This window comes from Marinobacter sp. bablab_jr003 (assembly GCF_016464245.1).
GTDB classification, from domain to species: Bacteria; Pseudomonadota; Gammaproteobacteria; order Pseudomonadales; family Oleiphilaceae; genus Marinobacter; species Marinobacter vinifirmus.
In genome coordinates, this window is the sequence record NZ_JADARC010000134.1 from 1 (window position 1) to 112,604 (window position 112,604).

Sequence of the window (112,604 nt, forward strand, 5' to 3'; positions counted from 1 at the left end):
AACGCTGGAAGCGAATCAAGGGGTTTGACCAACTGAAGCTGGTCGTGGACAACGTGCAGTTTCAGGATGGAATACAGGTGGAAGATCAATCTGGCAGGAACGCTGCCTGATGGTCATACACCAGATTTGACAATAACTCTCACTTGAGTCCCCGCATGCTTGCCTGAACGAACCCGCTTCTGGACCATAGGAGCATAGCAACGAGGACAAAAATTCTCCGGCGCCTCACCGGTACGAGACGCACTACTAGGCTCTCCAGCTGGCTGACCGCTCCCTTCAGCTCCAGCGGCTAATTCACTAATGGCTTCACTCGCCTGACCTAAACCCAGTGCTCGTAGAATGTCCGAGGTGGTGTAGCTCCGTTTGGCTTTAAACCTCACCAAAGGTAGCCCTGCGGCATCAAAGGCACTATCTAGAAAAGAGTCCCGCTCCCTTCTCTTGGTCGATTCATGCGATTTATCGTCCAGCTCGATAGCCCAAACCGGCTTGAAGGTTTTGCGTTCGACTACAACGATATCTATGTGGCGACTTTTTATTCTATTACGGAAAGACTGACGGGTTTGACGCTCAAGCCCAGCCTTCACCGAGATGAGATCTTCTACACGAACCTTACCGAATAGCCTGTATTGATCGCGGGGTAATGCGAGCTCAAGAACCTGATAAAAAGATCCCTCAGCCTCTGTCATTAGCCTGTCTCGACGCTGATAAGGGAGCTCGAATACCACACTTTTAGCAAAAGGCGAATTGGGAGAAACGAATAAATAGAATAAGACTGCGAACCCCGCTAACAGGATCGGAAACAACAATCCATCGAACACAAGAACACCTTTGCCTTTTCGGTTCCTTATGAGGTTATAAATAGTAGCCTATATTTCTTATCCATTACCAATTGACTTTAACAGGCGCCAACCATTTGACAGCAATATCCAAACTCAATACAGATCACGGCCTGCTTGTCGCATGGCACAAGTTCAAACAGAACGCGGGCAGAACTACGGAAAATGGATGAGAGGAGTAATATGCACGAATTGCATATTGCTACATTAAACACATCCGGCATTTCCGGAACGTTCGATAAAGGATCAGGCGCATGCATTCACAACTGGCAACGACCGAGCCTTTCTCGGTAGTTGCTTAACATGCAGCTTGTGGAATTTCGGTCTCTGGTGTTCCGCCGGGTTAGCCGCCAAACACATGTGTTCCATTCTGGAACCTATGATTAAAGAAAATCCGCAAATTCCCGAAGCTTTGAAACTGTTTGGGGTAACTGCTGCTTTTGCAGCGTTGCCAAAAAAGTATCGACACTAAGTGACGGATTCTTCAGCGCTGACCGCTGCGCCTGAAAAGCACGACAACATAGCGTCGGTGCCATGTCGATCTGATAGAGAATAAAATCGTCCGGGTGAATTACTTCGATATCGTACTGGCGAAGCGATGCATCAGGAAAATCTTTGAGGTTGAAAGTAACGATGGCGTTGGCGTTACAACGTATGGCGGCGGCCAGCACATGGCGATCATCCGGATCCGGGAGGTCCAGCCCCTCAATAAGCGGTTCGTAACCGTAAACTTTTGCATCTCGCACGTGCCGATCCATCAGCTCCTTCACCCGTAACAAACTTTCCGACGACTGTTTTTTCGCCCTCAATAGCGCGTTGATCCACTCGTCGTGGATGCGATCTGTCCAGTGCGCCTTGAACAGGTCCGTCAATGCCAGCCGCATTAGCGCATCTCTTAAGGGGGCGGGATACAGCACGCAGGCATCGTAGACGACGGTGAATTTGCTCATTGCCTGTCAGTACCCCAACCCCTCGCGCTGTGACAGCTCGGCCAATTCATCCAGTGTGGCCTGCCGTTGACGATCTATCTGTTCCTTATAGCTCAACACATCCTGCAGCTTGACCCGCCGGTGAGCGCCAACCTTACGGAATGGTATATCACCCGCCTCCAACAGCCGCACGAGGAACGGGCGGCTGACGTTCAGGAGGTTGGCCGCATCCTGTGTGCTGATCTCCTGATGATAAGGGATCAGGCTGATGGCATTGCCCTGAGACACCTCCGCCAGTACGTCCAACAAAATCTGCAATACATGCCCAGGCAGTACCAACTCATCAGCTTCGCCATTGCTGCCGCGCAACGAAAGCTGCACACGATCCACATCAGCGTATTTAGACAGCGTACGACTGGAGAGCTTGGCCTGTTCCACCTCTGCCGCCGTCGGCAAATGCACAATTTTCTGAGCAGACATCGTATCCCCCCCTGATATGAAAACGACAAATATCTATCGATGCATTATGCCCGCCAAACGAAATAAACAAAACACTCGAAATAGACGATTCACCAATAAGCCAACGTAGCTTGGGGCGGTTATCTGAACGTCTCGATATTATGGCAATCAACAAACGGGCTTTTGCCGTTTCAGCCCCACCAAAACAATCTGTTCAACATTTGCCTAATCCCCAACCCTGTGCTTTTATGAAACTGACAGGTCATTTGTTTGTTTTGATCTTTCATCCCGCCCTCGCCCGCCCAGCCTACGGCGCAACGGGCACAGAACCATTGCGAAACGGAGTTGCTTTGTTATGGCTTACGAAACGATAGACGGACAAAAATACGAAAAAGAACTGCTCGATCTGGCCCGCAAGCACACGACGGGGCGAGGAGAAGGCAAGTTGTCAAAAGATGAAGTGGCCGATTTGTTCAAATCTGCCCATGACGGCCCCGGCGTAACCGATACCGAAAAGGCCACCTTGGCCTACATTCGCAAGAACTTTGAATTTACCGATGCCGCCGCAAAGGATTTTGATGCTGCCTTTGCCAAACTCTAACCATTTTCCACAAAGGTTCCCGGTGCCGGGAGCCTTACCCTGCCCTGACCAAACTGGCTTCCGCCAGCCGGCGATCGCAACGACACATCGCTAAAGCTGCCGGGTCAGTTCCGCCAGTTCCTCGTCAAAAACCCGACGGTTCTCACTGTAATCCACGGGCACATCCACCAGATGCACGCCACCGGCGGCGAGAGCGTGCTCCAGGGTATGGCGCAGGTCTTCGGTGCGGGCAACCCGGTGACCGGTGGCGCCATAAGATTCGGCGTATTTCACGAAGTCCGGATTACGGTAATCCAGCCCGAAATCCGCCAGCCCTTCCTGGGCCTGCTTCCACTTGATCATGCCGTAGGCGCTGTCGTTGATGATCAGCACCACCAGGTTGAGGTCCAGCCGGACCGCCGTCTCCAGCTCCTGGCTGTTCATCATGAAGCCGCCATCGCCGCAGATGGCCATCACCTTCAGGTCCGGGTACAGCATGGACGCCATCATGGCACTGGGTAGCCCGGCGCCCATGGAAGCCAGTGCGTTGTCCAGCAGCACGGTGTTGTTGTCGTAGGCCGGATAGTTACGGGCAAACCAGAGCTTGTACATGCCATTATCCAGGGCAATGATGCCATCCTCAGGCATCACCGCCCGGACGTCGTGGACAATGCGCTGGGGAATCACCGGGAAGCGATCATCCTCGGCCTTGTCCCGGAGGTGCCGGTCGACGGCGGCCTTCACTTCCATGAACCGGGTAAAGTCGTGGTTGTGGCAGATACCACAGTTCTCCGCCATGTACTCGACACTGTTGGCGATGTCCCCGACCACCTCATGCTGGGGGAAGTACACCGGGTCCACATCGGCCCCGGAGAAGTTCACATGGATGACCTTCTTGCCTCCCGGCTGCATGAAGAACGGCGGTTTCTCCACCACATCATGACCAACATTGATCACCAGGTCGGCATGGTCGAGGGCCCGGTGTACAAAGTCTCCGGCCGAGAGGGCGGCATTGCCCAGGTAACGGGGATGGCGCTCGTCAACCACGCCCTTGCCCATCTGGGTGGTAAAGAACGGGATGTTGGTGGTGTTCACCAGGTGGATCAGTGCCTGGGAGACCCGCTTCCGGTTGGCACCGGCCCCGATCATGATCAGCGGGTGCCTTGCCTCACGAAGCATGTCGCAGGCAATCTCCAGGCTCTTCTGGCTGGCCGAGGGGCGCCGGGCATCGCTGGGCGCGAAGATGTGGGTGTCCGGTGCCGGCACTTCGGCGGCGATATCCTCCGGCAGTTCCAGGTGCACGGCGCCGGGGCGCTCCTCCGAGGCCAGTCGGAATGCTTCCCGAACCTTGGCGGGAATGGTATTGGCGTTGGAAATCTGGCGGGTGTACTTGGTGAGCGGCCGCATCAGGTCCACCACGTCGAGGATCTGGAACAGCCCCTGTTTGGAGGATTTGATCGGCTTCTGCCCGGAAATCATCATCATGGGCATGCCACCGAGCTGGGCGTAGGCAGCCGCCGTGACCAGGTTGGTGGCGCCCGGCCCCAGGGTGGACAGGCAGACCCCGACCCGGCCGGTCAGACGACCAAAGGTGGCGGCCATGAAACCTGCCGCCTGCTCATGCCGGTTGAGGATCAGCTGGATATCGCTCTCCCGGAGTGCCTCGAGCAGGTCGAGGTTCTCCTCGCCCGGTACTGCGAAGATGTACTTTACGCCCTCGTTCTCGAGGGCCCGGACGAACAGTTCTGCGCCATTACGCGGCGTGGCTTGCGCGTTGGTCATACTCTGCTTCCCCGTCAGGCCAATTTGCCTCCGAGCATAGCATTCTTTCCAACGCTGTCGGCAATCAGTCAGTACCGGGAGACTCAGCTTGAAGGCGGACAGCGGGTTATCCCCACTGTCCTCTGCACTTTCGGCGCTGCCGATACTGATTGGTTATATCAAGCGAGATTCAGGGTTGAAAGCGTACGCTCCCGCACCTTGTTCAGCAGCTGCTCGTCTTCCACCAGGGTCTGGCCGTATGACGGCACCAGCTCTTTCATGCGCTCCTGCCACTCGGCAGACTGCATCTTCTCGGGGAAGCAGCGCTCCAAGACATTCAGCATGGCATTGGCTGCGGTAGACGCACCCGGGGAAGCACCCAGCAGCGCCGCCAGCGAACCGTCTTTGGCTGCCACAATCTCGGTACCGAATTCCAGCTTGCCACCGCCTTCGACGGTCTGCTTGATGATCTGCACGCGCTGGCCAGCCATCTGCAGGGCCCAGTCGTCTTCCTGGGCATCCGGGAAGAAGTTGCGCAGGGATTCCACACGGTCAGTGTGGGACTGGAACACTTCGCCAATCAGGTACCGGGTCAGGTCCATGTTGCTCTTGCTCACCGACAGCATTGGCCGCAGGTTGGTGGCCCGCACCGAACCGAACAGGTCAAACACCGAGCCCTGCTTCAGGAAACGGGTGGTGAAACCGGCAAACGGCCCGAACAGCAGCGCCGGCTCACCGTTGATGATCCGGGTGTCCAGGTGCGGAACCGACATTGGCGGCGCGCCGATGGGCGCCTTGCCGTACACCTTGGAGTGATGTTCTTTCACGATTTCCGGCTTTTGACACACCAGCCACTGACCACTCACCGGGAAACCACCGTAACCGCGAGCTTCGTCAATGCCGGATTTCTGCAGCAGCGGCAACGCACCACCACCGGCACCCAGGAATACAAAGCCGGCTTCGAGCTTGGTCAGCTCACCGGTTTTCTGGTTCTTCACCCGGACTTTCCAGCGGCCGTTGTCACGCTGGTCGATGTAGTGCACCGGGCAGCTGAGCATCAGTTCGAAATTGGGCTGGGTTTCCAGCCACTTCACCATGCTGCGGGTCAGGGAGCCGAAATCCACATCGGAACCGTGCTTGATGCGGGTAGCGGCAACTTTCTGCATCGGGTTCCGATTGCTGACAACCAGTGGCATCCACTCAGCCAGGTCTTCCGGGTTTTCGGTGTATTCCATTTCCCGGAACAGGTGGTGGGCTTTCAGCTTCTGGAAGCGGCGCTTGAGGAAGGCAACGTCTTTCTCACCCCAGACAAAACTCTGGTGCGGCGTGCGGTTAATAAAGGTGGACGGCTCGGGCAGAATGCCCTGCTCTACCAGGTAAGACCAGAACTGCAGTGAAACCTCGAACTGTGCGTTGATCTGCAAAGCCCGGGCAATTTCAACATCACCGTTTTCGGTTTCGGGGGTGTAGTTCAGTTCGCAGTAGCCGGCGTGGCCGGTGCCTGCATTATTCCATCCATCGGTGCTTTCATGGGCAACGTGGTCAAGACGCTCCACCATGACGATGTCCAGAGACGGATCCAGCTGCCTGAGCATCATGCCGAGAGTAGCGCTCATGACGCCCCCTCCGACCAGCACTACGTCTGCCTGTCTTACGGCCATTGGTTTTCACCCTAGCTTAGTGTTGAAGCCTGATGCCACTCCACGATCAGCAAAGCGGCCTGTCGGAAGCCGGTCGGGCGCGAGGTAGACGGCGCTGCCGTATGCTTCCGGTATGAGATTGAGCGCGATTATCCCGATTTTTAACGGAATAATAAATTGCGATTGTCAATCGACGTGTGTCGGGCAAACTATGTTGTTTGCGACCATTCTCGCCTGTTTTGTTAACAATATCAGCGCCACTTTAGTCTGATACCGGCCAGGGGCCTATGCGGATCACCCCGTATAGCGGTATTTCCGATAGCCCGGGGGCTGACCTGAAACGCCCACTTACTGTATCTTTGTGCGCCAACTGTGACCTCGCCTGCGTAACCTGCGGCGACAACCTGAACCTAACGAGGTCTTCCTATGTTAATGGCTATAGGTGCCATTATTGCCGGGCTGGTACTGCTGGTCTGGAGTGCAGACAAATTTGTGGAGGGTGCGGCCGCCACGGCCAAGCACCTGGGCATGCCTACCTTGCTGATTGGCATGGTGATTATCGGCTTCGGCACCTCCGCACCGGAACTGGCGGTCTCTGCCATGGCGGCTTCAGATGGTAACCCCGGGCTCGCCCTGGGTAACGGCTACGGTTCGAACATTACCAACATTGCCCTGATTGTCGGCCTGACCGCCATCATCGCGCCCATTGCCGTGCATTCCCAGGTTATCCGCAAGGAACTGCCGCTGCTGCTGGTGCTGACCCTGATTGCCGGTGCACAGCTGCTGGACGGCGAACTGTCACGGCTTGATGGTTGGGTGCTGCTGGCTGTTTTTGCGGCCGTTATGGGCTGGTCTATCTACCAGGGTTATCAGGGCAAGGAAGATCCGCTGGCCGGGGACACCGAAACCGAGATGATCGCTCACCCCATGCCCCTGAAAAGCGCCATCATCTGGCTGGTGGTCGGGCTGGTTCTGTTGATTGCCAGCTCCCGGATTCTGGTCTGGGGCGCGGTAACCATCGCCCAGAGCCTGGGCATCAGCGACCTGATTATCGGGTTGACCATCGTCGCGATCGGTACCTCCTTGCCGGAACTGGCATCGGCACTGGCCGCAGTAAAGAAGAACGAGCACGACCTGATCCTTGGCAACATTCTGGGTTCCGGGATTTTCAACACCCTGGCCGTGGTGGGCCTTGCCGCGGTTATTGAGCCGCTGTCGGTCGCCCCGGAAGTACTCTACCGCGACTGGACCCTGATGTTCGGGCTGACACTGGCCTTGCTGGTGATGGGCTTCGGCCTGACCGGCTGGCGCAAGCTGATATCAAGGGTAGATGGTGCCCTGTTGCTGCTGGTGTACGTTGGTTACACCGGTTATTTGTTCTCCACCATGGCAGCAAGCTGAACCACTTGCCGTCCGCGAGGCTGGCGCATCAGCCAGCCTCGCCATCCCCCAGTAACTCTTCCAGCCGCTGGCGCACTTCTTCCATGACCCCGGCCAGGTCTTCCTTGGACTTTCCTGCCGTATCGATGGGCGTTCCTACCCGAACATCGACTGGCTGCCCGAGGTTAATCTGCATGCTCCGGGCGGGCAGCACCCGGTGAATACCCCGGATGGCCACCGGAACAATCACCGCTTCGGTATCCAGAGCCAGGTGGAAACACCCCTTCTTGAAGGGCAGCAAGTTACCATCCGGTGACCGGGTACCTTCAGGCGCCGCCCACAGCACTATCCCGCTCTCCATCATCGCCCGCGCCCGGTCCAGGTCACGCACGGCATTTTGCCGGTTGGAACGGTCTATGGACGGAAACTCGGCGGCCGCCATGGCCTGGCCTAACAAAGGGATCTTGAACAGCTCTTTCTTGGCGAGCATACGAATGGAGCCGGGCAGCGAAACAAAGCTGACCGGAATATCGTAGTGACTGGCATGGGTGCTCATGATGATATACCGCCGGCCGTCGTTGAAGTCCGGAACCTCCCCGCGAACGGTCAGGCTGGTTCGTACCAGTTTCAGCAACGCGGTAGACCACTCCCGGCAGTACTTGTCGACAATCCGACGGTCCAGTTTGCCGAACAACGCCCGTAACAACACCAGTAACGAATAAAGCGCCGTCAGCCCCACAGACCCCAGCACCACAGCCGCGCGCCGCAGCAGGGTTGCCGATTCAGTTAACGGGCTCAAGTTCAGTCGTTTCATGCTGAATGCTCTGTCTCCCGGAACACCAGAGACACCGAATTCAGGCAATACCGCTGACCGGTGGGTGGCGGACCATCGGGGAACACATGGCCCTGGTGGCTGTCGCAGCGGGCACAGCGGATCTCCGTCCGCACCATGCCAAAGCTGGTGTCCTCAATGTAGCGGATATGTTCCGGGTCAAACGGCTGGAAGAAGCTCGGCCAGCCTGTGCCAGAATCAAACTTGGCATCGGAGCTGAACAACGGCAGGTCACACAGCCGGCAGTGGTATACCCCGGTCTTCTTGTTGTCCAGCAGGGTACCGCAGAACGGGTGCTCGGTGCCGTGGTCCAGCAACACCCGTCGCTCTTCCGCGCTCAGTGCGCTGGCCTTGTCTTCAATGTCCGCTTCGCTCAGCGGGGTCAGGTCATAGCCTGATGCCGATACACTCATTGCATTCTCCTCAGGCCAGGTCCTGGTCGTCCTGGCTGAATTCGGGTTTCAGTCGGTCCGGCCATGCGCTGGCCAGCTTTTCCATCTTCGGGGCGGCTACGGCCATGATATAAGGCTGGTACGGATTACGGGCCGCAAAGTTCTGGTGGTGCGCCTCGGCCGGGTAAAACGCCGTCAGCGGCTCCAGGGTGGTAACCACCGGTGCCGGGTAAACGCCGGACTCATCCAGTTGCCGGATGTAGGCCTGCACCAGCTGCTTCTGGGCATCGGTTTCATAGAATACGGCAGACCGATACTGGCTGCCGATGTCGTTGCCCTGCCGGTTCAGCTGGGTCGGGTCGTGGGCCACCGAGAAAAACACCCGCAGCAGTTCGCCGAAACCGACCTTTTCCGGGTTGTAGTGCACATCTACCACTTCAGCATGGCCGGTGCTGCCGGAACAGACCGCCTCATAATTCGCTGTGTCAGCCGAACCACCGGCATAGCCGGATTCAACCCGGGTAACTCCGTCGATAGCCAGGAACACCGCTTCCACGCACCAGAAGCAACCACCGGCCAGCACCACATGGGCTTCGCTGCCGGCTTCAGGCAGTTCCTGTTCCGGGGTCGGGAACCGGCTGCGCGGCACATTCAGGCCCGGAATATTGCAGCTTTCGGTCATAGTTTGTCTCCAGTCTCTGGTTGCACAGGTTATACCCGTGTATACGACCACCGATAATAAACAGACACAACCGCAACATGAAATTATGTCAGGACGGTTGCACATGCCCTGTCAGCCACCATAATGAAAACAGGGGCCAGCGATAAGACCCCGCTCGGCATCAGGGAAACAGCATGACAGCAAAAGTCCGCGAACCGGAAGATCAGGACGAGCTTCTCCATTACCGCCTAAGCCTTCGGCTGGGGCCGGTACACGCCCGCCAGCGCCTGGGCATCGAGCAGGAATCCGAAGCCCTGGTTCTGGGCCGCGACAAGCGATCATTTCACCTGGAAAACCTCGCCAATGCGCCGGGTTTCATCCGTTTTTGCCTGCAGTCGGTCGGTCTGTTTAACCGGGCCCAGAGCAACAGCCGCAAACTGCGAACCGCCCACAACAGCTTCGTGCTGCCAGACCTGCCCGAGGCCTTTGAAGGTTTCAGGATACTGCACCTGACCGACCTGCACGTGGATATGGACGAGCAGAACCTGCAAGCCGTCATCCGCCAGATTGAACCACTGGACTACGATCTGTGCGTACTGACCGGCGATTATCGCCAGCGCACCTGGGGCCCGGTAGATGCCGCCCTGGCGGGCATGGAAAAGCTCCGAGAGGCGATCCGGGGAGACACCTACGCGGTGCTGGGCAACCACGACAGCGTGCGCATGGTTCCGGCACTGGAAGACATGGGCTACCGGTTGCTGATGAATGAAATGGTGCCACTGGAACGGGAACAGGCCAGGATTTACCTGGCCGGAGTAGACGACGCCCACTATTACAAAGTGCACAACCTGCACCGGGCCGGCGATGACATTCCCGCAGGCGGTATCAGCCTGCTGCTCAGTCACACACCTGAAATCTGGCGCGAAGCGGCCCACGCGGGCTATGACATGTTTTTATGCGGCCACACCCACGGGGGGCAGATCTGCCTGCCCGGCGGCATTCCGGTCACCCTCGACTCCGACTGCCCCCGCAGGCTCGGCAAGGGCTCTTGGCAGGTGAACGGTATGCAGGGGTATACCTCGCCGGGGGCGGGAACCTCGGTGCTGAATGTGCGGCTGAACTGCCCGCCGGAAGTGACACTGCATACCCTCACCCGGGGCCCGGCCTGAGGCCCTCAGTGAGGCTGCTTGCGGATACCCAGCCGGAACAGCAGCGGCGACACCACTACGTTGGCAATGGCAAACAGCACAGCCACCGAAACCGCCTGCCATAACGCCAGCGGCAACCAGTACCAGGCCATCAGCATGGGCAACAGGGCTTCCGGCAGCTGATCCAGCCACAGGGCGCGGGAACTGGACACCAGCCCTGCGCGGCGCTTGATGAAACTGCTGAGCAAATCCCCCAGCAACGCCAGCAAGCCGAACAGCGCCCCGAAAATCCAGCCCAGCCCCAGCCAGGCCGCGAATAACAGACAGGACAGCACACCGGAAGCCAGCCCGCGCCAGGTTTTGCTGTGACCAAACACCGGCCGGCCGTCACGCCATAGCCGGTCACCATCTACCGGCCAGTCCCAGCGATTGTGCAACAGCCGGGCCACCACCACCGGAGACCCGTTGGCCAGAACCAGCATGACAAACAACTCCAGCGACAACAGCACGGGCTACCTCCGGCGGGACTGGCTCAGGCGAGCCCTCCACGGGTCAGCTTGAGCGGATCCATCAGTTCTTCCAAACGCTGACGGCTCAGGCCACTGCGTTCTTCCGCCACATCAATCACCGGCCGGCCGGTGCGATAGGCTTCCTTTGCAATGTCCGCCGCCAGGGCATAGCCGATCTCCGGGTTCAGGGCCGTCACCAGCACCGGGTTGCGCCCCACACCGGCATTCAGGTTATCGGCATTGACCGTAAAGCCCTGAATGGCCTTGTCGGCCAGCATGGTTGTGGCATTGGCCAGCAGGCCGGTCATATCCAGCAGGTTGGCGCCCACCAGCGGCAGCATCACGTTCAGCTGGAAATTGCCGGACTGGCCGGCCATGGCCACGGCGTTATCCAGCCCCATCACCTGGGCTCCGACCATGGCCACCGATTCCGGAATGACCGGGTTCACCTTGCCGGGCATGATACTGCTGCCCGGCTGCAGCGCCGGCAAGCTGATCTCTGATAAGCCATGAATGGGGCCGCTGTTCATCCAGCGCAGATCGTTGGCGATCTTGGTCAGTACCACCGCAAGCCCCCTGAGCTGGGCCGACAGCGCCACCGGCGCGTCCACCGCACTCTGGGCTACGAACTTGTGGTTGAGGGATCGAAAACTGTAGCCACTGTTTATCTTCAGGAACTTGATGAACTGCCCGGCAAACTCGGAAGCGGCATTTACCCCGGTGCCTACCGCCGTTCCACCCTGGGGCAGGTCTGCCAGCTCGTCCATCGCCGCTTCAAGCCGCTTTTCAACTGCTGCCAGCTGCTCCCGCCAGGTTTTCAGTTCCTGGCCGAGGGTAACGGGCATGGCATCCATCAGGTGGGTTCTGCCGGTTTTCACCTGCCCTGCCAGCTCACCCTCGCGCTGGTAAATCACCCCGCGAAGGTGCGAGATGGCTGGCAACAACTTGTTCTTTACCGCCAGCACCGAGCTGATGTGAATGGCGGTGGGGATCACATCGTTCGAGCTCTGGCTCATGTTCACGTGATCGTTCGGGTTTACATCCACCCCCTGTTGCCGGGCGATAGCGGCCACCACCTCGTTCACGTTCATATTGGTACTGGTGCCGGACCCGGTCTGGTAGCGGTCAACCGGAAACTGGTCGGCAAACTCGCCCATGCTCAGCCGACCGCAGGCCTGCACAATGGCATCCCGACAGGGCGCACCCAGCAAGCCCAGGGAAGCATTAGCCTGGGCGGCAGACCATTTCACCAGTACCACCGCCTTGATGAAATCGGCCGGCATGGGCTGGCCGCTGACCGGAAAGTTGTCGATGGCCCTTTGGGTCTGGGCGCCCCAGAGGGCCTCTGCGGGTACTGCCACTTCGCCCAGACTGTCCTGTTCGGTTCTGTAGTCGGTCACTTGATCTCCCTGCTCCGTTGCACTTGCGTCCGACCAGTATAAAGCTAACCGGCCACCGGAATCACAATGCGACCTCGAATCTTGCCATCCATCAGCCGGCCAGCGGCGTCGATGGCATCATCAAAGGCCACTTCGGTGATCATGCTGTCCAGCAGTTCCGGAGACAGATCCTCGGCCAGGCGCTTCCAGGCATACACCCGGTCCGCTTTCGGGGCCATCACACTGTCGATGCCACACAGGGTCACGCCACGCAGGATGAACGGAGCCACGGTTGCCGGAAGATCCATGCCGGCTGCCAGGCCACACGCGGCCACTACCCCGTGATACTTCATGCCCGCACAAACATTGGCCAGTACCTGGCCGCCGGCCACATCCACAGCACCTGCCCAGGTTTCCCGGGCCAGCGGTTTGCCCGGCTCACTCAATTCGGCCCGGTCCAGAATCTGTTTGGCGCCCAGGGATTTCAGGTAAGCTTCCTCTTCCGGCCTGCCCGTTACCGCAGTCACCGAGTAGCCCAGCTTGGCCAGAATGGCCACCGCCACGCTGCCAACACCACCTGTAGCACCGGTTACCAGGATGTCGCCGGATTCTGGCTTAACGCCGTGTTTCTCCAGAGCGATGACACACAGCATGGCGGTGTAACCCGCGGTGCCGATGGCCATGGCCTGGCGGGCCGTGAACGGCGCCTGCAGCGGGATCAGCCAGTCACCCGAAAGCCGGGCTTTCTGGGCCAGGCCGCCCCAGTGTTTCTCACCCACTCCCCAGCCATTGAGCACCACTTCGTCTCCGGCCTTGAAGTCGGGGTTGGACGATTCAGTCACCACACCAGCCAGGTCGATGCCCGGAACCATCGGATAGGTTTTCGCGATGGGAGCGCGACCGGTAATGGCCAGGGCATCCTTGTAGTTCAGGGTGCTATAGGCGACATCAATGGTCACATCGCCTTCGGGTAGCTGAGCCTCGTCTACGGACTTCAGCGATACCTGTTGGTCGCCACGGCTGCCTTCAATCAGGATTGCTTTGAACATGTTGCCTCCAGGGATTCTGGTAACGTGAATTGAACTTCGTGAATCAGCAACTGCGAACCAGCGCCATAAAACCCTCGGCAAACTGATCCAGCGGTTGCGGGGATTGCTCAAGCTTGGCGCGCAAAACCGCGCCTTCCCAGCCAATCCAGAAAAACTTTGCCATCTGCTCCGGCTCAATATGTCCTGGTATTTCGCCAGCCTGCCGGGCTTCTTCGAGAACCCGGGCGACCCGGGCTTCCCAGTCTTGAAATACCTCTCGCAACAAGCTTCGAAAACTTTCCGGCAGTGCGGCCATTTCCTGGCCCAGGTTGCCGATCAGGCACCCCCGCCGGTAACCGAACCTGTGCATACCGGCTCTGGCGTCGTCTACGAATGCCTGGATGCGTGCCAGGGGGCTGAGATTGCTGTCGGATAAAGAACGCTCCAGCTTGTTGGCGAAAAAACGCCCGTAGGCTTCAATCAGAGCCGCGCCAAAAGCTTCCTTGTTGTCAAAGTAATGGTAGAAGGAGCCCTTGGGCACTCCCGCCTGGCGCAGAATTTCATCAAGGCCGGTGTAGGAGTAGCCCTTTTCAGTCAAGGCCGCCAGCCCTACTCCGATCAGAGCCTGGCGGGTGTCCTGGTAACCGGCATTCCGGCTTTTCGGAGGGCGCCCCCGTTTACGTTTGACTGCTGCAGATTCCAAAGGCTCCCCCTTTTTAGACCGGTCGTCTATTTAACTTCACAAGAATACGATCGATCGTCTATTAAAATCAAATAAAAAGACCCCCGGGAGGGGGCCTTAGTACTGCTTGCAGATCAGAAGAACCCGAGAGGGTTGGTGTCGTAGCTGGTCAACATACACTTGGTCTGCTGATAGTGTTCCAGCGCCATCTTGTGGGTCTCGCGGCCAACACCGGACTTCTTGTAACCACCGAAGGCCGCGTGGGCAGGGTATGCGTGGTAGCAGTTCATCCAGACCCGACCGGCCTGGATATTGCGGCCCAAGCGGTACGCAAGATTGGTGTCGCGGGTCCACACGCCGGCACCCAGACCAAACTCGGTGTCGTTGGCAATGGCCAGGGCTTCTTCCTCGGTCTTGAAGGTGGTGACACCCACCACCGGGCCAAAGATTTCTTCCTGGAACACCCGCATCTTGTTGTCGCCCTTGAACAGGGTCGGCTGGATGTAGAAACCGTTGTTGAACTCGCCTTCCAGGTGCTCGCGGTCACCACCGGTCAGCACAACCGCGCCTTCCTGACGACCAATTTCCATGTACGACATGATTTTGTCGAACTGTTCCTTGGACGCCTGAGCACCAACCTGAACGTCGGTATCCAACGGGTTGCCACGCTTGATGGCCTTGGTGCGCTCAACCACTTTCTGCATGAACTCTTCGAACATATCTTCCTGAACCAGCGCCCGTGACGGGCAGGTGCAGACTTCGCCCTGGTTAAAGAACGCCAGCACCAGGCCTTCCACGCACTTGTCGACAAATTCCGGCTCAGCCTTCATCACATCGGAGAAGTAGATATTCGGGGACTTGCCACCCAGCTCAACCGTCGACGGGATGATGTTTTCAGCCGCGCACTTGAGGATGTGCGAGCCCACCGGGGTGGAGCCGGTGAAGGCAATCTTGGCAATACGCTTGCTGGTAGCCAGGGCCTGGCCGGCTTCCGGACCATAGCCATTGACGATATTGAGCACGCCCGGCGGCAGCAGGTCGCCGATGATTTCCATCAGCACCAGGATGCTGGCCGGAGTCTGCTCGGCGGGTTTCAGCACGGTGCAGTTACCGGCAGCCAGGCACGGGCCCAGCTTCCAGGCCGCCATCAGCAGCGGGAAGTTCCAGGGAATAATCTGCCCCACTACACCCAGCGGCTCGTGGAAATGGTACGCCACGGTGTTGTGGTCGATCTCGCCCATATGGCCTTCCTGGGCCCGGATACAACCGGCGAAGTAACGGAAATGGTCGGCGGCCAGTGGAATGTCGGCGTTCAATGTTTCACGAACCGCTTTGCCGTTGTCCCAGGTCTCCGCCACCGCCAGCTTTTCGAGATTGGCCTCGATGCGATCCGCAATTTTCAGCAGGATGTTGGAACGTTCTGTAGGGGATGTCTTGCCCCAGGCCGGTGCCGCCTTGTGGGCGGCGTCCAGTGCCAGGTCAATATCCTCGGCAGTCGAACGGGGTACTTCACAGAACACGGCGCCGGTGACCGGGGTGATGTTGTCGAAGTACTGGCCTTTTACAGGCGCCACCCACTCGCCGCCAATGTAGTTTTCGTAGCGGGATTTGAAGGAAACAACGGAGCCTTCTTGTCCGGGTTGTGCATAGATCATGACTTCTGCCTCTTTGTTGTGATTGTCGCAGGGCAACGCAGCCTTTTGCGTTAACACAACAAAGGTAGACCCAATCCGGAAGGTTTGCAGGCAGACGCAGCAAGAATCGGCTAAGCCAATGGTCGTATGGTCAGTCCAGCTGATCCAGTTCCGCCAGGCAATCCTCCAGAAACGCCGCAGGATCCGCCATCACGGCCTCATCCGCCACAACGCCAAACTGCACCTGCCCGGCATAGCTGACAATGCTCACACCCAGGCCGATATTCCCGGCCTGGGGCACCCAGAACATCTGCTCGGTAATCGGGCAACCGGCCAGGTAACGGGTTTCCGGGGTGCCCGGCACGTTGGAAACCACGGCCGAGGCCTTGCGAAAGAACAGGTCGGCCAGGGGTTTGCGGCCGATGTCTGGCAACAGGGAGGCGCAGGCAGTCAGGCCCCAGGCCAGGCCCGGTTGCCAGCTCTTCTTGAGTTTGCGGGTTTCGTGTTTGATACGGAACAACCGCTCCAGGGCGCTTTCGCCATCTACCGGCAGTGGCACAAACACGGTACCGAAGCAGTTGCCGGGCTCGCCGGCTTCGGGCTTGATGCCTTCGGGCAAGCGGGTGCGGATGTCTACCGGCACGGCGGCGTGCATCACCGCATCGTCCAGCTGTTCCGGTGTCATGCCCAGCCGCGGGCGTACCGCTGCAGCCACGCAGGCCAGCAGCACATCGTTGATGGTGGTGCGGGTTTGGTGGGCAATGGCGCGAAAGCGCTCCAGCGGCACCGGAGCCGACCACCGGCAATTGCGCTGGCCGGCCAGCGGCCGCTTGAGATCAGACGGGGAATCTTCTTCCTCGGCCAGGAATTCGCTCAGCTCATGCACCAGTCGCGCCCCGTTCTGTACGGTGCGGGCCGCAAGGGTTTGCTCCAGGCCGGTCTCCGGCTTTTCTGAATCAGTCTGTGTGGTGGCGCCGCAGCGGGCAAGCTGTGAGCCCAGCCATTGCTGGGCGGTTTCCAGCCAGCGCCCTACCCGGGGCTGCTCCGGGGCGCCGTATACCGCCGGGTATTGCCGGGGCGACGCCGGGCACAACTGGTCGAAAATACTCAACAGCGACAAACCATCGGCATAGCAATGGTGCAATCGCAGCAGCAGGGCTGCGCCGCCTTCGGCGTTAGGGGCCAGCCAGAATTTCCAGGCCGGGCGATAAAGCGGCAGGGGGTCGTTCAACCGGGCAGACACCCAGTCCTGCAGCTGGTGCTGGTCAAACCGGTCCAGCGCCACATCCAGGTGGTGCGCCACATTAAAGGTAGCGTCTGGCTGCCAGTACCAGGCCGGGGCTTTCCACACCGGGCGGCAACCAAAGCGTTCCCAGGCCGACCAGTAAACCTCAAGAAACTCCCGGAAACGGCCGGCGGTCAGCCCGTCCACCCGGAGCATGATGGTGATGGTCATGGGGTTGTCCGGCCGTTCCAAAGCCAGCCAGGCCGAATCCGAAGGCAGCATGAGATGCGAGTGCTCTTGGTTCAAACCTGAAGGTCCCCGGTCAGTAAACTGGTGAAAAGCCAATCCGGCATTGTGCCAGAGTCGTTCATCCGGCTCCATCGTGTGGATACCTCGCACAGGCTTACAAAAAGTTACACGCGATTAACTGTTCGCTTCTATACTCGCTATATGGCTTGATGCAATGGTTATAAACTGAACGACGCAAAGCCTGATTGGCCCCGAATCACCAAAAATCCGGGCACTGGTGCCACTACACCCGCACGCCGATCGGGGTACAAAAGCTAAACCGGCTATCCAATTCCAAAAAAAGCCTGAAGCTGTGCCGGGGGGAGATGAACAATGAAAGCCAGTCATGTTCGCAAGCTGATCAAACCCATCGAAAACGCCTATTCGGAAATGTTTTCCGGCCGGGTATTCCGGGTTGGCAAGGGCGCTGTGTCTGTGCGGAACCACAGCGGCGCGGCAGAACAGACCGTGATCGGCGTACACGGCTTTCTGGAAAACCACTGCTACTTCACCCAGGCCTACGACGCCCCCACAACCGAACTGATCCTGCTCACTTGCAGCAACTACCACATACCGGTGAATGGCGTAACGCCTGAAACTCCGGACTGGGAAGTACCCATCAAACACCTTGAAGGCACCATCGAATACGATGCCTGCATCCTGAACCAGGCCTTGCAGAACCTGCCCACCACCCGCAACATCCGGGTGCACGGCCATTCCCGGGGTGGCGCGGTTATTCTGGAAGCCATCCGCCAGTGGCCGGAACTCTATGAAGACGCGGAAGTCGTGCTGGAAGCCCCGGTACTGCCCCAGGGCAAACTGCACGCCCTGGTAACCACGCTTCTGGAACCGGTCAGCCACGGTATGTGGCCCTGGCTGATCCGCCTGATCAACAGTGCCCCGCAGTCAGCCTATGGCCAGACCTTCTTCGGCAAGATGAACCCGCGCAAGCGCCAGTTGCTGGGCAAACTGTTCTACGCCACCAAGGATCACCTCACCATTGTTCGCAACATCGAGAACATCATGGAGTGGATGGCCCGCACAGACAGTTCCGTGTACCAGCATGTGCGCCATGGCACCTTCCTGATCCCCGGCACCGACCGCATTCTGGACCGCACCGCCATGCTGGCCAGCGCCCGCACCAGCCCCACCACCATGCGGATTGTTGAAACCGGGGCACCCAGCCACTTCATCACCCTGGACAGCAAGGAATGGGTACCGGGCTTTGAAACCCTGCCTGCCGCCGCACAAGGCTGAATTCCTGGCCCCGATTCCGGGTGCACCGGCTGCGGGGCTCCGTTAAACTGCGCGGTTTCAGGTTCAGTGTGATGGAGTCCCGGCATGTATCGTGAGCGCCTGGTCGCAACGGAAGTGCAGTCAGAAAACGCCCACAGGCTCAAGCGCCTGCTGCTTGAGTACCACGACTTCCGGCAACTGAAAGCTGCCAGTCCACTGCTGGGCGACACCCGCCGGATTGCCGACTGGCAGGCCGAGCGCCTGAAAACTACCCACCAGGACCTGTACCGCCACCCCGGCTATCACACCGGCCTGGAATTCCTGCTGACCGACCTCTACGCCCCGGCCGGCATGACCCGCCGCGATGACAACATCGACCGTGTATTCCCGAAAATGGTGAAGTGGCTGCCCGACCACCTGCTGGCCACCTTTGCCGGCCTGGTCGAATTGAACCTGCTGACCCAGAGCCTGGACCTGGAACTGGCCGAATGGTTTGACAGGCAAGGCCTGGATACCGGCTCGATCACCGCCGCAGCCTGGTGCGAAGGCTACCGGGCCAGCGGGCAACTTCCGGCACGGCACCGGCAGCTGGAACTGGTTTCCGATACCGGCCAGCAGCTCGACCGCTATGTACGCAACCGCACACTGGGCTGGCTGCTGTCGATGACCCGGGGACCGGCGGAAATGGCGGAACTGGGCGATTTGCACAGCTTTTTGCACCGGGGTTACAGCGCTTTCCGGAAAATGGACAAGGTAGATCTGTTGATCGAGCGGCTTATCAGCCGGGAAAGGCAGGTAATGGAGAACATACTGAAAGGCCACCCGGAGCCGTTTACGCTGCCGGGCGACCTGTAGCGATCAGGCCTGGATGATCTGGTCCAGCTGGGAATGAATTTCCTGCTCGATGCGGGATTTGAACGGTCGCAGCATCATGCCCAGTTCCAGGCGGATATGCAGGTCGCTCTCGGCAATTTCCAGCTGGCCTTTCACGCCGCTGCGCTTGAATTTAAGCAGGTCGCCTTCCCACTGATAGTTAACGTCGAACTGCCGGGACAAGTCCTTGGCCAGGGTTTCGGCGGCCTCTCGGGCGTGGGCCTTGTCCAGGGAATGGGCGCGATGGATATCGATAACAGACATGAATCAGTTTTCTCGGTGATTTGGAAACGGTTTTACAGTGTAAGCCGGCAATAAACTTGTAGCCAACCCCTCAAAGGTTAGAATACCAACCTTAGATTCTGACAGGACGAACACCCATGAGCGAGCAGCAAGCACCGGGCACTCCCGGCAACGGCCAGGACGACGTCACCCATTTCGGGTTCCGCGATGTACCGAAGAGCCAGAAAGCCAGCCAGGTAGCCCAGGTTTTCCACAGTGTGGCCGGCAAATACGACCTCATGAATGACCTGATGTCGATGGGCATCCACCGCCTGTGGAAACGCTTCACCATCGAGCTCAGCGGTGTTCGCCCCGGCCACCAGGTGCTCGACATTGCCGGTGGCACCGGCGACCTGACCATGAAATTCTCCGACCTGGTAGGCCCGTCCGGCAAGGTAGTGCTGGCCGATATCAACGCCTCCATGCTGCAGGTAGGCCGCAGCCGCCTGACCGACCGGGGCTATGCCGGCAACATTGAATATGTCCAGGCCGATGCCGAACACCTGCCGTTCCCGGACAACAATTTCCAGGCGGTTTCCATTGCCTTCGGCCTGCGTAACGTCACCGACAAAGACCAGGCCCTGCGCGACATGGCCCGGGTACTGAAGCCCGGCGGCAAGCTGATGGTGCTGGAGTTTTCCAAGCCCACCAACCCGCTGTTGAGCAAGGCCTACGACACCTACTCTTTCACCGCCCTGCCCCTGATGGGCCAGCTGATTGCCGGTGACAGCGAGAGCTACAAGTACTTGGCCGAGTCCATCCGCATGCACCCGGACCAGGAAACCCTGAAAGGCATGATGGAAAACGCCGGCCTGGTGAACTGCAAGTACTACAACATGACCGGCGGCATCGTGGCCCTGCACGTGGGAATCAAGCCCTGATGTTTCCCGGCCCTACCCTGCTGTCTGCCATCAGCGTCATTATTGAAGCCGCGCTGAACCGGGCCCTGGAGCTGGATCCTGCCGGCCACAAGGCCCTGATGCAGGCACTGGCAGGGCCGGTTCAGTTCAGCCTGACCGCGCCGGTGGCCATGAGCTGGACACTGGAACCTGTGGCAGACAGAGTACAGGTACGCAGCCAGCCCGCAGACGCCCCGGCCCTCGAGATCAGCGGCCGGCCGGTTGCCTTCGCCGCCCTGGCACTGGGTGATGACCGGGTCTTTGCCGACGAGCGCCTGCAAGTACAGGGCGACACCGCCCTGGCCCACCAGTTCCAGCGGGCCCTGAACCAGCTGCAGCCCGACTGGGAAGCCGCCATGGCCCGGCACATCGGCGATGTGCCCGCGCACTTTCTGGGCCAGCGTATCAGGAATGCCGCGAAATGGAGCCGGCAGGCGGTCAGCACCATGAACGCCAACGTGGAGGAATACATCCACGAAGAAAGCCGCACCCTGCCCGGCCGGCGCGAACTGGAAGCCACCTTTCAGGACATCGACGAGCTGAACCTGCGCACCGAGCGGCTGGAAGCTCGCCTGAACCAGCTGGCAGCACCCGGTAGCATTAACGATACGGAGACCCTGTGACCCGCCTGCAACGCCTGTTCCGAATTGCCTGGGTATTCTGCCGCTACCGGCTGGACACGTTTCTGCCCCTGTCGGAACTGCCCACGCCCCTGAAGGTCTTTTTCCTGCTGGCGCCCTGGCATCTCTTCCCGCAACCGAAGCTGAGCCGCGGCGACCGCCTGCGCCTGGCACTGGAAGAGCTGGGGCCGGTATTCGTCAAGTTCGGCCAGATTCTCTCCACCCGCCGGGACCTGCTGCCCGATGACATGGCCGAATCCCTGAAGCAGCTGCAAGACCGGGTGCCGCCCTTCCCCAGCGACCAGGCCCGGGGCATTATCGAGAAGTCCCTGGGTGCCCCGGTATCCGAACTGTTTGCGGAATTCAGCCCGGACCCGATGGCCTCGGCCTCGGTAGCCCAGGTGCACGCTGCCACCTTGCGCAGTGGCCAGAAGGTTGTCGTTAAAGTGCTGCGCCCCAGCATCGACAAAGTGATTCGCCAGGATCTGGGCCTGATGTACCTGATGGCCGGCCTGCTGGAGAAATACTGGTCTGAAGGCAAGCGCCTGCACCCGGTGGATGTGGTGGCCGACTACGATGCCACCATCCACGACGAACTGGACCTGCAGCGCGAAGCCGCCAACGCCAGCCAGCTGCGCCGCAACTTCGAAAACTCCAAGCTGATTTACATCCCTTTCATCGACTGGGATTACACCAGCAAGTCCGTACTGGTGATGGAGCGCATCCACGGCATTCCCATTGCCGATGTGGATACCCTGAGAAACGCCGGCGTGAACATGAAAGTTCTGGCTGAGAAAGGCGTCGAGATCTTTTTCACCCAGGTGTTCCGGGACAGTTTCTTTCACGCCGACATGCACCCGGGCAATATCTTTGTGGACATCTCCAACCCGGCAGACCCGAAATACATTGCTATAGATTTCGGCATTGTCGGCACCCTGGCCCCGGACGATCAAAGCTACCTGGCCCGCAACCTGCTGGCGTTCTTCCGCCGGGATTACCGCCAGGTGGCGCAGTTGCACATCCAGTCCGGCTGGGTACCACCGGATACCCGGGTGAACGAATTCGAAGCCGCCATCCGTACCGTGTGCGAGCCTATTTTCGAGCGGCCGCTGAAAGACATCTCCTTCGGCCACTTCCTGTTGCGCCTGTTCCAGACCGCCCGCCGCTTCAATATGGAAGTGCAGCCGCAGCTGGTGCTGCTGCAGAAAACCCTGCTGAACGTGGAAGGCCTGGGCCGCCAGCTGTATCCGGAGCTGGATCTGTGGAGTACTGCCCAGCCGTTCCTTGAGGACTGGATGCGCAAGCGCATCGGCCCGGCCGGGCTGGTCAAGTCACTGCAAACGCACCTGCCGTCCTGGCTGGAGCAGTCTCCGGAGATGCCGCAACTGGTGCACGATGCCCTGTTACAGCTGCGCGGCAGCGGCCCGACCGAAGAGCAGAACCGGGCAACACTGGAGCTGATGAAGCAACAGCAACTGCGCAGTGAACGGCGCTGGCGCCGGGGCTTTATCGCCGCCGTACTGGCCGTGATTGCCGTGGGCAGCAGCCATCCGCAGGCACAGCAACTGGTGGCCGACATGCCGGTGTGGAGCTGGGCATTGCTTGCCGCAGCCGCAGGCGTCATGCTCCGGGGTAGCCGGTGAACACAAAGATTTTCAGGATTCACACAAATGCAAGATTCCCCCGATAACGTCTTACAGCCTGGCTGGCTGGACGACATCAAATGGACAGACGACGGCCTGATACCGGCCATCGCCCAGGACGCCGACAACGGCGACATCCTGATGATGGCCTGGATGAACCGGGAGTCCCTGGCATTGACCGTTCAGGAAGGCCAGGCGGTGTACTGGTCCCGTTCCCGCGGCAAACTCTGGCGCAAGGGCGAAAGCTCCGGGCACCAGCAGGTGCTCAGGGATATCCGCCTGGACTGTGATGCCGATGTAATCCTGCTGAAAGTGGAACAAAAAGGTGGCATTGCCTGCCATACTGGCCGGCGCAGCTGTTTTTACCGGACCCTGAAAGATGGCCAGTGGGTAAGTGCCGAACCGGTACTGAAAGACCCTAACGCCATCTACGGCAGCAACTGAGGAGCAGACACCGTGAGCGATGTACTGGAGCGCCTGGCGCATGTGCTGGAAGCCCGAAAAGAGGCAGACCCGAACACCTCCTATGTGGCCAGCCTGCATGCCAAGGGCCTGAACAAGATTCTGGAGAAGGTTGGCGAGGAGTGCACCGAAACCCTGCTGGCCGCCAAGGATGCCGAACATTCCGGACAAACCCGGGATGTGGTATACGAGACAGCAGACCTGTGGTTCCACAGCATGGTCATGCTGTCGAGCCTGGGCCTGGGCCCGCAGGATATCCTGGATGAGCTGGCCAACCGGTTCGACCTCTCCGGCCTGGAAGAAAAAGCGTCACGGCAATCCTGAGGGAGTACCCCTAACGGGGATTTCCGCCTGAGGTAATCGTTGGCGTACAATGTCACGTAACAGAAACAATTGAACGAGGAACCCTCATGGGTATCAGTATCTGGCAACTTCTTATCGTACTCGGCATCGTTATCCTGTTGTTCGGAACCAAGAAACTGCGCAATATCGGCTCCGATCTCGGCGGTGCTATTCGTGGCTTCAAGAAATCCATGAGCGACGAAGAAGAAAAGAAGCAGGCTGACCAGGATAACCTGGAGGGCCAGCAAGCCGAACAGGCCCAGGCCGAAGAAAAGCCCAAGGAAAAGCAGAGCTGAGCAACCACTGAATGTTCGATATCGGCTTCATTGAGCTGCTGATCTGCGGCATTATTGCCCTGCTGGTGCTGGGCCCTGAACGGCTGCCCGGCGCTGCACGGGCGGCTGGCCGCTGGATTGGCGGCGCCCGGCGTATGGTTGGTCAGTTCACCTCTGAACTGGACCGCGAGCTGAAAGCCGAAGAATTGCGCAAGGAACTGAAAAAGGCTGGCGATGTTGGCCTGGATGATGTGCAGAAGACGGTCAAAGGTGCCCTGGATGAGGCCAAGAAGTACGAGCACATGATCCTGGACGACGGCGCCAGGAAAACCCGCCCGGCTCCCGCTACCCGCCGGGTTAACAAGCCGGAGGAAAGCAGCCACGATTCGGCAACAGCCCCGGCGGATCAGGGAAACACCACATCCAGCGCCGACGCCGAGCCCGGCCCATCGACTGAGAGTTCACCGGATCATCGTTCATGAATGCCAAGCCAGACGGCAATCAAGCATCTTCTGAACAACAGGAGATGCCCCTGATCGAGCATTTGCTCGAGCTGCGTAACCGATTACTGAAAATGGTGCTGGCAGTGATTATCTGCTTCGCCGTTATCTACCCGTTTGCCAACGATCTCTACCTGCTGTTGTCCCAGCCCCTGAGGGAGTTGTTGCCGGTGGGCCAGATGATGATCGCCACCGACATCACCTCGCCGTTCTTTGCGCCCCTGAAACTGGCCCTGGTGCTGGCAGTGTTTGCCGCCATCCCGGTCATCCTGTACCAGCTCTGGAGTTTTGTGGCGCCGGGCCTCTACGCCCACGAAAAACGGCTGGCATTCCCACTGCTGTTCACCTCGGTCATCCTGTTCTACGCCGGTGCCGCCTTCGCCTACTTCGTGGTGTTTCCGCTGGTGTTCGGTTTCTTTACCGCCATCGGCCCGGAAGGCATCGTGGAACTGCCGGACATCACCAGCTACCTGAACTTCGTGCTGAAGATGTTCTTCGCCTTTGGTGTGGCGTTCGAGATTCCCATTGCTACCGTACTGCTGATCCTCACCGGCGCCACCACGCCGCAGGATCTCGCCGCCAAGCGTCCGTACGTGGTCGTCGGCTGCTTTATTATCGGCATGCTGCTGACCCCGCCAGACATCATTTCCCAGACGCTGCTGGCGGTGCCGATGTGGATTCTGTTCGAATTTGGCATCATCTTTGGCCGCCTGGCCTACCGCGAGCGTGAACAGGTCGCCGAAGACGAACCGGAAGCCTGATGAACCTGGCCCTGCTGCTGGACGAAGACTTCGTCAGCCCAGACCGTGCCCGGCTTCAGGGCCGCCGGCTGCAACACCTGAAAACCGTACTCAAGGCCTGTGCCGGCGACCGCATTCCGGTGGGCCGGGTCAACGGCCTGATGGGGTACGGTGAGGTACTCAAGCTGAACGACTCCGAGGCGGAACTGCAGCTAACGCTGGACACCCCGCCACCGGCCGCCCTGCCGCTGACCCTGATCCTTGCCATGCCACGCCCCAAGATGTTCCGCCGGGTGCTGCAAACCTGCGCCTCTCTGGGCGTGAAAGATATCTGGCTGATCAACAGCTACAAGGTGGAAAAGAGCTTCTGGCAAACGCCCTGGTTGTCAGACGACAACCTGAGGGAAAACCTGACACTGGGCCTGGAACAGTCAAAAGACACGGTGATGCCAAAGGTGCAGATCCGCAAACTGTTCAAACCCTTCGTGGAAGACGAATTGCCGGCCTTGCTGGAAGGAAAACGGGCACTGGTCGCCCACCCCGGCATGGCAGCGCCCTGCCCCACCCACCTGAACGAACCCGCCGCCCTGTGCATCGGCCCGGAAGGCGGCTTCACCGACTACGAAGTGGGTAAACTCGAAGAAGCCGGCTGCCAGAGCGTGCACCTCGGCCCCCGTATCCTGCGGGTAGAAACCGCTGTACCGGTGCTGGTCAGCCGGTTGTTTGACGCCTGCCTGTGAGCTGACAGGCGTGAGAAGGTTACGCCGCCTTGCGCTGCCAGAGTTTCGAGACCGGTGTGATCACCAGTACCAGAACAGCCCCCGCCAGCAACCCGAACAGGCCATCCCCCAACGTGGTGACCAGCACCTCCGGCACCGATGAGACCATACCGGCCACATGGTGAATGGCGTCGTACACCGCCGGAATGCCGTGGGTCAGAATACCGCCACCCACCAGGAACATGGCAATGGTGCCCAGTACCGACAGGGTTTTCATCATCCAGGGCGCCAGCCAGAGTATGCCGTGCCCCACTTTCTGCGCCATGGCGCTCGCTTTCTGGCTCAGGTAGAGACCGGCATCGTCCAGTTTCACGATGCCCGCCACCAGGCCATAAACCCCCACGGTGACCATCAGCGCCACTACCGTCAGCACCGCAAACTGCATTCCGAACCCCTTGCCCGCCACGGTGCCAAGCGTGATGGCGATGATTTCTGCGGAGAGGATAAAGTCGGTGCGAACAGCGCCTTTGATCTTGTCTTTCTCGACCGTTTTCAGGTCCACTTCCGGCTTCTTCAGCGCTTCCCGGAGTTCTTCCCGGTGCTTCTGTTCTTCTTCCTTGTGCAGGAATTTATGCACCAGCTTTTCAAAGCCTTCATAGCACAGAAAAGCGCCGCCAAGCATCAGTAACGGGGTGATCAGCCAGGGCACGAAGAAGCTGATGGCCAGTGCCGCCGGCACCAGAATCGCCTTGTTGATAAACGAACCCTTGGCCACCGCCCAAACCACAGGTATTTCACGGGCCGGCTTTACGCCGGTTACCTGCTGGGCGTTCAGCGCCAGGTCGTCCCCGAGCACACCTGCGGTCTTCTTGGTGGCGGCCTTGGTCATGACCGCGACATCGTCCAGGACGGTCGCAATGTCATCGATTAAAACGAGCAGGCTGGAGCCGGCCATAAACAGTTCCTTTGTTAATTCGACAAGAAGGGAAAGACCAAAGTTTACGAAAACCCGGAGCGGGAAAACAGTTCCGGGTACCCAGAACCGGACACGTCAGGCATCAATGCCCATCGCCTCCGCGGCAATGCGGTTTTTCAGCGGCGCCAGCTGGTTCAGCCAGCGCATGCCGGTGTTCCGAAGCCAGCGCACGGGTAATTCATCCCGGGCGAACAGCTGCTTGAAACCTTCCATCGCCGCCATCATGGCCAGGTTCTCACCCTTACGCCGGCGCTGATAACGGGCCAGCACCGAGGCATCATCCGGAGCCAGGCCAAGTTCCCTGGCACGCTCAAGCTCCTCCAGCAACGCACGCACGTCGCCATAGCCCAGATTTGCACCCTGCCCGGCCAGCGGGTGGATGGTATGGGCGGCGTCTCCCACCAGGGCCAGGCCATCGGCGATGTAATCCTTGGCGTGGCGCTGGCGCAGGGGAAAGGCAAAGCGCCGGGAAACCGCCAACACCTCACCCAGCTCCCGCTCGATGGCGGCTTCCAGCTCCTTCCGGAAACTCTCGGTCCCCAGCGCCATCAGGCGTCGGGCTTCTTCGGTGTCCTGGGACCAGACAATGGAGCAGAAGTGTTCATCCCCGGCTTCATTCAGTAACGGCAGGAAGGCCAGTGGCCCGGTTGGAGAAAACCGCTGCCACGCCGTGTAGCGATGGTTCTGGCTGGTGCGGACGGTACAAACGATGGCCTGCTGGTCGTAATCCCATTCTCGGGTTGCCAGGCCGCTCCACTGGCGCAAGCGCGAAAGCGCGCCATCTGCGCCCACCACCAGCCTGGCAGCCAGGCACCGACCGTCTTCCAGCTCCACACCCTGCCCCCGGCTCCAGGCTCTCACCCGCACGCCATCCAGCAACTGTACCGAGCTGTCTGAAAGGCTTTCGAACAGGGCGCGAACGATGTTCCGGTTCTCGACGATGGTGCCAAGGTTGCGGGCGTGCAATTCAGCCGCATCGAAATGAATCCGGCCAGTGCCGTCACCGTCCCACACGGTCATTTCCCGATAACCACAGTGGCGGCTGGCCTGTACCTTCGGCCAGGCTCCCAGTTCTTCCAGCAAGCGCTGGCTGGCCAGTGAAATCGCGCTGACCCGGGGCTCGAAGTCGTCAACCGAGCTGGCGGGTTCGGCCGGCGCCATCAGGCTTGCGGCCGGCGCACCTTCAATCAGACCCACCTGCCAGCCTTGGCGGGACAAGCCCAGGGCCAGTGCGGAGCCGATCATGCCGCCACCGACGACCAGGATATCGAATTGCTGTGTTGGGGCATCAGCGGTCATGGTGTTCGGACTCCTGCAAAGACTCAGCGGCGGAAATCACCGGCTTGCGGCCACCGGTACCCATGGCCTTGCGGGCAAACCAGCGCTTGGCTCCGGGCACCAGGTCCAGCCCGACCAGGCCGGCATCCCGGGCGGCAGCCAGCGGTGGCAGGGATTGCCCGAAAACACGGATCAGGGAATCAGAGAACTGCACTGTCTGCTGCCAGTCCTGGCGATGCAGGCGCTGGTATTCACCCAGCACAGACAGGTCACCGATCGACACACCGGCATCCACCGCCTTGCGGAACTGTTCCACCAGCGTCACCAGCCCACGCAGGGCCAGGTTAAAGCCTTGCCCGGCCACCGGATGCAGGGCATGGGCGGCGTTGCCCACCAGGGCCACGCCGGGGCGCACGGCTTCGTCTACAGTTACCAGCTTCAACGGGTAATGATTGCACTGCCCGATGCGGGTAAAGCGCCCGAGACGCCAGCCGAACCGATCCTGCAGCTGCCGGCATTTTTCATCGTCAGACACCGACAGTATGTGCTCCAGCGCGCTGTCAGTCAGCGTCCACACCAGCGCAGACTGGTTCTCGGCCCGCACCGGCGAACCATGGGGCAACAGGGCCATGGGGCCGGAATCGGTAAAACGCTCGAACGCGGTGTACCCGTGCGAATCGCTGGTGGACACGTTGGCAATCAATGCATTCTGGCCATAGTCCTCGGTTCGGGTCACAAAGCCCAACTGTTCCCGAAGTCCGGAACGGCCGCCATCGGCCACCACCAGGCACTGACCGGTCAGGGTTTGTTCTTCACCCTCTTTACGGATGCTGACCTTCACACCACCGACAATCGGCGTCATGCCAACCACTTCTGCCGGCGCCTGCCAGCTTACCGGGGTTTCCAGCAGCGACCGCATGAGGCAAAGCCCCATCCAGCGATTGTCCGCCACATAACCCAGGGCCGGCTGGCCATGATCGGCAGCATCCAGCCGGGTGGCGCCGAACCAGCCCCGGTCAGATACATGAATATTCCGGATGGGCGTCGCGTGTTCAGATAGCGCAGCCCACAAACCCAGCTCTTCGAAGATCAGCCGGGAGCCCCAGGCCAGCGCCGTGGAACGGGCGTCATAGCTGGGCTGGTAGTCGTCCGGCAGGGCATCGGGCGAGAGCGGAAAACTTTCCACCACGGTCACCCGCAATTCCGGCACCACGCGGGCCAGCGCCAGCGCCAGAGTGGCGCCGGCAAGGCCGCCACCGGCAATAATCAGGTCGGTATCCATCCGGGGTTCGGTCACAGGCTCAGTCCGCCATCAGGGCTTCAATATCGGCCACGGTTTTAGGCACCGCGTCGGTCAGCACGCGGCAACCGTCTTTGGTTACCACCACATCGTCTTCGATGCGAATGCCAATACCGCGCCATTTTTCCTCTACGTTCTCGTTATCCGGCGCAATGTACAGCCCGGGTTCTACGGTCAACGCCATACCCGGTTCCAGCTGGCGCCAGGCATCACCTACCTTGTAGTCGCCCACATCGTGCACATCCAGCCCCAGCCAGTGGCCGGTGCGGTGCATGAAAAACGGTTTGTAGGCTTCACTGGCAATGGCATCGTCCAGGCTGCCGGACAGCAGCCCCAGATCTATCAACCCCTGGGTCAGCACCTTCAGAGCCGCCTCGTGGGGGTGGTTCCAGTGGTTACCGGGGCGCACCGCATCAATGGCGGCGTACTGGGCATCCAGAACCACGTTATACAGAGCTGTCTGTTCCGGGCTGAACTTGCCGCTGACCGGGAAGGTGCGGGTAATGTCAGAAGCGTAGCAGTTCAGCTCACAACCGGCATCGATCAGCACCAGGTCGCCCTCTTTCAGCGGCGCGCTGTTCTCGATGTAGTGCAGGATGCAGCCGTTGGCACCACCACCCACGATGGAAGGATAGGCCGTGGAGCGGGCACCGTGTTCCATGAAGGTGTGGATCAGCTCGGCTTCCAGGCTGTACTCATAGCCACCCTTGCGGGCCCGCTTCATGGCGCGGCAATGGGCTTCGGCGCTGATTTTCCCGGCCCTGGCCATCACTTTCACTTCGGCCGCACTCTTGTACAGGCGCATGTCGTGCAGCAGGTGTTCAAGGGCCACCAGCTCACCGGGCGGATGGGCACCGGCCCGCACCTTGCTACGGATGACCTTCACCCAGTCCATCACCCGGTTATCGAAGACCGGGTCTTTGCCCAACGGGTAATACACCCGGCTTCGGCCTTCAATCATGCCGGGCAGGATGTCGTCGATATCGCCGATCGGGAAGGCATCGTCCAGGCCATAGCGCTCGATGGCTCCCTCTGGCCCCACCAGAAAACCGTCCCAGAGTTCTTTCTCCGGGTTACGCTCCTTGCAGAACAGCACGGTCTCGCCGTGTTCCCGGCCCGGAATCAATACCAGTACCGCTTCCGGCTCGCCAAACCCGGTCAGGTACTGAAAGTCGCTGTCCTGGCGGAACGGATGCAGAACATCCCGGTTACGCACACGCTCCGGCGCTGCCGGCAGAATGGCGATACTGTCCGGAGCCATCCGGTCCATCAGTTTTCGGCGGCGGTCGGCGAATTCTTTCATCGGAATCATTGAGGCCATGCTGTCTCCTGATCAGTGCAGGGTGGGCGTTGCGCCAGCCGGTTTCTCCGGCTCATTGAATTCGGTAAACACCGCCAGGGCACCCAGGCGGACGTATTCGGTGATTTCCAGCAGTTGCTGCTCGCTTTCGTCGTCGGACTCTTCGTCTTCCGACAGCTGGCTGATGGCAACCATGTCTTCAATCAGTTCACGGATTTCATCCGGAGCCTGCCCCAGCGAAGCACCGGCCGCCAGGGCCATGCCCTCGAGGAAACCTCGCACCCAGGCGATCAGGGCTTCCAGGCGCTGCTCAATGGCATAGTCGTCATCCGGCAGCAGGGGCTGGAAGGTCATCTCACTGGATTGCAACTGCGCCAGGGTTTTCTCGTAGGCACCGTACATGAACGGCGCCAGGTCATCCGATTCTTCCATGGCCTGGTCCGCCAGCCCCATGTGCTCGCACACCATGGCCAGCCACTGCTGTTCTTCAATACGGGTGCCGGCCGCCAGCCGACCACAAAGCACACCGTGCAGTTCGGAGGGGTGGCTGAAGGCCTTGTGAGCCGTGAAGACGTTGGCCCAACGTTCGAATTCGGCAGCGCGGGCGGCACCTGAAGTATCGCTTTCAGACATGAAAAAACCGGTTCCTGTTTCGGGGGAGACTGCCGGGGCCATTGCCCGGCCGCTCCGTCTGTTTGAGGTGTCTATCCTAGCATTACGGCGCTGTGCTGGCACGGGCCGGCCAGATCGGCACTTGCTTTTACCGGGCCAAAGGAGAAAAATGTTATAACATATCAAAACACCGGAGATTCCCCCGATGCGAAAGCGCCTGCCCTTGTCCGCTTCCCCCAGACTGATCCTGGCCCTTGGCCTGGCAACCGTTACGGCACCTGCCATGGCAAAGGACAACCCGGCCGCTCACCAGCATGGCCATGCCGAACTCCAGGCTGCCTTTGACGGTGAACAGATTGACCTGTTGCTGGAGTCGCCGGCCTGGAACCTGCTGGGCTTCGAACACCAGCCCCACACAAAGGAACAGCGGCAGAAACTGGACGGTTTGCGCGAATGGGTGGCCGCGAATGCCCTGATCAACACCGAAGGAGGCAACTGCCGGGTGACCACTTCGGAACTGCATACCGGCTGGGAAGGGCATGAAGCTCACGATGACCAAGGGCATGACCACGGCCATGACCAGGACGCCCACGCAAACCATTCCGACCTGGAAATCACCCAGAGCCTGCAGTGCGATGCCTTGCCCGATGCTTCCGCCTTCACCGCTCCCATACTCGACGCCTTCCCGACCCTGGAGCACCTGAATGTGCAGTGGGTGTCGGCACAGGGCCAGGGTGGCACCCGGCTGACCCGGTCCGACAACCGTTTCCGGCCGGGGTAGTAAACTTACTCGGTATAACGCTCTACAGACTCCGCCACCATGGAATAAGACGAAGTACCCAGGTCGTTTTCGGTACGCTCAATCACCAGCTTGCCTTCGATCCAGACCGGATCGTACAGGGCTTCCAGGGTGAAGCCTTCGCTGTACTTCACATGGATAATCTGGTTCGGCGGTGGTGGCGGTACGTGGATACAGGCGCCGTAGTAAGGCACCAGGAAGAATTCGAGGATGCGCATGTCACCGGTGGTTTTCAGGGGTACCACAAAGCCCGGAATACGGCCTTCGACATCGCCCATTTCCGGCACAACCCGGCCCGTCATGATCTCGTCGGGCAACAAAACCGGGCCATCGCCTTCGTGCTCCACCTCAGGCATGCTTTCCAGCAATGCCAGGTCTTCGGCCGGCATCAGTTCCAGCCAGTCGATTTCCCGGAGCTCGGCCCGGGCTGATAATGACAACAGCAACATCAGCGGCAAAAGGCAGGCAAACAATGCCCGGGACTTCGGATACACTGGCATGGACGACATCTCCAATCAGGGTGATTCACAACACGGCCCACATCATACAACGCAACCGACCAGACCGATATGAACAGCAGTACAGCAACCGCCAGATCGGCCTGCCCGGCCATAGAGACCCGAGGCCTGATGTTTCGCTGGCCAGGCCGGGAACAGCCGCTCGTTTTTCCTGACATGTCCCTGGCCGCAGGCGAACACCTGTTTCTGCACGGGCCCAGTGGCACCGGCAAAAGCACGTTGCTGGGCCTGCTGGCCGGGATGCAGACGCCGCAAACCGGTTCGGTCAGCCTGCTGGGGCAGCAAACCAGTGCCATGAGGGCCGGCGCCCGGGATCGCTTCCGGGCTGACCATATGGGCGTCATTTTCCAGCAGTTCAACCTGGTGCCTTACCTGAGCGCGCTGGCCAATGTGACCCTGCCCTGCCGGTTATCGGCGCTGCGCCGGGCCCGTGCCGACCAGCACCCGGATGCCGCTGCCAGCGAACTGCTGACGGAACTTGGCATCCCCGAGAACCACTGGCACCACGGGGTTACCAATCTGTCCATCGGCCAGCAGCAGCGAGTGGCCGCCGCGCGGGCGCTGATCGGCGCGCCGGAAATCATTCTGGCCGACGAGCCAACCTCCGCCCTGGACACCGACAACCGCGACCGCTTCCTGGATCTTCTGCTGACGCTGGCCAGGGAACGGCAATGCTCGGTGGTATTTGTCAGCCACGACAGAAGCCTGGCCAGCCACTTCCACCATCAGCTGGCCCTGGGAGGTACGCCGTGAGCAAGGTCCGACTGGCACTCTCCCTGGCAACGGCCAGCCTGTGGTATCGGCGCAAGGTACTGGCACTGGTTTGCCTCACCCTTACCCTGAGCGTCACGCTACTGCTCGGAATCCAGTATCTTCGCACTGAAGTCCGGCAGTCATTTACCAGCACCATCAGCGGAACAGACCTGATTGTTGGTGCCCGCAGCGGCCAGCTGAACCTGCTGCTGTATTCGGTCTTCCATATTGGCGATGCCACCAACAACATCCGCTGGTCCACTTACCAGAAGCTGGCACAGGACAAGCGTATCGACTGGGTGGTTCCGGTCTCACTGGGCGACAGCTACCGGGGCTACCGGGTAGTAAGCACTAACGCACAGTTCGTTGAACGCTTCCGATATGGCAACGATCAGCCCCTGGAACTGGCAGCCGGCCACTGGTTCACTGATCTGTTCGACGTGGTGCTGGGCGCGGGCGTGGCCCGCCAGCTCAACCACCAGACTGGCGACAGCGTTGTGCTGTCCCACGGGGGTGGACGCACCAGCTTTGCCAACCATACGGACCTGCCATTCACAGTGTCCGGCATTCTGGCACCTACCGGCACCCCGGTAGACCAGGCGGTTTACATCAGCCTGGAGGCCATGGAAGCCATCCACGTGGGCTGGGAATCCGGCATTGCCCTGCCCGGCCGAACCCTGACAGAAGAGAAGGCAAAGACCCGCTCCTTCGAGCCAGACGCCATTACCGCAGCGTTTATCGGGCTGGACAAGCCGATACTCACCTTCCAGCTGCAACGGGAGCTGAACCAGTATCGCGAGGAGCCCTTGTCCGCCATTCTGCCGGGCGTTGCCCTGAGCGAACTGTGGCGCATGATGGGCCAGTTTGAGAAAGCCTTGCTGGGCATCAGCGCGTTTGTGGTCATTACCAGCCTGACCGGCCTGATTGCGGTGCTGCTGACCATTCAGGCCCAGCGCCAGCAGGAAGTGGCAGTGTTACGGGCTACCGGTGCCCCGCCCATCCTGATTGCCTCGCTGTACAGCTTTGAGTGTGTGGTACTGGCTCTGGCGGCCTGTGCCCTGGCGCTGCTGCTGGGCGCCGGCGCCATTGCCGGCCTGGGCCCCTGGCTTCTGGACCAGTACGGCATACAGATCGGACTTCGCGGCCTGAACCGGGCAGAATGGCTCCTGCTGGGCTTGGTACCGGTGGCGGCATTCGTGGTTTCGTTACTCCCGGCCTTGCGCAGCTGGCAAAAGAGCCGCAAGCTGGGATTTGCCGGATCCGGCGGCAGCTGACCTGCCACTGAAAGTGACAGGCTTCACGGCGCCGGCGCCATGACAATGCGGTAAATTGACCGTTATGGTGCGGGCACTTATAGTTACCGACATCCAAATTACTCATATTGGGCACGTCATGGAACAGTCCGAAGTACAGGCATTAGCGGACAAGCTGGACACACTGATTGAACGCTGCAAGAAGCTCGAGAAGGATAACGCCCTGCTGCGCGAGCTGCAGGACGACTGGAACCGGGAACGGGCCCAGCTGATGCACAAGAACGATCTTGCCAAAAACAAGATTGAAGCCATGATCGGCCGCCTGAGAGCGCTGGAGCACCACTGATGTCACAGCAGTCAACCACCGTTGAAGTCCGGATCCTCGATAAGGAATACCTGGTGGCCTGCCCGCTGGAAGAGCAGGAGGCCCTGCTGCGCGCAGCCCGGCACCTGGACAGCAAAATGCGGGAAATCCGGGCCAGCGGCAAAGTGTTCGGCACCGAGCGCATTGCCGTCATGGCTGCCCTGAATATTACTCACGAACTGCTGGAGCGTGACACCATGTCTGACGCCACCAGCAGCCTCCTGAAAGCCATGGACAACCGCCTGGACGAAGCCCTTGGGGGCAGTTCCGGCAACTGATTCCGGAAACTTTCCGGAATGGGGGTTGCAATCGGCCCCGGCCCTGCCCGTATAATGGATTCAACTTCCTGGGCTGTTCGCTGGTCGGGTACGTCCTCGAGCCGATGCGCACTACCCAGGTGGCTACTTCAGGGCATTGTGAGCATGTCCCCCACGGGGGAAAGCCTGATATGTCACAGCGGCCACCGACCTTGAACTTTGGGTTCAAGGGCTACATCCGATAACGGCAGCCCGGGAAGCTTTATTTTGGACACCCTGTCCCGCACCGAACTTCGCAAGCATTTGCGCCGCAAGCGCCGGTCCCTGAGTTTTGAGCAACAGCAGCAAGCCTCTGAACAGCTGGCTCTGAACCTTCTGAAACATCCGGACCTGCACCGCGCCCGGCACATCGGCATCTACCTGGCCAACGACGGCGAGATCGACCCGCACCTGTACATTGACCTGGCTCGTCGCAAAGGGATTCACTTTTACCTGCCGATCCTGCACCCGGTCTACCCGGGCAAGCTGGTATTCAGCCCTTATTTCGACGGCATCCGGCTTAGCGCTAACCGCTTCGGCATTCCCGAACCGCCGTTCCCGCGCTCAAGGCGCAGGCCGGCATGGGCACTGGATGCTGTGCTGTTTCCGCTGGTAGGTTTTGATGAAAACGGGGGCCGGCTGGGCATGGGCGGCGGTTTTTACGACCGTACGTTCGCCTTCAGCCGTATTCGCCCGGGCATGGCGCCCAAGCTGATTGGCCTGGCCCATGATTTCCAGAAGGTAAGGGAGTTGCCCATCGAGCCGTGGGATGTGCCGTTACACGGGGTGGTAACGGATAAGCGTCGTTACCGGTTCAAGCCCTGACTGGCTGACTGTACGAAGCTGGTCACAGGAACGTCTCTGGCAGAGCGTTTGTCTTCTGAAGCCTGAAGTGACGTAAACCCGGTAATGACAAGGCCGACCGCAAAGATCAGTACGATGGTGCGGATGATGTCTGGCTTGCCTCTCATTTCACGTGGTCCCATTTCTTCTTGGTTCTAATTGGCTGGAAAATCAGGTGGCTATTCTCGACTTGGAGAATTAGACGAAAGACTAACACGTAACTTCAATTTTACAATTATTGACAGGTTACGATTACGTAAGAGTTATCACTTAGCTTCGGCCTGCTTGTCGAGCATTCGCGTTCGGCGACCGAAACCGGGCGAGACACGATAGGAGAAGCAGGGGCTGGTGGGGCCTTCCGAAACTGTGCGGAGCCAGGGATGGCGGAGCTCAAGCGTCACATGGATGTGCCGAAGGAGCGTGTTTCGGAAGGCCCCACCAGCCCCTGATTCGGCAATCCACGCAAAAGGCCCGTGCCCGGTTTCTACTTTGCGTTGCCGCTTCCGTTACCCGCGCCCAGGAACAACCGGTAGGCCTCGTTATCGGTCATGTTTTCGTAGCGGAAGCCCACTTTCTCCAGCATTTTCTCGAAATCCGGAATTTCCGCTTCGTTAACCTGGGCACCCAGCAAAACGCGGCTGTAGGCTGCGCCGTGGTTGCGGTAGTGGAACAGGGAGATGTTCCAGCGGGTGCCGAGGGACATGAGGAACTTCAGCAACGCGCCCGGGCGTTCGGGGAATTCGAACTGGTAGATGACTTCGTTGCTGACCGACGGGGCGTGACCGCCGACCATGTGGCGGATGTGTTGCTTGGCCAGGTCGCTGTCGGTGAGGTCGATGACGGAGTAGCCGGTTTCGCGCAGTTCCTGCACCAGTTCTTCGCGGCCCAGGCCACCGGCCTGGATCTGGATGCCGACGAAGATGACGGCTTCGCTGGCATCGGCGTAGCGGTAGTTGAATTCGGTGATGCTGCGTTTGTGCAGGGCGTTGATGAAGGTTTTGAACGCGCCCGGTTTTTCCGGGATGGTGACGGCCAGGATGGCTTCGCGTTTTTCGCCGATTTCGGTGCGTTCGGAGATGTAGCGCAAGCGGTCGAAGTTCATGTTGGCGCCGCTGAGCACGCCAGCCAGGTTTTCGCCTTCAAGCTGCTCCCGCTCGATGTACTTTTTCATTCCGGCCACCGACAGTGCCCCTGCGGGTTCTGCGATGGAGCGGGTGTCTTCGAATACGTCCTTGATGGCGGCGCAGATTTCGTCTGTCGAAACGGTGATGACTTCATCGACGGCGTCTTTACAGATGTTCCAGGGTTCTTCCCCGATCTGTTTAACCGCCACACCGTCTGCAAAGATACCTACTTCGTCCAGGATCACCCGCTCACCGGCCGCCATGGCGGCTTGCAGGCAGTTGGAGTCTTCCGGTTCCACGCCGATCACTTTGATGTCCGGGCGCAGGTATTTGATGTACGCCGCCATGCCGGCGATCAGGCCGCCGCCGCCCACGGGGATGAATACCGCGTGCATGGGCTGGGAAAATTGCCACATCATTTCCATGGCTACGGTGCCCTGCCCGGCAATAACGTCCGGGTCGTCGTAGGGCGGGATGTAGGTGTAGCCGTGTTTTTTGATCAGCTCCTGGGCATGGGCGGCAGCTTCGTCGAAGGCGTCGCCTTTGAGTACTACCCGGGCGCCCCGGTCCCGCACCGACTTCACTTTGATGTCAGGCGTGGTCTGGGGCATCACGATCACGGCCTTGATTCCCAGTTGCTTGGCCGACAACGCCACGCCCTGGGCATGGTTGCCGGCGGAGGCACAGATCACGCCCTTGGCTTTCTGCTCTTCCGAGAGCTGGGCAATCCGGTTGTATGCGCCACGAATCTTGAAGGAGAACACCGGCTGAAGGTCTTCACGCTTGAGCATAATATTGTTGCCAAAGCGCTTGGACAGGCTGCGGGCTTCAGTCAGCGGTGTTTCGATGGCGATGTCGTAAACCCGCGCATCGAGAATCTTCTTGATGTAGCGTTGCGGCATGATGGTTCCGGTTGCTGGTGAGTGGCTGGGAAAAACCTACAGTTTAGAAACTTTGCACGGCAGCCGTCTATAAGCACAGACACTGCGAGCGTATAATGAGAAGCGAATTCAACCCGACAATCCCCCGGAGCTCCGCCATGACCCAGGACGAACTGAAACAAGCCGTTGCCAAAGCTGCCGTAGACCACATTGCCCCGCACCTGGAGCCGAAAAGCATCGTAGGCGTCGGCACCGGCAGCACGGCCAACTTTTTCATCGATTACCTGGCCGAGCACAAAAACGATTTCGACGGCGCCGTAGCGAGCTCCGAAGCCACCGCCGAACGCCTGAAAAAACACGGCATTCCGGTGTATGACCTGAACGCCGTTAACGAAATCGAGTTCTATGTCGACGGTGCCGACGAAACCAACGAGCGCCTGGAACTGATCAAGGGCGGCGGCGGCGCCCTGACCCGGGAAAAGATTGTGGCTGCCGTCGCCAAGACGTTTATCTGTATTGCCGACGAATCGAAGATGGTGGGCATTCTGGGCGAATTCCCGCTGCCCGTGGAAGTCATTCCCATGGCTCGCAGCCATGTGGGCCGGGAAATCGTCAAACTCGGTGGCGACCCGGTTTACCGGGATGGCTTTGTCACTGACAACGGCAACATCATCATCGACATCCACAACCTGGACATCTCCCGACCGATCCAGGTGGAAGAGCGGCTCAACAACATTGTCGGCGTGGTTACCAACGGCCTGTTCGCGCGGCGCCCGGCCGACTTGCTGCTGCTGGGCACCAGCGAAGGCGTGAAGAGCATTGCCCGCCCCGGTGCCTGAACCAGAAGCACCAACCAAGCCGGCCAGCAGCGCCGGCTTTTTCTGGCCCATACGCACAAACCAAGCGCTTGCTTGGTGCAGAAATTTAAGAGACACTCCGGACAACGCTAACAAGAACGCAGGAAGCCCGATTGTGCCTGACTACTTCAACGAAACCCACGAACAGGTTCGCCTGACCGCCCGTAAATTTATCGAAACCCACGTACTGCCCCATATCGACGACTGGGAAGAAGCCGGCGAATTCCCCCGGGAAATCTACCAGAAGGCAGGCGACGCAGGGCTGCTGGGCATTGGTTTCCCGGAAGCGCTTGGTGGCGTTGGTGAAGGCGATATCTTCATGAAAGTAGCCGTGTCCGAAGAGCTGATGCGCTCCACCTCCGGCGGTTTTGTCGCCAGCATCGGTTCCCTGGATATCGGCCTGCCACCGGTGGCCAAGTGGGCTAAAAAAGAAATACGCGATCAGATCGTACCGCCGGTGCTCCGGGGCGAAAAAATTGCCGCCCTGGCGGTCACCGAACCCGGCGGCGGCTCCGATGTCGCCAACCTGAAAACCCGTGCCGTAAAAGACGGCGACCACTACATCGTCAACGGCAGCAAAACCTTCATCACCAGCGGCATCCGCGCCGACCATTATACCGTCGCCGTGCGCACCGGGGGCGAAGGCCACGCTGGCATCAGCCTGCTGCTGATCGACCGCGACACACCGGGCTTCTCCACCGGCAAGAAACTCAAGAAAATGGGCTGGTGGGCGAGCGACACTGCCGAGCTTTTCTTCGAAGACTGCCGGGTACCGGCCGACCGCCTGATCGGCGCCGAAAACGCCGGCTTTATCGCCATCATGAGCAACTTCCTGGCTGAACGCCTGAGCCTGTCCATCATGGCCTACATGACCGCCCAGCTGGCCTATGAAGCCGCGATGCATTACGTCAAGGAGCGCAAGGCCTTCGGCCGCCCGGTTTCAGGCTTCCAGGTAACCCGCCACAAGCTGGTGGACATGGCCACCCAGATCGACATCGCCCGGGAATACACCTACCGCTGCGCGGCGCTGATGCAGGCCGGCAAAAACCCGATCAAACAGGTGGCCATGGCCAAGAACTTCTCCGTCGACGTGTGCGAAAAAGTCACCCGCGAGGCGGTGCAGCTGTTCGGCGGCATGGGCTTTATGCGGGAATCGGTGGTGGAGCGCCTGTACCGGGATGCCAAGATCCTGTCGATCGGCGGCGGCACCACGGAAATCATGAAGGAGCTGATTGCCAAACAGATCCGGCTGTGACCAAGGTTTAGTTTCGAATAGCAGGAGACTTCCGTATAATTGCGCCCAATTTTCCACCGCAGTTAAACGAACACTAACGTAGCAGGAAGGATCGCACATGCAATTCGACAACATCCCCGCTGGCAAGAACCCGCCGGAAGACATCTACGTAGCCATCGAAATCCCGGCTAACAGCTCCCCGGTCAAGTACGAACTGGACAAAGACATGGGCGCCCTGCTGGTTGACCGTTTCATGGCTACCCCCATGTTCTACCCGGCCAACTACGGTTTCATCCCGCACACCCTGGCTGACGACGGCGACCCGCTGGACGTGCTGGTAGTAACCCCGTACCCGATCCAGGCAGGTTCCGTTATTCGCTGCCGTCCGGTGGGTGTACTGAACATGGAAGACGAAGCCGGTGGCGACGCCAAGCTGGTTGCGGTTCCCCACGACAAGCTGACCACCACTTACCACGACGTTAAAGAAATCGACGACCTGCCCGAGCTGCTGCGCGACCAGATCCGTCACTTCTTCGAGAACTACAAGACTCTCGAGCCGGGCAAGTGGGTGAAGGTACAAGGCTGGGACAACGCCGCCGCTGCCAAGCAAGCCATTGTTGATGCCGTGAACGCCTACAAAGGCTGATCACGTATCAGGCACAAAAAAACCGGGCAGCCCTAACAGCTCCCCGGTTTTTTTGTGTCTGCGTTACCCTCCCGGGTAACGCATATCCGTTGTTACCCCCGTGACAACAGGTCCCGCATGTCACTGATTGCTGCATTGGCCCGTGACAGGTAAGCGGCCATGGTCAGGGAGTGGTTAGCCAGCAGGCCAAAGCCACTGCCATTCAGGATCACCGGGCTCCACATGGATTCCTGGGCGCCTTCCAGCTCGATAATGATCTGCTTCACACTGGCCATGGCGTTCTTGTCCACAATCACCTTGCGGAAGTCCACTTCAATGGCCCGGAAGATGTGCAGCAGGGCCCAGGCACTGCCGCGGGCTTCGTAGAACACATCGTCAATCCTGGTCCAGTCGGTTTTCACATCCTCGCCGCCGATGTCTTCAGACAGCGGATCGTCCGGATCAAGGTTGGCAACCGCATCGGACACCGAGGCCTTGCCCACACTCTCGCTCAGGGTGCGGGACAGGCTGCCCAGACGGGTTTCCAGGTCTGCCAGCCAGTTACCCAGGTTGTCCGCGCGGGCAAAGAACTGGGCATCGGCCTGGGCGGGGTCCGACAACCGGTTCAGGTAGCGCTTGAGGGCATTGATACCGCGACGGTACTCAGCCTCGGTGGAGGGTATCGCCCAGCTCTCGCTGTCGAAGTGCAACTGGGGCTCGGCAATGGTCAGGTCCGGGTCTTCAGCCGATTGGCTCTGGGAACGGCTGATGTCTTTACGCATGGCCCGGGACAGGTCCCGCAGCTGCACCAGCGCGCCGTACTCCCAGTTGGGCATGTTATCCATCCACAATCCCGGGGGGAAGATGTCGTTGGAGATGTATCCGCCCGGCTTGTCCAGCAGGGTTTCGGCAATCCGGATCATGGTGGCGGTGGTGGCAAACCCGGTTACCGGCTCCCGCTCCATGGTGTTGGCCAGGGTTCGGGTATGGTCACGCACAGAGAAGGTATCCGGCTCGCTGCTCCAGTACATGCCGAGCACAATCGTAACCAGCAGGTATACCACCAGCACCGCCAGTACAAATTTACCGATTACACCACTGCCTCCGGTGTAATCCTGTACGTCTTCCTTTTTGTCCCTGAAGTACTGTCTGATCTTGCCCGACATAAGTCTCCCGTTCTCCCGTTGCTTATTCGTCTGCCCCGAAGGGCCTGCCCAGATGGTATCCCATGGCGCCATCAATACCCAGCTTACAGACTACCGAGTATTCCGCTTCGGTTTCCACTCCGGTGGCGAACACCCGCACGCCGCGGCTGTGCGCAATGCCGATCACCGACTCCACCCAGAACCGGTTCTCGCTGTGGCTGTCCAGGTCGTGGATAAAGCTGTTGTCGATACGAATGCCCCGGAAAGGCAGATTTCTCAGATAGCTGAACGGCACCCCGCCAACGCCGAAACGATCCACCATCACCGGAACGCCAATTTTCGCCAGCGCCCGGACCAGCCGGCCAGCCTTTTTGCGATGATGGTTCAGGGCCAGTTCGGGAATGCCTACCCACAGCCTGGCCACCCGGTTCCCGGCCCGGGCCAGCGCTTCCAGCAGGTCTTCACAGAAGCGGTCATCACCAACGGAGGAGACCCCCAGCGATATGGCCAGGGTTTGGTCCGGCGTCTGTTCCAGCATCGCCAGCACCCGGGCCAGCAACAACCGGTCAATGCCGGCAATCAGGCTCAGGCGTTCGGCCACGGGCAGAAACACCCCGGCCTTGAGGTCGCCCTCCGGCGCGGGAATGCGCGAAAACGCCTGGTAATGGGCCAGGGCACCGCCTTCACAGGTCACCATTGGCTGCAGCCACAATGACAGGCTCCCGGATTCAATGGCGCCGGCCAGCAGGTCGCGCCAGGATTCCATGGTGAGATGGCTGTCCGCCCCAGCCTGCTCCAGGCAGCAACCGGATTCGCACTTCTCCTGGGCCGCCCGCAAGCCTTCATCCGCCGCCGCCAGCAGGTCACGAACCCCGGCCCCGGGCAAAGCCACCGCCAGCCCTCCGTGCACGGCCGTGTCCATGGGCGAGGCAAGGTCGCAATAGATACCGTCCAGCTCCTGGATTAACCGCTCAAGCCAGTTCCGGGCGTCGGCTGCCGGCGCCCCTGGCAGAAACACCACAAACTCCGCGCCGGTGCACCGCCCGGCAAAGGATTGCGGGTGGCGGGCAGTAAATCCGGCCAGGCTTCCGGCCACCTGGCGCAGCAACTGGTCGCCCTCTTCACGGCCATAGGCCATGTTGTAATCGGCAAAGCCCGCCAGGCGGATCATGGCCAACACACCGGGAGCCGACTTTTCTTCCGACATGATTTCCGCTTTCAGGCGCTGATCAAAGGAACTGCGGCTGGCCAGCCCGGTTACCGGGTCTTCACTGTTCACTTTGCGCAAATGCTGGATAAGCCGGCCCTGACCGACAAACAAACGCTCCAGGTCGTCCGCCATCTGGTTCATGGCTTCGGTTACGCGGTTCAGCTCACGGGTGGAGCGGGTGCGCACCCGGTTCCGGAAATCCCGCCGGCCCCAGGCCCGGGCCTGCTGCTCCAGTGCCGACAGCGGCCGCAGTAACCGGCGCACCAACAGAAACAGGGCCACCAGGCCTGCACCGCCGATCGCCAGCACGCTAACCAGCAAGCCCAGGGATATGCGCCACAGGTCGTCGTAGGCGCGGCCCGGATGACTGACCACCCTGACCTTGCCCAGGCGCGACCAGCCCCGTACTACTTCCGCCTCCGCCTGCGGCAACGGCAGCTCCGCCAGGCGAATAAACCAGCCGGGGGCGGCCGCACCCTTCAGCGCCATACGCCGGCCCGCAATCTCCTGGCCGTCATGGCCGATGTATTCCACCGACAGGTAACGGCCGCTGTCAAAAACCGCATCCACCAGGGACGCCGAGGCCACAGGGTCTGAGCCGTCAATCGCGTTGGAGAGGGAAAGCCCGGTAGCGATCGCTCCGTCAAGGGCGTGGTCTGTGAGCTGGTCCGCCACGTAGTCCCGGAAGTGCCCGAAACTGGTGATAAACGCGGCGGCAAGAATGATCACCAACAAACCGCTGGTGAACAGGATCAGCAGGCTGCTCAGGGAGATTTCACCCTGCTGGGCTGCGAACGTGTTTGTGTGCTTCCTTGCCATGATATCCCGGCCCCGGCCATGCTGGCCTGAACGATTCCCGTGATCAGCGGCCCGTGACCGGTGCCGCAGAGTTGACAAACATTTACAGTGTGCAATCTACGCCGACAACATTAAACACTATAGACTCTGGAAACCGACTAAGGTTAGAAAGTTACCCCCGCGGATCGGGTGCATCTTCATAAAAAGGACACAGGCCGGAGCCCCATGAACGACGAGAGCCAGAAAGAAAAACTCAGGCAACACTTCGCCCGCCGTGTAACCACCCAGGCCCGGGTGGTGCTGGATACCTGGCAGAAGATCAGCGAGAACCGGGGCCAGGCCGAAAGCCTCCGCGAGCTGTTTGCCGCAGACACCGACAAACTGGTGCGCTACGCCCTGCGCTTCGAGATGAATGACCACGCCGTTGCCGGCAAGCGCATCCTGCAACTGCTGGCAAGCTGGGCACCGGGCACAGCCCTGGATGACAGCCTTGCGGCGCAATTGCAGGAAGCCACCGGCAGCCTGTGCCAGAGCACCCAGCGCCGCTCCGACCAGGCCACGGGCCAGGCACCGCAGCAATACCGGCGCACCCCGGTCTACATTGCCCTGGAAAACAGTGAAACCGCCAACCGGCTGATCCGCCAGCTGGAATTTTTCGGATTCCGGGCCGCTGCCTTCGGCACTGCCCGGGAACTGGTCGAGGCCTGCAATCAGGGCAAGCCGGAAACCATCCTGATGGATGTGAACTTCGGCGGGTCCGCCCTGGCGGGTATCAGCACCGTAGAGCAGTTACAGTCCCGGCACGAGACCCCCATCCCGATCATCTTCGTCAGCGAAGACGACGGCACCATTGAAACCCGGTTGCGGGCATCCCGCTGTGGCGGCGAGGAATTCTTCTACCCGGCTGTGGACCCGGGCCAGCTGATCGAGAAAATCGAAACCTACTGCAACGGAAATTCCAGCGAGCCCTATAAAGTGCTGGTACTGGACGATTCCCGGGCCCAGGCGAAATTCATGGAGACGGTGCTCAAGCGGGCCGGCATGAACGCCTACGTGATCACCGACCCGATGCAGATCATCAACGCCCTGGACGAGTTCTCTCCGGAAATCATCATTCTCGACATGTACATGCCCGGCTGCACCGGCACCGAGATCGCCCGGGTCATCCGCCAGCAGGACAAATTCCACAGCGTGCCGATTATCTACCTGTCGGCCGAGGAAGACGTGAACAAGCAGCTGCAGGCCATGAGCCTGGGCGGCGACGATTTCCTGACCAAGCCGATCGACCCCAAACACCTGGTGGCGACCATCCACAACCGGGGTCGCCGGGCCCGTTCGCTGCTGGCACTGATGATTCGCGACAGCCTGACCGGCCTGTACAACCACACCCACACCCTGTACCTGCTGGAACAGGAAATTGTCAGGGCGAGACAAAAAGACCAGCCGCTGGCCTTTGCCATGATCGATATTGACGAGTTCAAGAAGGTCAACGACACCTACGGCCACCCCATCGGCGACCGCATACTGCGCAGCCTGTCCATGTTCCTGAAACAGCGCCTGCGCAAAACCGACCACATCGGCCGCTACGGTGGTGAGGAGTTTGCGGTGATCCTGCCCAACACCTCCGCCCAGGATGCACAGAACGTGCTCGATGAAATCCGCCAGCGTTTCTCCGAGCTGCAGCAGCAGGCCGGCGAACAGGAGTTCCGGGTGTCGTTCAGCTGCGGCGTTGCCGACTGGCAGGGCGACAGTGCCCAGACACTGTGCGAACGGGCCGACAAGGCCCTGTATCGCTCGAAAGAACACGGCCGCAACCAGATCAGCCTGGCCTCCTGAGCCCTCCCTCCAGGCTGGAGAATCGCTCCAGCCTCTGAACTTCCGGGCCGGGCGCCCTGCCCGGCCCATGAAACCAATGTCGAATACCCGCCCCGTCTTCCTTGGCCGACAATTGGGCCCATCAACGAAATGTCATCGCACCGCCGGTCATTGCTGTGTAAGCTTTTTGCAGGATCAATCCGGCAACAGGAAGATTGTCAAAAAGTGTTGATCCGAGGCTAACAAGCACGCACCATTCAGGTAACGTGCCGTTATCTTCGGCGATCCTGTTCAAATAACACCAAGGCAAAATTACCATGTCGACCATACTTGTGCTCCATGGCCCCAACCTCAACATGCTCGGCACCCGTGAGCCCGAGGTATATGGCTATGAGACCCTGGCCGATATCGATGACCGGTTGCGCGAGAAAGCGGCAGACAAAGGCCATCACCTCCTGCACCTGCAATCGAACGCGGAATATGAGCTGATCGAGCGGGTGCACGAAGCCCGGGCCGAAGGCGTGGATTTCATCATTATCAATCCGGCCGCCTTCACCCACACCAGCGTCGCGCTGCGTGATGCCATGCTGGCATCCGGCATTCCGTTTATTGAAGTGCATCTTTCCAACGTGCATGCGCGGGAGCCTTTCCGCCATCACTCGTACTTTTCGGATATCGCCGTAGGCGTTATCTGCGGGCTGGGCAGCCAGGGCTATGACCTGGCACTGCAGGCTGCCCTGCAACGAATTCACCGATAGACCAGTAAAACGGGACTGAAACAGTTATGGATATTCGCAAAATCAAGAAACTGATCGAGCTGCTCGAAGAGTCTGATGTCGAAGAGCTGGAGATTCACGAAGGCGACGACTCGGTACGCATTTCCCGCCGTCGCGAGCAGGCAGCTGCCGGTGGCCATTATGTAAGCCACTACGCCGCACCGCAGGCGCCCCAGGCACCGGCGCCCGTGGCTGAAGCAGCACCGGCGGAAGAAGCTGCTGCCCCGGCTGCACCGAGAGGCCATACCGTGAAGTCTCCGATGGTTGGCACCTTCTATCGTTCACCCTCACCCACGGCTGCTGCATTCGTTGAAGTGGGCCAGACCGTGAATGCTGGCGACGTGATTTGCATCGTTGAAGCCATGAAGATGATGAACCAGATCGAAGCCGACAAGGCCGGTACCATTACCGAAATCCTGGTCGAAAATGGCCAGCCGGTTGAGTTTGACCAGCCCCTGGTCGTCATTTCCTGAATTCGGTGATTGCTAACCATGGCCATGTTAGAAAAAGTTCTGATCGCAAACCGCGGTGAAATTGCCCTGCGCATTCTCCGCGCGTGCAAGGAGCTGGGCATCAAGACGGTTGCCGTGCACTCGCAGGTCGACCGCGACCTGATGCACGTGCGCCTTGCAGACGAATCTGTCTGCATTGGCCCGAACAGCCCAACAGAAAGCTACCTGAACATTCCCACCATCATCAGCGCTGCTGAGGTGACCGATTCCGTGGGCATCCACCCGGGCTACGGCTTTTTGGCAGAGAACGCCGACTTTGCCGAGCAGGTCGAGAAAAGCGGCTTCCGCTTCATCGGCCCCCGGGCGGAAACCATTCGCCTGATGGGTAACAAGGTCTCCGCCATCGAAGCCATGAAAAAGGCAGGCGTACCAACCGTACCCGGCTCCGACGGCCCGCTGACGGACGACGACGAGCGTACCCTCAAGCTGGCAAAGCAGATCGGCTACCCGGTGATGATCAAGGCCGCTTCCGGCGGTGGTGGTCGCGGCATGCAGGTGGTGCACTCTGAAGCCGCCCTGCTGAAAGCGGTGCAGATTACCCAGACCGAAGCCAAGAACGCCTTCGGCGATCCCACCGTCTATCTGGAGAAGTTCCTGGAAACACCACGCCACGTGGAAGTCCAGGTGCTGGCCGATATGCACGGTAACGTGATTCACCTGGGCGACCGGGACTGCTCCATGCAGCGCCGCAACCAGAAGGTGATCGAGGAAGCACCGGCTCCGAACATCAACCCGGAATCCCGGGAGCGCACCCTCAAGGCCTGCGTGGATGCCTGTAAGGAAATCGGTTACGTGGGTGCCGGCACCTTCGAGTTCCTGTACCAGGACGGCGAGTTCTATTTCATTGAAATGAACACCCGGGTACAGGTTGAGCATCCGGTTTCCGAGATGGTCACCGGCGTGGATATCGTGCGTGAGCAGCTGCGCATTGCCAGCGGCCTGCCGCTGCAGTACAGCCAGGACGAAATCCATATTTCCGGCCACGCCATCGAGTGCCGGATCAACGCCGAAGACCCGCAAACCTTCGTGCCCAGCCCGGGCAAGGTGAAGCACTTCCATGCTCCCGGCGGCAACGGCATCCGTGTGGATTCGCACCTGTACAGCGGCTACACCGTACCGCCGTACTACGATTCCCTGGTGGCCAAGCTGATCACCTGGGGCGACGACCGGGAAATCGCCCGCCGGCGCATGAAGAACGCGCTGGACGAAATGCTGGTCGAGGGCATCAAGACCAATCAACCCCTGCATCGAAAACTGGTACGCGATGGTGGCTTTAAACAGGTAGACTTCACCATCCACTACCTCGAGAAACTGATGCGGGATTAACCATGCCCTGGATACAACTCCAGATTCCAGCTGATCCGGATACTGCGGATCAGCTGGAGGATCTGTTAATGGAAATGGGCGCAGACGCCGTTTCCATGGAAGACGCAGCCGACCAGCCCCTGTACGAGCCCGATCCGGGCACCACTCCCCTCTGGAGCCAGACCACCGTTACCGGCCTGTTCCAGTCTGATCGCAACATCGAACAGCTGTTAGCGGATATCCGCGACGCCTGGCACCAGCAAACCCAGCAGTCCCTGGCCGAGATTGAAGTGACACTGGTGGAAGACAAGGACTGGGAACGGGCCTGGATGGATGATTTCCACCCGCTGCAGTTCGGTGAACGCCTGTGGATTGTGCCCAGCTGGCACGAAGCCCCGGATCCGGACGCCGCCAACCTGCTGCTGGACCCTGGCCTGGCCTTCGGCACCGGCACCCACCCCACCACCGCCCTGTGCCTGGAATGGCTTGACGGCCAGGATGTTGCCGGCAAACAGGTAACCGACTACGGCTGCGGCTCCGGTATCCTGGGCCTGGCTGCCCTGCTGCTGGGTGCGGACCATGTGATTGGCGTGGATACAGACCCGCAGGCCCTGGAAGCCAGCCGCGACAACGCCCGTCGTAACGGCGTGGAAGACAACCGCCTGGACCTCTACCTGCCCGGACAGGATCCCGACACCCAGGCGGACGTAATGCTGGCCAACATCCTGGCCCAGCCGCTGATTGGCCTGGCACCGAGGCTGGCCGAACTCACCAAACCCGGCGGTGACCTGGTGCTTTCCGGCATTCTGTTCAACCAGGCCCGGGAAGTGATGGATGCCTACGAACCCTGGTTCATCATGGACGAGCCGGAACAGAAAGAAGACTGGATACGCCTCACAGGACGACGCAGGGACAGATGACGGCCCAGGCGTTTATGACTAAACTGCCTGACTCGTACTGACCAAAATGCAATGACCTAGCGATCCCGCTTTCAGGACCGAAGCATGACCCAGAGCAGCCTGCAGACCCAGTGCCCCCAATGCGAAACCCGTTTCCGGGTAACCGGCGAACAGCTCGGCGTAGCCGGGGGCAAGGTCCGTTGCGGCAGCTGCATGAACGTGTTCAACGCCCTGGAGCACCGTGTCACTGAAAGCGGGACGACTGAGACGCCCCCCGAGGAAAAGCCGCAAGAACCCGCGGATGTCGGTTTTGGCGAAGACGAGTTTGTGTTTGCCGACAACCCCGAAGAAGACGCCACTGAAGGCCGCTACGCCGGCAGCAAGCTCACCTTCGATGAGGACGAGCTCAGCGACAGCTTCCGGGATGTGGATGAACCCGATGCCCCCGGCTTCCGGGACGACTCAGACGATCACGACAACCATCAGGTAGACGAAAGCTGGGCAGAAGCCATGCTTGAAGAGGTGGAGCCCGGGCAGGAAGGCAAGCCCGAAACGGAACCCGAACCTGAACGGGAACCCGAGCCAGTAAAGCCCTCCCCTGCCAAACCGGCTCCAAAGCCCGAATCCGAGCCCCTGCAGGAGCCGGAGGCACTGTCTCTGACACCTGTTGAAGCCGAACCGGAGTTCACGCCGGACCCTGCTCCGGCACAACCCCACGCCGATCATGAACCGCCCCTGACCTCCGATGACGACCGGGTGGGCGATCCTGTCACCAGCCGCCCCGCCAAACCGTTCCAGCCGGACAACCTTTACCAGGACCTGCGCCGAGACCCGGTATCCGTGGGTGGTGGCCGTGGCGGCCTGCGCACAGCCCTTTGGACACTGGTGGTACTGGTGCTGATTGGCGTTCTGGTGGCCCAGGTTACCTGGTTCCAGTTTGACCGGCTGTCTGCCACCCCCCAGTTGCGCCCGTTCTACGAGAAAGGCTGTGAACTTGCCGGCTGCCAGCTCAAGCCCCTGGTGGATGTCGACGCCATCCAGAGCCGGAAGCTGGTGGTGCGCACCGATCCGGAAAACCGGAGCCAGCTGATTGTCGATGCGGTTATCCTCAACCGGGCAGGCTTTGAACAGCCGTTCCCTGCCATCGCCCTGACCTTCTCGAACCTTAACGGCGACGTGGTTGCCCAGAGTGTGTTTTCCCCCGATGAATACCTGGCCGGCGAAGCCACCGGGCTGGATGCCATGCCGGTAGAAACTCCGGTTCGCATCGCCATCAGCATTCGCGACCCGGGCCGCGACGCGGTTAACTACAATCTGGATTTCCGGCCGGCATCCCCGTGACAGCGCCGGACAACCGCCATGCCGGCACACAGTTGACAGAGCAAAAGTCAACCAGAAAGCACGAAAAATAATCAATTTTTTCCTGCTTTCGCCCCTTCAATCGATGTGCCCCCGGCGGTATCATTACCGCCCTTCGGAGACCGGAGCGGTCAGAAATTAACCAACCGCTCCACCGAACCTTGCTTAACCCGCTGTGACACGGACTCAGATCATGCTGCCAACGGCAAAAATCGGGCCGTACACCCTGCCCAACCCGCTTATTGTTGCGCCCATGGCCGGCGTAACGGATCGCCCTTTCCGGCAGCTTTGCCGCCGAATGGGAGCTGGTCTGGCGGTATCGGAAATGGTCATAGCAGACAGCAAGCTCTGGCATACGCGCAAATCGCGCACCCGCCTGAATCATCAGGGTGAACCGGAACCCCGCTCGGTGCAGATTGCCGGCGGCGACCCTGAGATGCTGGCGGATGCCGCCCGGCAAAATGCCGAGTTTGGCGCCCAGATCATCGACATCAACATGGGCTGCCCGGCCAAGAAGGTCTGTAACAAGGCCGCCGGTTCTGCCCTGATGAAAGATGAAAAACTGGTGCGGGCAATCCTCGAGGCCGTTGTGGCCGTTGTGGATATACCGGTCACCCTAAAAATGCGCACCGGCTGGGACCGGGACAACCGCAACGCACCGGTGATCGCCCGCATGGCCGAAGACGCCGGCATCCAGGCACTGGCAGTACATGGCCGCACCCGGGCAGACAAATACAACGGAAACGCCGAATACGACACCATCGCCGCGGTAAAAGCCAGCGTGGGTATTCCGGTGTTCGCCAATGGCGACATCACCACGCCGGAAAAAGCCCGGCAGGTGCTCGCGCACACCGGCGCAAACGGCCTGCTGATTGGCCGTGGGGCACAGGGCCGGCCATGGATCTTCCGGGAGATTCTGCACTACCTGGAAACCGGCACGCACCTGGCTGAGCCACCGCTGGATGAAGTCGAGCAGATTCTGTCGGAGCACCTGGCCGAACTGCACAGCTTCTACGGCGAGAAAATGGGCGTGCGTATCGCCAGAAAGCATGTGGGCTGGTATCTGCAGTCCCATGACGAGAACAAACAGTTCCGAACACGCTTCAACGGCATCGAAGATGCGCTGGAGCAGAAAGACAGCATCGAACAGTACTTTGCAGGCTTACGAAATGGAGAGGTATTCGCAGCATGACCGCTGAGACTTTGGCAAACGACAACCTGGGCACCCCGGCCAACGATGATGTCCATCAGTTGCACACGGTAAATAATAGCGGCAACAGTGTCACCCTGCGTGACAGCGTGGAAGTGGCCCTGAAAAACTACTTCACGCAGCTGGACGGCGCACCGGTTTCTGACGTGTACCAGCTGGTGCTGTCAGAAGTGGAAGCGCCCCTGCTGGAGCAGGTAATGAAGTACACCCGCAACAACCAGACCAAGGCCTCCACCATGCTTGGCCTGAACCGCGGCACCCTGCGCAAGAAACTCAAGCAGTACGGTCTGCTTTAATCTGACAAAGGAAGGCAGTCACCATGGCAAACCAGGCAAACACCCCCGTCCGTCGCGCCCTGATCAGCGTAAGTGATAAAACCGGCATCGTCGATTTCGGCCGAGCCCTGACTGAACGCGGCGTTGAGCTGCTGTCCACCGGCGGTACCTTCCGCCTGCTTCAGGAAAACAACGTACCGGTCACCGAAGTGTCCGACTACACCGGTTTTCCCGAGATGATGGATGGCCGGGTAAAAACCCTGCACCCGAAGATTCACGGTGGCATTCTGGGCCGTCGCGGCACCGATGATGCCATCATGGGCGAACACGGCATCAACCCCATCGACATGGTGGTGGTGAACCTGTATCCGTTCGAAGAGACCGTGGCCAACCCGGACTGTGACCTGCCGACTGCCATCGAGAACATCGACATCGGCGGCCCCACCATGGTTCGCGCCGCCGCCAAGAACCACAACGATGTCGCCATCGTGGTGAACGCCTCCGACTACAGCCGGGTTCTGAAAGAGCTGGACAGCAACGACGGCCAGCTCACCTACAGCACCCGCTTCGACCTGGCAGTAAAAGCCTTCGAGCACACCGCCGGTTACGACGGTGCCATTGCCAACTACCTGGGCGGCCGCACCCCGGACAACGACAACGCCGACTTCCCCCGCACCTTCAACGCCCAGTTCGTGAAGGTTCAGGACATGCGTTACGGCGAAAACCCGCACCAGCGCGCCGCCTTCTACGCCGAGCGCAACCCGAAAGAAGCCTGCGTGGCCACCGCCAAACAGCTGCAGGGCAAGGAACTGAGCTACAACAACGTGGCCGACACCGATGCCGCCCTGGAGTGCGTGAAGCCGTTTGCCGACCCGGCCTGTGTCATCGTCAAGCACGCCAACCCCTGTGGCGTAGCCATCGGTGCCGACATCCTGCAAGCCTACGACCTGGCCTTCGCCACCGACCCGACATCCGCCTTTGGCGGCATCATTGCCTTTAACCGGGAACTGGATGCCGCGACTGCCAAGGCCATCGTGGATCGCCAGTTTGTGGAAGTCATTATTGCCCCGAGCGTGGCGCCGGAAGCGGTCGAGATTGTTGCTGCCAAGAAGAACGTACGCCTTCTGGCCTGCGGTGAATTCGGCGGCGAGCGCGCCCAGACCATGGACTACAAGCGCGTGACCGGCGGCCTGCTGGTGCAGGACCGGGATCTCGGTATGGTGGCCATGGAAGACGTAAAAGTCGTCACCGAGCGCCAGCCTACCGAACAGGAGCTGAACGACCTGCTGTTCGCCTGGGAAGTGGCCAAGTACGTGAAATCCAACGCCATCGTCTACGCCAAAGCCGGCCGCACCATCGGTGTCGGTGCCGGCCAGATGAGCCGCGTCTACAGTGCGAAGATTGCCGGCATCAAAGCAGCTGACGAAGGCCTGGAAGTAAAGGGTTCGGTGATGGCCTCCGATGCTTTCTTCCCGTTCCGCGACGGAATCGATGCCGCCGCCGCTGCCGGTATCACCGCAGTGATCCAGCCGGGCGGTTCCATGCGCGACCAGGAAGTGATCGACGCCGCCAACGAGCATGGCATTGCCATGGTCTTCACCGGCATGCGCCATTTCCGTCACTGATCAACGTATTCAGGAGCAGCACATGAACATTCTGGTTATTGGCAGTGGCGGGCGCGAACACGCCCTGGCGTGGAAAGCAGCCCAGTCTCCGCAGGCAGAAAAAGTCTTCGTGGCACCGGGTAACGCCGGTACGGCCCGGGAGCCGAACCTGGAGAACGTCGACCTGGACGTGATGGACCTGGACGGCCTGGCCAATTTTGCCGAGCAGAACAACGTCGGCCTGACCATCGTTGGCCCGGAAGCCCCGCTGGTGGCAGGCGTGGTGGACAAGTTCGAGGCTCGCGGCCTGCGCATCTTCGGCCCCAGCGCCGGTGCAGCCCAGCTGGAAGGCTCCAAGGCCTTCACCAAGGATTTCCTGGCCCGCCAGAAGATCCCGACCGCCGACTACGCCAACTTCACCGATGTAGACGAAGCCCTCGCCTACGTGCGTGAAAAAGGTGCACCGATCGTAGTCAAGGCCGATGGCCTGGCCGCCGGTAAAGGCGTGATTGTCGCCATGACCCTGGAAGAAGCCGAAGACGCTATCCGCGATATGCTCGCAGGCAATGCCTTCGGTGATGCCGGCAGCCGCGTGGTAGTGGAAGAATTCCTGGACGGCGAAGAAGCCTCGTTCATCGTGATGGTCGACGGCAAGAACGTGCTGGCCATGGCCACCTCCCAGGACCACAAGCGTGTGGGCGACGGCGACACCGGCCCCAACACCGGCGGCATGGGTGCCTATTCTCCGGCCCCGGTGGTCACTGCGGATGTGCACCAGCGCATCATGGACGAGGTGATCTACCCCACCGTCAACGGCATGGCCGCCGAAGGTCACCCCTACAAGGGATTCCTGTACGCCGGCCTGATGATCGATGCCAACGGTGCGCCGAAGGTAATCGAGTTCAACTGCCGCTTCGGCGATCCGGAAACCCAGCCGATCATGCTGCGCATGAAGTCTGACATGGTTGAGCTGTGCCAGGCGGCCGTGGACGGCAAGCTGGACCAGTGCGACTCCGAGTGGGACGACCGCGCCTCTGTGGGCATCGTGCTGGCTGCCGGCGGCTACCCTGCCGACTACAGCAAGGGTGACGTCATCTCTGGCCTGCCGGAAAGTGAAACCGAAGGCGAGAAGGTGTTCCACGCCGGCACCAAGCTTAACGGCGACGACGTTGTCACCGCCGGCGGCCGCGTACTCTGCGCCACTGCCCTCGGCAGCACCGTGACCGAAGCCCAGCAACGGGCCTATGAGCTGGCGAAGAAAATCAGCTGGAACGGCATGTTCTACCGTAAAGACATTGCCTACCGGGCCATTGCCCGGGAGCAAGGCTGAGTTTCAGGCTCTGCCCGTTAAAGCTGTCAGCCCGGTCATTGACCGGGCTTTTTTATGGGTTAGTGTTAGGCCATCAACCCCGAAACCATGAAAAGGAGTTCACTGTGCCCCGTAACGCACTCAACCTTGTCCTGTTGCTTGCCACCACCCTTCTGATCAGCGCCTGCTCGAAACAGGGCATCTACGACAGCGCCATCGGCTGGGAACGTTCCAGCGCCGGGCTGGAAACCGAACAGGTCGCAGTCGGGGAACTGGATATCACCTATCTGCGCAGCAAAGAGCGAGTCGACGGCGACACCGTGGTTCTGATTCACGGCTTTGGTGCCAACAAGGACAACTGGACCCGGCTGGCGAAGGAATTCAAAGGCGAGTTCAACATCTACGCCTTCGACCTGCCCGGCCATGGCGACAGCAGCAAGCCCATGGACATCGGCTACCGCTTTGAAGACCAGGTGGGCTACCTGAACCAGGCGCTGGCAAAGCTGGGCGTGGAGCGGTTCCACATGATGGGCAACTCCATGGGCGGCGCCATCACCGCTCTCTATTCCGCAACCCATCCCGACCAGGTACAAACGGCGGTGCTGTTTGACCCGGCAGGCATCTTCGAATACGAGAGCGAACTGGTCGACCTGGTACTGGAAGGCGACAACCCGCTGATTCCGAAGCAAGAAGGTGACTTCGACAAGCTGCTGGATTTCGCCCTGGAGAAACGCCCGTTTGTACCCTGGCCGATTTTCGACGTGATGGAAGAAAAGGCCATCGCCAACCGGGAAGTCAACGAAGTCATCTTTGCCGCCATCCGCGACACCGGCTTCGAGCCGGATTTCCGCAATGCCATCACCAACATCCGGGCGCCGGTCCTGGTGGTCTGGGGCAAGCTGGACCGGGTGATCGACTACCGCAACGCCGATGTCTTCGTAGAAGCCATCCCCGATGCCCGCAAAGCCATTCTGGATGACATCGGCCACGCTCCGATGGTGGAAGCCCCGGAGCAATCCGCAGAGCTGTTTCGTGAGTTCCTCGCGGAATCACAGCCCTGAAACCATCCGCTACTACAGCTGAACGCAAAAAACAGGTAGGCTTCAGGGCGTTGTAATCATCTGTCAGAAGATTCGCCATGCCTGAAGCCATCTGGATCAGTTTCGCCTTTGTTACCGGCCTGCTTGTTAAAGGCATCGGCCTGCCGCCACTCGTCGGTTACCTGGCCGCGGGCTTTGTGCTCAGCGGCCTGGCCGCCAACACCAGCATTACCGCTGAGCCCACCGATGTGCTGGCTCACATCGCCCACCTGGGCGTTCTTCTGCTGCTGTTTACCGTTGGCCTGAAACTTAAGCTGCGCTCCATTGTCAGCCCGGAAGTGATCGGTGGCAGCCTGCTGCACTTTGCCATCACCTGCGTGGTGTTTGCCCCCGGCCTCTACCTGCTGTTTGACCTGGACTGGACCACCGCCCTGATGCTGGCGATTGCCCTGTCCTTTTCCAGCACCGTGCTGGCGGCCAAAGTACTCGAAAGCAAGCGGGAACTGCGGGCGTTCCACGGTAGAGTAGCCATCGGCATATTGATCATGCAGGACCTGATCGCCCTGGTGGTGATGAGCCTGGCCGCCGGCAAAACCCCTTCCGAGTGGGCGCTGATTGTCTTTGGCCTGCCCCTGCTACGGCCCCTGCTCTACAAACTGCTGGATGCCAGCGGCCATGACGAACTGCTGGTGCTGCTGGGATTACTGCTGGCCCTGGTGGTCGGTGGCCTGGGCTTCGAGGCGGTGGGCCTGAGTTCGGAACTGGGCGCCCTGGTGTTCGGTGCCATGCTGGCCAACCACCCCCGCTCCCAGGAACTGGCCAAGTCCCTGTGGAGCGTGAAGGAAATCTTCCTGGTGGGTTTCTTCCTGCAGATCGGTATTGGCGGCCTGCCAGACCAGCAGGCCCTGATCTTTGCAGTCGTCGCCGCCCTGTTGTTGCCGCTCAAAGGCACACTGTTCTACTTCCTGCTGCTGGGCTTCCGCCTGCGTGCCCGCAGCAGTTTCCTGACCTCCCTGTCGCTGACCAACTACAGCGAATTCGGCCTGATTGTCGCCAGCATCGCCCTGCCTGAATGGCTGATTCCGCTGGCCATTACCGTGTCGCTGTCCTTCGTGATCTCCGCACCCCTGAACCGGTTTGCCCACAGCCTGTTCGAAAAGCTGGCACCACGCATCGTCCGCTTCGAGAGCAAGAAACGACACCCGGACGAACAGCCGATTTCCCTGGGCGATACCCGCGTACTGGTGATGGGTATGGGCCGCACCGGCACCGCCACGTACGACTGGCTTCAACCCCACGAACCCAAAATCATGGGCCTGGACTCCGACCCGGCGAAAATGGAAAAGCACCAGCAGGAAGGCCGGAACGTGGTCTTTGCCGATGCCGAAGACAACACCTTCTGGCAGGGCCTGCATATGCCTGCGCTGCAGTCGGTGGTGCTGGCGATGAATGATATTGAAGGCAAGCTCATCGCCGCCCGGATGCTGCGCAAGCTCGGTTTTGAAGGCTATATCGTGGCCCACACCATGTACGCCGACGAAGCCGAGAAAATCCGCATCGCCGGCGCAGACGAAGCCTACCTCACCATGAGCGAGACCGGCGTAGCCCTCGCCAGCCACCTCATGGACAAATCAGGGCTTCAGACCGCGCAGGTGCGGAACCCGGTATAAACATCACCGCGGAACGGCAGGTACGCCTGCCGGTAAGTGCCACGAACCAGGTTGGATGACGTGGCACAACTGCCCCCCTTGGTCACCTTGTGAGTGGCAAACTGCAGGGTCGACATGAACGGATACATATCCATCTTGAAGCCGTCATAAGGCAGGAACTCGTTGCTGGTCCACTCCCAGACCGAGCCAATCATCTGCCGGCAGCCAAACGGACTGTCCCCTGACGGATAATCCGACACCGGATTACGGGCCATGGACCGGCCGTCCATATCCGCCCGCGAGGCATCTGGCACGTCATTGCCCCAGGGATACCGACGGAAAGGCTCACCGGGCTTGTTACCCAGCGCCGCCACCTCCCACTCATACTCCGTCGGCAACCGCCGCCCGGCCCATGTGCAGAACGCCTCCGCCTCCCAATACGTCACATGGGTAACCGGCGCATCCGGCTCCAGCGGCAACCAACGGTCAAACACCCGCTCCTGCCACTGCCCCTCATGCCAGCGCCAATACAGCGGATGCCGTGGCACCGCCATCCGGGGCTCCGCAACCCCGTGCACCAGCGCCACATCCACTTCAGTCTCCAGCCACTTCCGGCCCCCGAACGACCAAAGCTCAGGGCGCTTATAGCCATCGTCCTCAACAAACGCCTGAAACTCCCGGTTACTCACCAGGGTACGACTGATCGCAAACGCCGGCAGCTCCACCTCAAAACGTGGTTTTTCGGCATCAAACGCAAAGTCCTCGGTCGCATACTGTTCAGACTCACCCGGCATCCCGATCACCCAACGCCCGGCCGGAATCTGCGCATCACCGCTCACCGGCTCGCCCGGAGCCGGCCGGTCGCCCTTGTAATCCACCGGCGCCGGATAACCCACCGTCTGCCGGCACCAGATCAGCGACTCGATGTGCATGTTCTGGTGATAAATGGCGTAGCGGTAGAGATACAGCTCTTTATCGGTCAGTTCCCGACCCTTGATGCGTTCGGCAACTCGGTCGTAGATGGTGTTGAAATACTTGAGAGTTTCTTCCCGGCCCGGAAACAGATCCCGACTCCAACGGTCTTTGTGATCGACATGGAAAGAGTCCCACAGGTCATCCATGGAAGGATCATAGCTGGGCGTGCCGTCCAGCAGGTTAAAGACAAAGACCTCGTAGAAGAACGCTGAGTGGCCCATTTCCCAGAGCGGTGGATTCACGCCCGGGTGATACGGAACATCCAGTTTCTCTTCGGGCAAAGTAACAATCAGCTGTTCTGTCCGGCTGCGAGCCAGCTCAAGTTCAGCCAGGAGCGCTTTCTTGTTCATGTTTAGACCTAATATCCCCTAGCCTGAAACCTCGGTGCAGGAGCAAGTTCGGAGAGGCTTTCCAAAAACCGCTCCTGGCGGCACATCCATGTGTCGCTTCTGTTCCGCCATCCCTGGCTCCACAAATTTTTGGAAAGCCTCTCCGAACTCGCTCTTCATACGCCATGAATAAACGAGAGTACCAAACAAAAAACCGCCGCCGGTAGTCACCGACGGCGGTTTTCAGATTATAACTACGATAGCCTGCCCCGGTTCAGCTCACTCAAAGCCGCAACGAACAGGCTAACGCGGCAATCATGCGGCTTTGCGCTTACGCCGCCAGTCCGCCAGATCCTCGATAAGCTTGTAGAACAAGGGCACGAAGAACAGCGCCAGGGTACTGGCCGCCAGCATGCCGCCGACCACTACCGTACCGATTTCCTGGCGGGAAACCGCACCCGCACCGGAGCTGAACGCCAGCGGCAGGGAGCCCACGATGAACGTCAGCGCCGTCATCATGATCGCCCGGAAACGCTGACGGGCTGCCGCGCTGGCTGCCTCAAACGAACTCATGCCGGCTTTGCGGTTCTGGGCTGCGAACTCCACAATCAGGATCGCGTTCTTGGCCGCCAGGCCAATCAGCACCAGCAGGCCCACCTGGAAGTAGATATCGTTCGGGAAACCGCGCCACAACGACGCCAGGGCCGCCCCGAACACACCAAAGGGAACAGCGGTGGCCACCGCCACCGGCAGGCCCCAGCGCTCGTACTGGGCCGCCAGGATCAGGAACACCAGCAACAGGCCCATGCCGAAGGCCAGGGTGCCGGAATCGGCAGAATCCTGCAGCTGGTAGGCCTCGCCGGTCCAGCCCAGCAGGGTGTTGCGGTCAAATTGCTCCGCCGCCACTTCCTGCAATGCCGTCAGGGCTTCACCGGTGGTGTGGCCCGGGGTCGGGTCAGCCAACAGCTTGGCCGCCGGATACACGTTAAACCGGTTGAGGATATCCGGGCCACTGGTGCGTTCCAGCTCCACCAGCGAACTCAGCGGAATCATCTCGCCATAGTTGGAACGCACGAACACCTTGCGCAGGTCATCCGGGTGGCTCCGGAACTCACCTTCGGACTGCAGGTTAACCTGCCAGTTACGGCCCTGCAGGGTAAAGTCGTTCACGTACAGACCACCGAAGGTGCTCTGCATGGTGGTGAAGATCTGGTCGATGGGCACACCGGCGGCCTGGGCTTTTTCCCGGTCCACGTTGGCCTTGAACCGGGGGATGCCGGTATCCAGGGTAACCCGCACGTTGGTCAGCTCCGGCCGGGCATTGGCGGCCTGGGTGAAGCCGTCGGCCATGGCCTTGATTTCAGCCGGGGTACGGCCGCCGCGGGCCTGGATGTAACCTTCCACACCACCGGTGGTAGACAAGCCCTGAATGGGTGGCGGGGTAAAGGCAATCACGAAGGCTTCCGGCATGCCGAAGCCAATACCCATCACCTTCTTGGCAATGTCAGCCGCCGCCTGGCCTTCGCCTTCCCGTTCCGCCCAGTCTTCCAGGGTCACAAACGCCACACCGCTGTTGGTGCGCAGGGCGCTGGAGATGATGTCAAAACCGGCGAAGGCGACCACGTCTTTCACTTCCGGCATGGCTATCATCTTCTGCACCAGCTCGTCCCGGGTCTGCTCGGTCCGGCTCAGGGAGGAGGTGGGCGGCAGTGAATAGGCAGTCAGCACAAAGCCCTGGTCTTCCTGAGGCACCAGCCCGGAGGGCATCGCCTTCATCAGGAAGACCGTACCGCCCAGCATGGCGGCAAACAGCAGTACGCCGACAACCGCGTGCCTTAACAGCCAGTCCACCACGGCAGAGAAGCCGGCGGTGAGCTTGTCGAAGCCGGCATCAAACCAGCGGAACACCGTCAGCTGCTTGCCCTCATGGCCCAGCAACAGGGCACACATGGCCGGAGTCAGGGTCAGCGCCACGATACCCGAGATCACCACCGACACCGCAATCGTTATCGCAAACTGCCGGTACAGCTCGCCACTCAGGCCACCCAGGAAGGCCACCGGCGCGAATACCGCCACCAGCACCAGGGTTGACGACACTACCGCCCCGGAAACCTGGCCGATGGTAGCCACGGCGGCGTTGTAGGCCGACATGCCCTCTTCCTTCATCAGGCGCTCGGCGTTTTCCATGATGATGATGGCGTTATCCACCACCACCCCGATGGCCAGTATCAACCCGAACAGGGTCAGCAGGTTGACCGAGAAGCCCAGCGCCTGCATGCCCGCAAAGGTGCCGACAAGCGAGACCGGAATGGCAATCAGCGGGATCAGGGTCGCGTTGATATGCTGCAGGAACAGGAAGGTCACCAGCACCACCAGCAACACCGCCACAATGAGGGTATTGATCACCTCCTGGATGGAAATGTCGATAAAGCGGGTGGTGTCGTAGGGAACGCTGTATTCCAGCCCCGCCGGGAAACGGTCAGCAATTTCCTTCATCGCTTCGTCTACCGCCTCGGCGGCGTCCAGGGCGTTGGCACCGGGCTGCAGGTAAACCCCCATGGGTACGGTAGCGCCACCGTTATAGACCGCAGCAAAGTCGTAGTTCTGGGCACCCAGCTCAATGCGGGCAACATCCTTCAGGCGCAGGGAGGCACCCTGCTCGTCACTGCGCAGGATCACTTCTCCGAATTCTTCCGGGCTGGCCAGCCGGCCGGGCGCAGACACACTGAAGGTGAAAGCCTGGCCTTCCGGGGCCGGTTCGGCACCGATACGACCGGCGGCAAACTGGGCGTTCTGGCCGCGCAGGGAGTTGGCCACATCACCGGGGGTCAGTTCGTACTGGGCCAGCTTGTCGGGCCGCAGCCAGATCCGCATGGAATAGTCCTGGGCACCGAACAATGAGGCATCACCAATACCCGGAAGGCGCACCAGCTCGTCCAGCACGTTCAGCAGGGCATAGTTGGAGATTTCCACCACATCCATGGAGTTGTCCGGAGAGGACAGGGTGATCACCTGCAGGATGGAGGTGGAACGGGCTTCCACCTTCAGGCCCTGGTCCCGCACCGACTGGGGCAGCCGTGCCAATGCCTGCTGCACCCGGTTGTTGACGTTGATGGTGGCCTGGTCCGGATCGGTGCCGATTTCAAAAGACACGGTTACCCGGAAGCTGCCGGAGTCGGTGGCGCTGGATTCCAGGTAGATCATGTCGTCCACGCCGTTGATCTCCTGCTCCAGTGGGGCCACCACGGAATCGGCGATAACATCGGCACTGGCGCCGGGGAAGCGGCCGTCGACCACCACCTGGGGTGGCACCACGTTGGGGTACTGTTCCACCGGCAGGCCAAGCAGTGCCAGGGCACCACCCAGGGTAATAATAATGGAGACGACCGTCGCGAAAATCGGGCGGTCTATGAAGGTGCGTAGCATCAGTCAGTCCCCTCCCCGTCTTCGGCATTGGTCACATTCACCTGTGCGCCGTCGCGGAGGTTGGTCAGGCCACTGACAATAAAGCGGTCACCGGCTTCCAGCCCTTCAAGCAAAATCTGCCGGCCCTGGGATACCGGGCCAAGCTCAACCGCCTTTGCGCGAGCCTTGCCTTCGTCATCCACCACATACACCACCGGGCCTTGCGGGCCCTGGGCGACCGCTTTTTCCGGCACCGTGATGATGTCGTCAAACGACTGCAACTCCACCCTTACCCGGACAAACTGGCCAGGCACAACCATCTGCTCCGGGTTCGGGAACACGGCCCGGGCCGACACCGAACCGGTGCGCGGGTCGAGGGTCGAGGCGGTGAAGTCGATGCGGCCATCCAGCGGGTATTCGCTGCCGTCCGCCAGCACCAGGCGGGCGTTCACGTTCTGCTCTTCACCGGCACTGGCCATGCCTTCACGGGCAACCCGGCGGATGGTGGCGTCGTTTTCCGGCAGCGCGAAGCGCACATGAATCGGGTCCAGCTGCACGATGGTGGTCAGCAGGGTGCCTGTATCAATCAGGCTGCCTTCCGGGAAGTCTTCCAGGCTGGTAACCCCGCTGATCGGTGCAGTCACCTCGGTATAGCCCACGTCCAGCTCGGCCTGGGTCATGCCGGCATTCGCCACGGCCATATTGGCCTGGGCCAGTTCCAGGGCAGACTGCGCCGAGTCACGGTCGCGCTCACTAACCGCATTACGCTCGTAAAGCGAGGAAATCCGGTTCCACTCCCGCTCGGCCTGGCGCAGATTGGCTTCCGCTACCTGGCGCTGGGCTCGGGCACGCTGAAGCGCCGCCTCGGCCGGCTTGCGATCAATCCGGAACAGGGCATCGCCCTCACTCACCATCTGCCCTTCGTCGTACAGGCGCTGCTCCAGAATACCGCTGATCCGGGCGCGCACTTCGACTTCCCGGGCACCACGGGCACGGCCAGCGTAGTCCTGGCGCACACTGGCGTCTGTCAGTTCAGCGGTTTCCACCACCACGGCTGCCGGTGGCATGCCGCCCCCACCCTGCTGTGCCGGCTGATCGTCGTTACTGCAGCCCGCCAGCACTAACAGGGCAGACAAACCTGCAAGGATCAGCCCGTTACGGGCCAACGGTCGATGAGAGCTTTCGAAGGGCATGTGCGTTCTCCTGAACACCGGATCGGAAAAATTAAGAGCGCGATAACATACATTCATTCGTGTATGTATGTAAACTGTTCTCGTTTATACTCCTTTGCCAAACACACAGACCACCACACGAGAACCATGGCACGAAAAACAAAAGCAGAAGCGGAAGCCACCCGGGAAGCCATCATGGACTGCGCCGAGCAGGTGTTCATGGACAAGGGCGTAGCCCGCGCCTCACTGGAAGAAATCGCCCGGGAAGCCGGCGTTACCCGGGGCGCCATTTACTGGCACTTCCGCAACAAGCAGGACATCCTTCATGCCATGCTCGAGCGGGTACGGGCACCACTGGGTGAAATGATAGACGATGCCAGCCGGGGCGGGCACAGCGTGGAGAACCTGAAAGAACTGTGTGTCGTGGCCCTGCGCAAACTGGCGGAAGATGCCCGGTACTTCCGGGTGTATTACATTCTGTTCCACCGGAATGAATCCGACCAGGCCCTGAACAAGCACCGGGAACTGGCAGATGAAGGCCTGGCCTTTGTCAGCAGCATTTTCAGTATCCCGGAAATCCGCAAGCAACTGCGCCCGGGCCTCACCCCGGAGCAGGCAGCCTACCTGCTCCACACCCAGATGCTGGGCCTGTTCTTTGACTGGCTGGCGACACCGGAACGCTGGCGCCTGGCCGAAATCGCTCCGGTGCTGGTCGATAGCTTTTTCAAAGGCCTGTTACAGGACTGATCAGTTCCATACCCACAGAATCATCGGCACTGCGGTGACCGTCACCACCGCAGAGAGTGGCAAACCCAGCCGCCAGTAATCCCCGAAACGGTAACCACCCGGCTCCATGACCAGGGCATTGGACTGATGCCCGATAGGCGTCAGGAAGGCACAGGAGGTACCCACCGCCACTGCCATCAGGGCAGCATCCGGCGACAAACCAAGCTGGGCCGAGATACCGAGGGCAATGGGTGCCACCAACACTGCCGCCGCCGCATTGTTAACCACGTTAGACAGCAGCATGGAACCCACCAGGATAATCGTGAGTGCCACCCAGGGTGCCTGCCCGGCGGCCACATCCAGGATCTGGCCGGCAATGAGCGCGGCACCTCCGGTGCTTTCCAGGGCCTGCCCCACCGGGATCATCGCCGCCAACAACACAATCACCGACCAGTCGATGGCCCGGTAGGCTTCTGATGTATCCAGCAAGCGGGTAAGCACCATGGCCACGGCACAGGCCACCAGGGCCACCGGTGGTGTCAGCCAGCCGGACAGGATGAGGGCAATCGCTGCCAGGAACAGCCCGCCAGCCAGCCAGAGATTGCTCTGCCGCCCCAGACTCAACTCCCTTTCCGCCAGTGGCAGGCAACCCAGCTGCTGCAGGGTGCCCATCAGGGTGTCTTGGTAGCCCTGAACCAGCAGGATGTCCCCGGAACGAAAACGGATATCGGCCAGGCGCTTTTTCAGGCGATGCCCCTGCCGGGCAACCGCCACCACGTTCAAACCGTACCGCTCCCGCAGGTTCAGCCGGTTGGTGGTGCGGCCCACCAGCTGCGACGAAGGCGTGATAATGGCCTCGGTCAGGCGAACGTCACCGGTAGCAATCTGCGTTTCCGCGGACTCACCGGCAGGTCTCGCCTTGCCAGGGTCTTCCGCCGCCTGTTCGTCCGAATCTTCGCTTTCCTCTTCCCCGACCACATTGGCGAGGGCGAGCCCGGTGAAATCCACAAACTCCTGCAGGCTTTCCGTATCCGCCTCAACCAGCAGCAGATCCCCTTCCCGCAACACGCTGTAGGTGGACGGTGCCGGAGAGGTTTTGTCACCCCGGATCAGGGCCAGCACCACCACACTCTTGTCGCCCTCTCCGGCTGTCAGCAGGTTGTGCAAGGTACTACCGGCATAGTCGGAACCCTCAGGCACCCGCAGTTCGGTCACGTAGTCCCCCACACTGAACAGCTTGTCGCCGGCAGCAGGATCGTCCCGCTTCGGCGTCAGGCGCCAGCCTATCAGCCCGATAAACAGGATACCGGCCACAGTGATGGCCAGGCCCACCGGGGCGAAATCCACCAGGCCGAACGAACCTGCCTCCCGGTAGCTGGCAATGATGATGTTCGGCGGTGTACCGATCAGGGTGATGGTGCCACCCAGCAGTGAGCCGAACGCCAGGGGCATAAGCAGCAAGGAGGGGGACCGGCCGGATTTACGGGACATCCAGATAGCCACCGGCATCAAGAGCGCAAGGGCCCCTACGTTGTTGATAAACGCAGAGCACAGGGCCACAACCAACGTCAGGGTAATCACCTGCAACACGGCGTTACGGCCTACCTTGCCGAGCAGCCGTGCCACGGCATCGACCACCCCGCCGTTGACCAGCCCCTGACTGATAACCAGCACCGCCGCCACGGTAATCACCGCCGGGTGACCGAAGCCTGCGAACAACTGGTCAGACGGCACCAGCCCGGCCATAGCCACTGCCAGCAAGGCCAGCATGGACACCACATCAAAGCGCAGCCGGTTCCAGACAAACAGCCCGAGGGTGATGCCGAGCACCAGAAACACAATCCATTGGTCAGACAACATCAAATCACTGCTCCACTTCGATGTCCGTGTCGACAATATTTACAAACCGGACGGGCAGGTTAAGGGGCCATACCGGCAAGCCTCTGAAACACGGGAAGGCTCCAGAACTGGTTCGAAAACTGCTTGTAACCTGCTCGAGGATTCAGCCGCCCTGAACCCGGGCAGGCCACAGGGCCGTGGACGACTATAGCAGTTCCCGCAGCAGTACCCGAAAGATCCCCTGATCATAAAAGCCGTCGATTGTTCAGCCACTTTGCCGGAGCAAAGACCATGGAGCAGAAGCGACCGCTTGTCTGGCTGTCAGCGGATTCCCGTCAGGATACAACCGGCCTGCCTGTCGAAAAACACTGGCAGGCCACCTTTGTGAACGCCGCCAGCCCGCCGGTTGCCCTGCACCCCGGGTGGGTTGGCAAGCCTGTCGGCGTATGTAACCTGGCCGGGCTGTCACCGGAACAGGCAGAGGGTGTGCGGCACTGGCTGGAGCTGTTGCCGGTACGCTGCTGGCTGGCGCTGGTTCAGCCCTCCCAGAAGGAGCAACCCGAGATACAGCGGCTGATCAGGGATTATTGCCAGGACTACCACACCCTGCCCGCCGACTGGCCGCGCCTGAACAACAGCCTGGGCCATATGTGGGGTATGAGCAGGCTGAACCAGGCCGACAACAGCGCCGGACACCTCGGCTACCAGGACGTTGTGCTGGAAGGCCCGTCTGAAACCATCCGGCGCACACGAAGCCTGCTGCGCCGGTTTGCCGCCACCGGTGAGCCGGTGCTGATCTACGGCGAAAGCGGAACCGGCAAAGAAGCCGCAGCGGAATTTGTTCACCGGCATTCAGACCGCCAGCACCAGCCGCTGGTCAAGGTTAACTGCGCGGCACTCCCGCCGTCGCTGACCCAGAGTGAACTGTTCGGCCATGAGCGTGGCGCTTTCACCCACGCCCTAAAGGCCCGCAAAGGCCGGATTGAAGCCGCCGATGGTGGCACCCTGGTACTGGCCGGTGCCGACGAACTGACCCCGGAACAGCAGTCCGCCATTCTCCGTTTTCTCCAGGAAGGCCAGATTGAACCCGTAGGTTCTAACCGGGTGATCACCGTTGACACACGGGTTATTGCCATCTGCAATACGCCGCTTGACCAGCTGGTCCGGCAACACCAGTTCCGGGAAGACGTGTTCTACCGGCTGGGCAACCTGACCGTCACCCTGCCACCTTTACGGCAACGGCTGGAAGACCTGCCCTACCTGGTGGACCGAATACTGGAAACCGGGGGCGGGAAAAACTACCGGATCGGCAATGCCACGCTGATTGCCATGGCTCGGCACAGCTGGCCTGGAAACCTGCGAGAACTTCAGAACCGCCTTAGCCAGGCGATGTTACTGGCAAAGAGCCTGCGTTTGGAGCCCGAAGACCTGGGCCTGCTGGGCGCACCGTTGACCAGCCATCCCGACCGGCTCTCGCTGGAGGCCTACCGCGCCAAGGCCGACCAGGAAGCCATCAGCACCAGTCTTTCCCTGACGCACCAGAACATCTCGGCGGCCGCCCGGCTGCTGAAGATTTCACGGGTGTCCCTGTACCGGTTGCTGGAGAAACACCAACTTCAGCATCTGTCCAACCACAGCTCCCACCAAAACCCTGACCGGGGTAACGGAGAAGGATCATGAACACAAAACTGTCCGCTCTGGCACTCGCCGCCGCACTGATACCCCTTGCTCACGCAGAACCACCAACGCCGGAATTTACCTCCGGTGGAATCAGCAGCCGAACCAGCCCGCAGCAACCGGTTGGAACAACCGTTAAAGCCGAGGCGGATGCCCGGGCCCAGGATGCAGCCACGGATATTGCCTCAATCACCGCAGACCGGGGCATTGTCACCCGGCCGGGGCGGTTTACCATCGAGCCGTCATTTTCCCACGCCCACAGCAACGCGACCCGGGTCGCCATTGAGGGCTATACCGTGATTCCTGCCTTGTTGATCGGGCTGATCAACATCTCGGAAGTGCAGCGGGATATCTTCGTGGGTGCAGTCTCCCTGAAGTACGGTTTTACCAGCCGGTTCGAGGCAGGTTTTCGGGTGCCATACCTGAGCATCAACGAAGACTTGCGGGAGCGGGAGGTTTTCGACGGAACACCGGTCGATTTTGTCCGCGAATCCTCCGGTGACGGACTTGGAGATGTCGAGCTTTCCCTGCGTTACCAGCTGAACGATGGCCTGGATGGCTGGCCCTACCTGATCGGCACCTTCCGGGCCAAGGCCCCAACCGGAGACGGCCCTTATGATGTCGAGCAGAAAGTCCTCACCGACAACAAAGGCAACCCGATTGGTTTCGAACTGGCTGAGCGCCCAACCGGCTCCGGCTTCTGGTCCGTAGAACCCGGAATATCCTTCATCTACCCGTCAGACCCTGCCGTGCTGTTCGGCAATCTGAGCTACGTGTGGACCATCGAGGAAGACCAGGGCTTCGAGAACGGCGGCACGGTCGACCCCGGCGATGTGGTGCGCTTCGGTTTCGGCATGGGCTTCGCGTTCAACGAACGCACCTCGTTCAGCCTGGGCTATGACCACTCGGTGATCCGCAAGACCACCCTGGAGTTCGGCAACGACCTGTTTGCCGCCAACTTTGACCGCATCCAGGTGGGCTCACTGGCCTTCGGACTGTCCCACCGGGTATCAGACTCCACAACCCTGAGCCTGACCGTCGCGGTGGGGGTAACAGACAGCGCGCCGAACAGTGAAATCACCCTGAAACTGCCGATCAACCTGTAAGGCAGCCTCAGGGCAACAGGGGCAAGCCGGAATCCCTCGGGAACCGGTAAGCCCCGCCCAGATTGTTCAGCTCGATATTGAGGGTGCGGATGTGCTGGATGGTGGTGCTGTCCAGACTGTTCTGCAGCACCGTCATCCAGCCGCCATTACCCACCGGGGCAGAAGTCAGCGACATCCCGGCAGCACCGGCGGCCTGAACGTTCATGACCGTTTCCATCTGCTGCATCTGCTGGGTTAACCGGTCGCTGCTCATGGCCTGGTTCAGGTCAGGGATATTCAGCCGGTTCACCACCAGGGTTTCACCGTTCACAGCCACCAACTGTTCCAGGCCGATGGCAACCTCCAGGCCATCCAGCACGAAACCGCCACGCAGCATCGCCAGTTCGGCATCCGGCAGGGCTTGTACGGGCAGCTTCAGCTCCGCCCCTGCTGTGCCGGCAAGTATCAAGAAGGCAACCAGAAAGCACGCTTTGCGTTTCATAGCCTCACCAATCCTGTGTGCTGGGCCAGTACGGCAGGGTATGGCCCAAAGCCGGGCTTCCCAGCCCCTTGAACAACGGCGCCCGGGCCAGCCCCGGCCAGTCATTTTTTGCCAGGAAGCCCGCACGTCCCTGATCCAGGTGGCTGCGGATTACAAACGCCGAGCCATCCCAGTGTTGTTCGAACTCCGCCACGCTGTAAGCTTTCAGGCCCCGGGCCGGATCGCCCACCAACACCTCTGTATCACTGATGCCCTTGATCACCACGAAATGCCGGTAGCCACCCAGGGTTACCAACGCAATCACCGGAACCCGCACCTGGTCGCGGATACCCGCCAGCGGCATTCTGAACCCATCCGCCTGATAACCCTCAGCCTCCAGGTAACGCTTCATATCCAGCATCGAGAAGCCTTGCTGGCGCACCTTGTCCTGATCCGCCAGGGCCAGCATATCGGCAAACACTTCCTGCTCGGTAACCGGGCGGTCGTAGTGGAACGACAGTAAAGACGCCAGCGCCGCCGAGCCACAACTGAAATCGTATTGCTGCCGCATCACGTCAGTGAAACGCCGGTCCTGAAAACTGCTGACCGATACGGGAATATCACCACCGGTTCCGGGTACCAGAATCGTACCGGCAAAAACGGTGGACCAGAGCGCACAGCCCAAGGCACCAGCCAGCACCTTTGCCTGAATCGCCATAGCCCACCTCCGGATTACTGGTTAAGAAGAATGTTGATCTGGGTGCTGTCCTGGATCACCACCTGGTTACCGGTGTTCTGGATAACCGTGGCCACACCGCTCATGTTCTGGAACGCCTGGTCAGAAATCCGGTTATCACCGGTCAGAATATTTCCCGACAATACGTTGTCGCTGACCATGGCATTCTGCTCAGTCTCGTTCAGCTGCCACTGGATGGGGATGCCCTGCCGGCCGCTGGCCGCTTCGAGCTGTCCCGAATCCATGGGTTCAAAGCCTGCCCAGTCCTGGGCAACGGCCAGTGACGGCAATCCTGCCAGCACAAGCACCAGTACCCTTTTGATCATTCTGGCCATGACACATCTCCTGTCATGTATGGGCTGCCCGCAAGGGGCAGCCCACATGGCCTTAGTTGCCACCTGCGCTCAGGTTAGACATCACGCTCACGTTGGCCTGGGTCACACTGCCAACGCCGGCGTTCTGGGCAATGGCGCCCACACCGGTGAAGTTGGCAGATCCACCGGAGATCTCGTTGGAGGTCCGGGTGTCAACGTAGGAGCCACCACCATTGGCATCGCCATAGGTGACGTTGCTGCCGGTGACCGAACCACTCAGCTCGGCGTCGTTCATGAACACTTCCATCGACAGGTTCAGCGTAGTAGTGCTGTTGTCAGAGTTGTCACTGCTGTCGCTGTTGTTGGAGTCAGTGTTGGTGGTGGAGTTGTCCGAACTGTCACTGGCTATCTTGAACGAATCGTTCACGCTGGTGCTGTTGTCGGAACTATCGGAGTTGTCTGAGTTATCAGAGTTATCCGAATTGTCTGAGTTATCGGAATTATCCGAATTGTCCGAGTTGCCGCTGTCAGCAACCTTGAACGAGTCGTTCACGCTGGTGCTGTTGTCGGAGTTATCGGAGTTATCGGAGTTATCCGAGTTGTCTGAGTTATCAGAGTTGTCAGAATTATCGGAGTTGTCTGACATGTTGTTGCCGGTGTCCGCGATCTTGAACGAATCTGAGACACTGGAACTGTTGTCGGAGTTATCCGAGTTATCCGAATTATCGGAGTTATCGCTGTTATCGGAATTATCCGACATGTTGTTGCCGGTGTCGGCAATCTTGAACGAGTCAGCAACACTGGAGCTGTTGTCGCTATTGTCGCTGTTATCGGAATTGTCGCTGTTATCGGAGTTATCCGAGTTGTCCGACATGTTGTTACCCGCGTCGGAAATCTTGAAGGCATCATTCAGACTGCTGCTGTTGTCTGAATTATCGGTGTTGTCAGTGGTTGTGGTTGTATTGGTGGTTGAGTTGTCGTTACCGGAATTGGTGTTTCCGGATCCCTCATCAGCATTCACGTTCGGGCTACCATCACCACCGAGGTCGGCGTATGCGCCTGCGGAAAGACCCAGGCCCAGAGCGATAGCAGCTGCCAGCAGAGTTTTTTTAGTTTTCATGATGTCATGTCCTTTTGATGGGATTGGCTTAACGGGATCCGCCCCAGTCCCTCAGGTAGTCGGGTAAGCCAAGGTCCAGATCCGTACAACGGTAAGAGCGATTACCGTGCCAACTCCAGGTCAAGCCCCATAACATACTGAATAAAAAGCCACTTTCGGCACTCAGTACAATCCCCGGATTTCCAGCCGACCTCCAACCTGTTGCAGTGCTGAAACAGCCTGTCGCCTCTGTACCACTGCAGAAAGTCTCTTGGCACCAGAAATCAGTCACATAGACCGAAACGCCGGTGTCAAAAAACAAAAACCCCGCAGGGCGCAAGCCATGCGGGGTTTTCTGTGGTCGGTGAGGGCTGCGCCCTCACCGGAACATCATGGACCGGTCGATTAACCGAACTGGTTCATGGTGTTGTCTTTACCACCGGCCTTCAGAGCCGCTTCACCAGCGAAGAACTCTTTGTGGTCATCACCGATGTTGGAACCGGCCATGTCCTGGTGCTTCACAGTAGCGATGCCCTGACGGATTTCCTGACGCTGTACACCAGCAACGTAGGCCAGCATGCCTTCGTCACCGAAGTAGCCCTTGGCCAGGTTGTCGGTAGACAGAGCCGCAGTGTGGTACGTCGGCAGAGTGATCAGGTGGTGGAATACACCTGCTTCACGGGACGCATCACGCTGGAAGTTACGGCACCACTCGTCAGCCAGCTGACCCAGCTCGGTGTTGTCGTACTCGGCGCTCATCAGCTTGGCACGGTCGTAGGCAGATACGTCTTTGCCTTCTTCCTTCCATGCGTCGAATACCTGCTGACGGAAGTTCAGAGTCCAGTTGAAGGACGGGCTGTTGTTGTAAACCAGCTTGGCGTCGGGTACCACTTCCTTGATGCGGTTAACCATGGCAGCGATCTGGCCAACGTGCGGCTTCTCGGTTTCGATCCACAGCATGTCTGCGCCGTTCTGCAGGCTGGTGATACAGTCCAGAACAACACGGTCTTCGCCAGAGCCAGCTTTGAACTGGAACAGGCCAGAGGCCAGGCGCTTCGGCTTCAGCAGCTTGCCGTTGGACTTGATCACAACGTCGCCGTTCTCGATCTGGGAAGCGTCGTCGATGTACTCACCGTCCAGGAAGCTGTTGTACTGGTCGCCCAGGTCACCCGGCTCGTTGGTTACAGCGATCTGCTTGGTCAGGCCAGCACCCAGGGAGTCAGTACGGGCAACGATAACACCGTCGTCTACACCCAGCTCCAGGAACGCCAGGCGAACCGCGTTGATCTTGGACAGGAAGTCGGCGTGCGGAACAGTTACTTTACCGTCCTGGTGGCCACACTGCTTCTCGTCAGATACCTGGTTCTCGATCTGGATACAGCAAGCACCGGCTTCGATCATCTGCTTGGCCAGCAGGTAGGTCGCTTCGGCGTTACCGAAACCAGCGTCGATGTCGGCAATGATCGGCACAACGTGGGTTTCGTGGTTGTCGATCTGCTTGATCAGCTCAGCAGCCTTGGCGCTGTCGCCAGCTTCTTCAGCTTCGTCCAGGGCGCGGAACAGGTGGTTCAGTTCCCATGCGTCAGCCTGGCGCAGGAAGGTGTACAGCTCTTCGATCAGGCCGGAAACAGCAGTCTTCTCGTGCATGGACTGGTCAGGCAGCGGACCGAACTCGGAGCGCAGGGCAGCAACCATCCAGCCAGACAGGTACAGGTAACGACGCTTGGTGGTGCCGAAGTGCTTCTTGATGGAGATCATCTTCTGCTGGCCGATGAAACCGTGCCAGCAACCCAGGGACTGGGTGTACTGGGAAGAGTCAGCATCGTACGCAGCCATGTCTTCACGCATGATCTTGGCGGTGTACTTGGCGATGTCCAGACCAGTCTTGAATTTGTTCTGGGCGCGCATGCGGGCAGCGTGCTTCGGGTTGATGGCGTTCCAGGTCGGGTTCTGCTTCAGGATGGAAGCGATTTGGTCGACGTCTTGTGCGTAGGGCATGATCTCTATCCTTTCTACGTTTATGTTCAAAAGGTTCGGAACGCTGCGGCCAGCAGCTTCCGAGGCCAACCACCTGTCTGACAAACCCGGCAGGTGATGACGTTGGGCGTAACTTTAGTGCTTTCGAATTTATAATTGAAATTTATATGGTGTATTTTCGGCATTTTTTCTGTGAATACCCATCAGCAGGTCTAAATGCCTGAAAAATACCCCCTGCACGCGGGCTGAACTCTTTGATTGCCCCCAGCATATCCCATGTTAGGATTAACCGGGCTGACCTGGATCAGCCACAGCGTCCACCTGGCACCTACAAGGGCTCTCCGTGTTTTATATCCGGTCCTTTTTGCATTCGTTGTTACACGCTCTGAAAAATCTGTTACCCATCGTCGTGGTGGTCGGTTTCTTCCAGCTGGTTATTCTGCAGCAGGTGCCGGATGACCTCGGCAGCATGGCCATCGGCCTGTTAATTGTTGCCGTGGGCGTGGCATTGTTCTTACAGGGACTGGAGCTGAGCATTTTCCCGGTGGGCAAAAGCCTGTCGAACCAGTTCGCCCGCAAGGGCTCCCTGGCCATACTGCTATCGTTCGGCTTTGCCATGGGATTTTCAGCGGTTATTGCCGAGCCCGCGCTGATTGCAGTGGCAGAGCAGGCCCAGACCATCAGTGAGGGGCGAATTGACGGCCTCACCCTGAGGATACTGGTGGCTGTCTCTGTGGGGTTCGTCGTTGCCCTGGGGGTTTTCCGCACCATTTTCGGCTACCCGCTGCACTGGTTCATGATCACCGGCTACGTCATCGTGGTGATTGTTACCTGGTTTGCGCCGGAGGAAATTGTCGGGCTGGCCTATGACTCCGGCGGGGTGACAACCAATGTGGTGACGGTGCCCCTGATCGCCGCTCTCGGCATCGGCCTGGCGGCCTCGATCCGGGGCCGGAACCCGTTGATTGATGGCTTTGGCCTGGTGGCACTGTCCGTCATGGTGCCCATGATCACCGTGCAGGTGTACGGCATGGTGGTTTACTCCGGCGGCACCGGGGCCGCAGCCATGGAGGCCATCACAGCGCAGGTTACGGAAGCCCCGGCGAAGTCCGGCATAATTGCGGCCCTGCTCGACCTGGCCGGCATGTTGAGGGATGTGCTGCCGATCATCATCACCGTTCTGTTCTTCCAGTACCTGGTGTTACGCCGGAAGCTGAGCAATCCGAAGAAGATTGCCTTCGGCTTTGCGCTGGTGATCCTCGGCCTGTATGCCTTTGTTGTCGGCCTGAAACTGGGCTTGTTCCCCATCGGCACCAGCATGGCCGAGCAACTGATGGCCATGGACAGCTATGCGCCCGTGTACCTTTTCGCCCTGATGATCGGGTTTGCCACAACCATGGCAGAACCGGCACTGATCGCCATCGGCAAGCAGGCGGAAGAAGCCGCCGCGGGTGCCCTCAACGGCAATGCCATTCGCCTGTTGGTAGCTGTGGGGGTGGCCGTTGGCATCACCATTGGTGTGCACCGGATCATTACCGGAGATTCCATTCACTATTACATTATGGGCGGCTATATTCTGGTGATTCTGCTCACCCTGCTCGCCCCCCGATACATCGTGGCACTGGCCTATGACCTTGGCGGCGTGACCACCTCGGAAGTCACGGTACCGCTGGTAACGGCCCTGGGGATTGGACTGGCCAGCAGCATAGAAGGCCGTAATGTCCTGATCGACGGTTTTGGCCTGATTGCCTTTGCCTCGATCTTCCCGATCGTTACTGTGATGACCTATGCCATCGTGTCCCAATACCGATCTGAACGCAGGAAGGAAACCCAATGAAGTTCTCTGCACTGGTAGCAATTGTCCCTGAAGACCTGGAACAGGACTGCATCGATGCAGCCCGCGAACTCGGCGCCGGCGGCATTACCGTCATGACCGGCCGCGGCATCAGCAACACCGCCAAGAAGACGTTCTTCGGCCTGACCTACGACGGCAGCCAGAGCGTGCTCCTGATGGTGCTGGAAAAAGGCCTGTCGCTGGAGATTCTCAAAGCCCTGCAGAAGGTGATCATGCCGGACCCGGCAGACTCCCAGGGCCTGATCTTTACCGTTCCGCTGGAGCACCTGGGTGGCATCGACATGGCCCAGGTGGAAAAATTCGAACAACACCTGAAAGACTCAATCTGATCGGAGAGCGCTCATGAAACTGGTCAAAGATGTGATGGTCAAAGACATCATCAAGATCTCGCCCTTCGCAACCCTGCGGGAGGCACTGACGCTGATGAAGCACCACAACGTGAAATCCCTCGTGGTCGAGCGCCAGAGCGAACACGATGCCTGGGGGCTGATCACCTATACCAACGTACTCAAATCGGTGATTGCAGAGGATGGCGATATCGATCTGCTGAATGTCTACGATGTCTGCGCCAGACCGGTGATCAGCGTGGGCGAAAACCTCGCCCTCAAGCACGCCGCCACCCTGATGTCCGATTACCGGGTCAAGCGACTGCTGGTACTGAAAGACAACGAAATGTGCGGCTTTGTAGTGATGGACGACATCATGGCTGCCCTTCTCGATACCATCGACTGAACCGGGCCAACCTCAGGTCTTGCACATCACCAGCAACTGGTCGCCCTCCTGCAGGTCCAGGTACTGTTTACGGGGCGGATTCATGACCAGGTGGCGCCCCCGCTCATCGGCCCGGGCCCTGAATACACCCAGCGCAATCTCGCCCCGGGCCGCGACTGTTTTCTCCAGTAACTGGAAGGTCGCGCTGGCCGGCAGCGGGTAGTCGTGGGGATCACGGAACTGGATCTCGGCGCCGCCGGCCGTGAACAGCTCGTCGAGCACCACCCGCAATTCCCTTCGTAAAGCCACCTGGGCCAGGACGTGGCTCAGAATCATCGGGCTGATCAGCATTTCACTTTGATGGCCATACAACAGGTGGCGGTTGTCCGGATCACTCAGCTCCATAATAACCTGGGGCCGGCGGGTGGATTCCGACAGAATATCTTCCAGTTGCAGGTAACCCACCATGGCACGGGCATCGGCCTCTTCCCCGGAGCCTATCCGGTCGCTGCTCAGCAACATCACGGTGTCGTAACTGGCCGGCGCCAGCTTGCGCAGGTCTTCTTCCACCATGTAATCGGCTTCCAGTAGGCGGCCATTGATCCGTTCAAGGTCCACGCCATAGCGGGACATCTCACGCTGACGCTCTTCCAGCGGTGTTGCCGATACCATGTCCAGCTGGAACTGTCGCCCGGCGTAGCTGCCAAACTCCGCCGCCAGGCTCGGCACCCGTCGGTTCCAGCCGAGAACCAGCACCCGGTGAGGCCCCTGCTGGCGGCTTGGCTGCACAGAGCCGCTGATGCGTTCCACTGCCGCCAGGGAGTCCACCTTGGCATCCGGCCCCGTGTGTTCATAGTCGCTGGCCATCAGCACTACCCGGTCTTCATTCCGGATCACCGTATCTGACGGCGCCAGCAGATTAACCTGCCAGCCTTTGGCTGCCGGCTGCAGCAAGCCCAGCACGACGGCATGGGGCCGCTGCGTTGCCAGCTCGCTCAGGGTCAGGCCCTCGGCGGTTTCGCCTCCCCGCACAAAGATCTCGTTGCCTTCACCGGCGGTCAGCAATTCGTTGTAGACCTCGGACAGGTTCGGGTGCAGTACGTTCTGTACCATCAGGCGGCTGATGGTGGCATCGCCGGCCACCACCTCGACCGAGCCGGGATAGGCCCGCTCGACCACCGGGAGCTTTCGCATGTCCTGGATTTCTGCCACCACAAACGGCAACGGAGAACTGAAATGGCGGGCCTGGGCGGCGATAGACAACAGGGCTTTGACGGTTTCGATATCGGAGGTCACCAGGCTGCCGGCATCATGGCCCTGGCTGGGCACAATCACTGCCGCAGCGTCCAGGCAGGCGACCCGGTGCAGGGCTTCGGGCTGAATAGCCGAGCCGCTTCGCAGGATCACTTCCCTGGCCCGGCGGCCCACGCCCGGCTCGTTGATCAGTTCATGCAGCTGTTCGGCACTGGCTTCTTCCGCCAGCACCACCAGCCGAAGTTTCTGGGTATCGTGCTTTTCCAGAAAACGTTGCATACGGCCGGATGAACCAAACAACTCAGCCACCAGCGGCGGGGTCTGGGCTGTCCAGCCCAGCACCACCACATGGTTTTTCAGGGTAACCGGGGTCAGGCCCCGCTCCAGGTCTTCCATCTTGGCAATCAGCCAGCGGGTGAGGATGGCCACCAGGGTGCCCATAAACACCACATAGCCGGAGATGGTCAGCAGGGTAGACACAATGCGCTGCCAGGTGCCGACATCGTCCCCCAGGTAGCCGGGGTCGGTCAGGCGAAGGAAGGCCCACCAGACTGCGGAGCCGGTATCCTTGAACTCACCGGCCGGCGGCAACACCACCAGCAGGCCGCCAATCAGCGAAATCAGGCCGATAAAACCGCCCACCACCAGTAACTGGAAGCCGGCACCTTTGACCAGCTGGCGCTCAACAACAAACTTGATTCGATCAACAATCCGGAACGGAAGCATGGCTGCCCCTTGCATCAACTATGCGGGGCAGTTTATCGCAGTTTTCAGGCTTCGCCAGAAACAACGCCATTCAGGGCCACTTCCAGTGTGGGATAAAAGCGGCTGATACCGGGCTCCGGCTTTACGCCAGCCCTCGCCAGCGTGCGCAAAGGCTGGAACTGCAAGTCCGCAATCACTATTTCCGTGCCGGTATTCCGGCAGCTGGAAATCAGCTTGTTCAGGGCCGACAAACCGCCCGCATCCAGTATGGTGACACCGTCCATATACAGCACCAGGCCCCTGGCCTGCCGGGACAGGCCTGCCAGCTCGCCAAACACCCGGTCTGCCGCCGCAAAGAACAGCGGGCCGTTGATCTTGAACACCTGCCAGCCCTCGGGCAGCTCCGCCTGTACGATGCGCTTGTTACCGGTAATATCGGTCACCTTGGTCATCTGCGCCATTTCCCGCATGAACAGCACCGCCGCCAGCAACACCCCGGTGGTGATAGCAATTACCATATCCAGCGCCACGGTCAGGCCGAAGCAGGTCAGGAACACCAGGATATCGCTGCGGGGCGCGGTTTTCAGAAGGTGAACCGCCTTCGGTGCTTCACTCATGTTCCAGGCCACCATCACCAGCAACGCGGCCATGGCGGGCATGGGCAGGTAGGCCAGGATGCCGGCCAGCGACACCAGCGCCAGCAACACCACCACGGCATGGATCATCGCAGACACCGGCGATTCTGCGCCGGCCCGGTAGTTGGCAGCGGAGCGGGCAATGGCGGCAGTGGCGGTAATGCCACCAAAGAACGGCACCAAAATGTTACCGATGCCCTGCCCCATTAATTCGCTGTTGGCGCTGTGGCGCTTGCCCGTCATGCCATCAAGCACCACGGCGCACAGCAGGGATTCGATGGCGCCCAGCATAGCAATGGCAAAGGCCGCCGGGATCAGCTCCCGGAACAGTTCCCAGCTCAGCCCTATCGGCTCACCGGCTGCCCCCGCCTGCTGCCAGGGCCAGGCAAAGTCCGGCAGGAACGGCGGAATACCGGCACCGGTGCTGCCATCCGGCAGCAGATAGCTGAAACGGGAGCCGATGGTTTCAACGGCAGCCCCCTGGCTGTTCATCCATAACGCCAGCAGGCTACCCACCACCACCGCCGGCAGGTGCGGTGGCACAGGGGTTTTCAGACGGGGCCAGAGCAGCATGACCGCCAGCGTAGCCAGCGCCACCAGGGTGCTCATGGCATCCAGCGCCGGTAATTGCTGGCCCAGCACCGCCAGTTTGTCCCAGTAATGTTCCGGCATGGTCTCGACTGGCAAACCGAAAAAGTCCTTCACCTGCAGGGTGGCAATCACCACGGCAATACCCGCGGTAAAGCCCAAAGTGACGGACTCGGGTATATACTCGATAAAGCGCCCGAGACGCATCAGCGCCATAATCACCAGCAACACCCCGGACATCAGGGTGGCCAACAACAAGCCACCCAGGCCGTAGCTCTGGGCAATCGGGTAGAGAATAACCACAAAGGCCGCGGTCGGGCCGGAGATACTGAACCGGCTGCCGCCGAACAGGGCGATCACAAAGCCGGCAATAAAGGCCGTGTACAGCCCGTACTGGGGCGCAACGCCACTGGCAATGGCCAGAGCCATGGCCAGCGGAATGGCGATGATGCCGACCGTGATGCCGGCCATCGCATCTTTCAGGAAACGGCCACCGGTGTAGCGCTCGTCAATACAGGCCTCACGGACAGCGTGGGCGAATCTGAGCGAAAAAAGATGAGCACGGTGAGACATGGCTGGCGGCTCCTGGTTGCTAACGAGACCTTATCATTATATGCTCATTATGATTACATTCAATGTTAACCTGATTAACATAGCATGAGCGTTGATACCTATGCCCAAGGAAAACCGAACCGCACGCCTCACCCTGCTGATTGACCCGGAAAAGAAAAAGGTCTTTGAAGCCCTGTGCAAAGAGGAAGATGTCACGCCGTCCCAGAAGGTCCGGCAGTTTATCCGGGAATATGTAGAAGCCCGGCTGGGCCCGGACTGGCGCGAAGACTCCCGCCAGAAAACCGACTGAGCGGCGAAGCGTATAAGCTCCTATGAAACCTTTATTCGCCAGCCTCCTGTTAACACTCGCCACCGTCACCGGGTGCGCCGCTGTGCCGGCGGACAACATCCCGGCACGGCCCACCAGTCAGTACGATGCGGTGGTTTTGGCAGCGAAGACCGGCACCCCGCTTACCGTCCAGGAACTGGCCCGCCAGCTGGCCGATACCGATATCGTAGTGATCGGCGAGTACCACGGCCACCACGCTTCCCACCTACTCCAGGCCCGGCTGCAACAAGCCCTGTACCGGCAAAACCCCGCCCAGATCCTGAGCATGGAACAGTTCAACCTGGACCACCAGGCTGCCGTGGATGCCTACCTGGCCGGCACAACCGGCGAAACCGAAATGCTGGAAGACGCCAACGCCTGGGACAACTACAAGGCCTCCTACCGGCCGCTGGTGGAATTTGCGCGCCAGCATCAGCTACCGGTGATCGCCGCCAACGCACCGGCGGATACGGTTCGCTGTGTCGGCCGGGAGGGTAAGGCTTACCTGGACAGGTTGCCGGAAGCGCAGCGCTCAGCCCTGCCGCAGCAGGCCTTCCTGGACACCCCGGAATATCGGGACAAGTTCATAGACGCCATCAGCGGCAGCCATGGTACGGAACAGGCTGAACTCTCCGGGCGCATGCTCAACACCTACCAGGCCCAACTGCTCCGGGATAACACCATGGCGCACCGGATGGTGGAAGCGCTCCGCAACCGGCCCGGGCATCAACTGGTGCATACCAGCGGCACCTTCCACAGCGAGCAGCGCCTTGGTACCGTGGCGGTGCTGGAACAACGGGCTCCGGAACTGGATATCACGGTGATCTCACCAGTCGAATGGCCGGCCACTGAAGCAGACATGCCGCTGGCAAAGCACCGCCACAAAGGCGACTATCTGTACTTTATCCAGCCCATGCCCCGGGAATTCCGAGACCCGGAACGGGAGCGAGAGGCCATGCAGGCCCGGTTCGGCCAGCGCACCACGACCAACTGTGATTAATCACAAGGAGTAAGCATGAAAGTTGTCTCTGCCCTGATCATCGGCCTGTGTGCCATTTTTGCCGCGTCTCTGCTCAGCGAAGGACTGATGGGGCTGCGCACGGCCGACCGCTACGTGACGGTCAAGGGCGTGGCGGAACGCGAGGTGCAGGCAGACCTTGCATTGTGGCCAATCCGCTTTGTCGCCACCGGCAGCACGCTGGACGAAGCCCAGAACAAAACCCGCAGCAGTCGCGAAGCCATCATGGCCTTTCTGAAACTGCAGGCGATTGAGGAGTCGTCGGTTGAACTGCAGCGGCTGGATGTTACCGATACCCGCGCCAATCCATACTCCGGCAACAACAACGAGCAGCAGTACATCATCAACCAGACCCTGATGGTGCGCAGCACCGACATAGACCGTATCCGCCAGGCGGCACAGAACGTGAGCGAACTGGTGGATTCCGGTGTGGTGCTGTCGTCGGACTACGGCCCCGGCGGCCCCACCTATTTGTTCAGTGGCCTGAACGATATCAAGCCGCAAATGATCGCCGAAGCCACCGCTGCCGCCCGGGAATCCGCCCAGCAATTTGCCCGGGATGCCGATGCCGAGCTCGGCGGCCTGCGACGGGCCAATCAGGGGATTTTCCAGATCCTCGCCCGGGACCAGGCCCCGGGGGTTTCGGAACAACAGCAGCCGTTAAAAACCGTGCGTGTAGTCTCTACCTTCGACTACTACCTGGAGTAACCGGGTTACTGGGTGGCCACCATTTCGTCGGTAACCTGGTAATCCCCGGCCAGCCAACGCAGAATTTCGTGGGCAGCCGGGTGATCAAAGGCATCGTAGGTGTGCATCAGCGCCTGTTTTTTCTCATCGCTGATACGCCCCAGCCCGGTATCCTGCAGCACCAGCAAGTCTCTGTGCAGCTGTTCCGCCAGCTCCAGCCCCAATACCTCCCTTGCCGCATGCAAAAACGCCTGGCCATACTGGTAATCCGGCCCCTGGCGATAGGATTCCGCCAGGGTAATGGCCGGAATACTGGTGAGCACCGGTTGCAGCGCAGGGTTGATGGCGTGGCCCGAAAGATAGGCGGCGTTGCCCGCAGGGCGGCCGGTAAATCCGCGCAGGTGCAGGTGCCGGGACATGCGGTCGCCGTCGTTGACCGGATAGTTGTCCCAGAGCAGCGGCTTGCGGCCCAGCAACTTGCTGATACGTTTGAGGTGGCCCGGTGAAATCTCCCGGGAGCAGACTTCCTCCCCGGTCCAGAAAATCCGCACATCGCGGTCCAGCTCCGCACCCAGGGTTTCCAGGTAATCCGCCGGCCGCTGGCCAAACACACGGTCCAGCACCGGGTCATCGGAATAGTAGGTGGGGCACACACTGATTCTTGCAGCCGCGGTGTGCTCCTGCACCCACCGGATAATTCCGGCCTGGATTCGGGCCAGTTCCGGGGTATCCGGGTGCATATCGTCGAACAGGATGGCCAGCTCCTGAATACCCAGGCGATCCAGCATTTTCAGCTTTTTCGCCAGGGCATCCCGGGCGATGTCATCGAAGTTGTTGAACACCTCGAACGGGCTCAGCCCTACACCGAAACGCACCCCTTCGCGCCGGCAGAATCCGGCAAAATCCGCCAACGCCTCAGCCTGTTCCGGCGGATGCGGCTCCTGCCAGCGCCGGCGCAAGTATGGATCGGCCTTGGGCGCGTACAGGTAGAAACCATAGCCATGGGTGGTCAGGGCGTTAACCAGCTGGCGCCGCTCGCCCCAGCTCCACACCGGGCCATAAAATCCTTCGATAATACCCAGCTCTACCGTCATCTCACTCGCTCCCTGACCAAGGTTTCCTATCATCATATACCCTACCCGGGCACAGGTCAGGCCCGGCGAACCAGGAAGAAACAGAAGGGATTGCTACGACTCATCAGGCTTATGATCCCGATCAACAGGCAAAGGGCATGGCAGGCAGAGAATATTGTCTAGACTTACAGACAAACCGACATTTCAACAGCCATTCTGACCGGAGATATGCCGTATGGAAATCAAAACCTTCGCAGACCTGATCGACTGGACCCGGCAACTGCACGCCCACCTGGCGCGTTGCCTGCACGAATCGGCCGGCCAGCATAAAGACGAGCGGGCCAGTGCCCTGCTGGATTACATCAGCAGCCACGAGACCCTGCTGGAAAAGGCGGTGGCCGAGTATGAAAACCAGGCCGATCCGAAAGCCATGCAAACCCGGCTTTACGATTACGGGGTGCACAAGCCCATCGAAAAAAACCGGACCTGCAGTACCGATTACTCCGCGCTGGACTTCGCCGGTATTGCCCGTGAGATCTTTGATTTTCATGATCAGGTCATGGCGCTCTACGACAGCCTGATCGGCAAGGCAGAGATTCCCGAAGCCAAGTCTCTGCTGGAAGACCTGAAATCGCTGGAAGAACATGAAGCCATGCGCCTGGCCAGCCAGATCGGCCGGATGAACGATTTGTGAAAACCGTTCGTATAGCTCCGAGGCCTTAGACATATGTCTTAATTCGAGCAGCTGCATAGCACAACCATTGTGTTTGTGAACTAGACTGCAAGAACAAGCCGGTCACCCAAAAAGCGGCTGGCTCTGAGCCAAAGACAATTACAACAACATCAGAGGTTAGAAGAGCAATGAAGATCCGTTCTGTTCTATCTGCGGCTGTACTGGCTGTGGCAACGACATTTGCCGCCACACAGGCGCTGGCACAAGACAAATTCACCCTGAAACTGGCCGAAACCTGGGGCCCCAACTTTCCCATTTTCGGTGACACAACCAAGCGTTTTGCCGAAACCGTCGAGAAAATGTCTGACGGCCGGCTGACCATCCGCATCGACTCCGCCAACAAGCACAAAGCGCCGCTGGGCGTGTTCGATATGGTCAAGGCAGGCCAGTACGACATGGGCCACTCTGCCTCCTACTACTGGAAAGGCAAGGTTCCGGAAACCCTGTTCTTCACCAGCATGCCGTTCGGCATGAACGCCATGGAACAGTACGCCTGGTTCTACCACGGCGGCGGCATGGAGCTGATGCAGGAAGTGTATGAGCCCCACAACATGCTGTCGTTCCCCGGCGGCAACACCGGTGTGCAGATGGGCGGCTGGTTCCGCAAGGAAATCAAGTCGCTGGAAGACCTGCAAGGTCTGAAAATGCGCATCCCGGGCTTTGCTGGCGAAGTCTTCGCCGAGGTGGGTGTTAACCCCACCAACATCGCCCCGGGCGAGCTGTATACAGCCCTTGAGCGCAACACCATTGATGCCGTTGAGTGGGTAGGTCCGGCCCTGGATCTGCGTCTTGGCTTCCAGCAGATCGCCGATTACTACTACACCGGTTGGCACGAGCCGGCCACCGAGCTGCAGTTCCTGGTCAACAAGCGTGTATGGGAACGCCTGCCGGCAGACCTGCAGGAAATCATGCGGGTAGCCATGCGCACCGCCTCCTACGACATGCTGGTACATTCCCAGCATGAAAACGCCAAGGCCTGGGCCAACATCAAGCAAGACTACCCGAACGTACAGATCAAACAGTTCCCGGAAGACATCTTCCAGGCCATGTACGATGCCAACAAAAAACTGCTGACAGAAGCGGCGGAAGACAGTGCAATCGCCAAGAAGATCATTGATTCCCAGCTGAGCTACCAGGAGCAGAGCCGGGCTTACACGGATATTTCCGAAAGGGCCTATCTCAACACCATGGCGGAAGTCGAGTAAACTGGGCGCCATGCAGCAACAGAGCCGGGATCGCTCTTGGAGAGGTCCCGGCTTTTTGCTTTCTAATCAGAACAGAAAATCCGCTCTGCGGAGGACGATGTACAGATGCGCTGGATAATAAAACTGGACGAGGGCCTGGCCTGGGTCTCGAAAGTGTGTGGCTGGGTGGCGTGCATTGCCATGATCCTGATGGCCGCCAACGTGTTCTACGACGTGCTCACAAGGTATGTGTTTAACGACGTCTCCATCGCCATGCAGGAAATGGAATGGCACCTGTATTCGGTGGTGTTCCTGCTGGGCATTCCCTATGCCCTGCGCACAGACAGCCACGTTCGGGTAGACGTGTTCTACACCAACTGGAGCCAGAAGCGCAAAGCCTGGGTTAACCTGGTTGGCGCCCTGATTTTTGTAATCCCCTTCGCCTACCTGATCGGCTTCTACGGTTATAGCTTTGCCCAGGACGCCTACCAGATGGGTGAAGGCAGCGGCGACCCGGGCGGCTTGCCACACCGCTGGATTATCAAGGCCGTGATTCCTTTCTCTGCCGTGTTTATGGCGACCGCCGGCCTGAACATGGCCACCTACGCCCTGAGGGTGATGGCAGGTGATAAAGAATACGAAGGCGAGCACAGTGCGGGAGGTCTGGCATGATCGGCATGATTATGTTCGGCGTGGCACTGGTCATGCTGATGCTGGGTTTCCCGGTGGCTTTCACCTTCGGTGGCGTGGCGCTGTTCTTTGGCATCTTCGCTGAAGGCATGGATCTGTTCGCGTTCATGCCCTACCGCATCATGAGTGTGATGCAGAACACCGTCTTGATGGCCGTGCCGCTGTTTATCTTCATGGGCGTGGTGCTGCAGCGCACCAGGCTGGCCGAGCAGCTGCTCACGTCCATGGGCCGGCTGTTTGGCGGCCTGCCGGGCGGCCTGGCTATCTCCACCATCCTGGTGGGCGCATTGCTGGCTGCGTCCACCGGTGTGGTCGGCGCCAGTGTGGTGGCCATGGGCCTGATCTCCCTGCCGGTGATGCTGGCCCATAACTACGACAAGCGCCTGGCCACCGGTACTATCTGTGCGTCCGGCACCCTGGGCCAGATTGTGCCGCCGTCCATTATCCTGATCATTCTGGGGGATGTGCTGGGCCTGCCGGTGGGCGACCTGTTCAAGGCCGCAGTGATGCCCGGCATCGTTCTGATCGGCCTGTACATTATCTACATCCTGGTGATCACCCGCCTCAAGCCCCAGACAGCGCCGGCCATGCCGCCGGATGACAGCATCAGCCGTGGCAAGGAAATACGCGATGCGTTGCTCGCGATTATCCCGCCGCTGGCACTGATTGTGGTGGTGCTTGGCTCGATCTTTACCGGCATTGCCACCCCCACCGAATCGTCCGCACTGGGTGGTGTGGGTGCGGTGGTCCTGGCCATCATCTATCGCCAGTTCTCGTTCAAGATGGTGTGGGATGCGGCCAAGGATACCGTCAGCGTAACCGCCATGGTGTTCGCCATCCTGATCGGTGCCACCGCCTTCTCCATGGTGTTCAGCTACACCGGCGGCGACTACCTTCTGGAAGAATGGCTGCTGATGCTGCCGGGCGAACAGTGGGGCTTCATCATCCTGGCCATGCTGGTGATCCTGGTTCTGGGCTTCTTTATCGACTTCGTGGAGATTTCGTTCATCATCGTGCCGATCCTGGCGCCGGTGGCGGAAGCGCTGGGCATCAACATGCTGTGGTTTGCCATTCTGGTGGCCATGAACCTGCAAACCAGTTTCCTGACACCACCCTTCGGGTTCTCACTGTTCTACCTGAAAGGGGTGGCACCACCGAATGTCCGAACGATCGATATCTACAAAGGCATTGTGCCATTCATACTGATCCAGATTCTGGTGCTGGCGCTGATCGTCATCTTCCCGGAATGGTTTGGCATGAGCGCTACTTACTAAGACTTGTACCTTCCGGGATCGGGCACCCGCCCGATCCCGCTTTTCTCCCTGCTTTGCCCTCCGTTTTCGCCAATACCTGACAAATCCTGATCATTTTCTATACTGAATCAGAAACGCGACTCTCAGCCTGATTTCGGGACCGCACAGGAGTACAGAGAACAAAGGGAGAGCCTGCCGTGACACAGAACACCGCCCGCAAACCGGAATATAGCGGAAGCGACCCAAGAGCCCAGGGCCATGTGCTGACCCTGCCCCTGGAGAACAGCCAGACCGACCGGGAACCCCACAGCTACGAGCGCTGGCTGGTGGCCAAGCTGATGCGTATGGCCGGTTCGCCACCGGTGCGCTTCCGCCTGTGGAACGGCGAGACCACCGAACCGGAGCAGCAACCCGCCCGGTTCACCCTGAGCCTGGCCGACCCCAAAGCCCTGTATTCACTGGTGGCCAATCCCAACCTGGCGTTCGGAGACCTGTACAGCGCCGGCCGGCTGGAAGTAGACGGCGACCTGCCGGATCTTATGGAGGCCATGTACCGGGCGGTTCATGCGGCCCGGCAGAAGTGGCCGAAATGGCTGGATGCACTTTGGCGCAACCACAACCCCCGGCCTACCGGGATTTCCGAAGCCAGGGAAAACATCCACCACCACTACGACCTGGGCAACGAGTTCTACCAGCTGTGGCTGGATAGTGCGGAAATGCAGTACACCTGCGCCTATTACGAGCAGGCAGACAAGACCCTGGAACAGGCCCAACTGGCCAAGCTGGAACATGTGTGCCGCAAACTGCGCCTGAAACCGGGCATGACCGTGGTGGAAGCCGGTTGCGGCTGGGGCGGCCTGGCCCGTTATATGGCTCGCAACTACGGGGTAACCGTGCATGCCTACAACATTTCCCGGGAGCAGCTGGCCTATGCCCGGGCCGAAGCAGAGCGGCAGGGCCTGGATAACCTGGTCACCTATGTGGAAGACGACTACCGCAACATTGAAGGCCAGTACGACGCCTTCGTCTCCATCGGCATGCTGGAGCATGTGGGCAAGGACAACTACCCCGCCCTGTCGGAACTGATCAAACGCTCCCTCAAACCCGATGGCATTGCCCTGCTGCACAGTATCGGGCGCAACCGGCCGATGCTGATGAACGCCTGGATCGAGAAACGGATTTTCCCCGGCGCCTACCCCCCCAGCATTGGCGAGTTTATGGAACTCTGCGAACACGGCGATTTCTCGGTGCTGGATGTGGAAAACCTGCGCCTGCACTACGCCCAGACCCTGAGCCACTGGATGGACAATTTCACCGCCAACCAGGACAAGGTAACGGAGATGTACGACGAGCACTTCACCCGGGCATGGCGGCTGTACCTGGCCGGCTCCATTGCAGCCTTCCGGGCCGGCTCATTGCAGCTGTTCCAGGTGGTATTCACCCACGGCGATAACAATCAGCTGCCCCGGAGCCGGCAGGATCTTTATACCTTCCCAGCCACACCGGAGGGCATTTGATGGATTACTACGATGTGATCATTGTCGGCGCCGGACCCGCCGGCTCTACCCTGGCCCGGGCGCTGGAGGGCGCGGGCAAGCAGGTGCTGATTATCGACAAGGCCGAATTCCCCCGGGATAAAACCTGCGCAGGCTGGGTAACCCCCGCGGTACTGGCAAGCCTGGATATTGATGCCAACGAGTATGGCAATGGCCGCACCCTGCAACCCATTCGCCGCTTCCGCATCGGCATGATGGGCCAGGACGCGGTGGAGAACAACCACGGTGAAGTGGTCAGTTACGGCATCCGCCGCTGCGAGTTTGATGACTACCTGCTTGGCCGGGTGTCCTGCACCAAACAGCTGGGTACGCCGGTAAAATCCATTACCCGTGACAACGGCAACTGGGTAATCAACGAACAATGGCAGGCGCCGTTACTGGTGGGCGCCGGCGGTCACTTCTGCCCGGTAGCCCGGCAGCTGGGCAACGGCCCCGGCAAGCATGAAACCGTGGTTGCGGCCAAGGAAGTAGAGTTCGAGATGACTCCGGAACAGGCCCGCTCTTGCGAAGCCCGGGGCGATACCCCCGAACTCTGGTTCTGCCGCGATCTCAAGGGCTATGCCTGGGTGTTCCGAAAAGGCAGCTACCTGAACATTGGCCTGGGCCGGGAAGACAACCACCGGCTGACGGATCACCTGGAAGCCTTTGTAGAAGATATGAAACAGGCCGGCCGCATTCCCGCCGACCTGCCCGGCCGGTTCAAGGGTCACGCCTATCTGCTGTATGCCCACGCCGACCGGCCATTGGTGGACAACGGTGTGTTGCTGATCGGTGATGCTGCAGGACTGGCCTACACCCAGAGCGGCGAAGGCATCCGCCCGGCCATCGAATCGGCCCTGATGGCTGCGAAAGTGATACAGGAAGCCCCGGACTATTCTGCGATTTCCCTGCAGTCCTACGGCGAACAAATTGCCACCCGCTTTGGCAATCGCGCCTCCGAACAGGAGCATGGCTTTGACCTGCCTGAATGGCTCAAGCAACCCATTGCCAGCACCCTGATGCGCTCGCACTGGTTTACCCGGAAGGTAGTGACAGAGAAGTGGTTTTTACACCAGCAGGTGCCGCCGCTGGATGTGGCGGTGTGAGTAGTCGTCATTCGGTTCACCTTCGTTGGCAACTAGCACTTTTTGACCATCGCGGGTGAAAGTCACCATGTCTGGCAAGGCGCCCACGGTCACTTCACCGGCCTTGGACAGATCAGATGCGTTGTAGAACACAACCTTGCCGTTGTCCTGCTTCACCTCGGCTTCGATGGCGACGGCGACCAGGTCACCATACACCGCCACACTGTTAGCGGAGGCGCCTTCGCGGCTGGCGTCGATGGTGTTAACCAGCACCGGTGCAGACGGGTTACGAATATCCAGTACGTCCACGGTGGCCGCATTGGCATTCACCACAAACAGACGCTGGTTGGCAGCATCATGGGCGACGATTTCGGCGGCGCTTTCGTCGAACACATTGCCCGGGGCCTTGGAGCTTCCCAGTACATTGAGTTCGATCAGGCCCGGCAAGGAAGCCCTGGGCTGGGTTTCAGAACCGCTGCCGGTAGCGCAGGCAGCAAGGCCAACGGTGGTGGCCAGAATGGCGGAGGTCAGAAGGGTTCGCTGGAAAATCATGTTTACCTCGGGTTGTGTCGTCGGTGTGTAAATGACGACCCAAGCTATGGCAAACAGATGACAAAACCGCGTCAGAAAAAAGACAAGCCGATGACGCACATACAAAAATGGCGGCTCCGGGGAGCCGCCATTTCAGGTTACCGCTCTGCCTGGCTTACTGGCCCAGGTAGCTCCGGTACATCCACACGTCTTTCTCCTGCCCGGAGATGTAATCGCTCATCAGGGCAGAGGTGCCTTCATCACCGGCTTCACCGGCCAGCTCCAGCAGTTCGCGCTGCTTGGCAATCAGCTTGCCGAAGCTTTCAACAATGTTCTCAACCGCTTCTTTGCCGTTGGATACGTCTTTGCGCTCCGGCACTTCGGCGGTTTCGATGTAGGTGCTGAACGCGTGAGCCGGGCGGTGGCCCAGGGTCAGTACACGCTCGGCAATTTCATCCACTTTCAGCAGAAGGTCGTTGTACAGCTCTTCGAATTTCTCGTGCAGCAGGAAGAAGTTCTCACCCTTGATGTTCCAGTGGTAACCACGCACGTTCATGTAAAAGATCTGGTAGTTGGCCAGCAGATCATTCAGTGAGCTAGCCAGTGCGGCGGTTTTTTCGGTATCCAGACCAATAAAGTTCTTACCCATTTGAACCTCCTGATTCGTCGTCGGGTTGTCTCTGATTACTACTCTAAGTCAGTTCCGGGCCCTGGGCCCAGTTCCATTCCTTAATGTCATTGATAGTAAAAACTTATTCGATAGCCTGAAATCTTATAGCTCGAACCTATTGCAGGATATCGCACAATCTATTTGGAAATAATTCTCGTTTGGTCTTAAATTGAATCATAGACCTGATAAATGCGGAGTTGATCATGAGTACGCTGAAACTGTTTGTCCACGAGCACAGCACGAAAGGTGATCAGTCGGTTTTGAAAACGATTACCTTCGCCATCACCCACTTTACCGTGGCCTTCACCGTGGCCTACCTGCTGACCGGTGACATCCTGATCGGCAGCCTGATTGCCATGGTGGAACCGGCCATCAACACCGTGGCCTACTTCTTCCATGAGAAGATATGGGCGCGGCACCAGCAAAATGCAAGGGACGCTGCCGCCACACCGGTAAGCTTGCAACATCACACGTCATAGTGAACTGACACAGATCAGCTCCGCCAGCGGCCCGGGTTAAACACCCGGGCCGCAGTCCATGCAGCCTTCCGCGGGCTCCGGGCCCAGTTTCAGGTTTCTGTTCAGGTCTTTCAGGGCTGATCGCAAGCCCTCTTCAATCACCGGATGGTAGAACGGCATTTCCAGCATGTCGCTCACGGTCATCCGCTTCTGGGCGCACCACGCCAGCAGGTGGGCAATATGCTCGGCCGCAGGGCCGAACATTTCCGCGCCCATGAACAATCCGCTGCCATGTTCGCCATACACCCGCAGCAGGCCCCGGTTCTTGCCGATCACCTTGCTGCGTCCCTGGTTCTCGAAACTTACTTCTCCGACGGCAAAGCAGCCCCGGCACTTTTCATCCACCTGGTGAATGGTCAGGCCCACCGAGGCAATCTGCGGATCGCTGAACACCACGGCCAGCGGGGTTTTGCGCAATCCGGTCTGTACCTCCGGATATGCCGCTGCGTTGTCTCCGGCGATGCGGCCTTCATCTGCGGCCTCATGCAGCAACGGCCGGTGGTTATTCACATCCCCGACGATAAAAATATGGCTGTCGCCGCAGCGCAGGGTGTAAGGGTCAAACTCCGGCATGCCCCGGTCGTCCAGCTCGATGCCGGCGTTCTGGATGTCCAGGTTATCGATATTCGGCCGGCGCCCGGTGGCCGCCAGAAGATAGTCGAAGGTTTCCTGGTGCTCTTTGCCGTCTTCCAGCCAGGTAATCTGCACACCACCGTCTGTCCGTTCCACCCGGCGGGTTTCGGTTTTCGGGCTGAAGGCAAACTCTTCGCTGAAGGTTTTCAGCGCGTAGTCACGGATTTTCTCATCCCGCAGGCCGCCGATGCCGCCGCTGACGCCGAACAGGTGCACCTTAACCCCCAGCCGGCTTAATGCCTGCCCCAGCTCCAGGCCGATGACCCCGGGGCCGAAGACCGCGACAGAGTCTGGAAGGTCCTGCCAGTCGAAGATGTCGTCGTTCACAATCAGCCGGTCCCGGGCTTCCTTGAAGATACCCGGTATGTTGGGGCGGGAGCCGGTGGCGATGATGATGCGATCGGCACGGACTTCGGTATGGTCGCCGACTTCCAGGCGGTGGGCATCCACAAAGCGGGCATGGCCCATCAGGCGATGTTCTTCCGGCAGTTTCTCCATGGAGCGGACCACCGGCGCCACAAACTTGTCCCGCTCGGCACGTACTCGCTGCATTACCAGCCGGCCATCAATTCGGACATCGCCAGCCAGCACACCGAAGTCGCCGGCGGATTTCAGGTCGTGGGCCCGCTCGGCGGCGGCAATCAGCAATTTGCTGGGCATGCAGCCCACCCGGGCACAGGTTGTGCCGTACTGCTCACCCTCGATCAGCACCACACGGTCGGTTTTCTTTGCTACCCGCTGGTAAGCCACCATGCCGGCAGTGCCGGCGCCGATGATCGCTACATCCACGTCACGCTTGTTCATCTGGCCTCCTCTGAAAACCGGAAATTCCCGTCTTTTCTGCAGGTTAAGTTATAAGTATAGAAAGCTTACGGAATCCTGACAGGTGAAACCGGAAAAAAATCCTTCTATGCTTGCCGGCAATCACCTTCATCGGCTTACGACCATAAGGCTCAACAGGTCACTACGTTAACAGGAGCAAACAGGTGCAGAATTACTGGCTGGAATTTCTTACGGTGGCCCTGGTGCACCTGTTGGCGGTAGCGAGCCCCGGGCCGGACTTTGCGGTGATGCTGCGCCAGGCCCTGACCCAGAACCGGCGCAACGCGTTGCTGTCGGCTGCGGGTATCGGGCTGGGCATTCTGCTGCACGTGGGCTATTCGCTGCTGGGTATCGGACTGATCATCCAGCAATCGGTGATGCTGTTCACCGTGTTGAAAGTGGTTGGCGCGGTTTATCTGCTGTACATCGCCTGGCACTGTCTGCGGGCCAGGCCGGGCGGAGTGCATGTGGATGCGGCTGAAAAGACCCAACAGACAGGAATGGCAGCCTTCCGGCTCGGGTTTCTGACCAACGCCCTGAACCCCAAGGCAACGCTGTTCTTTGTGTCCCTGTTCTCGGTGGTGATCAACCCGGGCACACCCATTCTGCTGCAGGCAGGCTATGGCCTGTACATGGCGCTGGCCACGGGCCTGTGGTTTGCGATGGTGGCGGTGTTCTTTACCCACCCCCGTGTCCGCCGGGGTTTCAACCGGTTCGGACACTGGCTTGATCGGGCCATGGGGGGCATCCTGGTGCTGCTGGCCGGGCAGCTGTTGTTGTCTACAGTGAGCGGATCAGAGCCTCCGTCTGTTCCCAGCCCAGGCACGGATCGGTAATCGAGCAGCCGTAGACCAGCTCTTTACCATCATCCTGGCGACCGAATTCCAGGAAGCTTTCCAGCATCAGGCCCTTGATGTGCCGGTTGCCATTGCGCTTCTGGGCCATCACATCCCGGGCAATGTCCACTTGCCGCTCGGCCTGTTTGCAGGCATTGTCATGGCTGCAGTCCACCATCACGGCCGTTGATACGCCGGCTTTTTCCAGCTCTGCCACTGCCTTGGCGATGCTCAGCTCATCGTAGTTGGTCACGCCCCGGCCGCCGCGCAGCACCAGGTGGGTGTCCGGATTGCCAACGGTGGAAATCATCACCGGCGCGCCACTGTGGGAAATGCCCATGTGGTGGTGAGGGTGCGAGGCAGACTTCATGGCATGGCTGGCCACGGTAATACCGCCGTCGGTGCCATTTTTGAACCCGGTGGGCATGGGCAGGCCGCTGACCATTTCCCGGTGGATCTGGGATTCGGTGGTGCGGGCGCCAATGGCGGTCCAGCTCACCAGGTCCCCCAGGTAATCCATCATGAACGGGCTCAGGGCTTCGGTGGCCAACGGCAGGCCAAGCTCGGATAACGCCAGCAACAACTTGCGGGAACGCTCCAGCCCCAGTTTCAGGTCACCGCGGCCAGTACGCTCAGGATCGTACAACAGGCCTTTCCAGCCCACGGTGGTGCGGGGTTTTTCCAGGTAGGCGCGCATGACAATCAGGAACCGGTCACTGACGTCGTCTGACAGCGCTTTCAGGCGGGTGGCGTAGTCCAGGGCAGCCTGTTCGTCGTGAATGGAGCAGGGCCCCATAACAATCAGGGTGCGGTCGTCCTGACCGTGCAGTACAGCGCGGATCTGTTCGCGGTAACCGGCAATAGCCCGAACCAGTTGCTCATCGGCAGGAAACTGCTGGCGCAACTCGGCGGCGGTAGGCAACCTGGCTTCCTGGCGGTGCTGGCAGGCGCTGGAGGATTGCGCGTCCAGTGTTTCAGATTTCAGCGGCATGTTCATGTCTGTGTTCCCGTTTCCCTGTGTCAGAATCAAAAAAGCCCCGGCTGGGCTACCAGTCGGGGCTTTTCGGAGTCCGGTGGCAGCCTGGGTTGCTTGCCGGGCTGCCTTCCTCGTTGTGTTCGGTCGATGAAGATCTTACGGGCGGCCCGGGCTCTGGCTAAAATAAAAGCCATAACCAAACCACCAAAAATACACAGCAGAACCTGCGGCCTTCAGTTTTTCACCGAAAGCTTTCAGAACGTTCAATTGACAGGCTGTGTGTAGAGTCTTCATGCTTTTCACTATATACCCGCGGTTTTCAGATTGGCAACCCGCAATCCGGATTATTTTCCGGTGGGTGTCGTTAACGTGGCTTCGGAGGCCCAGATGCACAATCCTTTCGCCCGGTTTTCCACTCTGGCCCTGCTGGCCGTTCTGATACTTGGCCTGGCGGCTCCGGCGGCGGCCCGGGCAGAACAGGAAACCCGCATTTACCAGCTGCAGAACCGCACCGCCGAAGACATGGCGCAGCAGGTACGCACCCTGTACCAGCAAGCTCCAGTGTCGGTAACGGCCCGTGGAACACAACTGGTTGTAAGGGGAGAGCCAGTGTTGCTGGATGAAATCGGCACCCTGGTCGGCTCGCTGGATGTACCTCCGGTACAGATGCGCATTACCGTGCGCTACCGGCAGAGTTCAGACAGCTCGGGTTCCGGTGCTGGTGTCAGCGTAAACCGCAACCGGGTATCCGCCGGGGTCGAGCAAAGCAGCCGTTCCAGCAACTCAAGCTCCCAGCGCCATCTGGTAGTTCAGGACGGGCAATCGGCCCACATTACCTCCGGCAGCGTGCGCACCCTGCCCTTCGCCGTTCAGGGTGGCCGCAACCCGGCGGTGATCCTGGAACAGGTGGAAACCCGCAGCGGGTTTGTGGTCAGCCCCCAGTCAATTTCCGACCAGGCAGTGGAGCTGAACATTGTATCGTTCGAGGAAGACCCGGCAGCACTGCCCGGCTATGAAACCGAGGCGCTGGTGACCATCCGCCGGGTGGAGCCGGGGCAATGGGTGTCTCTGGGCGGGGTCAGCACATCGGAAAGCCGCCAGCAGGGCGGCCTGGTCTATCAGCGCAACAGCAGCCTGGCGGAACAGCTGGCCATTGATGTGAAAGTGGATATCCTGCCCTGATCAGGCGCCACGTTTGCCGATCAGCAGGTCCCGGGCTTCGTTGAGCTTGGCGGCCAGGTAATCGTTACCACCGCGATCCGGATGCACCTTCTGCATCAGCTTGCGGTGGGCAGCCACCACCTCTTCACGGGTGCAACCCGGCGTCACCCCCAGAATATCGCAGGCTTCCCGCTCGGTCATGGCGCCGGCAACCGGTGCCCGCTGGTCACCCGTACCGGCCTGTCCGGCCGATTCCGGCCCGGATGAATCACCCATGGCCTTACGGAACATCGGCGCGTACCGCATCAGCGCCGGCAGTTTTCTCAGCAGCGGAATCAGTGCCGCAATACCGGCAGTGATCACGTGCACCCGGCCAGTCAGCACCATAAACAGCAACAGGGCACCGCCGGCCACCAGCACCACTTTCCAGATGGCCGCTTTCTGGCCTTCCGGCGACAGCGCGCCCCATTTTTTCAGGATGACAAACACGGCGGCCGCCAGGGCCAGGCCGAGAATCAACTGCATTCCAAATCCTCACCCGCTTGTATCGTCACCGGAGCATAACAGATTACCGCGGAGATCAGATCCACCCCCGTCATTTAGACGTAAGACGCAGCAGTACATATACTGCGTTTTTTCTGCAAACGGGTGACAAACTCAAGTGCTTTTTGTAGCATCCTATTGGTTAACGCTGAGCTGACGCCCGAGTGAGCAGCAAGCGTCTGGTCGCTGTCATCTGATGCGCAAGGAAAGCTGTCAGCCTTCCCATCCCAGCGACGTTATCAGTCTCAAGAACTCTATTCCCAGGAACAGACCTATGCGCACCGCATCCCGTTTTGTCATCGTCATCATTTTCCTTGGTGTCGTCCTTGGCGGCATCTTTGGCTACAAATTCATGCAGTTTGGCCAGATGAAGGAAATGCTGTCACAGCCTCAGCCGCCGGCGATCATTTCCGTGACCAAGGCAACCACCGAAAACTGGCAGCCGGCCATCAAGGCGGTGGGCAGCGTAGAAGCCATTAACGGTATTGAGGTGGCCAACGAGGTGCCGGGAGTGATTCAAAGCATCAGCTTTGAATCCGGCGATGCGGTTAAACAGGGAGACGTCCTGGTTCGTCTGGATGCCGCTATCGACGAAGCCGCCCTGCGCACCCGTCGGGCCGAGGCTCAACTGGCGCAGCAGGAGTTCAAGCGGATTTCCGACCTACTGCCGCGGCGCGCCGTGTCCCAGTCCCAGTACGACGAAGCCAAGGCCAACTACGATGCCGCCCGGGCACGGGTGAACGAGGCCGAGGCCCAGCTGAACAAGAAGGTGATCAAGGCCCCGTTTGACGGCAAGCTGGGCATCCGGATGGTGGACCAGGGCCAGTACATTGGCACCGGCACCCCGATCGTCGAGATCAACATGCTGCACCCAATCTACGTGGACTACACACTGTCCGAGAAATACCTGCCGGATGTCGACCAGGGCTATCCGGTGTCTGTCACTGTAGCCGCAGTGCCTGACCGCACCTTTGAGGGTGACGTCAGCGCCATTAACACCTCGGTGAACCCGGAAACCCGCACCGTGCGCATACGCGCCATCCTGAACAACGAAGATAACCTGCTGCGCCCGGGTATGTTTGCCACTGTCCAGACCGGCCAGCCCCGGGATAACGAAGTGGTCACCCTGCCCCGCGAGGCTATTTCCTATAACACTTACGGCAACTTCGTGTTCGTAGTGGAAGAAAACGATGAAGGCCAGCTGGTGGTCAGCCGCCGCAGCGTCACCACCGGCGAAGTCCGTGAGGGCAGGGCCTCCGTAACGTCCGGCCTCGAATCCGGTGAAACCGTGGTTGCCAAGGGCCTGCTCAGGCTCCGGGCCGGCCAGCGGGTTGAGATTCAGGACGAATCCGGCCAGGAGGCGTCTGAGTAATGAAATTCACCGATATATTTGTCCACCGGCCAGTCCTGGCCACGGTGGTCAGCCTGCTGATCCTGCTGCTCGGTGCCCGGGCCGCCATGGAAATGGAAATCCGCCAGTACCCGAAGCTGGAAAGCACCACGGTGACGGTAACCACCGCCTACCCCGGTGCCAGTTCGGACCTGATCAAGGGCTTTATCACCACGCCGCTACAACAGGCCATTGCCGAAGCCAGCGGCATTGATTACCTGACCTCCACCAGCTCCCAGAGCGTGTCCACCATCCAGGCCAAGATGGTGCTGAACTACGACGCCAACGATGCCTTGGCGGAAATCCAGGCCAAGGTGGCCAGCCAGCGCAACGTGCTGCCGGCAGAAGCCGAAGACCCGGTGATCACCTCCACCACCGGTGACGACACCGCACTGATGTACATCGCCTTCTACAGCACCGAGCTGGATGTACCCCAGATTACCGATTACCTGACCCGTGTTGTTCAGCCCAAGCTGCAGGCACTGTCTGGCGTGGGTAAGGCCCAGCTGCTGGGCCGAACCTTCGCCCTGCGGGTATGGCTGGATCCGGAACGACTGGCTGCGGTAGACCTGACGCCGGTAGAAGTGGCCGCCAAGCTGCGGGCCAACAACTACCAGGCCGCCGTGGGCCAGACCCGGGGCAAGTACACCGAAGTGAGCCTGACCAGCGACACCGACATCGCAGACCCGGAAGCCTTCCGCAACCTGGTAGTGAAGCAATCCGGCGGCACGCTGATCCGCCTTCAGGACATTGCCAGGGTGGAACTGGGCTCCCAGAACTACGACCAGCTGGCCCTGTACAAAGGCCAGCCGGCCACCTACGTGGCCATCGAAATGGCGCCCGGAGCCAACCCGCTGACGGTAGCCGGACTGGTGAAAGACGAACTGCCCGACATCGAAAGCCAGCTGCCCAGCGGCCTGAATGTACGCCTGGCCTACGATGCCTCGGACTTTATCGACGACTCCATCAACGAAGTTATCCGTACCCTGATCGAAGCCATGATCATCGTGCTGGTGGTGGTGTTCCTGTGCCTGGGCTCAGTACGTGCCTCCGTGGTGCCGTCGGTTGCCGTGCCGCTGTCGCTGATTGGCGGCGCCTTCATCATGCTGATGTTCGGCTTTTCCCTGAACCTGCTGACCCTGCTGTCTATGGTGCTGGCCATCGGCCTGGTCGTGGATGACGCCATCATCATGGTGGAGAACGTGCACCGGCATATCGAGCAGGGCGAGTCCAGGTTCGAGGCCGCCATTAACGGTGCCCGGGAGATGGCCACCCCAATCATCGCCATGACCACCACCCTGGTGGCGGTGTACGCCCCCATCGGCTTTATGGGTGGCCTGGTGGGCTCACTGTTTACCGAGTTTGCCTTCACCCTGGCCGGCACCGTGGTCATCTCCGGCATCGTGGCCTTGACCCTATCGCCCATGTTGTCCGGCAAGGTGCTCAAGCCACACGGCAACCCGGGCAAGTTCGAGCAACTGGTGGAGAAAACCTTCAACGGCCTGGCCAATGCCTATAAAGCAGCACTGACCTCTCTGATGCAGACCAAGTCGGTGGTGGTGTTCTTCGCCGTGGTGGTGCTGGGCTCCATTTACTTCATGGTGATGATGAGCCAGAACGAACTGGCCCCCACCGAAGACCAGGGCATCCTGTTCTATCAGGGCCTGGGGCCGGAAACGTCCACCCTGGACTACCTCTATGAGCACGGCCAGGAAGTGCAGGACCGCATGGCCACCGTGCCCGGCTACAACGAAGACTTCATGATCCTGGGTGTGACCAGCCCGAACGCCGTGTTTGGCGGCTTCAAGATGTCGCCCTGGAGCGAGCGGGAAATCAGCCAGTTCGAGGCCCAGCCGCTGCTGGATGCCGAGCTGAAGAATGTCACCGGGCTGCAGACTGCAGTGTTCCCGCTGCCGGCCCTGCCGGGCTCCGGCGGTGGCCTGCCGTTCCAGTTTGTGATCACCACCGGCGGCAGCTACGAGCAGCTCGACCAGGTGGCCGATGAACTGCTGGGCAAGGCCATGCAGAGCGGCAACTTCATGTTCCTTAAGAAATCCATCAACTTCGACAAGCCGAGCACCCGCATTAACGTGGACCGTGACCGGGTGGCAGACCTGGGCCTGTCGATGCAGGATGTTGGCCAGTCGCTGGCCAGCATGCTCAGTGGTGGTTACATCAACCGCTTCAACATGGAAGGCCGCTCCTACCAGGTGATTCCACAGGTGGACGACCAGTTCCGCGCCAGCCGTGAAGCACTGGATGACTACTACATCCGCGCCGGCAACGGCGAGCTGGTACCGCTCTCCAGTGTGGTCAGCTTTACCGAGGAAGTGGAACCATCCAACCGCACCCAGTTCAACCAGCTGAACTCGCTCACGCTCGAAGGGGTGGTCATGCCCGGCGTGGCAGCCGGTACCGCCATGGAGTTCATGGAGCAGACTGCTGGAGAAGTGTTCCCGCAGGGCTTCAGCTTCGACTACACCGGCGAATCACGGCAGCTGGCGACCCAGGGCAGCGCCCTGGTGGTGACCTTCTTCCTGTCCTTGCTGGTGATCTACCTGGTACTGGCGGCGCAGTTCGAAAGCTGGCGCGACCCGATCATCATCCTGGTGTCGGTGCCCATGTCCGTTGCCGGCGCCATGGCGTTCATCGTACTGGGCTTCGCCAGTATGAACATCTACACCCAGGTGGGCCTGATCACCCTGATTGGTGTGGTGTCGAAGAACGGCATCTTGATTGTGGAATTCGCCAACCAGCTACAGAAAGAGCAAGGCCTGAACAAGGTAGAGGCGGTGATTGAGGCTGCAGCTATTCGCCTGCGGCCGATCATCATGACCTCACTGGCACTGATCTTCGCCATGGTGCCGCTACTGATAGCCGTGGGCCCTGGCGCCGAAAGCCGGTTTGCCATCGGCCTGACCATCAGTGCCGGCCTGGGCATTGGCACCCTGTTCACCGTGTTCGTATTGCCGGCGTTCTACATCCTGCTGGCCCGTGACCACCACGGCTCCGCCGCTGATGAGTACGAAGATCAGGAAAGTGCCGGCGCCAGCAGCTCCTGAGCCTGCAAACGCCGGCGCCACTGAACCGTTTCGCTGGGCAGCTCTCCGAAGTGTTCCCGGTAGAGCGCCGCGAAACGGCCAAAGTGGCTGAAACCTTCATCGCCGGCATAGCGGGAAATGTGAGGCACTGCGCACTGGCAGTCCACCAGCCGCCGGCGCACGCGAATCAGCCGGCAGCGCTGGTAATAGCGATAGGGTGTCATGCCGGTCTGCCGTTTCATCAGGTAGTAGAGGTTGCGCTCGCTCACCCCGGCGTGGCTGGATAACTCCTGCAGGTCAAACTGCCAGTCCGGCTCTGTCCGTATCTTGATGATGGCCTTGAGTAGCCGCCGGTCGGGCTCCGGAATGGCTGTCGTTGCCGAGGCAGCAGCGGTGTTTCCGCGAAGTATCCCGTTGATCTCCTGCAACAGGGTTTCCGCCGCCCGGCATCCGTGATCGTGGTCTTGCAGAAATCCGACCTGGAACAGGAACCCGTGGATACAACGGGTGATCGCATCACCAATGGCCGGGCCTGTATGCGGCGCATCGGGCTGGTCTGCCAGCCGGAGCAGGAGCACACGGCTGTCTGCCGCCACCCTCAGGCTGAAGGTTTGAGCAGGCGGAATTACCTGAAACGGAAAGACCGTGGTCGCTGCCTTACCGGCAGACACAACCTCACACCGCCCCTGAACCCGGAACACCAGCAAGGGCGAATCCAGGCAGCAGTGTTTCAGGATGAGATTCTGGCTGACTGATAAAGCGGCAACCATGCCTGCTCCGACTTCCAGCGCCGACAACGAGCCGGCTTCGGCTTTCGGCCGGGACCAATCACAAACCAGCCCGGTGCAGCCCAGCAAATCCTGCAGGGCCAGCGTCCACTCCCCGCAGGCGGCGCGGTTCAGGCGAAGGTAAGATTCCAGCTCGGAATTGACGATAAAGTTCTGCATACTACTCAGACAGGTAAAAGGTGAGACTGCTGTTGTAAGCAACATTCCCACAAATCCCTAGCCAGATCTTGCAAAACCCCTGCATTCTTTGTGGTTAATAGGGATTTATTGATGCTTATCAAACTCTCACACAGGCAACATAACAGGACACACCCTTGACCCTCGGAACCCTCTTCTGGCTTTTCGTTGCCGGCTTTCTGGTCTGGTACTGGTGGCAGGCCAAGGCCATCAAAGACTCGGTACTGCAAGCCGCTCACCGTTATTGCAAAAGCATGGACGTGCTTCTGCTCGACGATGCCGTGTACCTGCGGGGCCTGTGGTTCAAACGGGACCCACAAGGCAGCCTGAGGGTATGGCGCCGTTTTCTGTTCGACTTTGCCACCACCGGCGAAGAACGCTATACCGGCCGGGTAATCATGCTCGGCCGCAAAATTGTGCATATGGAACTGGATCCACACCGGTTTTGACCGAAAGACTGTTTACAATTCGTTACCTTAAAATCCCGAATCCAGGCCCTGCCCGACCGGCCTGAAACATAACTGTCATATTTATGTAGCATCCTTGCGCCAGCACAACTTCTTGTCCTGAATAGGTTTTCTGGTGATGTCTTATTCCGTTTCTGCAGCTTTCAAAGCCGGCGCACTGGCGCTGTTGACTGCCCTGCCCCTGTCTTCCACCCTGGCCCATAACCTGGAAATTCACGGCTCTAACACCGTGGGTGCCACCCTGGCCCCCATGCTGGTGACCGGCCACCTGGAACACATCGGTAGCGGCTCGGTTAAGACCGACTCCACCGGCGTGGAAAACGAAAAGATTCTGAGCATTGCCAGCGAAGGCGGCACCGTGAGCGTGCTGGTGGCTGCCCACGGTTCCAGCACCGGTTTTCGTACCCTGGCCAGCGGCCAGGCCGGCATCTGGGCGTCTTCGCGGCCGGTGAAACCGGGGGAAGCGCAGCAGGTCAGTGCACAGGCCGACCTGACCGCACTGGAAAGCGAGCACGTGATTGCCATCGATGGCCTGGCCATCCTGGTGCACCCGTCCAACCCGGTCAGCAAGATGAGCATTCAAACGCTGGGGCAGATCTTTGCCGGCGAAATCCGCAACTGGTCAGAACTTGGCGGCCCGGACCGCGCCATCAGCCTGTACGCCCGGGACGACCGTTCCGGCACCTGGGATACCTTTAAATCCCTGGTCCTCGGCAAAACCTACACGCTGGACAGCAGCGCCCTGCGCTATGAATCCAACGACCAGCTTTCCGACGATGTGTCCCGGGACCCGGGCGGCATCGGCTTCTCGGGCCTGGCCTCGGTGCGCAACAGCAAGCTGCTGGCCATTTCCGACGGCAATGCCCCGGCCCTGAAACCGAACCAGCTCACCGTGGCCAGCGAAGACTACCCGCTGTCACGCCGGCTGTTCATGTACACCATGGGCAACCAGACCCCGGAATTCGCCCGCGGACTGATTGAATTCGCCCTCGGCAATGAAGGGCAGGCGCTGGTGGCCGAATCCGGCTTTATTTCCCAGAATCCGATTGCGGTAAAGCCGGAGCTTGATAGCTCGGTGCCGGACACCTTCAAACGCCTGACCGCCGAGTATCAGCGCCTGACTGTGAACTTCCGGTTCTCGGAAGGCCGCACCAAGCTGGATAACAAAGCCCAGCGTGACCTGCTCCGGGTGATCGATTACCTGGAACAGCGAGGCCGCTCGGCGGACGATCTGTTGCTGATCGGCTTTGCCGACGCCCAGAGCCACGAACTGCGGGCCCAGATGATTTCCGAGCTGCGGGCGCTGTCGGTTCGCAAGGCCCTGCACCAGGCAGGACTGCCCCGGGTGGCCTACACTGGTTACGGACAATACATGCCTGTAGGTGGCAGCGGTAACCAGAGAAACGGCCGGGTGGAAGTCTGGATCAGGGCCCGATAATTTTCCTATACTGCCATTGTCACCACCAACCAACAGACCGGGACAATGGACATCAAAAACGACCACCGCTTCGCCATCAACCTGAACGTTCGGGGCATCCAGCCCTCCTCTACCCTGCGCATCAACGAGCTGAGCAACCAGCTGCGATCGGAAGGTAAGGACATTATCAAGCTGGGACTGGGCCAGTCTCCGTTCCCGGTGCCGGAACGTGTGGTTAACGCCCTCAAAGAACACGCCCATGAGAAAGACTACCTGCCGGTAAAAGGTCTGAAAGGCCTGCGCCAGGCCATTGCCGGTTACATCAACCGGGCCGAGCGTATGCGGTGCACCTGGGAAGACGTACTGATCGGCCCGGGCTCCAAGGAACTGCTGTTCATCCTGCAGCTGGCCTACTACGGCGACCTGCTGATTCCGCGACCGAGCTGGGTGTCCTATGCACCCCAGGCCCGCATCATCGGTCGTTCGGTGCACTGGCTGCCAACCCACGCGGAGAACAACTGGCAGCTGACGGCGGAAGAGCTGGACATCATCTGCCGGGACGATCCTTCACGCCCGCGCATCCTGATTCTGAACTACCCGTCGAACCCCACCGGTTGTACCTACACCGACGATCAGCTGCTGGCCATCGCCAACGTGGCGCGCAAGTACAACCTGATCCTGTTGTCGGATGAAATCTACGGCGAAGTGCACTTCGAGGGCCGGCACAAGTCCATCGCCCGCTACTACCCGGAAGGCACCATCATCAGCACCGGCATGAGTAAATGGCTCGGCGCCGGCGGCTGGCGTCTCGGCACCTTCATCTTCCCGCCGGAACTGCGCCCGCTTCAGGACGCCATGGCAATCATCGCCAGCGAGACCTTCACCTCCACCAGTGCGCCCATCCAGCATGCGGCAATCACGGCATTCGAAGGCGGTGAGGACATCGACGAGTACCTGAAACAGTCCCGCCGGGTGCTGAAAGTGGTGGGCGAATACATGTATTCCCGCCTGAGCGCCATGGGCGCCGTGGTTCGTAAGCCGGAGGGAGCGTTCTACCTGTTCCCGGACTTCTCCGCCTTCAGTGAAAAGCTGGCCCGCAAGGACATCAAAACCTCCCAGGCCTTCTGCACCGCCCTGCTGGAAGACACCGGCGTGGCCATCCTGCCCTCCAGTGATTTCGGCTTTGTGCCAGACCACATGGGCGCGCGTTTGGCGTTCGTGGATTTCGACGGCACCCAGGCACTGGAACTGGCCGGCGGAAGCTATGCAGACCAGGAGCTGGGGGAGGACTTCGTCCAGGAAGCCGGCCCGCGCCTGGTACTGGCCATGGACAAGATGGAGAAGTGGCTGAACAGCCTCTGATTCTGTCGTGCTAGACTGGCACCCTCATGTTTTCTGACCGGGGGTGCCATGTCTGACTCTGTTTCTCTGCGCGAAATCACCGATTTTGCCGAAGCCCTGGCTGTTGAAGCCGGCGAACTGATCCGCCACGAGCGCGACCAGAACACCCTTCGCACCGACTGCAAACACCAGACCGAGTTGGTCACCCACGCCGATGTGATGGCCGATGAGTTCATCACCAACGCCATCCGGGAGCGCTTCCCGGATCACCGGATCCTGTCTGAAGAAACCATGCCGGACCTGTCGCAGGCCGAGTCCCTGGACACCCCGCTTTGGGTCATCGATCCCATCGACGGCACGGTAAACTACGCTTACGGCCACCCCCAGGTAGCGGTCTCCATTGCCTATGCGGAGCGGGGACAGGTGCAAGTGGGCGTGGTACACGCGCCCTTCCCCGGCGAAACCTTCAGGGCCACCAAGGGCGAAGGCGCCACGATGAATGGCCAGCCGATCCGCCACAGCGGCGCCACCGATCCCCGGCAATCCCTGTTCGCCACCGGTTTCCCCTACACCAAGGACAACCTGGAACCGTTGGTACGCCGGCTGGATGCGATGATCCACCAATGCCGCGACCTGCGCCGCATCGGTTCAGCGGCACTGGATATCTGCTGGGTGGCCTGTGGCCGCCTGGATATCTACTACGAAAACGTCAGCCCCTGGGACTTCGCCGCCGCCCGCCTGATCGCCTGGGAAGCCGGCGCAACGGTGGGCCACTTCGGCGATGTACCCGAAGGCTACCCGGCCGACCTCTGGGGGCGCGACATCCTCATCTCCGCCCCGGCAATATGGGAGCCGATTCGCGCCATACTCCGTTCTGCGTCTGGTTACGACTGAGCTTCGGGGCTTGGGAGTTGGGGGCGCCTAGCCTTCGAGTTCGGGGGCGTGTTGTGGGTGGGGGTTGCCCTTCGCAGAAGCGCTCCTTCGGCACATCCATGTGGCGCTTGTCTTCGGCCATCCATGGCCTACGAAATTCTGCGAAGGGCAACCCCCACCCACAACGGTCAAACTCCGGGAGAGTACCGGGCCCAACTACGCGAAGTCTGCGCCACGTCAGAAGTTCGCGCTCTCATGAAGCGAAGATGGTGTTTTCGGCGCGATTCCCGTGAAGTCAGAAAGGCGCTGGCTGGATACCCTTTCCCGAAATTTCGGAGGCCATGGATGGCCGGAGAGAAGCGCACATGGATGTGCTCGTAGCGGTTTCGGGAAAGGGTATCCAGCCAGTGCCCCACCGCCCAATCTGCAGGCTACGGAGACTATACCCCCACAATCCGCAGGCCAGGCGACCCCGAACTCCCAAGCTGAACTTAACTCCAGACGGCCTCGGCAACCAGGCCCCACGCCTCGTCGAAGTCGGTGGAGGGTAAGCGGGAGAATGAGGAGCGTACGAAGCGCTGGATGCGGCCTTCGAGGAACACCATTACGAAATCGGCACCCCGGGCTGCGCTGGTGCGGGGCCGCAGGCCCTGGCGGATTTCGCCTTCTTTCAGGGCCTGGCGGAACTGGGTTTCCAGGCGTTCGAAGAACTGGGACGCGCGCTTGCGCAGCGACTCGTCTTCGCCCATCAGGGCATCGCCGGTCAGCACGCAGCACAGGCCCGGGTTGCGCTCGGCGAACACCAGTACCAGGTGCACCAACTGCTGCAAACGCACGCGAACGTCTTCCTGCTCCTGCAACACCACCTGGCAACGGGAGAAAACAGCCTCCTCGGCAAATTCGATCAGGGCTTCGAACATTTTGCGTTTGCTGGGGAAGTGCCGGTAGAGGGCCGCCTCGGTGACACCCACGGTTTTGGCCAGGCCAGCAGTTGTGATCCGGGCCCCGGGGTCTTTTTGCAGCAATTCAACAAGGGCCTGCAGGATTGTGTCCCGCCGGCTGGGTTTTTGAGTGGTCATATCAGGACTACAGCGCTCTGTTTTTTTGCCACAGAATCCACGAAAGGACACGGAAAAATGAAAAGATAAGGACTGTTTGGCCACGAAACCCACTAAAGAACACGAAATAAAAGACAAAGACCTTTTGGTTTCTAATCAGTCATCTTTGTTCGTGTTTTTTAGTGGATTTCGTGGCAAAAAAGCTTTTCGTCTTTCCCTTCCGTGTTTTTCCGCGGATTCCGTGGCTAATTATTAAATCAAAAAAAGGTGCCGTCGATCGGCGACGACGCGCTGGCGTACAGCTTCTTCGGCATACGTCCAGCAAGGTAGGCCTCGCGGCCGGCTTCGATGGCCAGGCGCATGGCGTTGGCCATTTTGATCGGGTCTTTGGCCTGGGCGATGGCGGTGTTCATCAGTACGCCGTCGCAGCCCAGTTCCATGGCGATGGTAGCGTCTGAGGCGGTGCCTACGCCCGCATCCACCAGTACCGGCACCTTCGCATTCTCGACAATCAACCGGATGTTGTAGCGGTTCTGGATGCCCAGGCCGGAGCCGATAGGAGCGCCAAGGGGCATGATGGCAACACAGCCCATTTCTTCCAGGCGCATGGCCAGCAGCGGGTCGTCGGAGCAATACACCATTACCTTGAAGCCGTCTTTGATCAGCTCTTCGGCCGCCGCCAGGGTTTCCGGCATGTTGGGGTACAGGGTTTTGTGTTCGCCCAGCACTTCCAGTTTCACCAGGTCGTGGCCATCGAGCAGTTCGCGGGCCAGTTTGCAGGTGCGTATCGCGTCTTTGGCGGTGTAGCAGCCGGCCGTGTTCGGCAGGATGGTGTAGGCGTCCGGGGAAACCACGTCCAGCAGGTTGGGCTCGTCCGGGTTCTGGCCGATGTTGGTCCGGCGTACCGCTACGGTCACAATCTCGGCACCGCTGGCTTCAATGGCGTGGCCGGTTTCCATCAGGTCGTGGTACTTGCCGGTGCCTACTAGCAAGCGGGACTGGTACACCTTGCCGGCAATTTCCAGGGGTTTGTCTTCGGGGAGCTGAATCTCTGGTGTGTCTGTCATAGCCTGCCTGAGTTCTATCGAAATGAGAGTCGGGAGTGGTCGTTCGCAGCAAGGAGGATTAACCGCCTCCGATAGCGTGCACCACTTCCACACGATCACCTTCGCTGAGGGGAAAGTCCGGGTGCTGGCTGCGGGGTACGATGTCTTCGTTCACTTCCACCGCCACGCGTTTCCCGGCCAGTGCGAGTTGCTCAATCAAGGCGGCAATGGTGGCTCCGTTCGGGAGCTCCATGGCTTCGCCATTAACCTTTACCTGCATGGTTGTGATCACCTTTGTTATTTCTTCAGGGCTGCGATGGCCAACAGGGCCCAGCCCACCATGAAACACAGCCCGCCTACCGGAGTGACCGGCCCAAGCCAGTGGGTTCCTGTCAGCACCAGCAGGTACAGGCTGCCGCTGAAAAGCAGGATGCCCACCAGCCAGAAGCCGCAGGCCACGGCCAGGAGTTTCCGGGGCAGGCCGAGTACCGGCATCAGACTGGCCACGACGAGGATCAGGGCGTGGTACATCTGGTAGCTGACTGCGGTCTGGAACACTTCAAGGCCACGTTCGCTCACCAGGTTACGCAAGCCGTGGGCACCGAAAGCGCCGGCCATCACCGCCAGCAAACCGGCAACGGCGCCGGCTACCAGTGCCCAACGTACAATCCGGGTGTTGCTGTCAGCTGCAGTCACAGTGAATTTTCTCTCCGGTATCCAGGTTCATCATGGTCAGGGCACCGCCCCATACGCAGCCGGTGTCCAGGCCGATAAACCGTTCGCTGCCGGTTTTACCTTCCAGGGCCGCCCAGTGGCCGAACACCACGGTTACGTCGTCCTTGCGCGGGTAGGTAAACCAGGGTGCGAAACCTTCCGGGGCGTTGGCAGCCGCTTCCTTGGTGGCCAGTTCCAGGCTGCCATCCTGTGCAATAAAGCGCATACGGGTGAAGTAATTGGTGATCACCCGCCAGCGATCCATGCCGGTGAGGGTATCACACCAGCGTTCGGGCTGATTGCCATACATTTGGCTGAAGTATTCGCCGGCATTGTCGCCGCGGATCACCGCTTCCACTTCCCGGGCACAGGCCACGGCCTGTTCCACACTCCAGATGTGGGGCAGGCCGGCGTGGGCCATCAGCAGGTTACGACCGGCATCGTGCACACACAGGTGTTGCTGGCGCAGCCAGTGGATCAGCCGCTCATGGTCCGGGGCTTCGAGAATGTCGTGCAGGGTGTCTTTTTTCTTCGGGCTGTGGCCACCGAGCGCTACAGCCAGCAGGTGCAGGTCATGGTTGCCCAATACCACGACTGCGGAACTGCCCAGGCTTTCGATGTAGCGCAGGGTTTCCAGCGAGGACGGCCCCCGATTGATCAGGTCACCGGCCACCCAGAGCCGGTCCCGGGACGGTGAAAAATCCACCTTGGCCAGCACATCCCGCAGGCGATCATAGCAACCCTGAATATCGCCGATGGCGTAGTCAGTCATTACTTACCTCGCTGTTCCCGGCCGGCGCAGCTCCGCTGTCCACCAGCAAATCCGCAATCTTTACATAGTCCGCCAGGCTCAGGTTTTCCGGGCGTAATCCGTCGTTGATGCCGAGGGATTGCAACTGCTCCACCGTTACCATCGCCCCCAACGCCTTGCGCAGGGTTTTGCGACGGGCATTGAAGGCAGTACGCACCACGGTCTGCAGGGTTTTCAGGTCTTTCGCCGGGTGCGGCAGTTCTTTGTGGGGCACCAGCCGGACAATGGCGGAGTCCACTTTCGGGGCCGGGCGGAAAGCGCCGGGGCCGACTTCAAACAGCGGCTGCACCTTGCAGAAATACTGGGCCATGATGCCCAGCCGGCCATAGTTGTTGTCGCCGGGTACCGCCGCCAGCCGCTGGACCACTTCTTTCTGCAGCATGAAGTGCATGTCCTGCACCACGCCACTCTGCTCCAGCAGGTGGAAAATCAGCGGGGTGGAAATGTTGTACGGCAGGTTGCCGACAATGCGCAGGGGGCGGTCGGTCATCAGCTCACGAAAATCGAAGCTCAGGGCGTCGGCCTCGTGAATCTGAAACTCCGGGTAGTTGAAAAACTTGGTTCGCAGCACCGGGATCAGGTCCCGGTCCAGCTCCACTACCTGCAGGCGCGGATTGATCGCCAGGATCTCTTCGGTGATGGCGCCCAGGCCGGGGCCGATCTCGACAATGGCATCGTCCGGCTTGGGGTTGATGGAACGGACAATGCGTTCGATCACGCCCGGATCGTGCAGGAAGTTCTGGCCGAAGCGCTTGCGGGCCTGGTGGCCGTGTTTGTTACTCATGATGATTCTCCGGCCTGTGCGGCCTTGCGGCAGCGGGCCATATGCTCGCCCACCCGAATGGCGGTGTGCAGGCTGCCTGCGTCAGCCTTGCCGGTGCCAGCCAGGTCAAGCGCGGTGCCGTGGTCGACCGAGGTGCGGACAATGGGCAACCCGAGGGTGATGTTTACGGCACGGCCAAAGCCCTGGAATTTCAGCACCGGCAGGCCCTGGTCGTGGTACATGGCCAATACCGCATCGGCATTGTCCAGCCAGTGCGGAGTAAACAGGGTATCCGCCGGCAGCGGCCCGGTCAGCTGTATGCCTTCGGCGCGCAACTGTTCCAGGGTTGGCTCGATCACCTCGATTTCTTCCCGGCCCAGGTGGCCGCCTTCCCCTGCGTGGGGGTTCAGGCCCGCCACCAGGATGCGCGGCTGCTCAATGCCGAAGAAGGTTTGCAGGTCGGCATTGAGAATACGGGTTACCTGGGCCAGACGCTGCGGCGTGATGGCCGCCGATACGTTTTTCAGGGGTAAGTGGGTGGTTACCAGCGCCACCCGGAGTTCTTCCGTGGCCAGCATCATCACCACCCGTTCAACGCCACACAACTCCTGCAGGAATTCGGTGTGGCCGCTGAAGGCAATGCCGGCTTCGTTGATCACGCCCTTGTGCACCGGCGCGGTGACCATGCCGTCAAAGGAGCCGTTCAGGCAGCCTCTGGCCGCAACGGTCAGGGTATCCAGCACATACTGGCTGTTGGCGGCATCCAGCTGCCCGGCTAGCGTTGACTGGCAACCATCCACATGCCGAACTGACAGATATCCGGCCCGGGTTTCCGGCACCATGCCCGGTTGCCAGTCATGAAGCTGGACCTCAAGGCCAAGCGCGCTGGCCCGTGCCTGTAACAACTCGCGGCTGGCAATTACCACCAGCCCGGCGTCCCGGGCTTCGGTGGCCAGCTGCAGGCACAGTTCCGGGCCGATACCGGCCGGCTCGCCTGCGGTCAGCGCCAGGATGACCGGTGTGCTCATGACGGGTCTGTTTCCTCGCTTTGCGGGTTCATATCGGCGAACTCGCCCTTGAACTCCACGAAAGCTTCATCACGGACTTCCCGCAGCCAGTTCTGCAGTTCCTGCTCGAACTTGCGCTGATAGATGGCCTGGCGGGCCTGGGATTCGCGGGCCTCGGCGGTGACGTCCTGCTTGCGACGCTCCTGAACCTGCAGAATATGCCACCCAAACTGGGAGCGCACGGGGCCGTATATTTCACCCACATCGGCGTCCAGCATGGCCTGCTCAAACTCGGGGACCATCTGGCCCGGGCTCACCCAGTCCAGGTTGCCGCCATCAGAGCCGGATACCGGGTCGTCTGACAGCTCACGGGCCAGTTCCGCAAAGTCGGCACCGTCCTGCAACTGGCGGTAGATATCGCGGATCCGCTGCTCGGCCTGGGCCTCGGTCACCGCTGCGGACGGGCGAACCAGTATGTGGCGAACCTTGTGCTGTTCGATAATCTGCTGCTGCTCACCACCACGCTTGTCCATTACCATCACCAGGTGGAAGCCGCTGTTGTTCTCCAGCACTGCAGACGGCACACCCGGCTCCAGGTCCGGCACCACCGGCGCCACCAGCGACGGCAGCTGGCTTTCAGAGCGCCAGCCCATATCACCACCCTCAAGGGCGTTGCTGGCGTCGGATTCGGCAACAGCCACTTCCCGGAAATCCCGGCCATCCAGGATCTGCTGGCGCAGGTTATCCGCCAGGTTACGGGCCTGGCGCACAGACGCCTCGTTACCCGGCTCGTCTACCTGGATAAAGATATAGGCCAGGCGGTATTCAGCACCATCGCTGCCGGCACCGGCCTGGGCTTGCAGGTAGTTTTCCACTTCGTTGTCGGTAATGCGCACCCGGTTGCCCACCTGGCGCTGCTGCACCCGGCTGGTGAGCATCTCGTTGCGGATCTGCTCCCGGGCCTGCTGGTAGGTCACACCTTCTTCCGCCAGCTGGCTTTCGAACTGGGCCATGGTCATGCCATTGCTGCGGGCGATGCTGGCCAGGGTTTCGTTCAGCTCGTTATCGCTGATGCGCATGCCCATTTTGTCCGCCATCTGCAGCTGGACGGATTCAGCAATCAGCTGCTCCAGTACCCGCTGCTCCAGCATCTGGCGTGGTGGCAGGCCGGTACCCTGGGCGCTCAGCCGGCCCACAATGGTGTTCACCCGGGCTTCCAGCTGGGTCTGCAGGATGACATCGTCGTCGACAATGGCGACCACCCTGTCCAGCAGCTTGCGTTCAGCCTGTACCGCCAACGACATGGTCATCATGGCCATGGTCAGCAGCAGGGTCAGTCCGTGGCGTACAGTCGCCTTCATAGTCACCTCTTGGTTTGTGCATTCCGGGTCGTCAGCCAGGCAAGGCCCGGCTAACGGTATTGGTTCGTTTTAGCGGCGCTGAGTTC

General features: G+C 60.0%; 112 protein-coding genes and 1 other RNA gene (1 of these 113 running past the window's edge). 60 read left to right on the forward strand and 53 right to left on the reverse strand.

The window, feature by feature from the left end; genetic code table 11:
* Window positions 1-113: 113 nt before the first annotated feature.
* The 3 genes from H3Z84_RS15680 to H3Z84_RS15690 form a co-directional block, all read right to left on the reverse strand.
* On the reverse strand, window positions 114-818 hold the full coding sequence (locus tag H3Z84_RS15680) for a DUF2726 domain-containing protein (protein ID WP_199458132.1): 705 nt from the start codon (window positions 816-818) through the stop codon (window positions 114-116).
* Between the two features lie 401 nt (window positions 819-1,219).
* Complete coding sequence (locus H3Z84_RS15685) at window positions 1,220-1,786, reverse strand: PIN domain-containing protein (RefSeq protein WP_199458133.1); 567 nt, start codon at window positions 1,784-1,786, stop codon at window positions 1,220-1,222.
* Window positions 1,787-1,792: 6 nt separating this feature from the next.
* Window positions 1,793-2,245, reverse strand: a complete 453-nt coding sequence (locus H3Z84_RS15690; RefSeq protein ID WP_199458134.1) for a helix-turn-helix domain-containing protein — start codon at window positions 2,243-2,245, stop codon at window positions 1,793-1,795.
* Window positions 2,246-2,579: 334 nt separating this feature from the next.
* Here H3Z84_RS15690 and H3Z84_RS15695 point away from each other — a divergent pair, with 334 nt between their 5' ends.
* Complete coding sequence (locus H3Z84_RS15695) at window positions 2,580-2,825, forward strand: hypothetical protein (protein WP_199458135.1); 246 nt, start codon at window positions 2,580-2,582, stop codon at window positions 2,823-2,825.
* A 90-nt stretch (window positions 2,826-2,915) separates the two neighbouring features.
* Here H3Z84_RS15695 and H3Z84_RS15700 read toward each other — a convergent pair whose 3' ends face one another.
* The gene (locus H3Z84_RS15700; protein ID WP_199458136.1) at window positions 2,916-4,586 is read right to left on the reverse strand and encodes an acetolactate synthase large subunit; all 1,671 of its coding nucleotides are present in this window, start codon (window positions 4,584-4,586) and stop codon (window positions 2,916-2,918) included.
* Window positions 4,587-4,744: 158 nt separating this feature from the next.
* Window positions 4,745-6,226 (reverse strand): malate dehydrogenase (quinone), encoded by a 1,482-nt coding sequence (gene mqo, locus H3Z84_RS15705; protein WP_199458137.1) that lies wholly within the window; start codon window positions 6,224-6,226, stop codon window positions 4,745-4,747.
* A gap of 405 nt (window positions 6,227-6,631) precedes the next feature.
* Between mqo and H3Z84_RS15710 the strand changes: the two genes are divergently transcribed.
* Window positions 6,632-7,606 (forward strand): calcium/sodium antiporter, encoded by a 975-nt coding sequence (locus H3Z84_RS15710; protein ID WP_199458138.1) that lies wholly within the window; start codon window positions 6,632-6,634, stop codon window positions 7,604-7,606.
* Window positions 7,607-7,634: 28 nt separating this feature from the next.
* On the opposite strand, the gene H3Z84_RS15715 is transcribed toward H3Z84_RS15710, so the two are convergent.
* Genes H3Z84_RS15715 through msrA form a run of 3 tightly spaced genes read right to left on the reverse strand, consistent with a single transcriptional unit; the run spans window position 7,635 to window position 9,491 of the window.
* Window positions 7,635-8,399 carry a lysophospholipid acyltransferase family protein gene (locus tag H3Z84_RS15715; protein ID WP_199458139.1) on the reverse strand — a complete coding sequence of 255 codons (765 nt, stop codon included), beginning with the start codon at window positions 8,397-8,399 and terminating at the stop codon, window positions 7,635-7,637.
* Window positions 8,396-8,830 carry a peptide-methionine (R)-S-oxide reductase MsrB gene (gene msrB, locus H3Z84_RS15720; protein ID WP_058341826.1) on the reverse strand — a complete coding sequence of 145 codons (435 nt, stop codon included), beginning with the start codon at window positions 8,828-8,830 and terminating at the stop codon, window positions 8,396-8,398. Before msrB ends, H3Z84_RS15715 begins: the two co-directional genes overlap by 4 nt.
* A gap of 10 nt (window positions 8,831-8,840) precedes the next feature.
* A complete protein-coding gene (gene msrA, locus H3Z84_RS15725) occupies window positions 8,841-9,491 on the reverse strand; it encodes a peptide-methionine (S)-S-oxide reductase MsrA (protein WP_199458140.1) in 651 nt (216 codons plus the stop codon).
* A 173-nt stretch (window positions 9,492-9,664) separates the two neighbouring features.
* Between msrA and H3Z84_RS15730 the strand changes: the two genes are divergently transcribed.
* Window positions 9,665-10,639 carry a metallophosphoesterase gene (locus H3Z84_RS15730; RefSeq protein WP_199458141.1) on the forward strand — a complete coding sequence of 325 codons (975 nt, stop codon included), beginning with the start codon at window positions 9,665-9,667 and terminating at the stop codon, window positions 10,637-10,639.
* A gap of 5 nt (window positions 10,640-10,644) precedes the next feature.
* Here H3Z84_RS15730 and H3Z84_RS15735 read toward each other — a convergent pair whose 3' ends face one another.
* The 6 genes from H3Z84_RS15735 to H3Z84_RS15760 all read right to left on the reverse strand — a co-directional run bounded on the left by H3Z84_RS15735 (window position 10,645) and on the right by H3Z84_RS15760 (window position 17,357).
* Complete coding sequence (locus H3Z84_RS15735; protein ID WP_094625461.1) at window positions 10,645-11,127, reverse strand: CDP-archaeol synthase; 483 nt, start codon at window positions 11,125-11,127, stop codon at window positions 10,645-10,647.
* A 23-nt stretch (window positions 11,128-11,150) separates the two neighbouring features.
* Window positions 11,151-12,527 carry a class II fumarate hydratase gene (locus H3Z84_RS15740; RefSeq protein ID WP_199458142.1) on the reverse strand — a complete coding sequence of 459 codons (1,377 nt, stop codon included), beginning with the start codon at window positions 12,525-12,527 and terminating at the stop codon, window positions 11,151-11,153.
* Between the two features lie 44 nt (window positions 12,528-12,571).
* Window positions 12,572-13,555, reverse strand: a complete 984-nt coding sequence (locus H3Z84_RS15745; RefSeq protein WP_199458143.1) for an MDR family oxidoreductase — start codon at window positions 13,553-13,555, stop codon at window positions 12,572-12,574.
* 43 nt (window positions 13,556-13,598) lie between these two features.
* Entirely contained in the window at window positions 13,599-14,237 is a 639-nt protein-coding gene (locus H3Z84_RS15750; protein ID WP_199458144.1) for a TetR/AcrR family transcriptional regulator, read from the reverse strand.
* A 113-nt stretch (window positions 14,238-14,350) separates the two neighbouring features.
* Window positions 14,351-15,871: an aldehyde dehydrogenase family protein gene (locus tag H3Z84_RS15755; protein ID WP_199458145.1), complete on the reverse strand. Its 1,521-nt coding sequence runs from the start codon at window positions 15,869-15,871 to the stop codon at window positions 14,351-14,353.
* Window positions 15,872-16,001: 130 nt separating this feature from the next.
* Complete coding sequence (locus tag H3Z84_RS15760) at window positions 16,002-17,357, reverse strand: WS/DGAT domain-containing protein (RefSeq protein WP_199458146.1); 1,356 nt, start codon at window positions 17,355-17,357, stop codon at window positions 16,002-16,004.
* 339 nt (window positions 17,358-17,696) lie between these two features.
* Between H3Z84_RS15760 and H3Z84_RS15765 the strand changes: the two genes are divergently transcribed.
* Entirely contained in the window at window positions 17,697-18,620 is a 924-nt protein-coding gene (locus tag H3Z84_RS15765; protein WP_022988331.1) for a hypothetical protein, read from the forward strand.
* Window positions 18,621-18,704: 84 nt separating this feature from the next.
* The gene (locus H3Z84_RS15770) at window positions 18,705-19,454 is read left to right on the forward strand and encodes an FFLEELY motif protein (RefSeq protein ID WP_199458147.1); all 750 of its coding nucleotides are present in this window, start codon (window positions 18,705-18,707) and stop codon (window positions 19,452-19,454) included.
* 3 nt (window positions 19,455-19,457) lie between these two features.
* Here H3Z84_RS15770 and H3Z84_RS15775 read toward each other — a convergent pair whose 3' ends face one another.
* A complete protein-coding gene (locus H3Z84_RS15775) occupies window positions 19,458-19,736 on the reverse strand; it encodes a polyhydroxyalkanoic acid system family protein (RefSeq protein ID WP_094625439.1) in 279 nt (92 codons plus the stop codon).
* A gap of 116 nt (window positions 19,737-19,852) precedes the next feature.
* Between H3Z84_RS15775 and ubiE the strand changes: the two genes are divergently transcribed.
* The 9 genes from ubiE to H3Z84_RS15820 all read left to right on the forward strand — a co-directional run bounded on the left by ubiE (window position 19,853) and on the right by H3Z84_RS15820 (window position 25,975).
* Window positions 19,853-20,635, forward strand: a complete 783-nt coding sequence (ubiE, locus tag H3Z84_RS15780) for a bifunctional demethylmenaquinone methyltransferase/2-methoxy-6-polyprenyl-1,4-benzoquinol methylase UbiE (protein WP_058341856.1) — start codon at window positions 19,853-19,855, stop codon at window positions 20,633-20,635.
* A complete protein-coding gene (locus H3Z84_RS15785) occupies window positions 20,635-21,276 on the forward strand; it encodes a ubiquinone biosynthesis accessory factor UbiJ (RefSeq protein ID WP_199458148.1) in 642 nt (213 codons plus the stop codon). Before ubiE ends, H3Z84_RS15785 begins: the two co-directional genes overlap by 1 nt.
* Window positions 21,273-22,916, forward strand: a complete 1,644-nt coding sequence (gene ubiB, locus H3Z84_RS15790; protein WP_199458149.1) for a ubiquinone biosynthesis regulatory protein kinase UbiB — start codon at window positions 21,273-21,275, stop codon at window positions 22,914-22,916. The genes H3Z84_RS15785 and ubiB overlap by 4 nt, the downstream gene beginning before the upstream one ends.
* 27 nt (window positions 22,917-22,943) lie before the next feature.
* Window positions 22,944-23,360, forward strand: a complete 417-nt coding sequence (hisI, locus tag H3Z84_RS15795) for a phosphoribosyl-AMP cyclohydrolase (RefSeq protein ID WP_199458150.1) — start codon at window positions 22,944-22,946, stop codon at window positions 23,358-23,360.
* 12 nt (window positions 23,361-23,372) lie between these two features.
* Window positions 23,373-23,702 (forward strand): phosphoribosyl-ATP diphosphatase, encoded by a 330-nt coding sequence (locus tag H3Z84_RS15800; RefSeq protein ID WP_022988338.1) that lies wholly within the window; start codon window positions 23,373-23,375, stop codon window positions 23,700-23,702.
* Window positions 23,703-23,788: 86 nt separating this feature from the next.
* Window positions 23,789-24,016 (forward strand): Sec-independent protein translocase subunit TatA, encoded by a 228-nt coding sequence (gene tatA, locus H3Z84_RS15805; protein ID WP_022988339.1) that lies wholly within the window; start codon window positions 23,789-23,791, stop codon window positions 24,014-24,016.
* An 11-nt stretch (window positions 24,017-24,027) separates the two neighbouring features.
* The gene (gene tatB / locus H3Z84_RS15810; protein WP_199458151.1) at window positions 24,028-24,477 is read left to right on the forward strand and encodes a Sec-independent protein translocase protein TatB; all 450 of its coding nucleotides are present in this window, start codon (window positions 24,028-24,030) and stop codon (window positions 24,475-24,477) included.
* Window positions 24,474-25,256, forward strand: a complete 783-nt coding sequence (gene tatC, locus H3Z84_RS15815) for a twin-arginine translocase subunit TatC (protein ID WP_199458152.1) — start codon at window positions 24,474-24,476, stop codon at window positions 25,254-25,256. The genes tatB and tatC overlap by 4 nt, the downstream gene beginning before the upstream one ends.
* Window positions 25,256-25,975, forward strand: a complete 720-nt coding sequence (locus H3Z84_RS15820) for a 16S rRNA (uracil(1498)-N(3))-methyltransferase (protein WP_199458153.1) — start codon at window positions 25,256-25,258, stop codon at window positions 25,973-25,975. Before tatC ends, H3Z84_RS15820 begins: the two co-directional genes overlap by 1 nt.
* Window positions 25,976-25,994: 19 nt before the next feature.
* Here the strand turns inward: H3Z84_RS15820 and H3Z84_RS15825 are convergent, their stop codons facing one another.
* The 5 genes from H3Z84_RS15825 to H3Z84_RS15845 form a co-directional block, all read right to left on the reverse strand.
* Window positions 25,995-26,909, reverse strand: coding sequence for a DUF808 domain-containing protein (locus H3Z84_RS15825; protein WP_199458154.1), 915 nt, complete (start codon window positions 26,907-26,909; stop codon window positions 25,995-25,997).
* Window positions 26,910-27,005: 96 nt separating this feature from the next.
* The gene (locus H3Z84_RS15830) at window positions 27,006-28,229 is read right to left on the reverse strand and encodes an FAD-dependent monooxygenase (protein WP_199458155.1); all 1,224 of its coding nucleotides are present in this window, start codon (window positions 28,227-28,229) and stop codon (window positions 27,006-27,008) included.
* Window positions 28,219-29,505 (reverse strand): 2-octaprenyl-6-methoxyphenyl hydroxylase, encoded by a 1,287-nt coding sequence (gene ubiH / locus H3Z84_RS15835; RefSeq protein ID WP_199458156.1) that lies wholly within the window; start codon window positions 29,503-29,505, stop codon window positions 28,219-28,221. Before ubiH ends, H3Z84_RS15830 begins: the two co-directional genes overlap by 11 nt.
* A gap of 4 nt (window positions 29,506-29,509) precedes the next feature.
* The gene (gene pepP / locus H3Z84_RS15840) at window positions 29,510-30,829 is read right to left on the reverse strand and encodes a Xaa-Pro aminopeptidase (RefSeq protein ID WP_199458157.1); all 1,320 of its coding nucleotides are present in this window, start codon (window positions 30,827-30,829) and stop codon (window positions 29,510-29,512) included.
* Window positions 30,830-30,841: 12 nt separating this feature from the next.
* On the reverse strand, window positions 30,842-31,441 hold the full coding sequence (locus H3Z84_RS15845; RefSeq protein ID WP_036219211.1) for a UPF0149 family protein: 600 nt from the start codon (window positions 31,439-31,441) through the stop codon (window positions 30,842-30,844).
* A gap of 184 nt (window positions 31,442-31,625) precedes the next feature.
* On the opposite strand from H3Z84_RS15845, the gene H3Z84_RS15850 reads away from it, so the two are divergent.
* Entirely contained in the window at window positions 31,626-32,201 is a 576-nt protein-coding gene (locus H3Z84_RS15850; protein ID WP_199458158.1) for a ZrgA family zinc uptake protein, read from the forward strand.
* A gap of 5 nt (window positions 32,202-32,206) precedes the next feature.
* Here the strand turns inward: H3Z84_RS15850 and H3Z84_RS15855 are convergent, their stop codons facing one another.
* Window positions 32,207-32,719 (reverse strand): DUF3299 domain-containing protein, encoded by a 513-nt coding sequence (locus H3Z84_RS15855; protein ID WP_199458159.1) that lies wholly within the window; start codon window positions 32,717-32,719, stop codon window positions 32,207-32,209.
* A gap of 69 nt (window positions 32,720-32,788) precedes the next feature.
* On the opposite strand from H3Z84_RS15855, the gene H3Z84_RS15860 reads away from it, so the two are divergent.
* From H3Z84_RS15860 to H3Z84_RS15885, 6 genes are all read left to right on the forward strand, one after another.
* On the forward strand, window positions 32,789-33,490 hold the full coding sequence (locus H3Z84_RS15860; RefSeq protein ID WP_199458160.1) for an ABC transporter ATP-binding protein: 702 nt from the start codon (window positions 32,789-32,791) through the stop codon (window positions 33,488-33,490).
* Window positions 33,487-34,764 (forward strand): ABC transporter permease, encoded by a 1,278-nt coding sequence (locus H3Z84_RS15865; protein WP_323126975.1) that lies wholly within the window; start codon window positions 33,487-33,489, stop codon window positions 34,762-34,764. Before H3Z84_RS15860 ends, H3Z84_RS15865 begins: the two co-directional genes overlap by 4 nt.
* Window positions 34,765-34,882: 118 nt before the next feature.
* Window positions 34,883-35,089, forward strand: coding sequence for a TIGR02449 family protein (locus tag H3Z84_RS15870; RefSeq protein WP_022988352.1), 207 nt, complete (start codon window positions 34,883-34,885; stop codon window positions 35,087-35,089).
* The gene (locus H3Z84_RS15875; protein WP_022988353.1) at window positions 35,089-35,385 is read left to right on the forward strand and encodes a cell division protein ZapA; all 297 of its coding nucleotides are present in this window, start codon (window positions 35,089-35,091) and stop codon (window positions 35,383-35,385) included. The genes H3Z84_RS15870 and H3Z84_RS15875 overlap by 1 nt, the downstream gene beginning before the upstream one ends.
* A gap of 62 nt (window positions 35,386-35,447) precedes the next feature.
* A non-coding RNA gene (gene ssrS / locus H3Z84_RS15880) (6S RNA) lies at window positions 35,448-35,627 on the forward strand.
* A gap of 4 nt (window positions 35,628-35,631) precedes the next feature.
* Window positions 35,632-36,228: a 5-formyltetrahydrofolate cyclo-ligase gene (locus H3Z84_RS15885; protein WP_206768900.1), complete on the forward strand. Its 597-nt coding sequence runs from the start codon at window positions 35,632-35,634 to the stop codon at window positions 36,226-36,228.
* On the opposite strand, the gene H3Z84_RS15890 is transcribed toward H3Z84_RS15885, so the two are convergent.
* Window positions 36,210-36,374: a hypothetical protein gene (locus H3Z84_RS15890; protein WP_173637054.1), complete on the reverse strand. Its 165-nt coding sequence runs from the start codon at window positions 36,372-36,374 to the stop codon at window positions 36,210-36,212. The two genes, H3Z84_RS15885 and H3Z84_RS15890, sit on opposite strands and share 19 nt — an antisense overlap.
* A 356-nt stretch (window positions 36,375-36,730) precedes the next feature.
* Window positions 36,731-38,272, reverse strand: coding sequence for a threonine ammonia-lyase, biosynthetic (gene ilvA, locus H3Z84_RS15895; protein ID WP_199458162.1), 1,542 nt, complete (start codon window positions 38,270-38,272; stop codon window positions 36,731-36,733).
* Between the two features lie 137 nt (window positions 38,273-38,409).
* Between ilvA and rpiA the strand changes: the two genes are divergently transcribed.
* The 3 genes from rpiA (at window position 38,410) to ppa (ending at window position 40,988) form a co-directional block, all read left to right on the forward strand.
* On the forward strand, window positions 38,410-39,090 hold the full coding sequence (gene rpiA, locus H3Z84_RS15900; RefSeq protein WP_199458163.1) for a ribose-5-phosphate isomerase RpiA: 681 nt from the start codon (window positions 38,410-38,412) through the stop codon (window positions 39,088-39,090).
* 133 nt (window positions 39,091-39,223) lie between these two features.
* Complete coding sequence (locus H3Z84_RS15905; RefSeq protein ID WP_199458164.1) at window positions 39,224-40,363, forward strand: acyl-CoA dehydrogenase family protein; 1,140 nt, start codon at window positions 39,224-39,226, stop codon at window positions 40,361-40,363.
* A 97-nt stretch (window positions 40,364-40,460) separates the two neighbouring features.
* Window positions 40,461-40,988, forward strand: coding sequence for an inorganic diphosphatase (ppa, locus tag H3Z84_RS15910; RefSeq protein ID WP_022988360.1), 528 nt, complete (start codon window positions 40,461-40,463; stop codon window positions 40,986-40,988).
* 92 nt (window positions 40,989-41,080) lie between these two features.
* Here the strand turns inward: ppa and H3Z84_RS15915 are convergent, their stop codons facing one another.
* Entirely contained in the window at window positions 41,081-42,133 is a 1,053-nt protein-coding gene (locus H3Z84_RS15915; RefSeq protein WP_199458165.1) for a DUF2333 family protein, read from the reverse strand.
* Between the two features lie 22 nt (window positions 42,134-42,155).
* Window positions 42,156-44,141 (reverse strand): EAL domain-containing protein, encoded by a 1,986-nt coding sequence (locus tag H3Z84_RS15920; RefSeq protein WP_199458166.1) that lies wholly within the window; start codon window positions 44,139-44,141, stop codon window positions 42,156-42,158.
* Between the two features lie 204 nt (window positions 44,142-44,345).
* Between H3Z84_RS15920 and H3Z84_RS15925 the strand changes: the two genes are divergently transcribed.
* Window positions 44,346-45,956 (forward strand): diguanylate cyclase, encoded by a 1,611-nt coding sequence (locus H3Z84_RS15925; protein ID WP_199458167.1) that lies wholly within the window; start codon window positions 44,346-44,348, stop codon window positions 45,954-45,956.
* A gap of 121 nt (window positions 45,957-46,077) precedes the next feature.
* Here H3Z84_RS15925 and H3Z84_RS15930 read toward each other — a convergent pair whose 3' ends face one another.
* Window positions 46,078-46,263, reverse strand: a complete 186-nt coding sequence (locus H3Z84_RS15930) for a hypothetical protein (RefSeq protein ID WP_199458168.1) — start codon at window positions 46,261-46,263, stop codon at window positions 46,078-46,080.
* Between H3Z84_RS15930 and aroQ the strand changes: the two genes are divergently transcribed.
* The 11 genes from aroQ (at window position 46,253) to H3Z84_RS15985 (ending at window position 57,894) form a co-directional block, all read left to right on the forward strand.
* Window positions 46,253-46,693, forward strand: a complete 441-nt coding sequence (gene aroQ, locus H3Z84_RS15935; RefSeq protein ID WP_022988365.1) for a type II 3-dehydroquinate dehydratase — start codon at window positions 46,253-46,255, stop codon at window positions 46,691-46,693. The genes H3Z84_RS15930 and aroQ overlap by 11 nt on opposite strands.
* A gap of 26 nt (window positions 46,694-46,719) precedes the next feature.
* Entirely contained in the window at window positions 46,720-47,184 is a 465-nt protein-coding gene (gene accB, locus H3Z84_RS15940; protein WP_199458169.1) for an acetyl-CoA carboxylase biotin carboxyl carrier protein, read from the forward strand.
* Window positions 47,185-47,202: 18 nt separating this feature from the next.
* Window positions 47,203-48,549, forward strand: a complete 1,347-nt coding sequence (gene accC, locus H3Z84_RS15945) for an acetyl-CoA carboxylase biotin carboxylase subunit (protein WP_022988367.1) — start codon at window positions 47,203-47,205, stop codon at window positions 48,547-48,549.
* Window positions 48,550-48,551: 2 nt separating this feature from the next.
* A complete protein-coding gene (gene prmA / locus H3Z84_RS15950; protein ID WP_199458170.1) occupies window positions 48,552-49,448 on the forward strand; it encodes a 50S ribosomal protein L11 methyltransferase in 897 nt (298 codons plus the stop codon).
* Window positions 49,449-49,532: 84 nt separating this feature from the next.
* Entirely contained in the window at window positions 49,533-50,768 is a 1,236-nt protein-coding gene (locus H3Z84_RS15955; protein WP_199458171.1) for a DUF3426 domain-containing protein, read from the forward strand.
* Between the two features lie 211 nt (window positions 50,769-50,979).
* Window positions 50,980-51,978, forward strand: a complete 999-nt coding sequence (gene dusB / locus H3Z84_RS15960; RefSeq protein WP_199458172.1) for a tRNA dihydrouridine synthase DusB — start codon at window positions 50,980-50,982, stop codon at window positions 51,976-51,978.
* On the forward strand, window positions 51,975-52,292 hold the full coding sequence (gene fis / locus H3Z84_RS15965; protein WP_022988371.1) for a DNA-binding transcriptional regulator Fis: 318 nt from the start codon (window positions 51,975-51,977) through the stop codon (window positions 52,290-52,292). Before dusB ends, fis begins: the two co-directional genes overlap by 4 nt.
* A gap of 23 nt (window positions 52,293-52,315) precedes the next feature.
* Window positions 52,316-53,896, forward strand: a complete 1,581-nt coding sequence (gene purH, locus H3Z84_RS15970) for a bifunctional phosphoribosylaminoimidazolecarboxamide formyltransferase/IMP cyclohydrolase (protein ID WP_199458173.1) — start codon at window positions 52,316-52,318, stop codon at window positions 53,894-53,896.
* Between the two features lie 22 nt (window positions 53,897-53,918).
* Window positions 53,919-55,205, forward strand: a complete 1,287-nt coding sequence (gene purD / locus H3Z84_RS15975) for a phosphoribosylamine--glycine ligase (RefSeq protein WP_199458174.1) — start codon at window positions 53,919-53,921, stop codon at window positions 55,203-55,205.
* Window positions 55,206-55,309: 104 nt separating this feature from the next.
* Window positions 55,310-56,245 (forward strand): alpha/beta fold hydrolase, encoded by a 936-nt coding sequence (locus H3Z84_RS15980; protein WP_199458175.1) that lies wholly within the window; start codon window positions 55,310-55,312, stop codon window positions 56,243-56,245.
* Between the two features lie 77 nt (window positions 56,246-56,322).
* Window positions 56,323-57,894 (forward strand): cation:proton antiporter family protein, encoded by a 1,572-nt coding sequence (locus H3Z84_RS15985; RefSeq protein WP_199458176.1) that lies wholly within the window; start codon window positions 56,323-56,325, stop codon window positions 57,892-57,894.
* Here H3Z84_RS15985 and senA read toward each other — a convergent pair.
* The 3 genes from senA to H3Z84_RS16000 all read right to left on the reverse strand — a co-directional run bounded on the left by senA (window position 57,864) and on the right by H3Z84_RS16000 (window position 63,775).
* Window positions 57,864-59,198, reverse strand: a complete 1,335-nt coding sequence (senA, locus tag H3Z84_RS15990; RefSeq protein WP_199458177.1) for a selenoneine synthase SenA — start codon at window positions 59,196-59,198, stop codon at window positions 57,864-57,866. The two genes, H3Z84_RS15985 and senA, sit on opposite strands and share 31 nt — an antisense overlap.
* Window positions 59,199-59,492: 294 nt before the next feature.
* Window positions 59,493-62,603, reverse strand: a complete 3,111-nt coding sequence (locus H3Z84_RS15995) for an efflux RND transporter permease subunit (protein WP_199458178.1) — start codon at window positions 62,601-62,603, stop codon at window positions 59,493-59,495.
* Window positions 62,603-63,775 (reverse strand): efflux RND transporter periplasmic adaptor subunit, encoded by a 1,173-nt coding sequence (locus H3Z84_RS16000; protein WP_199458179.1) that lies wholly within the window; start codon window positions 63,773-63,775, stop codon window positions 62,603-62,605. Before H3Z84_RS16000 ends, H3Z84_RS15995 begins: the two co-directional genes overlap by 1 nt.
* Before the next feature lie 126 nt (window positions 63,776-63,901).
* Here H3Z84_RS16000 and H3Z84_RS16005 point away from each other — a divergent pair, with 126 nt between their 5' ends.
* Window positions 63,902-64,501 carry a TetR family transcriptional regulator gene (locus H3Z84_RS16005; RefSeq protein ID WP_199458180.1) on the forward strand — a complete coding sequence of 200 codons (600 nt, stop codon included), beginning with the start codon at window positions 63,902-63,904 and terminating at the stop codon, window positions 64,499-64,501.
* Here the strand turns inward: H3Z84_RS16005 and H3Z84_RS16010 are convergent, their stop codons facing one another.
* Window positions 64,502-66,340: an SLC13 family permease gene (locus tag H3Z84_RS16010; RefSeq protein ID WP_199458181.1), complete on the reverse strand. Its 1,839-nt coding sequence runs from the start codon at window positions 66,338-66,340 to the stop codon at window positions 64,502-64,504. It lies immediately after the preceding gene.
* Between the two features lie 270 nt (window positions 66,341-66,610).
* Here H3Z84_RS16010 and H3Z84_RS16015 point away from each other — a divergent pair, with 270 nt between their 5' ends.
* Complete coding sequence (locus H3Z84_RS16015) at window positions 66,611-67,999, forward strand: sigma-54-dependent transcriptional regulator (RefSeq protein WP_199458182.1); 1,389 nt, start codon at window positions 66,611-66,613, stop codon at window positions 67,997-67,999.
* Window positions 67,996-69,102 carry a transporter gene (locus tag H3Z84_RS16020; protein WP_022988382.1) on the forward strand — a complete coding sequence of 369 codons (1,107 nt, stop codon included), beginning with the start codon at window positions 67,996-67,998 and terminating at the stop codon, window positions 69,100-69,102. The genes H3Z84_RS16015 and H3Z84_RS16020 overlap by 4 nt, the downstream gene beginning before the upstream one ends.
* A gap of 7 nt (window positions 69,103-69,109) precedes the next feature.
* Here the strand turns inward: H3Z84_RS16020 and H3Z84_RS16025 are convergent, their stop codons facing one another.
* The 5 genes from H3Z84_RS16025 to H3Z84_RS16045 all read right to left on the reverse strand — a co-directional run bounded on the left by H3Z84_RS16025 (window position 69,110) and on the right by H3Z84_RS16045 (window position 73,709).
* Window positions 69,110-69,583 (reverse strand): hypothetical protein, encoded by a 474-nt coding sequence (locus H3Z84_RS16025; protein WP_199458183.1) that lies wholly within the window; start codon window positions 69,581-69,583, stop codon window positions 69,110-69,112.
* Between the two features lie 4 nt (window positions 69,584-69,587).
* Window positions 69,588-70,280, reverse strand: coding sequence for a C39 family peptidase (locus H3Z84_RS16030; RefSeq protein WP_199458184.1), 693 nt, complete (start codon window positions 70,278-70,280; stop codon window positions 69,588-69,590).
* Between the two features lie 14 nt (window positions 70,281-70,294).
* Complete coding sequence (locus H3Z84_RS16035) at window positions 70,295-70,633, reverse strand: hypothetical protein (RefSeq protein WP_199458185.1); 339 nt, start codon at window positions 70,631-70,633, stop codon at window positions 70,295-70,297.
* 52 nt (window positions 70,634-70,685) lie between these two features.
* A complete protein-coding gene (locus H3Z84_RS16040; protein ID WP_199458186.1) occupies window positions 70,686-71,732 on the reverse strand; it encodes a hypothetical protein in 1,047 nt (348 codons plus the stop codon).
* A 384-nt stretch (window positions 71,733-72,116) separates the two neighbouring features.
* Window positions 72,117-73,709: an isocitrate lyase gene (locus tag H3Z84_RS16045; protein ID WP_022988387.1), complete on the reverse strand. Its 1,593-nt coding sequence runs from the start codon at window positions 73,707-73,709 to the stop codon at window positions 72,117-72,119.
* Window positions 73,710-74,052: 343 nt separating this feature from the next.
* Here H3Z84_RS16045 and H3Z84_RS16050 point away from each other — a divergent pair, with 343 nt between their 5' ends.
* The 3 genes from H3Z84_RS16050 to H3Z84_RS16060 are packed head-to-tail and all read left to right on the forward strand — an operon-like array spanning window position 74,053 to window position 76,275.
* Window positions 74,053-75,525: a DUF1538 domain-containing protein gene (locus tag H3Z84_RS16050; RefSeq protein WP_206768901.1), complete on the forward strand. Its 1,473-nt coding sequence runs from the start codon at window positions 74,053-74,055 to the stop codon at window positions 75,523-75,525.
* The gene (locus tag H3Z84_RS16055; RefSeq protein ID WP_022988389.1) at window positions 75,522-75,872 is read left to right on the forward strand and encodes a P-II family nitrogen regulator; all 351 of its coding nucleotides are present in this window, start codon (window positions 75,522-75,524) and stop codon (window positions 75,870-75,872) included. Before H3Z84_RS16050 ends, H3Z84_RS16055 begins: the two co-directional genes overlap by 4 nt.
* A gap of 13 nt (window positions 75,873-75,885) precedes the next feature.
* Window positions 75,886-76,275, forward strand: coding sequence for a CBS domain-containing protein (locus H3Z84_RS16060; protein WP_199458188.1), 390 nt, complete (start codon window positions 75,886-75,888; stop codon window positions 76,273-76,275).
* Window positions 76,276-76,287: 12 nt separating this feature from the next.
* Here the strand turns inward: H3Z84_RS16060 and H3Z84_RS16065 are convergent, their stop codons facing one another.
* Both H3Z84_RS16065 and dauA read right to left on the reverse strand, forming a co-directional pair.
* Complete coding sequence (locus tag H3Z84_RS16065) at window positions 76,288-78,234, reverse strand: CASTOR/POLLUX-related putative ion channel (protein ID WP_199458189.1); 1,947 nt, start codon at window positions 78,232-78,234, stop codon at window positions 76,288-76,290.
* A 44-nt stretch (window positions 78,235-78,278) separates the two neighbouring features.
* Window positions 78,279-80,009 carry a C4-dicarboxylic acid transporter DauA gene (gene dauA / locus H3Z84_RS16070; protein WP_199458190.1) on the reverse strand — a complete coding sequence of 577 codons (1,731 nt, stop codon included), beginning with the start codon at window positions 80,007-80,009 and terminating at the stop codon, window positions 78,279-78,281.
* A 100-nt stretch (window positions 80,010-80,109) separates the two neighbouring features.
* Here dauA and H3Z84_RS16075 point away from each other — a divergent pair, with 100 nt between their 5' ends.
* The 3 genes from H3Z84_RS16075 to H3Z84_RS16085 are packed head-to-tail and all read left to right on the forward strand — an operon-like array spanning window position 80,110 to window position 82,042.
* Entirely contained in the window at window positions 80,110-80,298 is a 189-nt protein-coding gene (locus H3Z84_RS16075) for a hypothetical protein (protein WP_022988393.1), read from the forward strand.
* Between the two features lie 22 nt (window positions 80,299-80,320).
* Window positions 80,321-81,316, forward strand: coding sequence for a ChaN family lipoprotein (locus H3Z84_RS16080; RefSeq protein ID WP_206768902.1), 996 nt, complete (start codon window positions 80,321-80,323; stop codon window positions 81,314-81,316).
* Window positions 81,317-81,331: 15 nt separating this feature from the next.
* Window positions 81,332-82,042: an SIMPL domain-containing protein gene (locus H3Z84_RS16085; RefSeq protein ID WP_058341897.1), complete on the forward strand. Its 711-nt coding sequence runs from the start codon at window positions 81,332-81,334 to the stop codon at window positions 82,040-82,042.
* 5 nt (window positions 82,043-82,047) lie between these two features.
* On the opposite strand, the gene H3Z84_RS16090 is transcribed toward H3Z84_RS16085, so the two are convergent.
* On the reverse strand, window positions 82,048-83,115 hold the full coding sequence (locus tag H3Z84_RS16090) for a beta-N-acetylglucosaminidase domain-containing protein (RefSeq protein WP_199458191.1): 1,068 nt from the start codon (window positions 83,113-83,115) through the stop codon (window positions 82,048-82,050).
* 214 nt (window positions 83,116-83,329) lie between these two features.
* Between H3Z84_RS16090 and H3Z84_RS16095 the strand changes: the two genes are divergently transcribed.
* From H3Z84_RS16095 to H3Z84_RS16120, 6 genes are all read left to right on the forward strand, one after another.
* Complete coding sequence (locus H3Z84_RS16095; protein WP_058341900.1) at window positions 83,330-83,788, forward strand: hypothetical protein; 459 nt, start codon at window positions 83,330-83,332, stop codon at window positions 83,786-83,788.
* A gap of 167 nt (window positions 83,789-83,955) precedes the next feature.
* Window positions 83,956-85,032, forward strand: coding sequence for a TRAP transporter substrate-binding protein (locus H3Z84_RS16100; RefSeq protein WP_022988398.1), 1,077 nt, complete (start codon window positions 83,956-83,958; stop codon window positions 85,030-85,032).
* Between the two features lie 105 nt (window positions 85,033-85,137).
* Window positions 85,138-85,683: a TRAP transporter small permease subunit gene (locus tag H3Z84_RS16105; protein ID WP_022988399.1), complete on the forward strand. Its 546-nt coding sequence runs from the start codon at window positions 85,138-85,140 to the stop codon at window positions 85,681-85,683.
* Entirely contained in the window at window positions 85,680-86,975 is a 1,296-nt protein-coding gene (locus H3Z84_RS16110) for a TRAP transporter large permease (RefSeq protein WP_199458192.1), read from the forward strand. The genes H3Z84_RS16105 and H3Z84_RS16110 overlap by 4 nt, the downstream gene beginning before the upstream one ends.
* 176 nt (window positions 86,976-87,151) lie before the next feature.
* A complete protein-coding gene (locus tag H3Z84_RS16115; protein WP_199458193.1) occupies window positions 87,152-88,471 on the forward strand; it encodes a class I SAM-dependent methyltransferase in 1,320 nt (439 codons plus the stop codon).
* The gene (locus H3Z84_RS16120; RefSeq protein ID WP_199458194.1) at window positions 88,471-89,595 is read left to right on the forward strand and encodes an NAD(P)/FAD-dependent oxidoreductase; all 1,125 of its coding nucleotides are present in this window, start codon (window positions 88,471-88,473) and stop codon (window positions 89,593-89,595) included. The genes H3Z84_RS16115 and H3Z84_RS16120 overlap by 1 nt, the downstream gene beginning before the upstream one ends.
* Here H3Z84_RS16120 and H3Z84_RS16125 read toward each other — a convergent pair.
* On the reverse strand, window positions 89,557-90,126 hold the full coding sequence (locus H3Z84_RS16125) for a choice-of-anchor I domain-containing protein (protein WP_228285793.1): 570 nt from the start codon (window positions 90,124-90,126) through the stop codon (window positions 89,557-89,559). The genes H3Z84_RS16120 and H3Z84_RS16125 overlap by 39 nt on opposite strands.
* A 154-nt stretch (window positions 90,127-90,280) precedes the next feature.
* Window positions 90,281-90,754: a Dps family protein gene (locus tag H3Z84_RS16130; protein ID WP_022988406.1), complete on the reverse strand. Its 474-nt coding sequence runs from the start codon at window positions 90,752-90,754 to the stop codon at window positions 90,281-90,283.
* A gap of 224 nt (window positions 90,755-90,978) precedes the next feature.
* Between H3Z84_RS16130 and H3Z84_RS16135 the strand changes: the two genes are divergently transcribed.
* Window positions 90,979-91,254: a DUF2061 domain-containing protein gene (locus H3Z84_RS16135; protein WP_199458195.1), complete on the forward strand. Its 276-nt coding sequence runs from the start codon at window positions 90,979-90,981 to the stop codon at window positions 91,252-91,254.
* Window positions 91,255-91,290: 36 nt separating this feature from the next.
* Here H3Z84_RS16135 and H3Z84_RS16140 read toward each other — a convergent pair whose 3' ends face one another.
* The gene (locus H3Z84_RS16140) at window positions 91,291-92,730 is read right to left on the reverse strand and encodes a dihydrolipoyl dehydrogenase (protein WP_199458196.1); all 1,440 of its coding nucleotides are present in this window, start codon (window positions 92,728-92,730) and stop codon (window positions 91,291-91,293) included.
* Between the two features lie 182 nt (window positions 92,731-92,912).
* Between H3Z84_RS16140 and H3Z84_RS16145 the strand changes: the two genes are divergently transcribed.
* Window positions 92,913-93,584 carry a LysE family translocator gene (locus H3Z84_RS16145; RefSeq protein WP_058341925.1) on the forward strand — a complete coding sequence of 224 codons (672 nt, stop codon included), beginning with the start codon at window positions 92,913-92,915 and terminating at the stop codon, window positions 93,582-93,584.
* On the opposite strand, the gene H3Z84_RS16150 is transcribed toward H3Z84_RS16145, so the two are convergent.
* Window positions 93,529-94,581: a 3-deoxy-7-phosphoheptulonate synthase gene (locus H3Z84_RS16150; RefSeq protein WP_199458197.1), complete on the reverse strand. Its 1,053-nt coding sequence runs from the start codon at window positions 94,579-94,581 to the stop codon at window positions 93,529-93,531. The genes H3Z84_RS16145 and H3Z84_RS16150 overlap by 56 nt on opposite strands.
* A gap of 366 nt (window positions 94,582-94,947) precedes the next feature.
* Between H3Z84_RS16150 and H3Z84_RS16155 the strand changes: the two genes are divergently transcribed.
* Window positions 94,948-95,742 (forward strand): secretin N-terminal domain-containing protein, encoded by a 795-nt coding sequence (locus H3Z84_RS16155; protein ID WP_199458198.1) that lies wholly within the window; start codon window positions 94,948-94,950, stop codon window positions 95,740-95,742.
* Here H3Z84_RS16155 and H3Z84_RS16160 read toward each other — a convergent pair whose 3' ends face one another.
* Entirely contained in the window at window positions 95,743-96,246 is a 504-nt protein-coding gene (locus H3Z84_RS16160) for a DnaJ domain-containing protein (RefSeq protein ID WP_199458199.1), read from the reverse strand.
* A gap of 292 nt (window positions 96,247-96,538) precedes the next feature.
* Between H3Z84_RS16160 and H3Z84_RS16165 the strand changes: the two genes are divergently transcribed.
* Both H3Z84_RS16165 and H3Z84_RS16170 read left to right on the forward strand, forming a co-directional pair.
* On the forward strand, window positions 96,539-97,636 hold the full coding sequence (locus H3Z84_RS16165; RefSeq protein WP_199458200.1) for an efflux RND transporter periplasmic adaptor subunit: 1,098 nt from the start codon (window positions 96,539-96,541) through the stop codon (window positions 97,634-97,636).
* Entirely contained in the window at window positions 97,636-100,716 is a 3,081-nt protein-coding gene (locus H3Z84_RS16170) for an efflux RND transporter permease subunit (RefSeq protein WP_199458201.1), read from the forward strand. The genes H3Z84_RS16165 and H3Z84_RS16170 overlap by 1 nt, the downstream gene beginning before the upstream one ends.
* On the opposite strand, the gene H3Z84_RS16175 is transcribed toward H3Z84_RS16170, so the two are convergent.
* Entirely contained in the window at window positions 100,686-101,687 is a 1,002-nt protein-coding gene (locus H3Z84_RS16175) for an AraC family transcriptional regulator (protein WP_228285794.1), read from the reverse strand. The two genes, H3Z84_RS16170 and H3Z84_RS16175, sit on opposite strands and share 31 nt — an antisense overlap.
* Before the next feature lie 110 nt (window positions 101,688-101,797).
* Between H3Z84_RS16175 and H3Z84_RS16180 the strand changes: the two genes are divergently transcribed.
* The 4 genes from H3Z84_RS16180 (at window position 101,798) to H3Z84_RS16195 (ending at window position 105,779) form a co-directional block, all read left to right on the forward strand.
* The gene (locus H3Z84_RS16180) at window positions 101,798-102,109 is read left to right on the forward strand and encodes a DUF3301 domain-containing protein (RefSeq protein ID WP_058341931.1); all 312 of its coding nucleotides are present in this window, start codon (window positions 101,798-101,800) and stop codon (window positions 102,107-102,109) included.
* Window positions 102,110-102,245: 136 nt separating this feature from the next.
* Window positions 102,246-103,565: a substrate-binding domain-containing protein gene (locus H3Z84_RS16185; RefSeq protein ID WP_199458203.1), complete on the forward strand. Its 1,320-nt coding sequence runs from the start codon at window positions 102,246-102,248 to the stop codon at window positions 103,563-103,565.
* Between the two features lie 45 nt (window positions 103,566-103,610).
* On the forward strand, window positions 103,611-104,906 hold the full coding sequence (locus H3Z84_RS16190; protein WP_058341932.1) for a pyridoxal phosphate-dependent aminotransferase: 1,296 nt from the start codon (window positions 103,611-103,613) through the stop codon (window positions 104,904-104,906).
* Window positions 104,907-104,954: 48 nt separating this feature from the next.
* On the forward strand, window positions 104,955-105,779 hold the full coding sequence (locus H3Z84_RS16195) for an inositol monophosphatase family protein (protein WP_199458204.1): 825 nt from the start codon (window positions 104,955-104,957) through the stop codon (window positions 105,777-105,779).
* 470 nt (window positions 105,780-106,249) lie between these two features.
* Here H3Z84_RS16195 and slmA read toward each other — a convergent pair whose 3' ends face one another.
* From slmA to H3Z84_RS16240, 9 genes are all read right to left on the reverse strand, one after another.
* Window positions 106,250-106,837, reverse strand: a complete 588-nt coding sequence (slmA, locus tag H3Z84_RS16200; protein WP_199458205.1) for a nucleoid occlusion factor SlmA — start codon at window positions 106,835-106,837, stop codon at window positions 106,250-106,252.
* Window positions 106,838-107,073: 236 nt separating this feature from the next.
* Window positions 107,074-107,883: a thiazole synthase gene (locus H3Z84_RS16205; RefSeq protein ID WP_199458206.1), complete on the reverse strand. Its 810-nt coding sequence runs from the start codon at window positions 107,881-107,883 to the stop codon at window positions 107,074-107,076.
* A 58-nt stretch (window positions 107,884-107,941) separates the two neighbouring features.
* Window positions 107,942-108,142, reverse strand: coding sequence for a sulfur carrier protein ThiS (thiS, locus tag H3Z84_RS16210; protein ID WP_199458207.1), 201 nt, complete (start codon window positions 108,140-108,142; stop codon window positions 107,942-107,944).
* Between the two features lie 17 nt (window positions 108,143-108,159).
* Entirely contained in the window at window positions 108,160-108,558 is a 399-nt protein-coding gene (locus tag H3Z84_RS16215; RefSeq protein WP_094625827.1) for a DUF423 domain-containing protein, read from the reverse strand.
* A complete protein-coding gene (locus H3Z84_RS16220) occupies window positions 108,545-109,348 on the reverse strand; it encodes a symmetrical bis(5'-nucleosyl)-tetraphosphatase (protein ID WP_199458208.1) in 804 nt (267 codons plus the stop codon). The genes H3Z84_RS16215 and H3Z84_RS16220 overlap by 14 nt, the downstream gene beginning before the upstream one ends.
* A complete protein-coding gene (gene rsmA, locus H3Z84_RS16225) occupies window positions 109,341-110,171 on the reverse strand; it encodes a 16S rRNA (adenine(1518)-N(6)/adenine(1519)-N(6))-dimethyltransferase RsmA (protein ID WP_199458209.1) in 831 nt (276 codons plus the stop codon). Before rsmA ends, H3Z84_RS16220 begins: the two co-directional genes overlap by 8 nt.
* Window positions 110,168-111,178, reverse strand: a complete 1,011-nt coding sequence (gene pdxA, locus H3Z84_RS16230; RefSeq protein ID WP_199458210.1) for a 4-hydroxythreonine-4-phosphate dehydrogenase PdxA — start codon at window positions 111,176-111,178, stop codon at window positions 110,168-110,170. Before pdxA ends, rsmA begins: the two co-directional genes overlap by 4 nt.
* Window positions 111,175-112,518, reverse strand: a complete 1,344-nt coding sequence (locus H3Z84_RS16235) for a peptidylprolyl isomerase (protein ID WP_199458211.1) — start codon at window positions 112,516-112,518, stop codon at window positions 111,175-111,177. Before H3Z84_RS16235 ends, pdxA begins: the two co-directional genes overlap by 4 nt.
* Window positions 112,519-112,587: 69 nt before the next feature.
* Window positions 112,588-112,604 carry the end of an LPS-assembly protein LptD gene (locus H3Z84_RS16240; protein ID WP_199458280.1) on the reverse strand. 2,305 nt of this gene lie beyond the right edge of the window, so 17 of the gene's 2,322 nt are visible here — the last part of the coding sequence; the start codon falls outside the window, past its right edge; the stop codon is at window positions 112,588-112,590.

Excerpts from the sequence above, each read along its gene's own strand:
- H3Z84_RS15685 (WP_199458133.1), bottom strand. The coding sequence starts at position 1,786 with ATGAGCAAATTCACCGTCGTCTACGATGCCTGCGTGCTGTATCCCGCC.
- H3Z84_RS15690 (WP_199458134.1), bottom strand. The coding sequence starts at position 2,245 with ATGTCTGCTCAGAAAATTGTGCATTTGCCGACGGCGGCAGAGGTGGAA.
- H3Z84_RS15695 (WP_199458135.1), top strand. The coding sequence starts at position 2,580 with ATGGCTTACGAAACGATAGACGGACAAAAATACGAAAAAGAACTGCTC.
- H3Z84_RS15700 (WP_199458136.1), bottom strand. The coding sequence starts at position 4,586 with ATGACCAACGCGCAAGCCACGCCGCGTAATGGCGCAGAACTGTTCGTC.
- mqo (WP_199458137.1), bottom strand. The coding sequence starts at position 6,226 with ATGGCCGTAAGACAGGCAGACGTAGTGCTGGTCGGAGGGGGCGTCATG.
- H3Z84_RS15710 (WP_199458138.1), top strand. The coding sequence starts at position 6,632 with ATGTTAATGGCTATAGGTGCCATTATTGCCGGGCTGGTACTGCTGGTC.
- H3Z84_RS15715 (WP_199458139.1), bottom strand. The coding sequence starts at position 8,399 with ATGAAACGACTGAACTTGAGCCCGTTAACTGAATCGGCAACCCTGCTG.
- msrB (WP_058341826.1), bottom strand. The coding sequence starts at position 8,830 with ATGAGTGTATCGGCATCAGGCTATGACCTGACCCCGCTGAGCGAAGCG.
- msrA (WP_199458140.1), bottom strand. The coding sequence starts at position 9,491 with ATGACCGAAAGCTGCAATATTCCGGGCCTGAATGTGCCGCGCAGCCGG.
- H3Z84_RS15730 (WP_199458141.1), top strand. The coding sequence starts at position 9,665 with ATGACAGCAAAAGTCCGCGAACCGGAAGATCAGGACGAGCTTCTCCAT.
- H3Z84_RS15745 (WP_199458143.1), bottom strand. The coding sequence starts at position 13,555 with ATGTTCAAAGCAATCCTGATTGAAGGCAGCCGTGGCGACCAACAGGTA.
- H3Z84_RS15755 (WP_199458145.1), bottom strand. The coding sequence starts at position 15,871 with ATGATCTATGCACAACCCGGACAAGAAGGCTCCGTTGTTTCCTTCAAA.
- H3Z84_RS15760 (WP_199458146.1), bottom strand. The coding sequence starts at position 17,357 with ATGCTGCCTTCGGATTCGGCCTGGCTGGCTTTGGAACGGCCGGACAAC.
- H3Z84_RS15765 (WP_022988331.1), top strand. The coding sequence starts at position 17,697 with ATGAAAGCCAGTCATGTTCGCAAGCTGATCAAACCCATCGAAAACGCC.
- H3Z84_RS15770 (WP_199458147.1), top strand. The coding sequence starts at position 18,705 with ATGTATCGTGAGCGCCTGGTCGCAACGGAAGTGCAGTCAGAAAACGCC.
- H3Z84_RS15775 (WP_094625439.1), bottom strand. The coding sequence starts at position 19,736 with ATGTCTGTTATCGATATCCATCGCGCCCATTCCCTGGACAAGGCCCAC.
- ubiE (WP_058341856.1), top strand. The coding sequence starts at position 19,853 with ATGAGCGAGCAGCAAGCACCGGGCACTCCCGGCAACGGCCAGGACGAC.
- H3Z84_RS15785 (WP_199458148.1), top strand. The coding sequence starts at position 20,635 with ATGTTTCCCGGCCCTACCCTGCTGTCTGCCATCAGCGTCATTATTGAA.
- hisI (WP_199458150.1), top strand. The coding sequence starts at position 22,944 with ATGCAAGATTCCCCCGATAACGTCTTACAGCCTGGCTGGCTGGACGAC.
- tatA (WP_022988339.1), top strand. The coding sequence starts at position 23,789 with ATGGGTATCAGTATCTGGCAACTTCTTATCGTACTCGGCATCGTTATC.
- tatB (WP_199458151.1), top strand. The coding sequence starts at position 24,028 with ATGTTCGATATCGGCTTCATTGAGCTGCTGATCTGCGGCATTATTGCC.
- tatC (WP_199458152.1), top strand. The coding sequence starts at position 24,474 with ATGAATGCCAAGCCAGACGGCAATCAAGCATCTTCTGAACAACAGGAG.
- H3Z84_RS15820 (WP_199458153.1), top strand. The coding sequence starts at position 25,256 with ATGAACCTGGCCCTGCTGCTGGACGAAGACTTCGTCAGCCCAGACCGT.
- H3Z84_RS15825 (WP_199458154.1), bottom strand. The coding sequence starts at position 26,909 with ATGGCCGGCTCCAGCCTGCTCGTTTTAATCGATGACATTGCGACCGTC.
- H3Z84_RS15830 (WP_199458155.1), bottom strand. The coding sequence starts at position 28,229 with ATGACCGCTGATGCCCCAACACAGCAATTCGATATCCTGGTCGTCGGT.
- pepP (WP_199458157.1), bottom strand. The coding sequence starts at position 30,829 with ATGGCCTCAATGATTCCGATGAAAGAATTCGCCGACCGCCGCCGAAAA.
- H3Z84_RS15845 (WP_036219211.1), bottom strand. The coding sequence starts at position 31,441 with ATGTCTGAAAGCGATACTTCAGGTGCCGCCCGCGCTGCCGAATTCGAA.
- H3Z84_RS15850 (WP_199458158.1), top strand. The coding sequence starts at position 31,626 with ATGCGAAAGCGCCTGCCCTTGTCCGCTTCCCCCAGACTGATCCTGGCC.
- H3Z84_RS15855 (WP_199458159.1), bottom strand. The coding sequence starts at position 32,719 with ATGCCAGTGTATCCGAAGTCCCGGGCATTGTTTGCCTGCCTTTTGCCG.
- H3Z84_RS15860 (WP_199458160.1), top strand. The coding sequence starts at position 32,789 with ATGAACAGCAGTACAGCAACCGCCAGATCGGCCTGCCCGGCCATAGAG.
- H3Z84_RS15870 (WP_022988352.1), top strand. The coding sequence starts at position 34,883 with ATGGAACAGTCCGAAGTACAGGCATTAGCGGACAAGCTGGACACACTG.
- H3Z84_RS15875 (WP_022988353.1), top strand. The coding sequence starts at position 35,089 with ATGTCACAGCAGTCAACCACCGTTGAAGTCCGGATCCTCGATAAGGAA.
- H3Z84_RS15890 (WP_173637054.1), bottom strand. The coding sequence starts at position 36,374 with ATGAGAGGCAAGCCAGACATCATCCGCACCATCGTACTGATCTTTGCG.
- ilvA (WP_199458162.1), bottom strand. The coding sequence starts at position 38,272 with ATGCCGCAACGCTACATCAAGAAGATTCTCGATGCGCGGGTTTACGAC.
- rpiA (WP_199458163.1), top strand. The coding sequence starts at position 38,410 with ATGACCCAGGACGAACTGAAACAAGCCGTTGCCAAAGCTGCCGTAGAC.
- ppa (WP_022988360.1), top strand. The coding sequence starts at position 40,461 with ATGCAATTCGACAACATCCCCGCTGGCAAGAACCCGCCGGAAGACATC.
- H3Z84_RS15915 (WP_199458165.1), bottom strand. The coding sequence starts at position 42,133 with ATGTCGGGCAAGATCAGACAGTACTTCAGGGACAAAAAGGAAGACGTA.
- H3Z84_RS15920 (WP_199458166.1), bottom strand. The coding sequence starts at position 44,141 with ATGGCAAGGAAGCACACAAACACGTTCGCAGCCCAGCAGGGTGAAATC.
- H3Z84_RS15925 (WP_199458167.1), top strand. The coding sequence starts at position 44,346 with ATGAACGACGAGAGCCAGAAAGAAAAACTCAGGCAACACTTCGCCCGC.
- aroQ (WP_022988365.1), top strand. The coding sequence starts at position 46,253 with ATGTCGACCATACTTGTGCTCCATGGCCCCAACCTCAACATGCTCGGC.
- H3Z84_RS15930 (WP_199458168.1), bottom strand. The coding sequence starts at position 46,263 with ATGGTCGACATGGTAATTTTGCCTTGGTGTTATTTGAACAGGATCGCC.
- accB (WP_199458169.1), top strand. The coding sequence starts at position 46,720 with ATGGATATTCGCAAAATCAAGAAACTGATCGAGCTGCTCGAAGAGTCT.
- accC (WP_022988367.1), top strand. The coding sequence starts at position 47,203 with ATGGCCATGTTAGAAAAAGTTCTGATCGCAAACCGCGGTGAAATTGCC.
- prmA (WP_199458170.1), top strand. The coding sequence starts at position 48,552 with ATGCCCTGGATACAACTCCAGATTCCAGCTGATCCGGATACTGCGGAT.
- H3Z84_RS15955 (WP_199458171.1), top strand. The coding sequence starts at position 49,533 with ATGACCCAGAGCAGCCTGCAGACCCAGTGCCCCCAATGCGAAACCCGT.
- dusB (WP_199458172.1), top strand. The coding sequence starts at position 50,980 with ATGCTGCCAACGGCAAAAATCGGGCCGTACACCCTGCCCAACCCGCTT.
- fis (WP_022988371.1), top strand. The coding sequence starts at position 51,975 with ATGACCGCTGAGACTTTGGCAAACGACAACCTGGGCACCCCGGCCAAC.
- purH (WP_199458173.1), top strand. The coding sequence starts at position 52,316 with ATGGCAAACCAGGCAAACACCCCCGTCCGTCGCGCCCTGATCAGCGTA.
- purD (WP_199458174.1), top strand. The coding sequence starts at position 53,919 with ATGAACATTCTGGTTATTGGCAGTGGCGGGCGCGAACACGCCCTGGCG.
- H3Z84_RS15985 (WP_199458176.1), top strand. The coding sequence starts at position 56,323 with ATGCCTGAAGCCATCTGGATCAGTTTCGCCTTTGTTACCGGCCTGCTT.
- senA (WP_199458177.1), bottom strand. The coding sequence starts at position 59,198 with ATGAACAAGAAAGCGCTCCTGGCTGAACTTGAGCTGGCTCGCAGCCGG.
- H3Z84_RS15995 (WP_199458178.1), bottom strand. The coding sequence starts at position 62,603 with ATGCTACGCACCTTCATAGACCGCCCGATTTTCGCGACGGTCGTCTCC.
- H3Z84_RS16000 (WP_199458179.1), bottom strand. The coding sequence starts at position 63,775 with ATGCCCTTCGAAAGCTCTCATCGACCGTTGGCCCGTAACGGGCTGATC.
- H3Z84_RS16005 (WP_199458180.1), top strand. The coding sequence starts at position 63,902 with ATGGCACGAAAAACAAAAGCAGAAGCGGAAGCCACCCGGGAAGCCATC.
- H3Z84_RS16010 (WP_199458181.1), bottom strand. The coding sequence starts at position 66,340 with ATGTTGTCTGACCAATGGATTGTGTTTCTGGTGCTCGGCATCACCCTC.
- H3Z84_RS16015 (WP_199458182.1), top strand. The coding sequence starts at position 66,611 with ATGGAGCAGAAGCGACCGCTTGTCTGGCTGTCAGCGGATTCCCGTCAG.
- H3Z84_RS16020 (WP_022988382.1), top strand. The coding sequence starts at position 67,996 with ATGAACACAAAACTGTCCGCTCTGGCACTCGCCGCCGCACTGATACCC.
- H3Z84_RS16025 (WP_199458183.1), bottom strand. The coding sequence starts at position 69,583 with ATGAAACGCAAAGCGTGCTTTCTGGTTGCCTTCTTGATACTTGCCGGC.
- H3Z84_RS16030 (WP_199458184.1), bottom strand. The coding sequence starts at position 70,280 with ATGGCGATTCAGGCAAAGGTGCTGGCTGGTGCCTTGGGCTGTGCGCTC.
- H3Z84_RS16035 (WP_199458185.1), bottom strand. The coding sequence starts at position 70,633 with ATGGCCAGAATGATCAAAAGGGTACTGGTGCTTGTGCTGGCAGGATTG.
- H3Z84_RS16040 (WP_199458186.1), bottom strand. The coding sequence starts at position 71,732 with ATGAAAACTAAAAAAACTCTGCTGGCAGCTGCTATCGCTCTGGGCCTG.
- H3Z84_RS16045 (WP_022988387.1), bottom strand. The coding sequence starts at position 73,709 with ATGCCCTACGCACAAGACGTCGACCAAATCGCTTCCATCCTGAAGCAG.
- H3Z84_RS16055 (WP_022988389.1), top strand. The coding sequence starts at position 75,522 with ATGAAGTTCTCTGCACTGGTAGCAATTGTCCCTGAAGACCTGGAACAG.
- H3Z84_RS16060 (WP_199458188.1), top strand. The coding sequence starts at position 75,886 with ATGAAACTGGTCAAAGATGTGATGGTCAAAGACATCATCAAGATCTCG.
- H3Z84_RS16065 (WP_199458189.1), bottom strand. The coding sequence starts at position 78,234 with ATGCTTCCGTTCCGGATTGTTGATCGAATCAAGTTTGTTGTTGAGCGC.
- dauA (WP_199458190.1), bottom strand. The coding sequence starts at position 80,009 with ATGTCTCACCGTGCTCATCTTTTTTCGCTCAGATTCGCCCACGCTGTC.
- H3Z84_RS16075 (WP_022988393.1), top strand. The coding sequence starts at position 80,110 with ATGCCCAAGGAAAACCGAACCGCACGCCTCACCCTGCTGATTGACCCG.
- H3Z84_RS16080 (WP_206768902.1), top strand. The coding sequence starts at position 80,321 with ATGAAACCTTTATTCGCCAGCCTCCTGTTAACACTCGCCACCGTCACC.
- H3Z84_RS16085 (WP_058341897.1), top strand. The coding sequence starts at position 81,332 with ATGAAAGTTGTCTCTGCCCTGATCATCGGCCTGTGTGCCATTTTTGCC.
- H3Z84_RS16090 (WP_199458191.1), bottom strand. The coding sequence starts at position 83,115 with ATGACGGTAGAGCTGGGTATTATCGAAGGATTTTATGGCCCGGTGTGG.
- H3Z84_RS16095 (WP_058341900.1), top strand. The coding sequence starts at position 83,330 with ATGGAAATCAAAACCTTCGCAGACCTGATCGACTGGACCCGGCAACTG.
- H3Z84_RS16100 (WP_022988398.1), top strand. The coding sequence starts at position 83,956 with ATGAAGATCCGTTCTGTTCTATCTGCGGCTGTACTGGCTGTGGCAACG.
- H3Z84_RS16105 (WP_022988399.1), top strand. The coding sequence starts at position 85,138 with ATGCGCTGGATAATAAAACTGGACGAGGGCCTGGCCTGGGTCTCGAAA.
- H3Z84_RS16110 (WP_199458192.1), top strand. The coding sequence starts at position 85,680 with ATGATCGGCATGATTATGTTCGGCGTGGCACTGGTCATGCTGATGCTG.
- H3Z84_RS16120 (WP_199458194.1), top strand. The coding sequence starts at position 88,471 with ATGGATTACTACGATGTGATCATTGTCGGCGCCGGACCCGCCGGCTCT.
- H3Z84_RS16125 (WP_228285793.1), bottom strand. The coding sequence starts at position 90,126 with ATGATTTTCCAGCGAACCCTTCTGACCTCCGCCATTCTGGCCACCACC.
- H3Z84_RS16130 (WP_022988406.1), bottom strand. The coding sequence starts at position 90,754 with ATGGGTAAGAACTTTATTGGTCTGGATACCGAAAAAACCGCCGCACTG.
- H3Z84_RS16135 (WP_199458195.1), top strand. The coding sequence starts at position 90,979 with ATGAGTACGCTGAAACTGTTTGTCCACGAGCACAGCACGAAAGGTGAT.
- H3Z84_RS16140 (WP_199458196.1), bottom strand. The coding sequence starts at position 92,730 with ATGAACAAGCGTGACGTGGATGTAGCGATCATCGGCGCCGGCACTGCC.
- H3Z84_RS16150 (WP_199458197.1), bottom strand. The coding sequence starts at position 94,581 with ATGAACATGCCGCTGAAATCTGAAACACTGGACGCGCAATCCTCCAGC.
- H3Z84_RS16155 (WP_199458198.1), top strand. The coding sequence starts at position 94,948 with ATGCACAATCCTTTCGCCCGGTTTTCCACTCTGGCCCTGCTGGCCGTT.
- H3Z84_RS16160 (WP_199458199.1), bottom strand. The coding sequence starts at position 96,246 with ATGCAGTTGATTCTCGGCCTGGCCCTGGCGGCCGCCGTGTTTGTCATC.
- H3Z84_RS16165 (WP_199458200.1), top strand. The coding sequence starts at position 96,539 with ATGCGCACCGCATCCCGTTTTGTCATCGTCATCATTTTCCTTGGTGTC.
- H3Z84_RS16170 (WP_199458201.1), top strand. The coding sequence starts at position 97,636 with ATGAAATTCACCGATATATTTGTCCACCGGCCAGTCCTGGCCACGGTG.
- H3Z84_RS16175 (WP_228285794.1), bottom strand. The coding sequence starts at position 101,687 with ATGTTGCTTACAACAGCAGTCTCACCTTTTACCTGTCTGAGTAGTATG.
- H3Z84_RS16185 (WP_199458203.1), top strand. The coding sequence starts at position 102,246 with ATGTCTTATTCCGTTTCTGCAGCTTTCAAAGCCGGCGCACTGGCGCTG.
- H3Z84_RS16190 (WP_058341932.1), top strand. The coding sequence starts at position 103,611 with ATGGACATCAAAAACGACCACCGCTTCGCCATCAACCTGAACGTTCGG.
- H3Z84_RS16195 (WP_199458204.1), top strand. The coding sequence starts at position 104,955 with ATGTCTGACTCTGTTTCTCTGCGCGAAATCACCGATTTTGCCGAAGCC.
- slmA (WP_199458205.1), bottom strand. The coding sequence starts at position 106,837 with ATGACCACTCAAAAACCCAGCCGGCGGGACACAATCCTGCAGGCCCTT.
- H3Z84_RS16205 (WP_199458206.1), bottom strand. The coding sequence starts at position 107,883 with ATGACAGACACACCAGAGATTCAGCTCCCCGAAGACAAACCCCTGGAA.
- thiS (WP_199458207.1), bottom strand. The coding sequence starts at position 108,142 with ATGCAGGTAAAGGTTAATGGCGAAGCCATGGAGCTCCCGAACGGAGCC.
- H3Z84_RS16220 (WP_199458208.1), bottom strand. The coding sequence starts at position 109,348 with ATGACTGACTACGCCATCGGCGATATTCAGGGTTGCTATGATCGCCTG.
- rsmA (WP_199458209.1), bottom strand. The coding sequence starts at position 110,171 with ATGAGTAACAAACACGGCCACCAGGCCCGCAAGCGCTTCGGCCAGAAC.
- pdxA (WP_199458210.1), bottom strand. The coding sequence starts at position 111,178 with ATGAGCACACCGGTCATCCTGGCGCTGACCGCAGGCGAGCCGGCCGGT.
- H3Z84_RS16235 (WP_199458211.1), bottom strand. The coding sequence starts at position 112,518 with ATGAAGGCGACTGTACGCCACGGACTGACCCTGCTGCTGACCATGGCC.